The sequence below is a fragment of the Cellulosimicrobium arenosum genome, from assembly GCF_014837295.1.
Classification (GTDB): domain Bacteria; phylum Actinomycetota; class Actinomycetes; order Actinomycetales; family Cellulomonadaceae; genus Cellulosimicrobium; species Cellulosimicrobium arenosum.
In genome coordinates this window covers 113,899-229,241 of record NZ_JACYHB010000005.1, presented here as the reverse complement: position 1 = coordinate 229,241, position 115,343 = coordinate 113,899, and the positions used below count along the sequence as shown (strand labels likewise).

At 73.6% G+C, this 115,343-nt stretch carries 101 protein-coding genes, 2 tRNA genes and 1 riboswitch (2 of these 104 only partly in view); of the genes, 62 read left to right on the top strand and 41 right to left on the bottom strand.

All coding sequences use genetic code 11. The annotated features are described in order from the left end of the window. Window positions 1-311, top strand: the 3' portion of a protein-coding gene (gene pstB, locus IF651_RS08555; RefSeq protein WP_191828678.1) for a phosphate ABC transporter ATP-binding protein PstB. The gene continues 469 nt to the left of window position 1, outside the view; only the last 311 of its 780 coding nucleotides appear in the window; its start codon lies off the left edge, out of view; its stop codon occupies window positions 309-311. A gap of 33 nt (window positions 312-344) precedes the next feature. Here the strand turns inward: pstB and IF651_RS08550 are convergent, their stop codons facing one another. Continuing rightward, the gene (locus IF651_RS08550) at window positions 345-836 is read right to left on the bottom strand and encodes a hypothetical protein (protein ID WP_191828677.1); all 492 of its coding nucleotides are present in this window, start codon (window positions 834-836) and stop codon (window positions 345-347) included. A gap of 354 nt (window positions 837-1,190) precedes the next feature. Between IF651_RS08550 and IF651_RS08545 the strand changes: the two genes are divergently transcribed. The 3 genes from IF651_RS08545 to ispF all read left to right on the top strand — a co-directional run bounded on the left by IF651_RS08545 (window position 1,191) and on the right by ispF (window position 3,039). Continuing rightward, on the top strand, window positions 1,191-1,673 hold the full coding sequence (locus IF651_RS08545) for a CarD family transcriptional regulator (RefSeq protein WP_191828676.1): 483 nt from the start codon (window positions 1,191-1,193) through the stop codon (window positions 1,671-1,673). 116 nt (window positions 1,674-1,789) lie between these two features. Then, window positions 1,790-2,539 (top strand): 2-C-methyl-D-erythritol 4-phosphate cytidylyltransferase, encoded by a 750-nt coding sequence (gene ispD / locus IF651_RS08540; protein ID WP_191828675.1) that lies wholly within the window; start codon window positions 1,790-1,792, stop codon window positions 2,537-2,539. Further along, window positions 2,536-3,039 (top strand): 2-C-methyl-D-erythritol 2,4-cyclodiphosphate synthase, encoded by a 504-nt coding sequence (gene ispF, locus IF651_RS08535; RefSeq protein ID WP_191828674.1) that lies wholly within the window; start codon window positions 2,536-2,538, stop codon window positions 3,037-3,039. The genes ispD and ispF overlap by 4 nt, the downstream gene beginning before the upstream one ends. Here ispF and IF651_RS08530 read toward each other — a convergent pair. Further along, on the bottom strand, window positions 3,029-3,652 hold the full coding sequence (locus IF651_RS08530; protein WP_191828673.1) for an LpqN/LpqT family lipoprotein: 624 nt from the start codon (window positions 3,650-3,652) through the stop codon (window positions 3,029-3,031). The genes ispF and IF651_RS08530 overlap by 11 nt on opposite strands. A gap of 120 nt (window positions 3,653-3,772) precedes the next feature. On the opposite strand from IF651_RS08530, the gene IF651_RS08525 reads away from it, so the two are divergent. After that, on the top strand, window positions 3,773-4,417 hold the full coding sequence (locus tag IF651_RS08525; protein WP_191828672.1) for a TetR/AcrR family transcriptional regulator: 645 nt from the start codon (window positions 3,773-3,775) through the stop codon (window positions 4,415-4,417). 6 nt (window positions 4,418-4,423) lie between these two features. On the opposite strand, the gene IF651_RS08520 is transcribed toward IF651_RS08525, so the two are convergent. After that, a complete protein-coding gene (locus IF651_RS08520; RefSeq protein ID WP_338403851.1) occupies window positions 4,424-5,821 on the bottom strand; it encodes a D-arabinono-1,4-lactone oxidase in 1,398 nt (465 codons plus the stop codon). A gap of 70 nt (window positions 5,822-5,891) precedes the next feature. Here IF651_RS08520 and IF651_RS08515 point away from each other — a divergent pair, with 70 nt between their 5' ends. From IF651_RS08515 to rlmB, 3 genes are all read left to right on the top strand, one after another. Further along, window positions 5,892-7,136 (top strand): alanine racemase, encoded by a 1,245-nt coding sequence (locus IF651_RS08515; protein ID WP_191828670.1) that lies wholly within the window; start codon window positions 5,892-5,894, stop codon window positions 7,134-7,136. Between the two features lie 73 nt (window positions 7,137-7,209). Next, a complete protein-coding gene (cysS, locus tag IF651_RS08510) occupies window positions 7,210-8,637 on the top strand; it encodes a cysteine--tRNA ligase (RefSeq protein WP_191828669.1) in 1,428 nt (475 codons plus the stop codon). A gap of 102 nt (window positions 8,638-8,739) precedes the next feature. Beyond that, window positions 8,740-9,732 carry a 23S rRNA (guanosine(2251)-2'-O)-methyltransferase RlmB gene (gene rlmB / locus IF651_RS08505; protein WP_191828668.1) on the top strand — a complete coding sequence of 331 codons (993 nt, stop codon included), beginning with the start codon at window positions 8,740-8,742 and terminating at the stop codon, window positions 9,730-9,732. 60 nt (window positions 9,733-9,792) lie between these two features. Here the strand turns inward: rlmB and IF651_RS08500 are convergent, their stop codons facing one another. The 4 genes from IF651_RS08500 to IF651_RS08485 all read right to left on the bottom strand — a co-directional run bounded on the left by IF651_RS08500 (window position 9,793) and on the right by IF651_RS08485 (window position 14,958). Next, the gene (locus tag IF651_RS08500; RefSeq protein ID WP_191828726.1) at window positions 9,793-11,037 is read right to left on the bottom strand and encodes a DUF4032 domain-containing protein; all 1,245 of its coding nucleotides are present in this window, start codon (window positions 11,035-11,037) and stop codon (window positions 9,793-9,795) included. A gap of 237 nt (window positions 11,038-11,274) precedes the next feature. Then, window positions 11,275-12,399: an ABC transporter ATP-binding protein gene (locus tag IF651_RS08495; protein ID WP_191828667.1), complete on the bottom strand. Its 1,125-nt coding sequence runs from the start codon at window positions 12,397-12,399 to the stop codon at window positions 11,275-11,277. Window positions 12,400-12,625: 226 nt separating this feature from the next. Next, on the bottom strand, window positions 12,626-13,486 hold the full coding sequence (otsB, locus tag IF651_RS08490; RefSeq protein WP_191828666.1) for a trehalose-phosphatase: 861 nt from the start codon (window positions 13,484-13,486) through the stop codon (window positions 12,626-12,628). Beyond that, the gene (locus tag IF651_RS08485; RefSeq protein ID WP_191828665.1) at window positions 13,483-14,958 is read right to left on the bottom strand and encodes an alpha,alpha-trehalose-phosphate synthase (UDP-forming); all 1,476 of its coding nucleotides are present in this window, start codon (window positions 14,956-14,958) and stop codon (window positions 13,483-13,485) included. The genes otsB and IF651_RS08485 overlap by 4 nt, the downstream gene beginning before the upstream one ends. A gap of 129 nt (window positions 14,959-15,087) precedes the next feature. Between IF651_RS08485 and IF651_RS08480 the strand changes: the two genes are divergently transcribed. The 5 genes from IF651_RS08480 to IF651_RS08460 all read left to right on the top strand — a co-directional run bounded on the left by IF651_RS08480 (window position 15,088) and on the right by IF651_RS08460 (window position 24,931). Next, entirely contained in the window at window positions 15,088-16,749 is a 1,662-nt protein-coding gene (locus IF651_RS08480) for a serine/threonine-protein kinase (RefSeq protein ID WP_191828664.1), read from the top strand. 74 nt (window positions 16,750-16,823) lie between these two features. Next, the gene (locus tag IF651_RS08475) at window positions 16,824-17,438 is read left to right on the top strand and encodes a hypothetical protein (protein ID WP_191828663.1); all 615 of its coding nucleotides are present in this window, start codon (window positions 16,824-16,826) and stop codon (window positions 17,436-17,438) included. Window positions 17,439-17,507: 69 nt separating this feature from the next. Continuing rightward, the gene (locus tag IF651_RS08470; RefSeq protein WP_191828662.1) at window positions 17,508-18,443 is read left to right on the top strand and encodes a DsbA family protein; all 936 of its coding nucleotides are present in this window, start codon (window positions 17,508-17,510) and stop codon (window positions 18,441-18,443) included. A 76-nt stretch (window positions 18,444-18,519) separates the two neighbouring features. Beyond that, a tRNA-Thr gene (locus tag IF651_RS08465) sits at window positions 18,520-18,595 on the top strand. Window positions 18,596-18,739: 144 nt separating this feature from the next. Continuing rightward, entirely contained in the window at window positions 18,740-24,931 is a 6,192-nt protein-coding gene (locus tag IF651_RS08460; RefSeq protein WP_191828661.1) for a GH92 family glycosyl hydrolase, read from the top strand. Between the two features lie 64 nt (window positions 24,932-24,995). On the opposite strand, the gene IF651_RS08455 is transcribed toward IF651_RS08460, so the two are convergent. After that, the gene (locus IF651_RS08455; protein WP_338403850.1) at window positions 24,996-25,853 is read right to left on the bottom strand and encodes an SGNH/GDSL hydrolase family protein; all 858 of its coding nucleotides are present in this window, start codon (window positions 25,851-25,853) and stop codon (window positions 24,996-24,998) included. A gap of 82 nt (window positions 25,854-25,935) precedes the next feature. After that, a complete protein-coding gene (locus tag IF651_RS08450) occupies window positions 25,936-26,331 on the bottom strand; it encodes a winged helix-turn-helix transcriptional regulator (RefSeq protein WP_191828659.1) in 396 nt (131 codons plus the stop codon). An 86-nt stretch (window positions 26,332-26,417) separates the two neighbouring features. On the opposite strand from IF651_RS08450, the gene IF651_RS08445 reads away from it, so the two are divergent. Further along, the gene (locus tag IF651_RS08445) at window positions 26,418-27,062 is read left to right on the top strand and encodes an NAD(P)-dependent oxidoreductase (protein WP_191828658.1); all 645 of its coding nucleotides are present in this window, start codon (window positions 26,418-26,420) and stop codon (window positions 27,060-27,062) included. 90 nt (window positions 27,063-27,152) lie between these two features. Here IF651_RS08445 and IF651_RS08440 read toward each other — a convergent pair whose 3' ends face one another. Beyond that, window positions 27,153-27,863, bottom strand: a complete 711-nt coding sequence (locus IF651_RS08440) for a uracil-DNA glycosylase (protein ID WP_338403849.1) — start codon at window positions 27,861-27,863, stop codon at window positions 27,153-27,155. A 98-nt stretch (window positions 27,864-27,961) separates the two neighbouring features. Between IF651_RS08440 and IF651_RS08435 the strand changes: the two genes are divergently transcribed. The 4 genes from IF651_RS08435 to IF651_RS08420 all read left to right on the top strand — a co-directional run bounded on the left by IF651_RS08435 (window position 27,962) and on the right by IF651_RS08420 (window position 30,828). Next, entirely contained in the window at window positions 27,962-28,285 is a 324-nt protein-coding gene (locus tag IF651_RS08435; protein WP_241744245.1) for a DUF3263 domain-containing protein, read from the top strand. A 55-nt stretch (window positions 28,286-28,340) separates the two neighbouring features. Then, window positions 28,341-28,997, top strand: a complete 657-nt coding sequence (locus IF651_RS18210; protein WP_191828657.1) for a LytR C-terminal domain-containing protein — start codon at window positions 28,341-28,343, stop codon at window positions 28,995-28,997. A gap of 99 nt (window positions 28,998-29,096) precedes the next feature. Then, complete coding sequence (locus IF651_RS08425) at window positions 29,097-29,300, top strand: cold-shock protein (RefSeq protein WP_191828656.1); 204 nt, start codon at window positions 29,097-29,099, stop codon at window positions 29,298-29,300. Window positions 29,301-29,331: 31 nt separating this feature from the next. Beyond that, window positions 29,332-30,828, top strand: coding sequence for an FAD-dependent oxidoreductase (locus IF651_RS08420; RefSeq protein WP_191828655.1), 1,497 nt, complete (start codon window positions 29,332-29,334; stop codon window positions 30,826-30,828). A gap of 39 nt (window positions 30,829-30,867) precedes the next feature. On the opposite strand, the gene IF651_RS08415 is transcribed toward IF651_RS08420, so the two are convergent. Beyond that, entirely contained in the window at window positions 30,868-32,379 is a 1,512-nt protein-coding gene (locus tag IF651_RS08415; RefSeq protein WP_191828654.1) for a glycoside hydrolase family 15 protein, read from the bottom strand. 302 nt (window positions 32,380-32,681) lie between these two features. Here IF651_RS08415 and groL point away from each other — a divergent pair, with 302 nt between their 5' ends. The 14 genes from groL (at window position 32,682) to IF651_RS08350 (ending at window position 47,735) form a co-directional block, all read left to right on the top strand. Continuing rightward, window positions 32,682-34,307, top strand: coding sequence for a chaperonin GroEL (gene groL, locus IF651_RS08410; RefSeq protein WP_191828653.1), 1,626 nt, complete (start codon window positions 32,682-32,684; stop codon window positions 34,305-34,307). A 185-nt stretch (window positions 34,308-34,492) separates the two neighbouring features. Then, on the top strand, window positions 34,493-34,795 hold the full coding sequence (locus tag IF651_RS08405) for an urease subunit gamma (protein ID WP_191828652.1): 303 nt from the start codon (window positions 34,493-34,495) through the stop codon (window positions 34,793-34,795). 43 nt (window positions 34,796-34,838) lie between these two features. After that, a complete protein-coding gene (ureB, locus tag IF651_RS17685) occupies window positions 34,839-35,237 on the top strand; it encodes an urease subunit beta (RefSeq protein WP_241744244.1) in 399 nt (132 codons plus the stop codon). 3 nt (window positions 35,238-35,240) lie between these two features. Then, window positions 35,241-36,944, top strand: a complete 1,704-nt coding sequence (locus IF651_RS08400; RefSeq protein WP_241744243.1) for an urease subunit alpha — start codon at window positions 35,241-35,243, stop codon at window positions 36,942-36,944. A 136-nt stretch (window positions 36,945-37,080) separates the two neighbouring features. Beyond that, window positions 37,081-37,908, top strand: coding sequence for an urease accessory UreF family protein (locus IF651_RS08395; protein WP_191828651.1), 828 nt, complete (start codon window positions 37,081-37,083; stop codon window positions 37,906-37,908). Further along, window positions 37,901-38,743 carry an urease accessory protein UreG gene (ureG, locus tag IF651_RS08390; RefSeq protein WP_191828650.1) on the top strand — a complete coding sequence of 281 codons (843 nt, stop codon included), beginning with the start codon at window positions 37,901-37,903 and terminating at the stop codon, window positions 38,741-38,743. Before IF651_RS08395 ends, ureG begins: the two co-directional genes overlap by 8 nt. Window positions 38,744-38,775: 32 nt before the next feature. Continuing rightward, window positions 38,776-39,690: an urease accessory protein UreD gene (locus IF651_RS08385; RefSeq protein WP_191828649.1), complete on the top strand. Its 915-nt coding sequence runs from the start codon at window positions 38,776-38,778 to the stop codon at window positions 39,688-39,690. A gap of 1 nt (window position 39,691) precedes the next feature. Beyond that, window positions 39,692-40,726 carry an energy-coupling factor ABC transporter permease gene (locus IF651_RS08380; RefSeq protein WP_191828648.1) on the top strand — a complete coding sequence of 345 codons (1,035 nt, stop codon included), beginning with the start codon at window positions 39,692-39,694 and terminating at the stop codon, window positions 40,724-40,726. 781 nt (window positions 40,727-41,507) lie between these two features. After that, on the top strand, window positions 41,508-42,770 hold the full coding sequence (gene urtA, locus IF651_RS08375) for an urea ABC transporter substrate-binding protein (protein WP_191828647.1): 1,263 nt from the start codon (window positions 41,508-41,510) through the stop codon (window positions 42,768-42,770). Window positions 42,771-43,356: 586 nt separating this feature from the next. After that, entirely contained in the window at window positions 43,357-44,241 is an 885-nt protein-coding gene (urtB, locus tag IF651_RS08370; protein WP_191828646.1) for an urea ABC transporter permease subunit UrtB, read from the top strand. Continuing rightward, the gene (gene urtC / locus IF651_RS08365) at window positions 44,238-45,416 is read left to right on the top strand and encodes an urea ABC transporter permease subunit UrtC (RefSeq protein ID WP_191828645.1); all 1,179 of its coding nucleotides are present in this window, start codon (window positions 44,238-44,240) and stop codon (window positions 45,414-45,416) included. The genes urtB and urtC overlap by 4 nt, the downstream gene beginning before the upstream one ends. Next, window positions 45,413-46,339, top strand: a complete 927-nt coding sequence (urtD, locus tag IF651_RS08360) for an urea ABC transporter ATP-binding protein UrtD (RefSeq protein WP_191828644.1) — start codon at window positions 45,413-45,415, stop codon at window positions 46,337-46,339. Before urtC ends, urtD begins: the two co-directional genes overlap by 4 nt. Then, window positions 46,339-47,031: an urea ABC transporter ATP-binding subunit UrtE gene (urtE, locus tag IF651_RS08355; protein WP_191828643.1), complete on the top strand. Its 693-nt coding sequence runs from the start codon at window positions 46,339-46,341 to the stop codon at window positions 47,029-47,031. Before urtD ends, urtE begins: the two co-directional genes overlap by 1 nt. Beyond that, window positions 47,028-47,735 carry a GntR family transcriptional regulator gene (locus tag IF651_RS08350; RefSeq protein ID WP_191828642.1) on the top strand — a complete coding sequence of 236 codons (708 nt, stop codon included), beginning with the start codon at window positions 47,028-47,030 and terminating at the stop codon, window positions 47,733-47,735. Before urtE ends, IF651_RS08350 begins: the two co-directional genes overlap by 4 nt. Window positions 47,736-47,752: 17 nt before the next feature. Here IF651_RS08350 and IF651_RS08345 read toward each other — a convergent pair whose 3' ends face one another. From IF651_RS08345 to IF651_RS08330, 4 genes are all read right to left on the bottom strand, one after another. Next, the gene (locus IF651_RS08345; protein WP_191828641.1) at window positions 47,753-48,046 is read right to left on the bottom strand and encodes a WXG100 family type VII secretion target; all 294 of its coding nucleotides are present in this window, start codon (window positions 48,044-48,046) and stop codon (window positions 47,753-47,755) included. A 128-nt stretch (window positions 48,047-48,174) separates the two neighbouring features. After that, window positions 48,175-48,921 (bottom strand): HD domain-containing protein, encoded by a 747-nt coding sequence (locus IF651_RS08340; protein ID WP_191828640.1) that lies wholly within the window; start codon window positions 48,919-48,921, stop codon window positions 48,175-48,177. A gap of 228 nt (window positions 48,922-49,149) precedes the next feature. Further along, complete coding sequence (locus tag IF651_RS08335; protein WP_191828639.1) at window positions 49,150-50,775, bottom strand: sensor histidine kinase; 1,626 nt, start codon at window positions 50,773-50,775, stop codon at window positions 49,150-49,152. Further along, entirely contained in the window at window positions 50,772-51,512 is a 741-nt protein-coding gene (locus IF651_RS08330) for a response regulator transcription factor (protein WP_191828638.1), read from the bottom strand. Before IF651_RS08330 ends, IF651_RS08335 begins: the two co-directional genes overlap by 4 nt. Window positions 51,513-51,633: 121 nt before the next feature. Here IF651_RS08330 and IF651_RS08325 point away from each other — a divergent pair, with 121 nt between their 5' ends. Beyond that, complete coding sequence (locus IF651_RS08325) at window positions 51,634-52,905, top strand: DNA glycosylase AlkZ-like family protein (RefSeq protein WP_191828637.1); 1,272 nt, start codon at window positions 51,634-51,636, stop codon at window positions 52,903-52,905. Here the strand turns inward: IF651_RS08325 and IF651_RS08320 are convergent. From IF651_RS08320 to IF651_RS08310, 3 genes are read right to left on the bottom strand one after another with little or no spacing between them, the layout of a single operon-like run. Further along, window positions 52,896-53,510 (bottom strand): NYN domain-containing protein, encoded by a 615-nt coding sequence (locus IF651_RS08320; protein WP_191828636.1) that lies wholly within the window; start codon window positions 53,508-53,510, stop codon window positions 52,896-52,898. The genes IF651_RS08325 and IF651_RS08320 overlap by 10 nt on opposite strands. Before the next feature lie 26 nt (window positions 53,511-53,536). Then, window positions 53,537-54,223 (bottom strand): class F sortase, encoded by a 687-nt coding sequence (locus IF651_RS08315; protein WP_191828635.1) that lies wholly within the window; start codon window positions 54,221-54,223, stop codon window positions 53,537-53,539. Then, complete coding sequence (locus IF651_RS08310) at window positions 54,223-54,999, bottom strand: CHRD domain-containing protein (protein ID WP_191828634.1); 777 nt, start codon at window positions 54,997-54,999, stop codon at window positions 54,223-54,225. The genes IF651_RS08315 and IF651_RS08310 overlap by 1 nt, the downstream gene beginning before the upstream one ends. 165 nt (window positions 55,000-55,164) lie before the next feature. Here IF651_RS08310 and IF651_RS08305 point away from each other — a divergent pair, with 165 nt between their 5' ends. Further along, a complete protein-coding gene (locus tag IF651_RS08305) occupies window positions 55,165-55,911 on the top strand; it encodes a type 1 glutamine amidotransferase (RefSeq protein WP_191828723.1) in 747 nt (248 codons plus the stop codon). A gap of 82 nt (window positions 55,912-55,993) precedes the next feature. On the opposite strand, the gene IF651_RS08300 is transcribed toward IF651_RS08305, so the two are convergent. The 5 genes from IF651_RS08300 to IF651_RS08280 all read right to left on the bottom strand — a co-directional run bounded on the left by IF651_RS08300 (window position 55,994) and on the right by IF651_RS08280 (window position 65,640). Then, window positions 55,994-57,787, bottom strand: a complete 1,794-nt coding sequence (locus IF651_RS08300; protein WP_191828633.1) for a TPM domain-containing protein — start codon at window positions 57,785-57,787, stop codon at window positions 55,994-55,996. A 119-nt stretch (window positions 57,788-57,906) separates the two neighbouring features. Further along, the gene (locus tag IF651_RS08295) at window positions 57,907-60,132 is read right to left on the bottom strand and encodes an adenylyl cyclase (RefSeq protein WP_241744242.1); all 2,226 of its coding nucleotides are present in this window, start codon (window positions 60,130-60,132) and stop codon (window positions 57,907-57,909) included. Between the two features lie 246 nt (window positions 60,133-60,378). Beyond that, on the bottom strand, window positions 60,379-62,058 hold the full coding sequence (locus IF651_RS08290) for a DNA repair helicase XPB (protein WP_191828632.1): 1,680 nt from the start codon (window positions 62,056-62,058) through the stop codon (window positions 60,379-60,381). 44 nt (window positions 62,059-62,102) lie between these two features. After that, complete coding sequence (locus IF651_RS08285; protein WP_191828631.1) at window positions 62,103-64,601, bottom strand: helicase-associated domain-containing protein; 2,499 nt, start codon at window positions 64,599-64,601, stop codon at window positions 62,103-62,105. A 103-nt stretch (window positions 64,602-64,704) separates the two neighbouring features. Next, complete coding sequence (locus IF651_RS08280) at window positions 64,705-65,640, bottom strand: NAD-dependent epimerase/dehydratase family protein (RefSeq protein ID WP_191828630.1); 936 nt, start codon at window positions 65,638-65,640, stop codon at window positions 64,705-64,707. Window positions 65,641-65,758: 118 nt separating this feature from the next. On the opposite strand from IF651_RS08280, the gene IF651_RS08275 reads away from it, so the two are divergent. From IF651_RS08275 to IF651_RS08260, 4 genes are all read left to right on the top strand, one after another. After that, on the top strand, window positions 65,759-66,475 hold the full coding sequence (locus IF651_RS08275; protein ID WP_191828629.1) for a TetR/AcrR family transcriptional regulator: 717 nt from the start codon (window positions 65,759-65,761) through the stop codon (window positions 66,473-66,475). 114 nt (window positions 66,476-66,589) lie between these two features. Next, complete coding sequence (locus tag IF651_RS08270; RefSeq protein ID WP_338403848.1) at window positions 66,590-66,973, top strand: cold-shock protein; 384 nt, start codon at window positions 66,590-66,592, stop codon at window positions 66,971-66,973. Between the two features lie 2 nt (window positions 66,974-66,975). After that, on the top strand, window positions 66,976-67,818 hold the full coding sequence (locus IF651_RS08265; protein ID WP_191828627.1) for a DUF3027 domain-containing protein: 843 nt from the start codon (window positions 66,976-66,978) through the stop codon (window positions 67,816-67,818). Further along, entirely contained in the window at window positions 67,815-71,051 is a 3,237-nt protein-coding gene (locus IF651_RS08260) for an ATP-binding protein (protein WP_191828626.1), read from the top strand. The genes IF651_RS08265 and IF651_RS08260 overlap by 4 nt, the downstream gene beginning before the upstream one ends. Here the strand turns inward: IF651_RS08260 and IF651_RS08255 are convergent. After that, entirely contained in the window at window positions 70,994-71,287 is a 294-nt protein-coding gene (locus IF651_RS08255) for a DUF2530 domain-containing protein (RefSeq protein ID WP_191828625.1), read from the bottom strand. The two genes, IF651_RS08260 and IF651_RS08255, sit on opposite strands and share 58 nt — an antisense overlap. 388 nt (window positions 71,288-71,675) lie before the next feature. Between IF651_RS08255 and IF651_RS08250 the strand changes: the two genes are divergently transcribed. From IF651_RS08250 to IF651_RS08230, 5 genes are all read left to right on the top strand, one after another. Continuing rightward, a complete protein-coding gene (locus IF651_RS08250; RefSeq protein WP_191828624.1) occupies window positions 71,676-73,139 on the top strand; it encodes a sugar transferase in 1,464 nt (487 codons plus the stop codon). Between the two features lie 62 nt (window positions 73,140-73,201). Further along, window positions 73,202-74,674, top strand: a complete 1,473-nt coding sequence (locus IF651_RS08245) for an NCS2 family permease (RefSeq protein ID WP_191828623.1) — start codon at window positions 73,202-73,204, stop codon at window positions 74,672-74,674. Window positions 74,675-74,684: 10 nt separating this feature from the next. Continuing rightward, entirely contained in the window at window positions 74,685-75,983 is a 1,299-nt protein-coding gene (gene manA / locus IF651_RS08240) for a mannose-6-phosphate isomerase, class I (protein ID WP_191828622.1), read from the top strand. 116 nt (window positions 75,984-76,099) lie between these two features. Then, window positions 76,100-76,558: a MarR family winged helix-turn-helix transcriptional regulator gene (locus IF651_RS08235; protein WP_191828621.1), complete on the top strand. Its 459-nt coding sequence runs from the start codon at window positions 76,100-76,102 to the stop codon at window positions 76,556-76,558. Then, entirely contained in the window at window positions 76,555-77,901 is a 1,347-nt protein-coding gene (locus IF651_RS08230) for an MFS transporter (RefSeq protein ID WP_191828620.1), read from the top strand. The genes IF651_RS08235 and IF651_RS08230 overlap by 4 nt, the downstream gene beginning before the upstream one ends. Window positions 77,902-77,989: 88 nt before the next feature. Here IF651_RS08230 and serC read toward each other — a convergent pair whose 3' ends face one another. After that, window positions 77,990-79,114, bottom strand: a complete 1,125-nt coding sequence (serC, locus tag IF651_RS08225) for a phosphoserine transaminase (RefSeq protein ID WP_191828722.1) — start codon at window positions 79,112-79,114, stop codon at window positions 77,990-77,992. A gap of 263 nt (window positions 79,115-79,377) precedes the next feature. Continuing rightward, a riboswitch (cyclic di-AMP (ydaO/yuaA leader) is annotated at window positions 79,378-79,568 on the top strand. A gap of 49 nt (window positions 79,569-79,617) precedes the next feature. Between serC and IF651_RS08220 the strand changes: the two genes are divergently transcribed. After that, complete coding sequence (locus IF651_RS08220) at window positions 79,618-80,388, top strand: C40 family peptidase (protein ID WP_241744241.1); 771 nt, start codon at window positions 79,618-79,620, stop codon at window positions 80,386-80,388. Window positions 80,389-80,516: 128 nt separating this feature from the next. Further along, complete coding sequence (locus tag IF651_RS08215) at window positions 80,517-81,446, top strand: universal stress protein (protein ID WP_191828619.1); 930 nt, start codon at window positions 80,517-80,519, stop codon at window positions 81,444-81,446. Window positions 81,447-81,494: 48 nt separating this feature from the next. Here IF651_RS08215 and IF651_RS08210 read toward each other — a convergent pair whose 3' ends face one another. The 5 genes from IF651_RS08210 to ddaH all read right to left on the bottom strand — a co-directional run bounded on the left by IF651_RS08210 (window position 81,495) and on the right by ddaH (window position 86,904). Continuing rightward, on the bottom strand, window positions 81,495-82,343 hold the full coding sequence (locus IF651_RS08210; protein ID WP_191828618.1) for an ABC transporter permease: 849 nt from the start codon (window positions 82,341-82,343) through the stop codon (window positions 81,495-81,497). After that, a complete protein-coding gene (locus tag IF651_RS08205; RefSeq protein ID WP_191828617.1) occupies window positions 82,343-83,362 on the bottom strand; it encodes an ATP-binding cassette domain-containing protein in 1,020 nt (339 codons plus the stop codon). Before IF651_RS08205 ends, IF651_RS08210 begins: the two co-directional genes overlap by 1 nt. A 161-nt stretch (window positions 83,363-83,523) precedes the next feature. Further along, window positions 83,524-84,819 (bottom strand): aspartate aminotransferase type Ic, encoded by a 1,296-nt coding sequence (locus IF651_RS08200; protein ID WP_338403847.1) that lies wholly within the window; start codon window positions 84,817-84,819, stop codon window positions 83,524-83,526. A gap of 10 nt (window positions 84,820-84,829) precedes the next feature. After that, a complete protein-coding gene (rocD, locus tag IF651_RS08195; RefSeq protein ID WP_191828615.1) occupies window positions 84,830-86,065 on the bottom strand; it encodes an ornithine--oxo-acid transaminase in 1,236 nt (411 codons plus the stop codon). Further along, window positions 86,062-86,904 (bottom strand): dimethylargininase, encoded by an 843-nt coding sequence (gene ddaH / locus IF651_RS08190; RefSeq protein WP_191828614.1) that lies wholly within the window; start codon window positions 86,902-86,904, stop codon window positions 86,062-86,064. Before ddaH ends, rocD begins: the two co-directional genes overlap by 4 nt. A 293-nt stretch (window positions 86,905-87,197) precedes the next feature. On the opposite strand from ddaH, the gene IF651_RS08185 reads away from it, so the two are divergent. Further along, a complete protein-coding gene (locus tag IF651_RS08185; protein ID WP_241744240.1) occupies window positions 87,198-88,034 on the top strand; it encodes a PadR family transcriptional regulator in 837 nt (278 codons plus the stop codon). Window positions 88,035-88,120: 86 nt separating this feature from the next. On the opposite strand, the gene IF651_RS08180 is transcribed toward IF651_RS08185, so the two are convergent. The 3 genes from IF651_RS08180 to IF651_RS08170 are packed head-to-tail and all read right to left on the bottom strand — an operon-like array spanning window position 88,121 to window position 90,167. After that, window positions 88,121-88,657, bottom strand: a complete 537-nt coding sequence (locus IF651_RS08180) for an SRPBCC family protein (RefSeq protein ID WP_191828613.1) — start codon at window positions 88,655-88,657, stop codon at window positions 88,121-88,123. Further along, entirely contained in the window at window positions 88,654-89,616 is a 963-nt protein-coding gene (locus tag IF651_RS08175; protein WP_338403845.1) for a hypothetical protein, read from the bottom strand. Before IF651_RS08175 ends, IF651_RS08180 begins: the two co-directional genes overlap by 4 nt. Before the next feature lie 23 nt (window positions 89,617-89,639). Continuing rightward, window positions 89,640-90,167: an OsmC family protein gene (locus tag IF651_RS08170; RefSeq protein WP_191828612.1), complete on the bottom strand. Its 528-nt coding sequence runs from the start codon at window positions 90,165-90,167 to the stop codon at window positions 89,640-89,642. Window positions 90,168-90,351: 184 nt separating this feature from the next. On the opposite strand from IF651_RS08170, the gene IF651_RS08165 reads away from it, so the two are divergent. Both IF651_RS08165 and IF651_RS08160 read left to right on the top strand, forming a co-directional pair. Next, entirely contained in the window at window positions 90,352-91,095 is a 744-nt protein-coding gene (locus tag IF651_RS08165) for an SDR family oxidoreductase (RefSeq protein ID WP_191828611.1), read from the top strand. Window positions 91,096-91,157: 62 nt separating this feature from the next. Then, window positions 91,158-92,117 (top strand): RNA polymerase sigma-70 factor, encoded by a 960-nt coding sequence (locus IF651_RS08160; RefSeq protein ID WP_191828610.1) that lies wholly within the window; start codon window positions 91,158-91,160, stop codon window positions 92,115-92,117. Here the strand turns inward: IF651_RS08160 and IF651_RS08155 are convergent. Then, window positions 92,099-93,508, bottom strand: a complete 1,410-nt coding sequence (locus IF651_RS08155) for an NAD(P)/FAD-dependent oxidoreductase (protein ID WP_191828609.1) — start codon at window positions 93,506-93,508, stop codon at window positions 92,099-92,101. The genes IF651_RS08160 and IF651_RS08155 overlap by 19 nt on opposite strands. 231 nt (window positions 93,509-93,739) lie before the next feature. Between IF651_RS08155 and IF651_RS08150 the strand changes: the two genes are divergently transcribed. The 4 genes from IF651_RS08150 (at window position 93,740) to IF651_RS08135 (ending at window position 96,973) form a co-directional block, all read left to right on the top strand. Then, a complete protein-coding gene (locus IF651_RS08150; RefSeq protein WP_191828608.1) occupies window positions 93,740-94,690 on the top strand; it encodes an alpha/beta hydrolase in 951 nt (316 codons plus the stop codon). A gap of 63 nt (window positions 94,691-94,753) precedes the next feature. Then, complete coding sequence (locus IF651_RS08145; protein WP_191828607.1) at window positions 94,754-95,479, top strand: alpha/beta fold hydrolase; 726 nt, start codon at window positions 94,754-94,756, stop codon at window positions 95,477-95,479. A gap of 82 nt (window positions 95,480-95,561) precedes the next feature. Further along, on the top strand, window positions 95,562-96,380 hold the full coding sequence (locus tag IF651_RS08140) for a thymidylate synthase (RefSeq protein ID WP_338403844.1): 819 nt from the start codon (window positions 95,562-95,564) through the stop codon (window positions 96,378-96,380). Next, the gene (locus IF651_RS08135; RefSeq protein ID WP_194720004.1) at window positions 96,377-96,973 is read left to right on the top strand and encodes a dihydrofolate reductase; all 597 of its coding nucleotides are present in this window, start codon (window positions 96,377-96,379) and stop codon (window positions 96,971-96,973) included. The genes IF651_RS08140 and IF651_RS08135 overlap by 4 nt, the downstream gene beginning before the upstream one ends. 67 nt (window positions 96,974-97,040) lie before the next feature. On the opposite strand, the gene IF651_RS08130 is transcribed toward IF651_RS08135, so the two are convergent. Next, a complete protein-coding gene (locus IF651_RS08130; RefSeq protein ID WP_191828606.1) occupies window positions 97,041-97,805 on the bottom strand; it encodes a GntR family transcriptional regulator in 765 nt (254 codons plus the stop codon). A gap of 337 nt (window positions 97,806-98,142) precedes the next feature. On the opposite strand from IF651_RS08130, the gene ehuB reads away from it, so the two are divergent. The 5 genes from ehuB (at window position 98,143) to IF651_RS08105 (ending at window position 101,565) form a co-directional block, all read left to right on the top strand. Further along, window positions 98,143-99,084: an ectoine/hydroxyectoine ABC transporter substrate-binding protein EhuB gene (ehuB, locus tag IF651_RS08125; protein ID WP_191828605.1), complete on the top strand. Its 942-nt coding sequence runs from the start codon at window positions 98,143-98,145 to the stop codon at window positions 99,082-99,084. Window positions 99,085-99,088: 4 nt separating this feature from the next. Continuing rightward, window positions 99,089-99,817, top strand: a complete 729-nt coding sequence (gene ehuC, locus IF651_RS08120) for an ectoine/hydroxyectoine ABC transporter permease subunit EhuC (RefSeq protein WP_191828604.1) — start codon at window positions 99,089-99,091, stop codon at window positions 99,815-99,817. After that, window positions 99,814-100,461, top strand: a complete 648-nt coding sequence (ehuD, locus tag IF651_RS08115; RefSeq protein ID WP_191828603.1) for an ectoine/hydroxyectoine ABC transporter permease subunit EhuD — start codon at window positions 99,814-99,816, stop codon at window positions 100,459-100,461. The genes ehuC and ehuD overlap by 4 nt, the downstream gene beginning before the upstream one ends. Before the next feature lie 64 nt (window positions 100,462-100,525). Then, window positions 100,526-101,320, top strand: a complete 795-nt coding sequence (locus IF651_RS08110) for an amino acid ABC transporter ATP-binding protein (protein WP_338403843.1) — start codon at window positions 100,526-100,528, stop codon at window positions 101,318-101,320. Window positions 101,321-101,489: 169 nt separating this feature from the next. After that, window positions 101,490-101,565: transfer RNA gene (locus tag IF651_RS08105), tRNA-Arg, on the top strand. A gap of 54 nt (window positions 101,566-101,619) precedes the next feature. Here IF651_RS08105 and IF651_RS08100 read toward each other — a convergent pair. Next, window positions 101,620-102,720 (bottom strand): hypothetical protein, encoded by a 1,101-nt coding sequence (locus IF651_RS08100; RefSeq protein WP_191828602.1) that lies wholly within the window; start codon window positions 102,718-102,720, stop codon window positions 101,620-101,622. A 680-nt stretch (window positions 102,721-103,400) separates the two neighbouring features. Here IF651_RS08100 and IF651_RS18205 point away from each other — a divergent pair. Next, a complete protein-coding gene (locus tag IF651_RS18205; protein WP_338403842.1) occupies window positions 103,401-107,504 on the top strand; it encodes a hypothetical protein in 4,104 nt (1,367 codons plus the stop codon). A 58-nt stretch (window positions 107,505-107,562) separates the two neighbouring features. Then, entirely contained in the window at window positions 107,563-107,790 is a 228-nt protein-coding gene (locus IF651_RS08090; RefSeq protein ID WP_191828601.1) for a hypothetical protein, read from the top strand. On the opposite strand, the gene mscL is transcribed toward IF651_RS08090, so the two are convergent. The 3 genes from mscL to IF651_RS08075 all read right to left on the bottom strand — a co-directional run bounded on the left by mscL (window position 107,775) and on the right by IF651_RS08075 (window position 109,641). Next, window positions 107,775-108,218: a large conductance mechanosensitive channel protein MscL gene (mscL, locus tag IF651_RS08085; protein WP_194720002.1), complete on the bottom strand. Its 444-nt coding sequence runs from the start codon at window positions 108,216-108,218 to the stop codon at window positions 107,775-107,777. The genes IF651_RS08090 and mscL overlap by 16 nt on opposite strands. 120 nt (window positions 108,219-108,338) lie before the next feature. Then, window positions 108,339-109,025 carry an SAF domain-containing protein gene (locus IF651_RS08080; RefSeq protein ID WP_191828600.1) on the bottom strand — a complete coding sequence of 229 codons (687 nt, stop codon included), beginning with the start codon at window positions 109,023-109,025 and terminating at the stop codon, window positions 108,339-108,341. A 229-nt stretch (window positions 109,026-109,254) separates the two neighbouring features. After that, window positions 109,255-109,641 carry an FmdB family zinc ribbon protein gene (locus IF651_RS08075; protein ID WP_191828599.1) on the bottom strand — a complete coding sequence of 129 codons (387 nt, stop codon included), beginning with the start codon at window positions 109,639-109,641 and terminating at the stop codon, window positions 109,255-109,257. Between the two features lie 90 nt (window positions 109,642-109,731). Between IF651_RS08075 and IF651_RS08070 the strand changes: the two genes are divergently transcribed. Then, window positions 109,732-112,368, top strand: coding sequence for a penicillin acylase family protein (locus IF651_RS08070; RefSeq protein WP_422110462.1), 2,637 nt, complete (start codon window positions 109,732-109,734; stop codon window positions 112,366-112,368). Between the two features lie 42 nt (window positions 112,369-112,410). On the opposite strand, the gene IF651_RS08065 is transcribed toward IF651_RS08070, so the two are convergent. After that, window positions 112,411-112,752 (bottom strand): nuclear transport factor 2 family protein, encoded by a 342-nt coding sequence (locus IF651_RS08065; RefSeq protein WP_191828598.1) that lies wholly within the window; start codon window positions 112,750-112,752, stop codon window positions 112,411-112,413. Between the two features lie 36 nt (window positions 112,753-112,788). Beyond that, complete coding sequence (locus IF651_RS08060; protein WP_191828597.1) at window positions 112,789-113,421, bottom strand: 5-formyltetrahydrofolate cyclo-ligase; 633 nt, start codon at window positions 113,419-113,421, stop codon at window positions 112,789-112,791. Between the two features lie 177 nt (window positions 113,422-113,598). Here IF651_RS08060 and IF651_RS08055 point away from each other — a divergent pair, with 177 nt between their 5' ends. Together IF651_RS08055 and IF651_RS08050 are read left to right on the top strand one after the other, a co-directional pair. Then, complete coding sequence (locus tag IF651_RS08055; protein WP_191828596.1) at window positions 113,599-114,252, top strand: GNAT family N-acetyltransferase; 654 nt, start codon at window positions 113,599-113,601, stop codon at window positions 114,250-114,252. A gap of 91 nt (window positions 114,253-114,343) precedes the next feature. Next, window positions 114,344-115,343, top strand: the 5' portion of a protein-coding gene (locus IF651_RS08050; RefSeq protein WP_191828595.1) for a hypothetical protein. The gene runs 236 nt beyond the window's last position; only the first 1,000 of its 1,236 coding nucleotides appear in the window; its start codon is at window positions 114,344-114,346; the stop codon falls past the right edge of the window.

Sequence of the window (115,343 nt, the reverse complement as noted above, 5' to 3'; positions counted from 1 at the left end):
GGCTGTGCATCGCGCGGGCGATCGCCGTCAAGCCGCAGGTGCTCCTCATGGACGAGCCCTGCTCGGCGCTCGACCCCATCTCGACGCTCGCGATCGAGGACCTCGTCGCGGAGCTCAAGGACGAGTACACGATCGTGATCGTCACGCACAACATGCAGCAGGCAGCGCGCGTGAGCGACCGGACGGCGTTCTTCAACATCGCGGGCACGGGCAAGCCCGGCCGGCTCGTCGAGATGGACGACACCGCGACCATGTTCTCGTCGCCGTCGCAGCAGGCGACCGAGGACTACATCTCGGGCCGCTTCGGGTGATCACGACGCCGCGACCGGCCCTGCCGGCCTAGCTCATCCCGCGGTCGGCAGGAAGTCTTCGTACTCCGGGAGCGTGCCGTCCAGGACCGGGAGCTCGACGTCCGCGGTCTCGCCCGTGCTGGAGGTCACCGTGACGGGAAGCACGCCACCGGGGGTCGCGTCGACCGTCCCGAGCACGGCCTCGAAACCCTCCTCGGTGCCGAGGTACACGGTCTCGCCACCGGCCACCGGTACCTCGAGCGCGGCACCGCCCAGGGGCGCGACGCCGACCGTCACGTCCTGCGTGCTGTCGTTGGCGAACGCACCGATCAGCGTCCCGGCCGCACCGTCGCCCTCGGAGACGAGCATGAGGTTGAGCCCGCGGACGTCGGCGGTCAGGTCGACGCGGACGCCGTCGGAGGGGGAGTACTCCTTGGTCGTCAGCACGGGAGAGCACGCGGCGACGGCGGCGACGCTCGCGACGACGACGGGGACGGCCCAGAACCGTGAGGTCCGGGCTGCTCGGCTGGTCGAGGTGCGGGTCACGTGCGCTCCTGGGTGCGTCGGTGGGGCGGGGTTGCGGGGCCCAGCCTAGTCGGTCGCGCCGTGTTCGGGCGGACGGCGGTGCGGTCCCCGGCGGGAGCGGACAGTTGTGCGGAAGGCGTGAAGGGCTCCTGGGATCAGGCGTCCCGTCCGGCATGTCTCGGGAACCTCTCGGGAACGGGTCGACGAGGTGCGCAGGACGTCGCACGAGCCGTCGTGCAGGAGCGTCCGCCCGGGGCTGACCTGCGCGAAGACCGCGGGAGACGCCGCGTCCGGCGGCCTCGGACGGCGAGGATCCGCGAATTCGCACGGCTTCCGCGTGATAAGGTGGACCTCCGCGAAAGGGGACATCTGCAGATGACGTTCACAGTAGGCGAGACCGTTGTCTACCCGCACCACGGCGCCGCTCTGATCGAGGAGATCAAGACGCGCACCATCCGTGGAGAGGACAAGACCTACCTCAAGCTCAAGGTCGCCCAGGGCGACCTGACCATCGAAGTCCCCGCCGAGAACGTCGACCTCGTCGGCGTGCGAGATGTCGTCGGACAGGAAGGCCTCGACCGTGTCTTCGAGGTGCTCCGGGCACCGTACACGGAGGAGCCGACCAACTGGTCGCGCCGGTACAAGGCGAACCTCGAGAAGCTCGCCTCGGGCGACGTGATCAAGGTGGCCGAGGTCGTGCGTGACCTCTCCCGCCGCGACGCCGACCGCGGACTGTCTGCCGGGGAGAAGCGCATGCTCGCGAAGGCGCGGCAGATCCTCGTCTCCGAGCTCGCACTCGCCGAGCACACCGAGGAGGAGCGCGCCGAGGCCATCCTCGACGAGGTCCTCGCCTCCTGAGCGAGAGCGCGAACCAGCACGATCTCGATCCACAGCCCGGTCCACAGGGGCGTTGCCGATAGGGCAGCGCCCCTGTGGCGTGCCCGGGGCCGTGAGCGAGCCGCTACCGTGTGCGGGTGTCCACGCTCGCCGTCCTGACCGCCGCCGGTTCCGGCGCACGCCTCGGGCACGCCGTGCCCAAGGCCCTCGTGGAGCTCGGCGGGGTGCCCCTCCTGGTCCACGCGGCGCAGCGGTTGTGCGCCTCCGGCGTGGTCGACGCCCTCGTGGTGACGGCGCCCCCGGGGCATGTCGACGAGGTCGCCCGCCTCGTGCGGGCGGCCCCGGGCATCGACCTCCCCGTGCACGTCGTCGACGGCGGGCCCACTCGCCAGGCGTCGGTCGCGGCGGGTCTGCGAGCAGGTCTCGACGACCGCGGTCTCGTCCCGCCCGCGGCGGGGGAGATCGACGTCGTGCTGGTCCACGACGCGGCGCGGCCGTTGGCCCCGACCGACCTGGTCCGGCGGGTCGAGCAGGCCGTACGGGCCGGCTACCGCGCCGTCGTCCCCGGTCTGGTGGTCACGGACACGGTCAAGCGCGTCGTCCCCGCACCGGGCGGCGGGATCGACGAGGTGGCCGAGACCGTCGACCGGGCGTCCCTGCGGGCGGTGCAGACGCCACAGGGGTTCGATCGCGACCTGCTGGAGCGCGCGCACGCGGCTGCGGCGGCGGGCGGCGCGGACGAGTCCTCGGCCGCGACCGACGACGCGGGCCTCGTCGAGGCGCTCGGCGAGACGGTCCACGTGGTCGCGGGGTCGTCGGCGGCGGCAAAGATCACGACCGGCCACGACCTGCGCGTCGCCGCACTGACCCTGGAGGAGACAGCATGACCGACCCTGCGACGCCGCTCCCACGGACCGGGATCGGCGTGGACGTGCACGCCTACGCCGCGGACGACGTCGAGCGACCCTTGTGGCTCGCAGGTCTGCACTGGCCCGGGGAGCGTGGGCTCGCCGGGCACTCCGACGGCGACGTCGTCGCGCACGCCGCGGCCGACGCGCTGTTCTCCGCGACCGGTCTGGGGGACCTGGGGTCGAACTTCGGGACGAGCGAGCCCCGCTGGTCCGGCGCGAGCGGTGCCGTGCTCCTGGCCGAGGCCGCACGGCGCGTGCGGGGAGCGGGGTTCGAGATCGGGAACGTCGCCGTCCAGGTGGTCGGGAACCGGCCCCGGGTGGGAACGCGCCGGGCGGAGGCCGAGACGGTCCTGGGCGACGCGGCGGGTGCGACCGTCACCCTCACGGCGACGACGACCGACGCCCTGGGACTCACCGGTCGGGGGGACGGGGTGGCCGCGATCGCGACCGCGCTCGTCGTACCCGTCAGCCGGTGACCGCCGCCGAGATCTCGACCCCGTCGAGGACCTCGCGGACCTGCGCGGCGGCCGTCTCGTCGCCCGCTCCGGTCGTCACGGTCAGCCGCACGACCTGGCGGTCGCCGCCCGTGCCCGCCTCGAGGACGTACACCTCCTGCGCCACGCGCACCCCGTCCGCCTCATAGGTCCCGACCACTCCGAGCGCCGGCACCTCGGCGACCGTCACCTCCTGGGGCCCCGCGTCGTCGAGCGTCCAGCCGGGGAGGCTCTCGGCATAGCTCGCCGACTCCGCCGCAGCCTCCTCGACGGCCTCGGTGGTCTGCTCGCCCGTCACCACGACGTTCGTGCGGACGGCACCGGGGTCCTGCGGGGCGGGCGCCACGAGGACGAACGCGCCCTCGCGCGCCTGGTCGTCCCAGCCGGGCGGGAGGGTCACCGTCACGGGGACCCCCGGCACCTGCACCGGCGACGCCGCGCTCGTCGCGGTCGACGCGCCGTCGGGCGGTTCGTCCGTACCCGTGCTGCCACAGCCTGCGCAGGCGGCACCGACACCGGTGACGACGGCCAGGGCGAGGGCCGTGCGGGTGACGGTCGAGCGGGTGGGCCTGCGGGCGACGCGGACGAGGGGCACGGCTCCGATTCTGCCCCCTCCACCTCGCCGGATGTGCCGGGTGCATCCCGCGCCGGTACGATCGGAGGAGTCTCGCGGCCGTGCTTGACTGCCCCAGACCACACACGGGACGTACTGCACATGAACCGAATGTCCGTCGAGGATCGCCGGGCTCAGCTCGTCGACGCTGCGATGACCGTCGCCGTCCGCGAGGGGGTGGAGGCGGTGACCATCCGTGGTGTCGCGGCCGAGGCCGGCGTCTCGCTCGGCGTGGTGCACTACTGCTTCGAGGACAAGGACGAGCTCCTCCAGGCCATGGGCAACAGCCTCGCGCTCGTCGCCTCGGAGCCGGTCCGGGCCGCCCTGGACACCGAGGGCGACGTGGTCGAGCTCGCGCACGCCGCGGCGCACGGGCTGTGGACCGGTCTCACGCCCCGTCGGCACATGCGTCTGCTCACGTTCGAGTTCGCGACGGCCGGGGTGCGCAGCCGGGCGCTGCGATCCGTCGCGCACACGCACCTCGAGCAGACGTGGACGATGACGCGGGGCTTCCTCGAGGAGGTCGCCCGGCGGGGCGAGGTCACGTACACGACCGACATCGAGTTCCTGTCGCGCATCGTCGCCGGGTACATCGACGGCATCGAGATCGCCTGGCTCGTCGAGCAGGACGACGCGACCGCGATCCGCAGCTTCCACGCCCTCGCGGAGTACGTGCTCTCCGTCATGGTGCGTGCCGACGGCTCGCCCGTGCGCGAGGGAGGCCCGGCGCGCGTCCCGCTGGAGTGACCGCCGTCAGGATCCGGCCGGGCCGAGCACCCTGTCGGTGTAGGCGTTGGCGAACACGCCCTGCGGGTCGGCCGCGTCGCGCACCGCGGTGAAGTCGCCCAGGCGCGGGTAGAGCTCGGCGAGCCGGGCGGCGTCGAGCCCGTGCAGCTTGCCCCAGTGGGGGCGCCCGTCCACCTCGGCGACGATGCGCTCGACCGCCTCGAAGTACCGCTCGTGGGACAGGCGCGCGTACTGGTGCACCGCGACGTAGGCGGTGGGGCGTCGGTAGGCCGTGGACAGCCACACGTCGTCGGGCGCCGCGAACCTCACCTCGACGGGGAACGGGACGTGCTCGCCCGAGCGCTCGAGCCAGGCGTCGATGGCGGTGAGCACGTCGACGAGGCTCTCGCGCGGCACGGCGTACTCCATCTCGCGGAACCGCACGCGCCGCGAGGTGACGAACACCTCGTGCGACGGCGCGACGTAGGTGCGTGGCGCGAGCGCCCTGGCCGAGACCGCGTTGAGGCGCGGGGTGACGCGGGGGACCGCGGTCGCGACCCGGTTGACGAGCCCGAACGCGCCGTTGGACAGCAGCTCCTCGTCGAGCCAGGTCCGTGCCCGGGCGACCGGCCCCGGGCCGGACGTGCGCAGGCGCTCGAGCGCCGCGTCCTCCTCGTCGGGCGCGAGCCGGTTGTTGCGCTTCGTCAGGGCGCGACGGGTGTGGGGGAACCAGTAGAACTCGACGTGGTCGTTGCCGCCCACGAGGCCGTCCGGGTCGTCGTCCGCGGCAGCCAGCCCGTCGAGCACGCGATCGAGCGGCCAGGGTTCCTCCTGGGCACGCAGCAGGAACGCCGGGACCACCTCGAGCGTCACGGCGGACAGCACGCCGGTGGCGCCGAGACCCAGCCTGCTCGCCGCGAACAGCCCGGGCTCCCGGTCCGCCGACACCGCGCGCACCGTCCCGTCCGCGCCGACGACCCGCACGCCGCGCACCTGGGTCGCGAGGCCGCCGAGCCGGGCTCCGGTGCCGTGCGTGCCGGTCGAGATCGCGCCCGCGATCGACTGCCGGTCGATGTCCCCGAGGTTGGCCATCGCCAGGCCGGCCGCGGCGAGGGCGGCGTTGAGCCGGTGCAGCCGGATGCCGGCCCCGACCGTGACGTGGATGGCGTCGCCCGACCGGGAGACGGCCTCGACGAGGCTGACCCGGTCCAGGTCGAGGAGGAGACCGTCCGTCACGGCCGCGGGGGTGAACGAGTGCCCGGCGCCGACCGCGCGCACGTGCAGGCCGTCCGCCGCCGCGCGTGCGACGTGGGCCGCCAGGTCGGCCTCGTCCCGCGGTACGGCCCGACGACGTGGTGTCGCCGAGGCCGTCCCGGCCCAGTTGGTCCAGCCCGGGACACCGTCACCGTTCGCCGCACGAGTCACAGCACGCACTGTAGGCGCAGACGCAGGTCGGCGGTGAGGTCCGAGGTCAGTGGTGGCGTACGTTTCTCCCATGGATGCAGGTGCTGGCACCGACGGGTCACGATCCGGACCCGAGTCGCTGTCACCGCTCGTGGAGCAGCTCACCCGGGCTACGCGTGACCTCGACGGGCCGCTCGCCGTCGTCGACCTCGACCGCTTCGACGCGAACGCCGCCGAGCTCCTCGCCCGGGCCGGTGGCGTCCCCGTCCGGCTCGCCTCGAAGTCGGTGCGGGTGCGGGCGCTCGCCGCGCGCGCTCTCGGCCACGGGCTGCGCGGGGTCATGGCGTACTCGCTCCGGGAGGCGTTGTGGCTCGTGGAGCAGGGCGTCGGCGACGTGCTCGTGGCCTACCCGACGGTCGACCGGCACGCCCTGTCCCTGCTCGCGCGGGACATCGACGCCCGGCGCGGGATCACGCTGATGGTGGACTGCGCCGAGCACCTCGACCTGGTGCGCCACGCGCTCGCCGGCGCCGGTGACGGGGATGCGGCTCCGCCGGTGCGGGTGTGCCTGGACGTCGACGCGTCGCTCCGGGTCGGTGTCGGTCCGCTCACCGCTCACCTGGGCACGCGGCGCTCGCCGGTGCGCACTCCCCACGACGCCGCGACGCTGGCCGCTCGCGTCGCGACCGCGCCCGGTCTGCACCTGCGGGGAGTGATGTTCTACGAGGCGCAGATCGCCGGGCTGCCCGACTCCAGCCTTGCCGTGCGTCTCGTCAAGCGCGCCTCGACGGCCGAGCTGGCCACGCGGCGGGGCGAGGTGGTCGCGGCCGTGCGCGACGTCGTGGGCGCCGACCTCGAGCTCGTCAACTCCGGGGGGACGGGGTCGCTCGAGACGTCGTCGGCCGACCCCGTGGTCACCGAGGTGACTGCGGGCTCCGGGCTCTTCGTGCCCACGCTGTTCGACGGCTACCGCGCTTTTCGGCCACGGCCCGCCGCCTTCTTCGGGCTCGACGTCGTGCGTGTCCCCGCGCCCGGGTGGGCGGCCGCGTTCGGGGGTGGGTACGTGGCGTCGGGGAAGGCGTCGCGGACGCGGCTGCCGCAGGTCGTCCTTCCGGGCTGGGCGCTGACCGCGCGCGAGGGGGCCGGCGAGGTGCAGACCCCCTTGCGCCGCACCGGCCGCGGGGCGCGGGATCTCGAGGTCGGGGACCGGGTGTGGTTCCGGCACGCGAAGGCCGGTGAGCTCATGGAACGGTTCGACTCGGTGCACCTCGTCCGCGGGGACCGGGTGGTCGACGTCGTGCCCACGTACCGCGGCGAGGGTCGTACGTTCGGCTGACCGCAGCCGGCACCCGACGATCGCCGCACCGCCCGTTCGGACCACGAGGCCTCGCCCCGGTACCCTGGCGGGCGTGACCCTTCGCCTGTTCGACACCGCCACGCGGGACGTACGCGACTTCGTGCCGCGCACCCCGGGCGAGGTCGGGCTGTACCTGTGCGGCGCGACCGTCCAGTCGGCGCCCCACGTGGGCCACATGCGCTCCGCCGTCGCGTTCGACGTGCTGGCGCGCTGGCTGCGGCGCTCGGGCGAACGCGTGACGTTCATCCGCAACGTCACGGACATCGACGACAAGATCCTCGCCAAGTCCGCGGCCGCCGGCGAGCCGTGGTGGGCCTGGGCCGCCACGTACGAGCGCGCCTTCACCGCCGCGTACGACGCGCTCGGCGTCCTGCCCCCCACGTACGAGCCGCGCGCGACCGGTCACGTCACGGACATGGTCGATCTCGTCGAGCGCCTGGTCGACCGGGGCCACGCGTACGCGAGCGGCCCCGGTGACGTGTGGTTCGACGTGCGTTCCTGGGCCGACTACGGGGCGCTGACCAACCAGCGGCTCGAGGATCTCGCCCCGGTGCCCGACGACGCGCCCGCCGACCCTGCGACGACGGTCAAGCGCGACCCCCGCGACTTCGCGCTGTGGAAGGCACCGAAACCGGGCGAGCCCGAGACCGCGTCGTGGGCCACGCCGTTCGGCCGGGGACGCCCGGGTTGGCACCTCGAGTGCTCGGCGATGGCGCGTCGCTACCTCGGCGACACCTTCGACATCCACGGCGGCGGTCTCGACCTGCGGTTCCCGCACCACGAGAACGAGCAGGCGCAGTCCCACGCCGCCGGCTACGGGTTCGCCCGCTACTGGCTGCACAGCGCGTGGGTGACGCAGAGCGGCACCAAGATGAGCAAGTCGCTCGGCAACGGGCTGCTCGTGCGCGAGGTGCTCGCGACGACGAACCCCGCCGTCGTGCGGTACGCGCTCGCGTCCGTGCAGTACCGCTCGATGCTCGAGTGGACCCCGGACACGATCACCGAGGCCGCGACCACGTGGGAGCGGCTCGCGGGCTTCGTCGAGCGCGCCACCGAACGCGGGGGAGACGTCGGGGACGTCCAGGACGTCGAGCTCCCGGCCGCCTTCACCGCGGCGATGGACGACGATCTCAACGTCCCGGCCGCGCTCGCGGTCGTGCACGAGCACCTGCGGGCCGGGAACTCCGCGCTCGCAGACCGCAGCGCCGCAGCGGACGCGGTCGCGCGTCACCACCTGGTGGCGCTGCGGGCCATGCTCGACGTGCTGGGCCTGGACCCGGGCGACCCGCAGTGGGCCCGGTCCGACGACTCGCGCTACGGCGGGGCGCTCGACGCCCTCGTCGGGGCGGAGATCGCCGCGCGGGCCCGGGCGCGCGCCGACCGCGACTTCGCCACCGCCGACGCGATCCGGGACCGGTTGACCGCGGCCGGCGTCGTCGTCGAGGACTCCGCCGACGGCGCGCGGTGGACGTTGGCCTGAACCACACTGGCCTGACGGGCACCGCCCGGTCGGGCGACCGGCGTCGTCCATCGACCGACGACGCCACGAACTTCACGAACACCACGACACGACGGGTACCTCATGGCTGGCAACTCACAACGGCGCGGCGCGACGCGCAACGCCGCGAACAAGAAGGGCGCGACCGTCGGATCCGGCGGACAGCGTCGCAAGGCGCTCGAGGGGCGCGGGCCGACGCCGAAGGCTGAGGACCGTACCTACCACCCGGCGCACCAGCGCAAGGTCGCCGCCGAGAAGCGGGCCGCGACCGCGACCCGGCGGGACGACTCGCGCGGCGGCGGTGCCCGAGGGCCGAAGGGCCGGGGGGCCGCGGAGGAGGTCGTCGCCGGGCGCAACGCCGTCCTGGAGGCGCTGCGCGCGCGTCTTCCCGTGGAGGCCGTCTACATCTCCCCGCGGATCGACTCGGACGTCCGCATCACCGAGATCCTCGAGATCGTGTCCGGGCGAGGCTACGACCTCCTCGAGGCGGGCAAGTCGGAGCTCGACCGCCTGACCGACGGCTCCGTCCACCAGGGCGTCGCGATCAAGGTCCCGCCGTACGACTACGCCGACGCGGACGACCTCCTGGACGCTGCCGAGGCGACCGGCCGGCCGCCGCTGATCGTCGCGCTCGACGGGGTCACCGACCCCCGCAACCTCGGCGCCGTGCTGCGCTCGGCGGGCGCGTTCGGGGCGCACGGTGTGCTCGTCCCCGAGCGGCGGTCCGCAGGCGTCACGGCGTCCGCGTGGAAGGTCTCGGCCGGTGCCGCGGCACGCGTGCCCGTGGCGCGTGCGACGAACCTCGTGCGTGCCCTGGGCGAGCTGAAGAAGGCCGGCTGCTTCGTCGTCGGGCTCGACGCCGGGGGTTCGACGGCGATCGGCGACCTCGCGCTCGCGACGGAGCCGCTCGTGCTCGTCGCCGGGGCGGAGGGCAAGGGGCTGTCGCGTCTCGTCCGTGAGACGTGCGACGTCGTCGCGTCCGTGCCGATCAGCTCGGAGACGGAGTCGCTGAACGCGGCGGTCGCCACGGGAATCTCCCTCTACGAGGTGGCCCGCCTCCGCTCGGCACAGCCCTGACCCGCGACCTGTCAGCACCTGGCGAGCCCAGGGGGGCATGCCGGGCCGACAGGTCGTGGATCAGGCGTCGAGCTCGGGGTCCTTCTCGCCCGGGGCCAGGCCCAGGACCGACTTCTCGTCCGGGCGGTGGCGCAGGACGTCGTCGACGTACGAGCGCGTCGCCTCGGCCATCGGGACGTCACGGCCGGCACGCTCCGAGACGAACCACCGGTGGTCGAGGATCTCGTGGAAGAGCTGGGCCGGCTCGAGCTTGCGACGCAGGTCGCGCGGGACCGCCCGGATCGTGGCTTCGAAGACCCCGCGCAGCCAGTCGTGCGCCACGAACTCCTCGTCGTCGTTCTGCCGGTCCGTCGCGGCGCGGAACGAGTCCAGGTCGTTGAGCAGGCGGCGTGCCTGGTTCTCCTGCACGTCCAGCCCCGTGAGCCGGAGCAGACGACGCGAGTGGTGTCCCGCGTCGACGACCTTGGGCTGGATCTGTACCGAGGTCCCGTCGATGTCCGTGGTGATCGCGAGCTCGCCGACGTCGAACCCCAGCTCGTTCAGCCGCTCGATGCGGGCGGCGACGCGCCACCGCTCGTTGGACTCGAACGACTCCGACTCGGTCAAGGTCTCCCAGAGCTCCTCGTACCGGGCGACGAGGGCGTCTCCGATCGAGACCTCGTCCACGTCCTCGTCGAGCAGCTCCCCGGCGGCCAGGTCCATGAGCTCGCCGATGATGTTGGTCCGGGCGAGATCGACGTCGTAGGCGCGCTGGCCGGGGGAGAGCTGGCGGTGCAGGTCGCCCGTCTCCGCGTCCACCAGGTAGGCGGCGAAGGTCTCCGCGTCGCGCCGGAACAGCGTGTTCGACAGCGACACGTCACCCCAGTAGAAGCCGACCAGGTGCAGGCGCACGAGCAGGACCGCGAGGGCGTCGATCAGCCGCGCCGCCGTGTCCGGCCGGAGCGCCTGGCTGTACAGCGCGCGGTAGGGCAGGGAGAACTGCAGGTGCTCCGTGACGAGCACCGCCTCCAGCGGCTCGCCGTCCGGTGCCTTGCGGCCCGTGATCACACCCACGGGGACGACGCTCGGCACCTCCAGACGGCGGAGCTGACGCAGCAGCTCGTACTCGCGGTAGGCGACCGACTCCCCGATCTCCTTGATCGCGATCACGCGCCCGGAGAGGCGGACGAACCGCACGATGTGCCGGGAGATGCCGCGGGGGAGCGCGGCGAGGGTCTCCTCGGGCCAGTCGACGAGCGGGATGTCCCACGGGAGGTCGAGGAGAGCCGGGTCGGGGGCCGACGCCGTGATCTGCAGGTTGTGCACCGTCACGGGACCATTGTCCACGGTCGGGCGATGCGGTTGTCGACGCCGGTGCGGGACGGTGCGGGTCCACCATCCGCTGCTCGTTCCTCGCAGCTCCCGCCAGACCCGCCCACGACCCGCCCCACCCCGCACCGGCGTCGACGCCGACACGTGGCGCCGGGTCCCGCAGGACGCGACAGGGCGGGCCCGACCCGGAGGTCGGACCCGCCCTGTCGGCGGTGCAACGTGGTGCTCAGGTCAGCTGATGCGCTCACCCGAGGCGGACGAGAACACGTGCGAGTGGCCCGGACGGATCGTGACGTAGATCCGCTCGCCCTTCGCCGGGACGCTGCGCGGGTCGACGCGCACGATGACCTGGTCGTCGCCGGCTCCCGAGTGGACCTCTGCCTGCGCGGCGAGGTCGCCCTTGAGCGTGCCGTAGACGAACGCGTCGGAGCCGAGCTCCTCGACGAGGTTGACCTCGACCGGGAAGGCCGACTCGTCCGCCTGGGTCACGATGTCGAGCGACTCGGGACGGAAGCCGACCGTGACGCGGCCGTTGTCCGCCTCCGTGATCCGCGACGCGACGTCACGCTCGAGCGGCAGGCGCGCCGGGCCGATCTCGGCGACGCCGCCGGTGACGGTGAACGTGCCGAGGTTCATCGCGGGGGAGCCGATGAAGCCGGCGACGAAGACGTTGGCGGGGGTGTCGTACATGTCGCGCGGCGTCCCGACCTGCTGGAGCAGACCGTCCTTGAGGACCGCGATGCGGTCACCCATGGTGAGGGCCTCGGTCTGGTCGTGCGTGACGTAGACGGTCGTGACGCCGAGGCGACGCTGGAGCGACGCGATTTGCGTACGGGTCTGGACGCGGAGCTTGGCGTCGAGGTTCGACAGCGGCTCGTCCATGAGGAACACCTGCGGCTGGCGCACGATCGCGCGGCCCATGGCGACGCGCTGGCGCTGACCACCGGAGAGCGCCTTCGGCTTGCGGTCGAGGTACTCGGTCAGGTCGAGGATCTTGGCAGCCTCCTCGACGCGCTGGCGGATCTCCGCCTTCGGCTTGCCGGCGATCTTCAGCGCGAAGCCCATGTTGTCCGCGACGGACATGTGCGGGTACAGCGCATAGTTCTGGAAGACCATCGCGATGTCGCGGTCCTTCGGCTGGACGTCCGTGACGTCGCGGTCGCCGATGTAGATGCTGCCGCCGTTGACGTCCTCGAGACCCGCGAGCATGCGGAGCGAGGTCGACTTGCCGCAGCCCGACGGGCCGACGAGGACGAGGAACTCGCCGTCCTCGATGTGCAGGTTGAGCTGGTCCACCGCGGGGCGCTCGGTCCCGGGGTAGAGCCGGCTCGCGTGGTCGTAGGTGACCGTAGCCATGACTGGTACATCCCTCCACCGGCAGGTACGTGCCGGACGATCCGTTGTGCAGTGACGTGCAGTTGAGTGCGCTGTCGACGGTGCTCAGGCCTCGATGGCGGACGAGCGTGTCTTCGACGACACAGAAGAAGTCGGATCCCCGAGGGTCTCCGACGTCATCGTGCTGCCGATACTACTCCCGGCGAATGAGTGCCTCGTCACACCCGGAGGGGTCGTGGGGCAACGATCAGGTCTCGATCTCCTCGATCTCCTCGAGGTCCGCCGAGATCAGGTCGAGCGCCGCGGCGAGCCCGTCGGCGTCCGCGACGCGGTACCCGGCCGAGGTCGGGCCGTCCCCGACCTTGATGCCGACGTCACCGTCGTGGAGCACCGCGAACGCCGTCTCGTCGGTGGTGTCGTCGCCCGCGTACAGGACCCGGACCGTCCGGCCGGACGATGCGGCATCGCGGCCGACGACGTCCCGCAGGTGCGCGATCGCCTCACCCTTGGACGTGCGCAGGACAGCGATCTCGACGACGTCCTTGCCGTGCATGGCGTGCAGGCCGAGGCGCTCGGCGACCTCGTCGGCGGCGGCCTCCGCCGCGCGGGCGTCCGACGCCGACGCCTGACGCGTGTGCAGCACCGCGGCGCTCGGCTTGTGCTGCACCCAGGTCCCGTCGCGCCCGTCGACCGCGTCGGCCAGCCCCGCGCGGAGCTCGCCCAGTGCGCGTTCCTGGTCCGCCGTGAGCTCGAGCGGTTCCGCGTCGAGCCCCTGCGGCGTCACGTGCGCCGTCTCCGCCCCGTGGCTGCCGACGAGGAACGTGCCCGGCGGCAGCCCGGCCCGTCCGGCCAGGTCCGAGAGGTTGCGCCCGGACACGAGGCCGAGGTGCGTCGTCGTGCCCCGGGACGCCGCGGCGAGCCGGTCGACGGCCGCGCGAGCGGCCGGAGCCATCGCCGCGGACGTGGGGTCGTCGACGAACGGCGCGAGCGTCCCGTCGAAGTCGAGCGCGACGATGCGCGGGGCGCCCGGGTCGGCCGAGAACTCGCGCAGCGCCCCGACCAGCGCCGCAGAGGTCCCCGACGTGCGGGACGACGGTGCCGTGGTCACGTGTCACGCTCCTCGCTCGACGCGGACCGGGCAGGGCCGGTCGACCGGGGTACCCGCGAGGGCATGGCCGTGAGCACACCCAGGAAGGACTCGGACCACCGGGCGACGTCGTCGGCCAGCACGCGCCGGCGCAGGCGCCGCATGCGCTTGCGCTGCTCGCGCGTGTCCATGTGCGCGGCGGCGACGATCATGTCCTTCATGCCGTCGATGTCGTGCGGGTTGACGAGGAGCGCGCCGGCGGCCATCTCGTCCGCCGCTCCCGTGAACTCCGAGAGCACGAGCACGCCCCGGTCGTCGGAGCGCGCCGCGACGTACTCCTTCGCGACCAGGTTCATGCCGTCCCGCAGCGACGTGACGAGCATGACGTCCGCCGCGAGGTACATCGCGGCCATCTCCTCCGGCGGGTAGGAGTGGTGCAGGTAGTGGATCGCGGCGTGCCCGATCTCCGCGTACTCGCCGTTGATGCGCCCCACGGCACCCTCGACGTGCTCCCGCAGGTCCTGGTACGCGCCGACGTTCTCGCGGCTCGGGCTCGCGACCTGGACGAGCGTGGCGTGCTCGACGTCGAGCCGTCCGTCCTGCAGCAGCTCGCCGTACGCCTTGATGCGGTGCCGGATGCCCTTGGTGTAGTCGAGGCGGTCCACGCCGAGCATCATGATCTCGGGGTCGCCGAGGTCCGAGCGGATCTCGCGCGCCCGGTGCTGGATCTCGGGCTGGCGGGCGAGCTCGTCGAACCGGCGCGAGTCGATCGAGATGGGGAACGCGGCCGCGCGCACGTGGCGCTCGCGGCCGTCCTCGTCCGGGACGGTGATCATGGGACCGCGCGTCGTGTACGCACGCAGGCGGCGCACCGCGCGGATGAAGTTCGCGGCGTCCCCGGCGCGCTGGAAGCCGACGAGGTCCGCCCCGAGCAGCCCGTCGATCACGCGACGGCGCCACGGGAGCTGCTGGAAGAGCTCGAGCGGGGGGAACGGGATGTGGTTGAAGAACCCGATCCGCAGGTCCGGCCGCTGCTCGCGGATCATCTTCGGCACGAGCTGGAGCTGGTAGTCGTGGATCCACACGGTCGCCCCGTGCGCTGCCTGCTCGACGGCCGCGTCGGCGAACCGCTGGTTGACGCGGTGGTAGGAGTCCCACCAGGTGCGGTGGTAGGTCGGTGGGGCGATCACGTCGTGGTAGAGCGGCCACAGCGTGTCGTTGGAGAAGCCCTCGTAGTAGCGCTCGATCTCCTCCGCGCTCAGGGTGACCGGCACGAGTCGCATGTCGTCCGCGTCGAGCGGCTCGACCTCGAGGTCGGGGGCGCCGGACCAGCCCACCCACGCGCCGTCGGCGGCCTGCATGACCGGCTCCAGGGCCGTGACCAGGCCCCCGGGCGAACGGTTCCAGCTCACGTCGCCGTCGTCGGAGACCGTGAAGTCCACCGGCAGCCGGTTGGCCACCACGACGAGGTCGAACCCTTCCTTGCCTGCCAATGGAGACTCCTCGAGCGTCGGTGTGTCATGGTCCGGGCGGTCTCAGGGTAGTCCCCGGGCACGCCGCGGCGCCGGTGGGTCCGGCCCGTCCGACCGGCCCGGGAGCCGTCTGGCCGCTACCGTAGGGCCATGGAGGAGCTCACGCAGCGCGTCCCGGCTTCCGACACCGGTCGTCGGGGACCGACGCCGGGCACCGAGGTCGGCGGCTACCTCGTGGGACCGCGGCTCGGGTCGGGCGCCATGGGCATCGTCCACAGCGCGCACGACGGCGGCGGGAGCCTCGTCGCGATCAAGTTCCTCCATGCGCACGTGGACCTCGACGCGACCGCGCGCGGTCGTGAGCGGCTGCAGCGCGAGGCGCTCGCGCTGCAACGGCTGCGCCACCCCGCCGTCGCGCAGATCCTCGACCTCGAGATCGACGGGCCGGACGCGTTCATCGTCACCGAGCTCGTGGACGGACCCACGCTGGAGGACGAGGTCGCCGACGGCGGGCCGCTCGACCCGTGGGACCTGTACGAGCTCGCCGACCAGCTCGCCGCGGCCCTCGAGGCGGTGCACGAGGCGGGGGTCGTCCACCGCGACCTGAAGCCCAGCAACGTGCTCGTCGCCTCGCGCGGTCCCGTGCTGATCGACTTCGGCATCGCCCAGGGCCTCGAGGACGCCCGCGTGACCTCCACGGGCCTGGTCATGGGGACGCCCGGCTACCTCGCGCCCGAGCTCCTCGAGGGCGCGTCGCCCAGCGTCGAGACCGACTGGTGGGGCTGGGCGGCGCTGCTCACCTACGCCGCGACCGGGCGGGCTCCGTTCGGGGTGCGTCCCACGGACGTCGTGCTCGCCCGCGCGAGGACGGGCCGGCCCGACGTCGCGGGCCTGGGCCCCGTGACGGCGCGGGCGCTCAGCGGGGCGCTCCACGCCGACCCGACCCGGCGGCTCGGGCCCACGGACGTGGTCGCCGCGCTGCGCCAGGCCGCGGACACGGGAGACGCCCCGACCGTCGCGGTCGCCGCGCCGACGGGCCCGACGCAGGTGGTCGCGCCCGTCGTCGGCCCGCCCCTGCCGACGTCGCAGAGCCAGGTGAACGACGGGCGCACAGTCGCCGTGCCCGTCGACGGTGCGGACGAGGGCCTGCTCGACGAGCTCGGCGCGCCCGCGCCCGAGGGTGGGACCGGGACGGGCTACGTCCGGCCCGAGCCCGCTCGCCGAGCCACCGCGCTGCTCGCGCTCGGGATCCCGGTCGTCCTGCTGGGCGTGCTGTACCCGGGTGTCGGGTTCGTCGTGCTCGCGCTGTTCGTCGTGCTCGCGCGCATGGTCGGGGTGACCACCGAGTCCCTCCACACGCGTCGTGAACGGCGTGGCATCTCGTCCCGCGACACGCTGCGCTCGGTCGCCGCCTCCCCCTGGTACCTCGCCCGTGCGCTGCTCGGCGCGCTGCCGTCCCTGCTGGTGGCCGCGTGCGCGGGCGTGCTCGTCGTCGTCGCCGGCTGGTGGCTGCTCGACGCCGACCGGTGGGTCCTCGTCGCGGGCCCCGACGGAGGCAACCCGCCCGTCGTGCTCACCGTGCTGCTGGGCGTCGCGGCGCTCGCGGCGGTCGCGCTCGTGTGGGCGGGACCGCTCACCCACCTGACGCGGTACGGGACGCGGACCGCGCTGGCACGCGTCGCGCCCGGCCGGGCGGGAGCGCTCGTGCTCGTCGGGCTGGGGGTCGCGCTCACCGTCGTGTGCGTGCTGCTGCTGGTCGACGGCGCTCAGACGTCGTGGTGGCCGTTCCCCGGCCCGCCTTCGGTGCGCTGAGGTCCCGGTCGGCGGGCTCGTAGCCCCAGGTGGCTCCCAGGTTCCGTCCGGCCGCGCTGTGTAGGCTGACCGACGTGGCTCTCCCGACGGTCCCGCGCGCCATGGCGCGGACGGCGAGCGCGTTCGCGCGCGCCCGCCCCGTCGCGCGCGCCCGGACCCGTGGCGCGAACCCGCCCCGGATCGTCGCACCGCTGCTCCTCCTGGTCGCCGTCGTCGCGACCACGGGGACCTACCTGGCCGACCGCGGGTTCGCCGTCGTGCACCAGTGCGTCCCCGTCCCGGGCGGCTGGGGGATGGCGGGCATGCGGCTGGCGCTCGTGCACGCGGCGCCGGACTGCCCGTCCGAGATGGCGCTCGGTGGTGACCCGGCGGCGATGGCCACGGTGCTCGGAGCCCTCGCCGTGCCGGTGCTCGTGGCGCACGCGCTCGTGGCGCTCGTCGCGTGGGGCGTGACCGCGTCCGTGCGGCGTGCGCACGAGCGCGCCCGGCGCGTCGTGGCCCGGGCCGTGCACGGTGTGCGCGGTGCGCGCGACCTCGCGCGCCGCCTCGTCACCGCGGTCGTCCCGGGGACGCTCGGCGTCCGGCAGGCCGTGCGGCCCGTGCCCGACGTGGTGCCCGCCACGCTGCACCGTCTCGCCGACGCGGCGGTGCGGTCGCTGCGCGGGCCGCCGGTGCCCGCCCTCGCCTGAACGCGCCGGCCGGCGCCCCGGGCACGCGCGCACCGACCGCACGACTCCCCCTGAACTCGAAGGACGACCATGCCTGCCAACGAACCCCAGACCAAGGCCCAGCGGCGCGACGCCGCCCGCGCGGAGGCCCTCGCGCTGCGCGAGGCGCAGCTCAAGCGCGACCGGCGCAACCGCTTCATCACGATCGGCGCGCTCGTCGTCGGTCTCGCCGTGCTCATCGGCGTGTTCCTGTGGTTCTTCATCCCTGCGCTGAACGACCAGAACGACGCCGCGGACGCCACGGCCAGCGGCGACCTGACCGCCGTCGACTCGCCCTCGACCGCGGGCGACGACGGCGGCATCCCGATGGGTGCCGACGGCGTCGCCGGTACCGACAACGGCGCGGACGCGGTCGAGGTCGGCGTCTACCTCGACTACATGTGCCCGATCTGCGGCGACTTCGAGGAGTCGAACGGGGCCACGCTGGACCAGCTGCGCGAGTCGGGGGACGTGACCGTGGTGCTGCACCCGGTGGCGATCCTGGACCGGGCTGCCCAGTCGAAGGAGTACTCGACCCGAGCGGCCTCCGCGGCCGGCTTCGTCGCCGACCGAGCCCCGGAGGCGCTGAGCGACTTCAACGCGATCCTGTTCGCGAACCAGCCCGAGGAGGGCACGGCCACGCTGACGGACGAGCAGATCGCGGACCTCGCCGAGCAGGCCGGGGTGCCGAGCGACGTCGCGGGCCAGATCGCCGACGGCACCGCCCGCGACGAGTTCGGCGCGTGGGCCGGCGCGGCCACGACGGCCACCACCCAGAACCCGGACCTCATGAACCCGCAGTCCGGCGGTTTCGGGACGCCGACGATCACGATCGGCGGGGTGCGCTGGGACGGCAACTGGAGCGACCCCAGCGCGCTGCCGCAGGCCGTGGCGGACGCCGCCTCGGGTGACGGTGCCGCCTCCGACCCGGAGGGCACGACCGACGAGGACACCGAGGGCAAGGTCGAGGAGCAGTCGCAGGACTGATCCGCAGCGATCTGCCCCGATCCCTGCGGGCCGGGCGAGCGGGTAGTCTGTTCGCTCGCCCGGCCGCGCCGGGCACGCCGCCTTAGCTCAGCTGGTAGAGCATTCGCCTTGTAAGCGAAAGGTCGTCGGTTCGAACCCGACAGGCGGCTCCACGCACGTCACGTCTGTCGCACGGCCGGTGCGTCGGCGGCGACTCACCCCCTGGGGGTTGACCCCAGCAACGGACTTTGGCACAGTCAGCGGTGCTAGCGCTGTCAGCCGCGGGCATCGACGCCCGCCCTGCTCGAAGGACATCGATGTCGCCCCACCGAACGCACGCACCTCTGCCCCGTCCGACGGCGGGCCGTGGCGTCGCCGCGACCGTCGCGCTGAGCCTCCTGCTCAGCGGGACGACCCTCGCGACGGGCTCCGTCGCTGCGCACGCCGCACCCGCAGACGACCCGGGCGACCTCTCGACGTCCTTCGAGGCCGACGACGGCCCGCTCGACTGGACCAGCACGCCCGAGGAGACTGCCGGCGGGCCCCGGGTCGACGGGGTCGTCGGCACGTCCGTCCTCGAGCGCAGCCCGAGCACGACCACGGGCGACGACGTGCTGGGCGCCGCGACCGACGAGCTCGCGTGGGAGGGGCCGTTCCAGAACGGTGTCGGCAAGGTGGACGGCACCCTGGAGGACGCGACGACCCCCGACGGCGACCCGGCGCAGCGCTGGGCGATGGCCGCCCGGGGCGAGACCTGGGTGCAGGTGCCCGTGCCGGACCTCGAGCGCGGGGTCACGATGCGCGCCGAGGCGACCCTGACGGGCACCGGCAAGGTCTTCCTCAACGTCTACAGCGGCGGCTCCGACGTCGGTGGCACGTACGTGACGCTCTCGGACGAGCCGCAGACCGTCACGGTCGACCTCGCGCGTCCCGCGTCGGGGGGCGGCACGCCCCAGTTCCAGATCCGCACGCACGACGCCGCGGCCGTGGACGTCACGATCTCGGGGACGTCGGTCCGCCGGCTCGAACCGGGCACGGTCGACTTCCCGGGCGACGTGGCGGACCACGTCACGAAGGTCACCGCGAGCAAGGAGAACGCGCCCGACGAGACCGCCGACAAGCTCGCCGACGGCGACGTCACGACCAAGTGGCTGGCCGGGGCACGGACCGCGCAGATCACGTACGAGCTCGACGAGCCGACCACCGTGAAGGCCTACGCGCTGTCGTCCGCCAACGACTCGCCCGGCCGCGACCCGCGCGCGTGGGAGCTCCAGGGGTCGGCGGACGGGACGTCCTGGACCACGCTGGACCCGCGCGGCAACCAGACCTTCTCGGAGCGGTTCCAGACGCGTGGCTACACCGTCGCGGAGCCGGGGGAGTACCGGTTCTACCGGCTCGACATCACGTCCAACAGCGGGAGCGACGGTACCCAGCTCGCCGAGCTGCAGCTCGCGACGGAGCCGCTCGCGAGCACGAGCATGACCGCCGAGGTCGGGTCCGGGCCGAGCGCGGCCTACAACGCGCCGTCGCAGGTCGGCTGGACCGGCGTCGGTGCCCTGCACTACGCAGGGAGCCAGACGACCGACGGGCGCGGGTTCGCGTACGCGAAGGTGCTCGACGTCGACGTGCCCGTCGGCGCCGACACCGAGCTGTCGTACGTGATCTTCCCCGAGGCGTCGGAGAACGACCTCGAGTACGCGAGCACGTTCGCCGCCGTCGACCTCGCGTTCACGGACGGCACCTACCTGAGCGACCTGGCCGCGGTCGACGAGCACGGCGCGATCGTGAGCCCGCAGGGCCAGGGCGAGGCGAAGACGCTCTTCACCAACCAGTGGAACTCGGTGGCCTCGCACATCGGCGAGGTCGCGGCGGGCAAGACGATCGACCGCGTCCTCGTCGGCTACGACAACCCCGACGGCCCGGGAGACTTCAGCGGCTGGATCGACGACGTCGCCGTGACCGGTGAGCCCGAGCGGCCGACCGCCGAGCACCCCTCGGACTACGTCGTCACGACGCGCGGCACCAACTCCAGCGGCGACTTCTCGCGCGGGAACAACATCCCCGCGACCGCGGTCCCGCACGGCTTCAACTTCTGGACCCCGGTCACCGACGCCGGGACCAACCGCTGGCTGTACCAGTACCAGAAGGGCAACGACGAGCAGAACCGCCCGTCGATCCAGGCGTTCTCGCTCAGCCACGAGCCGAGCCCGTGGATGGGGGACCGCCAGACGTTCCAGGTGATGCCGTCGGCGGCGACCGGGACGCCGGACGCGAACCGGTCGCGGCGCGCGCTCACGTTCTCCCACGGCGCAGAGGTCGCCCGAGCGCACTACTACGGCGTGACGTTCGACAACGGCATGCAGACCGAGATCGCGCCGACCGACCACGCGGCGATGTTCCGGTTCACGTTCACGGGCGACGAGTCCAACCTGGTCTTCGACAACGTGAACGACGCCGGCGGGCTGAGCCTCGACGCGGAGACGGGCGTCGTCTCGGGCTACACGGACGTCAGCACGCCGGGGAGCTCGGCGGGCATGACGCGCATGTTCGTCTACGGCACGGTCGACCGGCCGGTGACCGGCAGCGGCAGCCTCACCGGTGGTGGTGGTGACGGCGTCACGGGCTACCTGAAGTTCGACACGTCCGAGGACAAGGTGGTGACGCTGCGCCTCGCGACGTCGCTGATGAGCGTGGAGCAGGCGCAGCACAACCTCGACCTCGAGATCTCCGCGGACGACACGTTCGACACGGTCGAGGACCGCGCGCAGGACCTGTGGGACGACGCGCTCGACGTCATCGAGGTCGAGGGTGCGGACCACGACACGCTCGTCTCGCTCTACTCGAACCTGTACCGCCTGAACCTCTACCCGAACTCGGGCTACGAGAACACGGGCACGGCGGCGGACCCCGAGTACCGGCACGTCGTGCAGTCCTCGGCGTCGGGCGACCCCGCGCCGCAGGGCACGACGGCCACCGAGACGGGTGCCCGGGTCGAGGACGGCAAGGTCTTCGTCAACAACGGCTTCTGGGACACCTACCGCACGGCATGGCCCGCGTACTCGCTGCTGTACCCGACCGAGGCCGGCGAGATGGTGAACGGGTTCGTCCAGCAGTACGACGACGGCGGCTGGGTCTCGCGCTGGTCCGCCCCGGGCTACGCGGACTCCATGACGGGCACGAGCTCCGACGTCGCGTTCGCCGACGCCTACCTCAAGGACGTCCCCGGCATCGACGTGCAGGCGGCCTACGACGCCGCGCTCAAGAACGCGTCGACCGCGCCGCCGAACGCGAGCGTGGGGCGCAAGGGCCTCGACCCCGCGACGTTCCTCGGCTACACGCCGACGTCGACGCACGAGAGCGCGTCGTGGTCGCTCGAGGACTACCTCAACGACTACGGCATCGCGACGATGTCGAAGAAGCTCCTCGACACGAGCGCCGAGGACGACCCACGTCACCAGGAGTACGCGGACAACTACGAGTACTACCTGAACCGCGCGCTGAACTACTCGACGCTGTTCGACCCGACCGCGGGCTTCCTGCGGGGCCGCGAGGAGGACGGCTCGTGGAGCCAGTCCGCGGCGGACTTCGACCCCGAGGTCTGGGGCAACGAGTTCACCGAGACCGACGGCTGGAACTTCGCGTTCCACGCGGTCCAGGACGGCCAGGGCCTGGCGAACCTGTATGGCGGCACGGACGCGCTCGGCGCGAAGCTCGACGAGTTCTTCGCCACGCCGGAGACGGCCTCGAAGCCGGGCTCGTACGGCGGCGTGATCCACGAGATGCGCGAGGCCAAGGCGATCCGCCAGGGGCAGTGGGGCCTGAGCAACCAGGTCTCGCACCACATCCCGTACATGTACGCGTTCGCGGGCGAGCCCGCGAAGACGGCCGAGGCCGTGCGGACCGCGATGGCCCGCTCGTTCACGGGCAACGACATCGGGCAGGGCTACCCGGGCGACGAGGACAATGGCGAGATGTCGGCGTGGTGGCTGTTCAGCGCGCTCGGCTTCTACCCGCTGCAGATGGGCAGCCCGACGTACGTGATCGGCTCGCCGCTGTTCACGCACGCGACGATCCACCTGGAGAACGGCGAGGACCTGGTGATCGACGCGCCGGACAACAGCGCCGAGAACATCTACGTCCAGGGCGTGACGGTGAACGGCGTCGAGCAGTCGGCCACCTACCTGACGCACGACCAGCTCGCCGACGGCGGCACGATCGAGCTCGACATGGGGCCGACGCCGTCCGACTGGGGCACCGGCGAGGACGACGCGCCGCCGTCGATCACGCAGGGCGCCGACCTGCCCGACCCGCTCGCGGACGTGACGGGCTCGGGGACGGTGACCGTGGACAAGGACGGCGCCGACGGGGCCGCGCTGTTCGACGACACGTCGTCGACCGAGCTCGCGGTCGGCTCCGCGTCGGTCGCGTACGAGCTGACGGGCACCACGGCGCGGGCGCGGATGTACACGCTCACGTCGGCCGCGGCCGACGGCGCGGACCCCACGGCGTGGACGCTCGAGGGCTCGACGGACGGCGAGACCTGGACGACGCTCGACGAGCGCACGGGCCAGTCGTTCGCGAACCGTCGCGAGACGCGCGCGTTCTCGATCGCCGACCCGCAGGTGTACCGGTACTACCGGCTGCACGTCACCGGGTCGACGGGCGGGGCGGCGACGCTCTCGGAGGTCGAGCTCCTCGCGCACACCCCGAAGGTGGGCGAGCTCGCCGACGCGCTCGACGCCGGTCGCATCCCGGCCGGCACCGCGGAGCGGCTCGGGGCGATCGTCGACGCGGCGCAGGACGCCGAGGACGCGCACGACGCCGCGGGCGTGGTCGCGCAGGTCCGCGCGCTGCGCGTGGCGGTCGACACCACGGTCGCCTCGCAGCTCGACGACGAGACGCGTGCCGAGCTGACGCTGCTCGTGTCGCAGTGGCTCACCGCGAGCACGGGCCTGGACGAGATCCGCGCCCAGGTCGGTGCCCTGCAGCGCAGCGGCGACGTCGCCGACGCGACGGCGCAGACTCTCCTCGACCTGGTCGAGACCGCCCAGGAGCAGCTCGACGGCGCGCACGCCGACGCGCTGGCCGAGACGCTCGCGACCCTGCGCCGCACGGTCGCGGACGCCACGGAGGGACAGGTGAGCGATCATGCCCGCGAGGTCCTGCTGCCGCTCGTGGACGCGCTCGTCGAGAACCCACCCGCGGTGCAGCGCGCCGCGAGCGCGGCGAGCACCCTCATGGGCGACTACGACCCCGAGAAGGCGTGGTGGCCGTCGAGCTGGTGGAACTCCGCCGTCGCGACGCACACCGTCATCGACTACATGAGCCGCACGGGCGACCTGAGCTACCTCGAGCAGGTGGACCGCACGTTCGAGCGGAACAAGGCACCGTTCCCCGCGGGCGAGATGTCGGGCGACGAGCTGCTCGGCAACTTCACGAGCCGCGCGATCGACGACTCCGCGTGGTGGGGGCTCGCCTGGGTCTCCGCGTACGACCTGACGGGCGACCAGAAGTACCTCGACATGGCCGTCACGATCGGCGACTACGTGCACGGCTACTGGGACGAGTCGACGTGCGGCGGCGGCGTGTGGTGGGACGGTGAGCGGACCTACAAGAACGCCGTCACCAACGGCCTGTACGTCCGGCTCACGGCCGAGCTGCACAACCGCATCGACGGGGACACGACGTGGCTCGAGCGCTCGCAGACCGGGTGGGACTGGCTCACCGAGAGCGGCATGATCAACGCCGACGGCCTGGTCAACGACGGCCTCACGGGCGACTGCCGCAACAACGGCGGCACGGTCTGGAGCTACAACCAGGGCCTCGCGATCGGCGCCGGCCTGGAGCTCCACCGGGCGACCGGTGACGCGGAGCCCCTCGAGACCGCCGAACGGCTCGCGGACGCGGCCCTGGCCTCGGACGTGCTCGTCTCCGACGGGGTGCTCACCGAGAGCTGTGACGCGCTCGATGCGACCTGCGACGACAACGGCAAGCAGTTCAAGGGCGTCTTCATGCGGTACTTCATGGACCTCAACGACACCACGGGCTCCGACGAGTACCAGGAGTTCGTGGACCGCCAGGCCGCGACGATCTGGTCGCAGGACCGGACGGCGGGCGACCGGCTCGGCGTGCGCTGGGCGGGCGGGGAGTCCGCGCAGCACCCGAACGTGTTCGACTGGCGGACCCAGGCCAGCGCGCTGAGCGCGCTGCTCGCCGCGACGCCGCAGGCGCCGCAGGTCCGCGTGGACGTGCAGGCGCGCTGCCTCGCCGGCAAGGGCTACGTCGCGGTCCGCGCGACGAACGCCGGAGCCGAGCCGCTCGACGTCGCGGTCACGACGCCGTTCGGCGAGAAGTCCTTCGCCGCGGTGGCGGGCGGCAAGAACGGCTACCAGTCGTTCGCGGTGCGTGCGAGCGGTGTCGAGGCGGGCAGCGTGACGGTGTCGGCGGTCCCGGCCGGCGGTGGCCAGCGCGTCACGCAGGAGGTGACGTACTCCGCGAAGACCTGCTGAGTCGGGTTCCTGACGGTCGGGTCGACAGGTCGCTGGACCGGTCGGCCCGACCGTGGCGCCGTGCTCAGCCCGCAGCGAGCGGGACCGGTTGCAGCTCGGGCGCCTTGGGCACCCGCCCGTCGCCCGACGACGTCCCGCGCAGGCGCCGCTGCGCCCACGGCACGACGTGCGCCCGCACCCACTGCGCGTTCTGCCGCGCACGGTCGAGGGCCGGGGCCGGGGGAAGGGGCGCGAGCGGGTCGTCCCAGGCCGCGTCGTCGGGCGCCTGTCCGAGACCCACCAGCGCAGCCTGCGCGACGCGACGGTGCCCGTCCGGGGTGAGGTGGATGCGGTCCGCGGACCACATGCGCCAGTCCTGCAGCGCGCGCATGCCCCACAGGTCGACGACGTAGGCGCCCTGCCGGCGCGCGATCGACCAGACGTGCGCGTTGAACACGGCCGACCGCGAGCGCGTCATACCGACGAGCGGCGAGTGCGACGCGTCGAACCCGGTGGCCATGAGCACGTCGATCCCGGCGCCGCGCAGCCGGGCGACGGCGTGCTCGAGGTGGCGGGCGAGCAGGTCGACGTCCGCGCGCGGGCGCAGGATGTCGTTGCCGCCGCCGACGAGGCTGACGAGATCGGGACGCAGGTCGAGCGCGGCGGGCACCTGCTCCGTCAGGATCGAACGGAGCTTGCGCCCACGGATGGCGAGGTTGGCGTACTGCAGGGGCTCGTCGCCCGCGGCGACCCGGCGTTCGGACAGGTGCTGCGAGAGCAGGTCCGCCCACCCACGCTGGTGGTCGTCCTCGCCGGGGTAGGGGTCCCACAGGCCTTCGCTGAACGAGTCGCCGATCGCGAGGTAGCTGGACCATCGGGGCGGCGGTGCCTCGTCAGGGGCGTTGCCGGCGGTGGGAGAGGTCGAGGGGTTCTGCGTGCTCACCGGACCATTCTGCAACCCTTGGCGGTCTCGCGGGTGGGCCATGGCCGGCGGGTGGACCGGATCGAGCGCGGATGATCCGGGGTCAGGAGGAGGCCCGATCCGGGCGGTCGTAGTCTTCCTGCGACGCTGACACGTCGCCGAGGTGCGCGATCGACCATTCCTCCAGCGCGCGCAGCGGCTCGCGCAGGGTGCGTCCCGCGTCGGTGAGCGTGTACTCGACACGGACCGGAACTTCGGGATAGACGGTGCGGCGCACGAGTCCGTCCCGCTCGAGTCCGCGCAGCGTCTGGGTGAGCATCTTCTGCGACACGCCCTCGACCCGTCGGCGCAGCTCTGAGAAGCGGACGCTGCCGTCCCCGAGGGCGCCCACGACGAGTACCGTCCAACGGTCGCCGATGCGATCCAGGATGCGACGGCTCGGGCAGTCCGCGCGGTACGGGCTGCCGCGGAGCACCGATTCAGCAGGAGTGGTTACCACAAGGTGCCTTCTTCCGGTGGGAGAGCTGCCGTCCTACGGTAACCGAGGCGTCGTCCGACGCCGCGCGTTCCGTGGAAAGGCATCTCATGCTTCGCATCACCGTCATCGGCGGCACCGGCTATGCCGGTTCGGCCATCGCCGCCGACGCCGCTGCTCGCGGTCACCAGGTCACCGCCCTCAGCCGCTCGCTCCCCGACGCACCCATCCCGAACGTGACCTATGTCCAAGGTGATGCCACCGACGAGGCGATGCTGTCCTCGGTCATCGAGGGGTCCGACGTCGTCGCGGACGCACTCGCCCCACGCGGCGCAGCGGCCACCACCTGGCGCAGCGCCCACCGCACCATCGCGCGTCTTGCCGACGCCGCAGGCGTACGCCTGTTCATCGTCGGCGGCGCGTCGTCGCTGCGCCCCGCGCCCGGGGCGGACCGTTTCGTCGCCGACCTCAGCGAGATCCCCGCAGAGCTCCACGACGAGATCCGCTCGGGGGCGGCGTTCATCATCGAGGACCTCCCGGCGACTCCCGCGACGCTCGACTGGGTCTTCGTGAGCCCGGCGCTCCGGTTCGGCGCACGCATGCCCGCCGAACGGCTCGGGCGCTATCGACTCGGCGACGACGTCGCAGTCCAGCCCGACGGTGGTGCGATCTCCGCCGCGGACTACGCCCTCGGGTTCGTGGACCTGATCGAGAAGGGCGACCACCACAGGGAACAGGTCAACCTCGGCCACTGAGAGGCCGCCGACCGGGTCGTGTCGACGAGCTCGTGCCCAGGCTCACGTTCCCCGGTCCACCCACCGGCCACGACCTACCCGCGCGACCACCTACTCCCGCGGTGGGACGGGGAGGGTCCAGTCGACCGGGCGCGCGCCCTGGGCGGCGAGCAGCTCGTTCACGCGCGAGAAGGGCCGCGACCCGAAGAACCCGCGCCGCGCCGACAGCGGGCTGGGGTGGGCGCTCGCGACGACGGGGGTGTCTTCGAGCATCGGCCGCAGCGTCCCGGCGTCGCGCCCCCACAGGATCGCGACGAGCGGCGTGCCACGGTCCACGAGCGCGCGGATCGCGGCCTCGGTGACCGCCTCCCAGCCCTTCCCGCGGTGCGATCCCGGCTCGCCCGGACGCACCGTGAGGACCCTGTTGAGCAGCAGGACTCCCTGGTCGCTCCACGCCGAGAGGTCGCCGGTCGCCGGGCGGGGGGACCCGACGTCGTCGTGCAGCTCGGCGAAGATGTTCTGCAGCGATCGCGGTACCGGCCGTACGTGCGGCTGCACCGAGAACGACAGGCCCATCGGGTGGCCGGGCGTGGGGTAGGGGTCCTGCCCCACGACGAGCACCCGCACCTGGGCCAGCGGCCGGGAGAACGCGGCGAGGATGTCCGACGGCGCCGGCAGGTACTCCCGGCCGCCCGCGACCTCGGCGCGCAGGAAGTCGCCCATCGCGTGGATCTGCGGCTCGACGGACGAGAGCGCCGCAGCCCAGTCGGGCGCCATGATGCTCGCGAGCGGGGGACGGGTCGTTCCGGGTGCGCTCTCCACGGTGCACGAGCGTAGTCCGCGTGCGGCGAGGAGGAATGACACCGGTGTGGTTCGCTGCGTACCCTGTGCGCAGGGGACCACCGACAAGGAGGAAGCGGATGAGCGAGGCGTACGCCCTGCCCGACGCCGGTGGCGCGTCCGGCGAGGCCGGCGACGAGCCGCAGGGCGCGGAGTCCGGGCTGAGCGAGCGGGACCGTGAGATCCTCGCCTTCGAGCGTCAGTGGTGGAAGTACGCGGGCGCGAAGGAACAGGCCGTCCGGGACCTGTTCGACATGTCCGCGACGCGCTACTACCAGGTGCTCAACGCCCTGATCGACTCCCCGGAGGCGCTCGCGCAGGACCCGATGCTCGTCAAGCGGCTGCGTCGGTTGCGCTCGACGCGCCAGCGCGCGCGCACCGCCCGGCGACTCGAAGGACTGTGACCGCCCGGCGGACGGGGCTTTCGGTCTTCCGGGTCTCCCGGGCTACCCTGTCGCCGTGACGAAGAGCCGCTACCCCTACGCGCCCGACGAGTTCGACGCGCCCGCGCCGCAGGGTGCGCCCGTCGGGGTGCACCGCACGCCGCGGAGCGGGTGGAGCAAGACGTGGCCGTTCCTGCTGGTCGCCGTCGTGTTCGCCGGGGTCGCGTACGGCGGTGTCGCGCTCCTGGGCGGCGACTCGCCCCAGGCTCCGCCGCAGGCCCAGTCGTCGGAGCCGACGACCGAGGCGCCCGCGGACGGGACCGAGGACCCTGCCGACGAGGAGTCGACCCCGGCCGAGGACGACACGTCCGAGGAGCCGACGGACGAGGCCACCGACGAGGAGACCGACGCCGCCGGCGACGTCGACGAGCTGCTCGCCCTCGCCGACACCGGTGCGTTCGTCCGGGTGATGAACGACGGCGGACCCTCGGGCGAGGCGGGTGCCGGCAAGGACGCGCTCGACGCGGAAGGGTTCACCAACGTCACGGCCGAGGACTTCCCCGGCGACTCGGGCGTCGGCGGCAACACGATCTGGTACGCCGAGAACCGGGCGGAGACGGCGGCCGCCGTCGCCGCGATCCTCGGCATCCCCGCCGAGCGGGTGAGCCAGGAGGCGCTGCGCTCGGGCGACCTCATGGTCGTGCTCACCACGGGCGTCGACGCACAGGGCTGACCTCGGCACACAGGTCTTCCGCAGGCCACGCGCTCCGGCTAGGCTCGCCTCACCGCGGCGGCGAGCGCCTCGCGGGCGACGACGCACGAGGAGACAGCGATGGCGCAGGGCACCGTGAAGTGGTTCAACTCCGAGAAGGGCTACGGGTTCATCACGCCCGTGTCCGGCGGACAGGATCTGTTCGTCCACTTCAGCGCGATCCAGAGCGACGGCTACCGGTCCCTCGAGGAGGGGCAGCAGGTCGAGTACGAGCAGGGGCAGGGCGCCAAGGGGCCGCAGGCCGAGCAGGTGCGGCCGCTCTGACCCCTCCTGAGCCGGAGCGGGTGCGGTCCGCGTGAACCGGGAGCTGGACGCGGTCGTCGTCGGTTCGGGGCCGAACGGTCTCGCCGCCGCGGTCACGCTCGCGCGAGCAGGGCTCGCCGTCCAGGTCCTGGAGGCGCAGGAGACGATCGGCGGGGGAGCGCGGACTCTCGGTCTCGACCTGGCGGGTTCCGCCGAGGGCGTCGTGCACGACCTGTGCTCCGCGGTGCACCCGATGGCCTGGGCGTCCCCGTTCTTCGAGGCGTTCGACCTCGGGTCCCGGGGCGTGGAGCTCCTCGCCCCGGACGTCTCCTACGCCCAGCCGCTCGACGGCGGGCGGGCCGGCATCGCCTACCACGACCTGGACCGGACGGTCGATCGGCTGCCCGGTGCCGACGGCGCGGCCTGGCGTTCGCTGCTCGGGCCGCTCTCCGCGGGATGGCAGGACGTCGTCGCGCTCGCGCTGGGCGACAAGCGCACGGTCCCGCACCGTCTGCTGCGGCCGGCCGGTGCCGCGACCGTGGCACGGTTCGCCGCAGCGGTCCTCGAGCAGGGCAGTGCGGCGGCCTGGGGCCGCCGGTTCGCGTCCGACGAGGCGAGCGCGCTGCTCACCGGTGTCGCGGCCCACGCGATCACCCCGCTGCCCTCGCTCGCCGGCGCGGGGACGGCGCTGCTGCTCGCGTCGCTCGCGCACGCGCCGGGCGGGTGGCCGCTCCCCCGCGGGGGCTCGGGCAGCATCGTGGCGGCTCTCGTCGAGGACCTGCGCGCCCACGGCGGCGAGGTCGTGACGGGGCACCCGGTGCGCACACGCGCAGACCTGCCCCCGGCCCGGGCGCACGTCTTCGACACCGCACCGGGCGTCGTCGCCGACGTGTACGCGGACCGGCTCGCGACCGGGGCCGCCCGGGCGCTCGGACGGTTCCGCCACGGGGACGCGGCGGCGAAGGTCGACCTCGTGCTCTCGGGACCGGTGCCCTGGGCGGAGCCCGAGGTGGGACGTGCCGGGACCGTGCACGTCGGCGGGACGCGAGCCGAGATGAGCCGGGCGGAGAGCGAGGTCGCTGCCGGGCGGCACGCCGAGCGACCGATGGTCCTGGCGAGCGACCCGAGCGTCGTCGACCCGGCACGTGCGGTCGGCGGGCTGCGCCCGCTGTGGACGTACGCCCACGTCCCGGCCGGCTCGACGCGCGACGTCACCGAGGACGTCGTCGCGCAGATCGAGCGGTTCGCGCCCGGGTTCCGCGACGTCGTCGTCGGCTCGCGGTGCGTACCCGCCGCCCAGATGTCCCGGCACGACGAGAGCTACGTCGGTGGAGACATCGCGGGCGGTGCGGTGACGATGTGGCAGATGGTCGCCCGCCCGACGCCGCGACCCGACCCCTACGCCGTCGGGCTCGAGGGCGTCTACCTGTGCTCGGCGTCGACCCCGCCCGGACCGGGGGTGCACGGCCTCGGCGGCTGGTACGCCGCCCGGCGTGTCCTGCGGCGCGAGTTCGACGTGCGGGAGCCCCCGAGCCTCGCCCCGAGGTGAGCTCGGCCCGACCGCGGGGCGCCGGGAGAAGCCGACGTCCTACCGCGGCCTGCCGAGGTCGTCGTCCTGCGGGACGGTGTCGAGCTCGGCGAGCGCGAGCACGACGAGCGCGGAGCTCCACGCGAGCGGTGCGACGGCGGCCGGGGAACCGTCCGCGAGGACCTTCTCCGGGATGGCGCCGGAGGCCGTGCGGTGCTCGTCGACCCAGCGCAGCCACTCGAGCGCCGACGCGCGGTCCGCGGGCCGCGGCGAGGATGCCGCGGTGAGGGCGTACAGGGTGGTCTGCGGCGTCCAGGAGATGCCGTCGGTGCGCCACGCTGCGCCGGGCGCGAGCCCCCCGGCCGGGCGCAGCATCTCGGTGATCGACGCGTGCCACGCATCGTCGGCGCCGTCGAGCGGCGCGGGCTGGAACGGGGGGAGCGCGAACGCTGTGGACGCGTCGCGCGGCCCGCCGGTGATGTGGCGTGGGTAGCCCTGCGCACCGAACTCCTCCTCGATCGCGGTCCGCAGTCGCGCGGCGGCCGCGGCGGTCGACGTCGCGCGCTGCCGGGTCACCCAGGTCCCGCCGGCGCCGCGCGCCCCGAGGCGAACCGCGCCGTCGTAGAAGGCGGCGGCGGACTCCAGCCCGGCGAGGAGCGGACCCGCCGTGCCGAGCGTGAGCGACGTCGGCGCGACCTCCCAGTAGTCGCTCGACGCCGGCGGCAGCGCGGTCTCGCCCGCGACGAGCCCGAGCGCCCGGTCGGTCGAGGCGTCGACGAGCGGGCGCAGGGTGGCGGCGACCGCCGCGCGACGCGGCTCGGGGGTCTCCTCGAGGGTGATGCCCGCGGCCCACAGGGTCCAGCCGACCCCGTCCGACTGCAGGCCACGGTCGTCAGGGGCCCCGGACCCGTCGGGCAGGTACCGGGCGTGGAACGAGCCGTCGTCCTCCTGGATCTCCGCGAGGAACGCCAGGACGTCCAGCGCGTCGCCGACGTGCCCCGTGCGCGCGAACGCCGCGGCGACGAACGAGGCGTCGCGCGGCCACACGTACCGCCACTTCGGAGACGCGGCGGCGAGCGTCGCGCCGTTCTCGAGCGTGAGCGCACGCAGGTCGAGGAGGGCGGACTCGCCCAGGTCCGCGTAGGGTCCGTCGGCGCCAGGGACGACGCCGTCCGCGAGCCACGCGCGCGACGACGCGGCGGCGGCCTCGGCGGCCACCGGGTCGAGGAGGAGCTCGACGTCGAGCGGGTCGCCCGCGACCTGCGCGAGGCGGTCGGCCTCGCCGTCGGCGGGGTCGACGCCCTCGGCGAGGGCGGCCGGGTCGAGCGTCGCCGGGTCGAGCACGCGGCTGCCCTCGAGGTACGACGCGTCGGTGCCCGGGGCCAGGCGGAGCACGACAGCGGTGCCGTCCCCGCCAGGCACGGTCGTGACCGCGACACCGTCCTGGTACAGGTCGATGTGCTCCCCGGCCGGCGGCGCCGCGACCGCCGTGGCAGCCGACAGGGCGAGTGCCGGCACCAGCACGAAGGACGCCACGGCCGCGGGGCGCCACGACGGTGTTGCGTGTGTCACACCGCGCATCTTAGGGGAGGTGGAGAGCGGGCTCCACGTTCTGCCCTGAGCGATGCCGGGCCCGCCGAGCCCTGCTGTCTTGCACTCGTCGGGTGCGAGTGCCAATAATGGCGTTAGCACTCTCGCCATGAGAGTGACAGACAGTGACAGCACCAGCAGCCGTTCGCGCGGCTGCGGGGCACCCACACCAGGTCGACAGGTGAGGCCCGCCCCGGCGACGTGACATGAACGCCGTCGGTCGTGGGCCGTCCGTCGCGGGCGCCGGCCGACCGCCACACGCCACCAGCGGAGGATCATTCCCCATGGCCAAGATCATCGCGTTCGACGAGGAAGCTCGTCGGAGCATGGAGCGCGGGCTCAACCAGCTCGCGGACACCGTGAAGGTCACGCTCGGCCCCAAGGGTCGCAACGTCGTGCTCGACAAGAAGTGGGGCGCGCCGACCATCACGAACGACGGCGTCTCCATCGCCAAGGAGATCGAGCTCGAGGACCCGTACGAGAAGATCGGTGCGGAGCTCGTCAAGGAGGTCGCCAAGAAGACGGACGACGTCGCGGGTGACGGAACCACCACGGCGACCGTGCTCGCCCAGGCGCTCGTGCGCGAGGGCCTGCGCGTCGTCGCCGCCGGCGCCAACCCGATCGCCGTCAAGCGCGGCATCGAGAAGGCCGTCGACGCCGTGACCGAGCAGCTGCTCAACGCCGCCGTCGAGGTCGAGACCAAGGAGCAGATCGCCGCCACGGCCGCGATCTCCGCCGGCGACCCCGCCATCGGCGAGCTCATCGCCGAGGCCCTCGACAAGGTGGGCAAGGAAGGCGTCATCACGGTCGAGGAGTCGAACACGTTCGGCCTCGAGCTCGAGCTCACCGAGGGCATGCGCTTCGACAAGGGCTTCCTCGCGCGCTACTTCGAGACGGACCCCGAGCGCCAGGAGGCCGTGCTCGAGGACCCGTACGTCCTGATCGTCGAGTCCAAGATCTCGAACGTCAAGGACCTGCTCCCGCTGCTCGACCAGGTCATGAAGCAGGGGCGCTCGCTCCTCATCATCGCCGAGGACGTCGAGGGCGAGGCGCTCGCCACGCTCGTGCTGAACAAGATCCGTGGCACGTTCAAGTCGGTCGCGGTCAAGGCTCCGGGCTTCGGCGACCGCCGCAAGGCCATGCTGCAGGACATCGCGATCCTCACCGGCGGTCAGGTCATCTCCGAGACGGTCGGCCTCAAGCTCGAGACCGCCACGCTCGACCTGCTCGGCCAGGCGCGCAAGGTCGTCGTCACCAAGGACGAGACGACCATCGTCGAGGGCTCCGGCGACGCCGACCTCATCGCGGGTCGCGTCAGCCAGATCCGCTCCGAGATCGAGAAGTCGGACTCCGACTACGACCGCGAGAAGCTCCAGGAGCGTCTCGCGAAGCTCGCCGGCGGCGTGGCGGTCATCAAGGCCGGTGCCGCGACCGAGGTCGAGCTCAAGGAGCGCAAGCACCGCATCGAGGACGCCGTGCGCAACGCGAAGGCAGCCGTCGAGGAGGGCATCGTCGCCGGTGGTGGTGTCGCGCTCATCCAGGCCGGTGCCGTGGCGTTCGCCAAGCTCGAGCTCGAGGGCGACGAGGCGACCGGTGCGAAGATCGTGAGCGCCGCGATCGACGCCCCGCTCAAGCAGATCGCGATCAACGCCGGCCTCGAGGGCGGCGTCGTGGCGGAGAAGGTGCGCAACCTCCCCTCCGGCCAGGGCCTGAACGCCGCGACCGGTGAGTACGAGGACCTCCTCGCCGCCGGCGTGAACGACCCGGTCAAGGTCACGCGCTCCGCGCTGCAGAACGCCGCCTCCATCGCGGCGCTCTTCCTCACCACCGAGGCCGTCGTGGCCGACAAGCCGGAGAAGTCTCCGGCCATGCCCGCCGGCGACGGTGGCATGGGCGGCATGGACTTCTGATCCACGCCGCGAACCGTCCGGTCTGACCGGACGCGCAGCACCTCGGAGGCCGTCGGCCGGGTTCGCCCGGTCGGCGGCCTTCGTGCGTCCTGGCCCTGGCCAGGACCCGTGTGGTGGGAGCCGGTATACAGGCGTATAACGCCCTGTATACATTCCGGACACACGTGACAGGCAGGATCACCTCCATGCACCTGACGCCAGCCGACACCGAGAAGCTGCTGCTCGCCGTCGCCGGCATGGTCGCGCGCGACCGTCGCGAGCGCGGCGTCCTCCTCAACTACCCGGAGGCGATCGCGCTGCTGACCACCTGGGTCATCGAGCGCGCACGCGACGGGGTGAGCGTCCAGGAGCTCATGGTCTCGGGGCGCGAGGTGCTGGGTCGCGACGACGTGATGGAGGGCGTCGCGGAGATGCTGCCCGACGTCCAGGTCGAGGCGACCTTCCCCGACGGGCGCAAGCTCGTCACCATCCACCAGCCCATCGCCTGACCGGCGACACCCCACGCACGAGCAGCGCAGGACGGAGCCGATCATGGCGGGAATCAGCACGAGCGGGCCGGGAGCGATCCGGGTCGCGGCCGATGCACAGGACGTGGCGGTGGTCCTCAACGCGGACCGGACCGACGACGAGCGGCTGACCCTCGTCGTGACCAACACGGGCGATCGTCCGGTGCAGGTCGGCTCGCACCTGCACCTGCCGGACGCCAACGCGGCGCTCTCCTTCGACCGCACCGCGGCGCACGGGTTCCGCCTGGACGTCCCGTCGGGGACGTCGCGCCGGTTCGAGCCCGGCGCGTCCGCCGAGGTCGACGCGGTCGCTCTCCGCGGCCGCCGCCGGGTGCCGGGCATCCAGCGCGACAAGCCCGACGGCGGTCGGCTCGACCCGCACGGCTCCGGGACGGCCACCACGGCGATCGACGGGAAGGACTGACCGATGGTCGCGATCTCGCGCGAGCGGTACGCCGCCCTGTACGGACCGACGACGGGCGACCAGGTCCGCCTGGGCGACACCGACCTGTGGATCGAGGTGGAGGAGGACCGGACGTTCGGGGGCGAGGAGGTCGTCTTCGGCGGCGGCAAGTCGATCCGCGAGTCGATGGCGCAGGGCTCGACGACGCGTGCCGAGGGCGCCCTCGACACGGTGATCACGAACGCCGTCGTGCTCGACTGGTGGGGGATCGTCAAGGCGGACGTCGGGATCCGCGACGGGCGGATCGTCGCGCTCGGCCGCGCCGGGAACCCCGACGTCGCGGACGGCGTCCACCCGGACCTGCACATCGGACCGTCGACCGACGTCGTGTCGGGGGAGGGCAAGATCCTCACCGCGGGCGGGTTCGACTCGCACGTGCACCTGATCTCCCCGTCGCAGGTCGTGGAGGCGCTCGCGACCGGCATCACGACCGTCGCCGGTGGTGGCACCGGTCCGAGCGAGGGGACCAAGGCGACGACCGTCACCCCCGGCGCGTGGCACCTCGAGACGATCCACCGCTCGCTCGACCGGCTGCCGGTCAACGTCCTGCTGCTCGGCAAGGGCAACACGGTCAGCGCGCAGGCGCTGCGCGAGCAGGCGATGGCGGGCGCGGGCGGGTACAAGGTGCACGAGGACTGGGGCTCGACGCCCGCCGCGATCGACGCGGCGCTGCGCGGCGCGGAGGACTGGGGCCTGCAGGTCGCGCTGCACTCCGACTCGCTCAACGAGGCCGGGTTCGTCGACTCGACACTGCGCGCGATCGGGGGGCGCTCGATCCACGCGTTCCACGCCGAGGGCGCCGGCGGCGGGCACGCGCCGGACATCCTCACGGTCGCGAGCCACCCGAACGTCATCCCCGGCTCGACCAACCCGACCCTGCCCCACACGGTCAACACGGTCGCCGAGCACCTCGACATGCTCATGGTGTGCCACCACCTCAACCCGGCGGTGCCGGAGGACCTCGCGTTCGCCGAGTCGCGCATCCGTGGCACGACGATTGCCGCCGAGGACGTGCTGCACGACATGGGGGCCATGTCGATCACGTCGTCCGACGCGCAGGCCATGGGCCGCATCGGCGAGGTGATCACGCGCACGTGGCAGGTCGCGCACGTCATGAAGGCGCGGCGCGGGTCGCTGGGCGGGGAGCTGCCCGCCGACAACCTGCGCGCCCGGCGCTACGTCGCGAAGTACACGATCAACCCGGCGGTGGCGCACGGCGTCGACGCGTACATCGGCTCCGTCGAGCCGGGGAAGGTCGCGGACCTCGTGCTGTGGGAGCCCAAGCTCTTCGGCGTCCGGCCCAGCGTGGTCATGAAGGGCGGAGCGCTCGTGTGGGGCGCGCTCGGGGACCCGAACGCCTCCATCCCGTCCCCGCAGCCCGTGCTCATGCGTCCCGCACTGACCGACGCGATCGGCGCGGACGTGTCGCTGTCGTTCGTCTCGCCCGCTGCGCTCGACGACGGCCTGACCGAGCGTCTCGGCCTCGCGCGCCGCCTCGTCCCGGTCGCGGACACCCGTGGAGTGGGCAAGGCGCAGATGCGCCTCAACGACTACCTGCCGCAGATCGACATCGACCCCGAGTCGTTCGCGATCGAGGTCGACGGCGAGCTCGTCGTGCCCGCCCCGGCCGAGCGCCTCCCGCTCGCCCAGCTCTACTCCCTCTTCTGAGATGCCCGCACACAACCCGGCCCGACCCGCGCCGAGACGTGAGCTGCCGCCACTGATCGGATCGGATCACGGGCGGGAGCTCACTTCTCGGCGGGAGATGGGCGAGGGTGCAGGGCCGGACGGGCGGGGTGAGCTGATGCTCGCTCTGCTTGCTGACGCGCGGCTGCCCACAGGGGGTCACACGCAGTCCGCGGGGCTCGAGCCCGCACTGCGCGCCGGCATGGATCCAGCGCGCGTGCCGGACTACCTGCGCGCGCGGCTCGCGACCGTCACGCGCGTCGAGGCGGCGACGGCCGTCGTCGCGCGGCACGTGGTGATGCCCGACGCCACGGGCTGCGGCCCGTCGTCGGGCGCGGCTGCGATGGCGCTCGCCGAGACGTGGCACGCGTGGGCGGCGCGGACGCCCTCGGCCGCGCTGCGCGATACTTCGCAGCGGCTGGGCCGCGGGTACCTGCGGCTCCTGCGACGACTGTGGGCGGGCGACCCCCGTGTCCTCGCGCTCGACGAGGCGGCCCGGCTGGTCACCGCCGACCACGCTGCTGATCGCGCATCAGACCTCGGCCGCGACCAGGCCCGCGGTGTCGAGGGTTCCGACGACGAGTCCGCGACCGCCGACGGGAGGGGGCGTGCGGCGTCGGGCACGAGGAACCGCGGGGCGCAGCCGCCGCGCCCGCTCGTGCTGGGCGTGACCGCCGCGTGCGCCGGGTTGTCCGCGCTGCAGGTCGCGCGCCTCGTCGGGTACGAGGACACCCAGACCGTCGCGGCGGCCACGCTCAAGCTCGCCCCGATCGACCCGGTCGATGCGACGGGCTGGGTCGTCGCCGCGCAGCCCGCGATCGACGCGCTCGCGTACGACGTCGCCCCCCTGACCGACCCCCGCGCGATCCCCGCGCACGGCGCACCGCTCGTCGAGCAGTGGGCCGAGATCCACGCCCGCACCACCGAGAGGCTGTTCAGTGCCTGACACCCAGCACGACCACGCACCCACCCGTTCCCTGCGACTCGGCGTCGCCGGCCCCGTCGGCACGGGCAAGAGCTCGCTCATCGCGCTGCTGTGCCGCGAGCTGTCCGGCACGCTGCAGCTCGGCGTCATCACCAACGACATCTACACCGACGAGGACGCGCGCTTCCTGCGCTCCGCCGGCGTGCTCGACCCCGAGCGCATCCGCGCCGTCGAGACGGGCGCGTGCCCGCACACGGCGATCCGCGACGACGTCACCGCGAACCTGCTCGCCGTCGAGGACCTCGAGGAGGACTTCGCGCCGCTCGACGTCGTGCTGGTCGAGTCCGGGGGGGACAACCTCACGGCGACGTTCTCGCCGGCGCTGGTGGACGCGCAGATCTTCGTGCTCGACGTCGCGGGCGGCGGCGACGTGGCCCGCAAGGGCGGTCCGGGGATCTCGCGTGCCGACCTGCTCGTCGTGAACAAGACGGACCTCGCGCCGTACGTCGGGGTGGACGTGCCGCAGATGGTCGCGGACGCGACCGCCGCGCGCGACGGCGGGCCGGTCCTGGCGTTGTCGCGGCTCGACCGCGAGTCGATCGACGCGCTCACCGCGTGGCTGCACGGCCTGCTCGCCGAGCACCGCGCGGGCAGCCACGTCCCCCAGGACCCGGGCCCGATGGCGCCGCACTTCCACGCCGACGAGGACGGCGACGGCGTCCTCCACTCGCACGACGACGGTGACCACGACCACGCGCACGGTGACCAGGACCACGGCGACCACGACCACGGCGCCGCGCACGACCACGCCGAGGACCACGTCGACACCGCCCCCGTCCCCGCCGTCCGGGCCTGACGGCCCCGACGAGAACTGCGACCGACGAGCAGATGACGACCGACACGACCCGGGTCGAGGTGCACGCGTCCTCGGGGCGCGTGCGGCTCGACCTGCGCCCGGGCGCGCTGAGCCCGCGCGTGCTGTCGACGGGTCCAGGAGTGGCGCGGGTCGCGCTCGTCGCGACGCGCGCGCTGCTCCTCGGTGGCGACGACGTGCGGATCGAGGTCGTCGTGGGCGACGGGGTCGAGCTCGAGCTGGTCGAGGTGTCGGGCACGGTCGCGTACAACGGTCGCGGCCGGTCGTCGTCGTGGGCTGTCGACGTACGGGTCGACGACGGCGGCCTCCTCGTGTGGGACGCGCTGCCGTTCGTCGTGGCGCAGGGTGCCGACGTCGAGCGCCGGACCGACGTCCGTCTCGGCGAGGGTGCGGTCGCCCTGCTGCGCGAGACGCTCGTCCTGGGCCGGACAGGGGAGACGGGCGGCCGGCTGCGCTCCCGCACGATTGTCGACCTGTCAGCACCTCGTCACCCTAGAGACTCACGTGCCGCGGACGACTCGCAGCAGGATGAGTTGTCAGTGCCACGTGAGCCTCTGGGGCCACGTACTGCTGACGGGTCGCGGGAGCTGTTCGTCGAGGACCTCGACCTGCGCGACGACCGCACGCTGCCGGGGATCCTCGGCGACGGGCGCGTCGTCGACTCGGTGCTCCTCGCCGGCGCACGCCCGCCCGCTGCGGGGGGCGCCGATGAGCCGGGTGCCCGCACGCCGTCATACCTACGTCTCGACCTCGCCGGGCCCGGCGCCGTCGCCCGACACCTCGGCGCCAGCACGCACGACGCCGGCCTCGACCGCGTCGTCGCCGCCTGGGTGCCGCACGTGCGCACCACCCGCCCAGACGCCCGCACCGGTGAAACCACCGGCGCCGTCCGAGCTGACCGACCGATCCTCCAGACGACAGGAGCCTGACATGCACGTCCCCGACCACTACCTGAACGACCCCACGTCGGCGGCGACCGCCGTCGTCTCCCTCGCCGCCGTCGGGTACGCCGCGTACCGCGCGCGCGAGGACCTCACGCCCGGCAGGGTCGCGCTGACCGCCGCGACCACCGGACTCGTCTTCGCCGCGCAGATGATCAACTACCCCGTCGCAGCGGGCACGAGCGGGCACCTCATCGGCGCGGCGCTCGCGGCGGCGCTCGTCGGGCCGTGGCTCGGCATGCTGTCGGTGACGCTCGTCCTCGCGGTGCAGGCGCTCGTGTTCGCCGACGGCGGCCTGAGTGCTCTCGGGACGAACGTGCTGCTCATGGCCGTCGTCGGCACGCTCGTCGGGTGGACGGCCACGCGCGGCGTGCTGCGGCTGACGCGCGGTCGCTGGGCGCCGGCGGCGGCCGGGGCGGGGGCGCTCGCGAGCGTGCCCGTCGCCGCCGCGGTGTTCACCGGCCTGTTCGCCGTCGGCGGGACCGTCGCGGTCCCGCTCGGCGAGCTCGCGTCGCAGATGCTGTCGGTGCACCTGCTCGTCGGGCTCGGTGAGGCGGCCATCACGGCGGGCGTCGTCGGCCTGGTCCTCGCCGTCGCGCCCGGCGCCGCCGCGGTCGAGCGTGCCGCCGCCGGCGCGTCCGGTGCCGCGGTGTCCTCACCGTCCCCGCTGCCCGACGGCGCAGGTGCGGCCACGTCGCACGCCGCGACCGGCGCCGTGCGTCGCACCGTCGTCGCACTCGGTGCGGTGGCGATGCTCGGTGCGGTCGTGCTGTCGTCGTTCGCGGCCTCGACCCCCGACGGTCTCGAGGCCACGGCGGCCTCGGTCGGGTTCGCGGACGCGGCGCGCGACCACGCGTTCGCCGGGATGCCGCTCGCCGACTACGGCGAGGTCGGCGGGATCTTCGTGGGCGTCGCCGGGTTCGTCGGCGTCGTGCTCGCGGTCGCGGTGACCTGGGCGCTGCTCACGGCGGTCCGGACGGCGCTCGTCGGTCACCGTGCCGTCGAGGCGGAGTCCGCTGCCTGACTGCTGTCGATCATGTGACTGTTGCCGGTCGAACATGAGGTTGTCGCCCGTCCCGAGGTCACGACGGGCGACAACCCCATGTTCGGCGAGGCGGGGGCGGCGGATCTTGCGGATCTCGACGATGTTGGCGAAGTGGTTGTCTACGTCGTGGGGGGGGAGGGGGAGAGAGGGGGCGTAGCCGTTGCGCTCGTGGAACCGTCGCGCCCGACGGGTTCACTCCACGGCCCACGGCGGCGCGGGGCCCGCCGGGACGACCGCGTCGAGCAGCGCCTGACCCCACGCCCGTCCCGTGGTGCTCCGGAACGTCGTTCAGGGCGTAGAGCTCGGCGTCTCGCACAGGCGTGAATCCGCCGACCTCTCGTGCCGTTCTCCTGACCGAGAACCCGACGAGCGCGCCGTCGACCTCTGCCCCAGACCTCGCCGCGCCCAGCGCGGCCCCGGGGCGAGCATGCACCTGCTCCCACCCGAACATGCGGCTACCGCCCGTAGCGAAACCGGGACGGGCAGCAGCCCCATGTTCGGCCGTCGGCTTGTCATGACTGCTCCGCGCCAGCTGGTGGGCAGTGCTTCGCTCGCGGAGTGAGACGGCGTGACCGGATCGTGACCCTCGGTGACGTCCCGTTAACAGAACGGTGAAATCCCCCGAAACACGACCTCTCTAGCGTCGACACCAGTGGGCACCGAACCGGGCACACGGTTGTATACCGCCTCGGTCCCGGTGCGCGCAGCACGCGACCGCCCTCGTCTCCGCGGTCGCGCCGACACGCTGAAAGGACCTTCGGTGACACCTTCACGCGCCACGAACCGCCTGGCCCCCGCCGCCGCACTCGTCGTCCTCGCGCTCACGCTCACGGCGTGCGGTGCGAAGACCGAGTCGGGTGAGGAGGCAGGTGCCTCCGGTGCAGCCGAGAGCTGCGTCGACACCTCCGGGGACACCGTCAAGATCGGGTTCCTCAACTCGTTGTCCGGCACCATGGCGATCTCCGAGCAGACCGTCCACGACTCCCTCGAGCTCGCCGCCGAGGAGATCAACGCCGACGGCGGCGTCCTCGGCAAGCAGCTCGAGATCGTCTCCGAGGACGGCCAGTCGGAGCCCACCGTCTTCGCCGAGAAGGCCGAGAAGCTCATCACGAGCGACTGCACCGCGGCCGTGTTCGGCGGCTGGACCTCCGCGTCGCGCAAGGCCATGCTCCCCGTCTTCGAGGCTCAGGACTCGCTGCTGTTCTACCCGGTCCAGTACGAGGGCCTGGAGGCGTCGCCCAACATCTTCTACACCGGCGCGACGACCAACCAGCAGATCGTCCCCGCGCTCGACTACCTCAAGGAGCAGGGCACCGAGTCGATCTTCCTCGTCGGCTCCGACTACGTGTTCCCACGCACCGCGAACAAGATCATCAACGCCTACGCCGAGGCCAACGGCATGGAGGTCCTCGGCGAGGAGTACGCGCCGCTCGGGCACACCGACTTCTCCACCATCGTCAACAAGGTCAAGGCCGCCGACGCGGACGCCGTCTTCAACACCCTCAACGGCGACTCCAACGTCGCGTTCTTCAAGGAGTACAAGAACGCCGGCCTCGGCCCGGACGACATGCCCGTCGTGTCCGTGTCTATCGCGGAGGAGGAGGTCGGCGGCATCGGCGTCGACAACGTCGAGGGCCAGCTCACCGCCTGGAACTATTACCAGACGATCGACAGCCCCGAGAACGACACGTTCGTCGAGGCGTTCAAGGCCAAGTACGGCGACGACCGCGTCACGTCGGACCCGATGGAGGCCGCGTACACGTCGCTGTACCTGTGGAAGGGCATGGTCGAGAAGGGCGAGTCGTTCGACGTCGCCGACGTCCAGGAGGCGGCCGACGGCGTCACGTTCGACGCGCCCGAGGGTTCCGTCACGGTCAACGGCGACAACCACCACATCGCCAAGACCGCGCTCGTCGGCAAGATCGGCTCCGACGGTCTGATCCACACCGAGTGGAGCTCGGGTGAACCGATCGAGCCCGACCCGTTCCTCGAGGGCTACGACTGGGCCGAGGGCTTGTCCTGACGTGTCTTCCCGCTGGGCTGAGCCCGGTCCTTCGGGGCTGAGCCCGGTGGGGGCCGGGGGTCTGCGCGCCGGGTCTCCATCCGCCCGCTCGTTCCTCGCGGGCTCCCGCCAGGCCCGCCACGACCCGGCGCGCACACCCCCGGCCCCCACCTCGTCCGCACGTGGCCATCCCCGTCGCCCGGCACTGCTGGTCCTGTCCGGCCGCTCTGGTCCGTCACGTGACGTGGCGTGGAGTGTGGTGTCGGTCCCGGCCGGTGCCGAGACCGCACGTGACGCGTGAGGTGGTCGGCGGAGAAGGGACGGCGGGTCGTGGCGGGCCTGGCGGGAGCCCGCGAGGTACCAGCGGGCGGGTGGGAGTCCCCCCCCCCCCTCTCCCCCGACCCCCCGAGGGGGCGCGCGGGGGGGGGGGGGGGGGGGGGGGGGGGGGGGGGCCGGGGGGGGGGGGGGGGGGGGCGCCCCCCCCCCCCCCCCCCCCCCCCCCCACCGCCGGACCCGACCACGGCCACGGCCACCGAGCCAGCCGCCGACACCACGCACCCGAAGAGCAAACCCGTCCACCGCACGAACACCGGAAGGCGCGACGCCCATGGATGTGCTGTTCTCCCAGCTGTTCGCGGGACTGAGCCTCGGCTCCGTCCTGCTCCTCGCCGCCCTCGGGCTGGCTCTCACGTTCGGCCAGATGGGCGTCATCAACATGGCGCACGGCGAGTTCATGATGGCCGGCGCCTACACGGCGTTCGTCGTGCAGGGGGTCGTCGGCAGCGCCGGCGTCTCGCTGCTCGTGTCGCTGCCGCTCGGGTTCCTCGTCGGCGGGCTGCTCGGGCTGCTGCTCGAGGCGACGCTCATCCACCGGATGTACAAGCGGCCGCTCGACACGTTGCTCGTGACGTGGGGCGTCGCGCTCGTGCTGCAGCAGGTCGCACGCGACGTGTTCGGTGCACCCAACGTCGACGTCCGCTCGCCGTCCTGGTTGAGCGGTGCAATCGACCTGTTCGGCATCGGCATCCCCAAGACGCGGGTGTTCATCCTCGCACTGGCCGTCGTCGCGGTCGTCGCTCTCGCCGTCGTGCTCAAGGCGACGCCGCTGGGACGGCGGATCCGCGCCGTCGTGCAGAACCGTGACCTCGCCGAGGCGAGCGGCGTGTCCACGCGGGCCACCGACCGGCTGACGTTCTTCATCGGGTCCGGCCTCGCCGGCATCGCGGGCGTCGCGCTGACCCTCCTCGGATCGGTCGGTCCCACGCTCGGCACGAGCTACATCGTCGACGCGTTCCTCGTCGTCGTCGCGGGTGGCATCGGGCAGATCAAGGGGACCGTGATCGCGGCGTTCGCGCTCGGCCTCCTGCAGGCGACGTTCGAGTACTCGACCACGGCGAGCGTCGCCAAGGTCCTCGTCTTCGTCGCGATCGTCGCGTTCCTGCAGGTGCGACCCCAGGGCCTCGTGTCGGTCCGGACGAGGAGCCTCGCATGAGCGCCCTCGATAGCCTCTACCGCTCGTCGCGCGCCCGCGTGATCATCGGGTTCGCGGTCGCCGCGGTCCTGCTGTTCGGCGTCGCGCCCGCGACCATGAGCACGTTCCGCCTCGGCCTGCTCGGCAAGTTCCTGTGCCTCGCGATGGTCGCGGTCGGCATCGGCCTCGCGTGGGGCCGGGGCGGGATGCTCACGCTGGGCCAGGGCGTGTTCTTCGGTCTCGGCGCCTACATGATGGCGATGCACCTCAAGCTCGCCGACGCCGCGCAGGTCGAGGGCTCGGGAGGCGTGCCCGACTTCATGCTCCTCTACGGCTCGGGCGTCGTGCCGGGCTGGTGGGAGCCGTTCCGCTCACCCGTCGTGACGGTCCTGGCGATCCTGGTCGTCCCGGCCGGGGTCGCCGCGCTCCTCGGGTTCGCCGTGTTCACGCGGCGCGTGCGCGGCGCGTACTTCGCGATCCTGTCGCAGGCGCTCGCGGCCGCGTTCGCGATCCTGCTCATCGGCCAGCAGGCCACGACCGGCGGGACCAACGGGCTCAACGGGTTCCGGTCCTTCTTCGGCTACGACCTCGCCGACCCCGTGAACAAGCGCATGCTGTTCTTCATCGCCGCCGGGGCCCTGCTCGTCATGGTCGCGATCGCGCGCCAGCTCATGGTCTCGCGGTTCGGCGAGCTCCTCGTCGCGACGCGCGACCAGGAGGACCGGGTGCGGTTCCTCGGGTACGACCCGGCGAAGATCAAGGTCGTCGCGTACGCGGTGGCGGCGCTCATGGCATCGGTCGGCGGCGCGCTGTTCGTCCCCATCGTCGGGATCGTCTCGCCCGCGGACGTGGGCGTCGTCCCGTCCATCGGGTTCCTCATCGGTGTCGCGATCGGCGGCCGCGCGACCCTGCTCGGACCCGTCCTCGGGTCGATCGCCGTGAGCTGGGCGCAGACCAGCCTGTCGGAGCAGTTCCCGTCCGGGTGGATCTACGCCCAGGGTGCGCTGTTCATCCTCGTCGTCGCGTTCCTGCCCGGCGGGCTCGCCGAGCTGTTCACGCGGTGGCGGCGCTCCCGCCGCACGCCCGTGCCCGACGACGGCACCGCGACGGGGGACGGCGGGGACCCTGGCGACGGGCCCGGCCCCGACGAGTCCGCCGACATCACCGGACCGGCCTACTCGGGGAGGACCTCATGACCGAGCAGCACACCGCACCCGAACCTGCCGCGGGCCTCGAGGAGGGCGTGGCGGGCGTCGGCATCGACGTCTCCTCCGCCGACTCCCTCCTCGGCGTCGACGGCTCGCGGTTCCGCCACGACTACCTCGAGGTGCGCGGCCTGCGGGTCGAGTTCGACGGCTTCGTCGCCGTCCAGGGCGTCGACCTCACCGTCACGGCGGGCGACCTGCGCTTCCTCATCGGACCGAACGGGGCGGGCAAGACGACGATCGTCGACGCGATCACGGGGCTCGCCCGGGCGACGGGATCCGTGAAGTTCGGGGGCGTCGAGCTGCTCGGGAGGAAGACGCACCGGATCGCTCGGGCCGGGGTCGGACGCACGTTCCAGACCGCGAGCGTCTTCGAGGAGCTCAGCGTCCTGCAGAACCTCGACATCGCCGCGGGAGCGCGGCGCGGACCTGCGGCACTTCTGCGCCGCCGCGGCCGGGTGCCCGAGTCCGTCGAGCAGGCGCTCGAGACCATCGGCCTCGCGCACCTGCGCGACACCCAGGCCGGGATCCTCGCGCACGGGCAGAAGCAGTGGCTCGAGATCGGCATGCTGCTCGTGCAGGACGCCCGGCTCCTCCTGCTCGACGAGCCCGTGGCCGGCATGAGCCAGGCCGAGCGCGAGCAGACGGGTGACCTGCTGCAGCGGATCGGTGCCCAGCGGACCGTCGTCGTAGTGGAGCACGACATGGAGTTCCTGCGCTCCTTCGCCTCGTCCGTGACGGTCCTGCACATGGGCCGCGTCCTCGCCGAGGGCACGTACGCACAGGTCCAGGCGGACCCCCGCGTCCAGGAGGTCTACCTCGGCAGCGCGGGTGCCACCCGCGGTGCGCGCCGTGGTGGCCGAGGGACGACGGGGACGGACGACAGCACGGCCGGCGACGAGAAGGAGGCGTGATGCTCGAGCTCACGGGACTGCACTCCGGCTACGGCCGGACCATGGTGCTGCACGGCGTGGACCTCACGGTCCCCGCGGGCGGCGTGGCCGCCGTGCTGGGGCACAACGGCGCCGGCAAGACGACGCTCCTGCGCACCGCGCTGGGGCTGCTCAAGCCCCGCTCGGGGAGCGTCGTGCTCGACGGCGAGGACGTGACGCGGCTGCCCACGTACCAGCGCGTGCGGCGCGGCCTCGCGTACGTGCCGCAGGGCCAGCAGTCGTTCGGCGACCTCACGGCGCGCGAGAACCTGCAGCTCGTCGCCGACGCCGCCAAGGACGGCATGCGACGCCTGGACGAGGCGCTCGACCTGTTCCCGGCGCTGCGCGGGCTGCTCACACGTCGGGCGGGTCTCCTGTCCGGCGGGCAGCGGCAGCAGCTCGCGATCGCCCGCGCGCTGATCACCGGTCCGCGCGTGCTCGTCCTGGACGAGCCCACCGAGGGCATCCAGCCGTCCGTCGTCACCGAGATCGAGGACGCGATCCTCTCGCTCACGGACACCGGCGGGATGTCCGTGCTGCTCGTCGAGCAGCACGTGGGCTTCGCCCTCGGTGCGGCGCGCGACTACGTCGTCCTGCAGGCCGGGCGCGTCGCGAGCGCCGGGTCGGGCGGGGAGAGCGCCGAGGAGAGCGTCCGGGCCGCGATGGCGGTGTGACGTTGCCCGACGACGCGCCGTCGCTCCGGGAGTCGGTCTACACCCGGTTGCGCGCCGACATCCTCGACGGTCGCGTCGACGCGCGCGAGAGGCTCACCGAGCCCCGGCTCAGCCGGGAGTTCGAGGTCTCGCGCACCCCGGTACGCGAGGCACTGTCCCGGTTGCTGTCCGACGGCCTCGTCGTGCGGACCGACTTCGGGTACGCCGTCGTCGTGCCGACCCTCGTCGAGCTCAGCGACCTGTACGAGCTGCGCCTGAGGCTCGAGCTCGCGGGCGTGGACCGCGTGCTCGAGAACCGGGACGTGCGGTACGACACCCAGGCGCTGGCGGCCGAGCTGTCGCACTGGGTCGCGCTGGGTCAGGACCCGCCCGAGCCGGAGCCCGACCTCGTCCTGCTGGACGAGCACTTCCACGCGGTCCTCTCGCGGGCTGCCGGCAACGCCCGGACCACCGCGGCGCTCGTCGAGGTCCACGAGAAGATCCGGGCGGTGCGCCGGCACGACGTCGTCGACGCCGCCCGGCTGGTCGCCACGATCGCCGAGCACGTCGAGATCCTGGAGCTCGTGCTCGACGAGCGGCTCCCCGAGGCCCGGTCGCGGCTGCGCGCCCACCTGGGGGAGTCGCTCGCCGGTGTGGGGGAGCGGGCAGGCCGCGCGCTGTCGCGGCAGGCGCTCGCCGCCACGCCTCTGCGCAGGTTGCGATAACGGCCCGACGCGGGCCGTCAGCGCGTCGTGAACAGGCGCGCCGCCTGGGCCTCGGCGTCGTCGTAGATGGTCGCGGTGGAGCCGAGTGCGGCGGTGATGGCGTCGAGCGACGACTCCATCTGGGTCTGCGTCGTCTGCCACTGCGCCATGACGCCCGCGAAGGCGATCGCCGCCGACCCGGTCCAGCAGTCCTTCAGGTCGTCGAGCTGTCGCATCATCGTCGCCACGTCGGTGCGGATCGTGGCCACCGACGTGCTCACCGCCGTGCTCGCCTGGGACACCCGCATGCTGTCGACCGCGTACCTGCTCATGTCGTCCTCCGTGCTCCCGGGCCCCTCGTGGGCCGCCGCACACCGGCGACGTGCCGGCGTGTGGGCAGGACGCTAGGTCACCGCACGACGGGGACGCACGGTTCCGTCCGTCTCCTGTGGAGAGCCGGTCAGCGCGTCGCGCCTGTGGAAGCCGAGGATCCTTGGCTCGCCTCGGCCGCGGCGAGCTTCGACTGTTCCTTGCGCAGCCGCTGGAGCTCGGCGTCGACGTTCTGGCGGGCCGGGTTCTCCCACGCGGCGCCGAGCGGCGAGGAGAACAGCGAGCGCCGTTCGAGCAGCTTGGTGAGGATCGCGATGCGCGCCCGCACGTAGTCGGCGGGCGGGATGTGCGCGTACTCGTCGCGGACGTCGTTCAGGTACTCCTTGTACCGCTGCGGCTCCGAGGCGAGCATCGCGAGGTCCGCATCGCACAGCACGGCGCAGTCGAAGTCGGTCGGGTCCGGTGCGTGCCGGACGAGGGCGTTGACGAGGTGCGCCACGCGCTCCGCCGCCTTGTCCGGGACCCCGAGGCCCTCGAGCTCCGTGAGCGCGAGCGCGGCGCTGGCCGTCTCGTCCTCCCCGCCCTTGCGCGCGTACGCAGCCCGGTCCTCCGCGTCGAACACGACGCCGTGGTACCACGCCGCGAGCCGGACGAGGTCCGGGTCGTGCGTCTCCTGCGAGAGCTCGTCGACCCGCCCGAGGACGTCCGCGAGGTGTCGCAGGTTGTGGAAGTGCCGGCCGGGCTTGTCCCACCGGTCGAGAAGACTCTGCCCGACGGCCCGGAGGTCCTCGTCGGGAGCCGTCGCCCCGGCGCCTCTGGCGCTGCGGACGAACGAGGAGCAGAACCACTGCGGTGCGTCGACACTGTTGACGCCCATGAACTCAGCCTTCTTCGACAGACGGTGTGCGGGACGTGGGTCCGGTTCGGGCTGGGCTGCCCGGTGGTTCCCTACGTCGTCCGCGGATCCGCTGACGGGATCTCTCCCCAGCGTAGGTCGGTCCACGCACGACGCGCGCCATCGTAGCGGGAACGCTGTCACGGTTGGGTCACGAGTTCTGACGGGGCGCGACGACCCGCGGACTGCCGAGGCGACGGTGCGCCGGCCTCAGCCGTCGAGCGGGAGCTCGATCCGCACGGTGAGTCCGCCGCCGTCGGTCGGCTGGACCGCGACGTGCCCGTGGTGCGCGGCGACGATGGCGGCGACGATGGCGAGGCCGAGCCCCGATCCGCCGGACTCGCGGTTGCGGGAGGAGTCCGCGCGGTAGAACCGCTCGAACACGCGCCCCTCCTGGCCGGCGGGGACCCCGGGGCCGTGGTCACGGACCTCGACGACCGCGGTCGCGGCGGCGGGCGTCGTGGTGGGCCGATCCCCGGGCGGCGGCGGTGCCTCGACCGACCCGAGCACGATCTCCGTCGCGGTGCCTGCGGGCGTGTGGCGCGCGACGTTGCCGACGAGGTTCGCGAGCACCTGGCGCAGGCGGTCCTCGTCGCCGACGACGCGCAACGAGTCGGGCGCGATCGCACCGGGGGCCAGACCGACGATCCGGACGTCGCGCGACGGGTCCAGGGCGTGCAGGTCCTGCGCCGAGTCGCGGGCCAGCGCCGCCACGTCGACCGGGTCGTGGCGCAGCGGCCTGCCCTCGTCGAGCCGCGCGAGCGCGAGCAGGTCGTTGACCAGACCGCCCATGCGCCGCGCGGAGTCCTCGATGCGGACCATCGTGTCGTCGACCTTGTCGGGCGTGTCGAGCGCGCCCATGCGGTACAGCTCGCCGTAGCCGCGGATGGCGGCGAGCGGGGTGCGCAGCTCGTGGCTCGCGTCGGACACGAAGCGCCGCATGCGTGCCTCGGACGCCTCCTGGACGGCGAAGGCGTGCTCGATCTGGGTGAGCATCGCGTTGAGCGAGCCCGCGAGCGAACCGACCTCGGTCGTCGGCGGGGCGGGCCGCACGCGCCGGGCGAGGTCGCCCCCGGCGATGCCGGCAGCAGTCTCCTCGATCTCGCGCAGCGGCCGTAGCGCGCGGTGCACGAGCAGGTACGCCACGGCGCCCCCGACGAGCGCGATCCCGAGCGCGGCCAGCGCCAGCGCGCGGGCGAGGAAGTTCACGGTGTCGTGGATACCGGTGAGGGGCAGGGCGACGAACGCGCTCTCGGTGGCACCCGACGCCGACGCGCGGGTCAGCGGGATGACCCGCCACTGCGTGGGGTCGACGGGCTCCGCCATGGTCGAGGTCGCGGCGTCGACCGTGAACGGCTCGCCGCCGAGCGCCTCGACCTCGGGCTCGGACATCGCCGGGATGTCGGGTGTCCCGTAGCGGACCACGGTCACGTCCGTGCGGCGCTCGGCCTCGCTGCCGTCGGCGAACCGGTACAGCACGTAGTAGTCGGACGGCATGCTCGCGGTCGCACCCGGGACGTCGCGGAACGGTTGGTTGGCAAGGTCCTGGGCGGTGCGCCGGAGCTGGTCGTCCACCTGCTGCACGAGAAAGCTCGACACGACCGTCGACGTGACGACCGCGGCGATCCCGAGCCCGCCGGCGAGCAGCAGGACCGTGATCGCGACGAGCCGGGTCCGCAGCGGGATCCTCGCGAACCAGCTCCAGCCCGCGGTGGGCACCGGGCGGCCGTGGGGGCGGGCCGCCGTCGGGCCCGGGGTGGGCTCGCCCACGGGCCCGGCGGGCGGCAGGGGGACCGACGTCGCGCCCGACGTCGCGTGGTCGGGTCCCGCCGTCATGCCGACGAGGCCCCGGGCGGCTGGCGCAGCAGGTAGCCCACGCCGCGCTTGGTGTGGATGAGCGGCGGCAGCGCGACCGGCTCACCGTCCGGGCCGGGCACGGTGAGCGTGTCGATCTTGCGGCGCAGGTAGGAGATGTAGGACTCGACGATGTTGGCGTCGCCGCCCCAGTCGTACTGCCAGACGTGGTCGAGGATCTGCGACTTGGAGAGCACGCGGCCGGCGTTGAGCATGAGGTAGCGCAGCAGCTTGAACTCGGTGGGGGACAGGTCGACGTCGATGCCGGCGCGGCGCACCTCGTGCGAGTCCTCGTCCATCTCGAGGTCGGCGAAGCGCAGCACCGCGTCCTCGACGGGCTCGGCGTGGGTGCGGCGCAGCACGGCGCGGATCCGCGCGACGACCTCCTCGAGGCTGAACGGCTTGGTCACGTAGTCGTCGCCGCCGACCGTCAGCCCGGTCACCTTGTCACGCGTGTCGTCCTTGGCGGTGAGGAAGACGACGGGCGTGTGCTGGCCCCGCTCCCGCATCCGGCGGGTGACGGTGAAGCCGTCCATGTCGGGGAGCATCACGTCGAGCACCACGAGGTCGGGGTCGAGGTCGCGCACGAGCCGGAGCGCCGCCTGGCCGTTCTCGGCCGCGTGCACCTCGAACCCGGCGAACCGCAGGGACGTGGCGAGGAGCTCGCGGATGTTCGGCTCGTCGTCGACGACGACGAGGCGGGCCTCGGGTGCACTCATCCCCCTATCTTGCGCACGAACACTGAGAACCGCCTGGGAACCACCTCCATCCCCTGGTGGTCACCCGTGGCCGAGAAGCTCACTTCTCGCGGGCGTGGGTTCTGGGCGGCAGGATGAGAGCGTGCGGATCTCGGTGGGGCAGCGGCGTCTCGTGCTCGTCTCGCGGCAGCTCGCTCTCGGCAGTGCCCAGCAGGGGCTCCCGGCCGCACGGGACGTGGAGGACGTCGTCGACCGGCTCGTCGCGCTGCACGCGACCGACGCCCCGAGCGTGTACCTGTCCGTCCTGGCGCGCGTGCCCGGCCTGACGCTCGACGACGTCCGCGCCGCCCTCTACGACCGCCGCACCGTCGTCAAGGTGCTCGCCATGCGCCGCACCATGTTCGTCGTGCGACGCGACGTGGTCCCCGTGGTCCACGCGGCGGCGGCCGCGGCCGTCGCGCGCCGGTTGCGGACCCGGCTGCTCAAGGAGCTCGCCACCCTCTCCACGGACCCGCCCGTGCCCGACGCCGCGGCCTTCCTCGCCGCGACCGAGCAGCAGGTGCACACCGCCCTCACCGACCACGGCCCGCTCGACGGCGCGAGCCTGTCGCGCGCCGTCCCCGCGCTGCGCACCGCGTTCCTGCCCACGACGGACAAGTCGTGGGACGTGCGCCGGACGATGACGTCCCAGCTCATGGCGCTGCTGTCCGCGGAGGGGTCGGTGGTCCGGGGCGAGCCGCGCGGCTCGTGGTCGTCCAACCGCCACCTGTGGTCGCCCATGACCGACTGGTTCCCCGGCGGCATCCCCGAGCTGGACGAGGCCGCGGCGCGGGTGGAGCTCGCCCGCGCCTGGCTCGCCGCGTTCGGCCCCGCGACCGAGCGCGACCTGCAGTGGTGGACGGGCTGGAACCTCGGCCAGACCCGCGCGGCGCTCGCCGCGCTCGACCTGCGCGAGGTGGACCTGGAGGTCGGCGCGCCGGACGGGGAGGGGGAGAGCGCCGTCGCGCCGGGGGTCATGCTCGCGGGCGAGGCGGGGGAGGTGACGCTCGACCTGATGTCCGACGCCGCGGCGTCCGCCACGGTCGAGGGTCACGTCGCGCTGCTACCCACCCTGGACCCGACGACGATGGGCTGGACGCAGCGCGACTGGTACCTCGGCCCGCACCGGGCGCCCCTGTTCGACCGCGCGGGCAACGCGGGCGCGACGATCTGGTGGCAGGGGCGGATCGTCGGCGCCTGGGTCGTGCGGCCGGGCGGGGAGCCCGTGTACCGGCTGCTCGAGGACGTCGGCGCCGACGCGCGTGCACGCGTCGCCGCCGAGGGTGAGCGGATCGCCCACCTGCTCGGCGGCGACGGCGTGACCGCGTCGTTCCCGACGCCGTTGTACCGCGAGCTGTACGCCGGTCAGAGGTAGCGGACCGGGTCGAACTCCTCGAGCGGGATGATCCGCACGCGCGGCAGGACGGTCGTGAACGCGCCGACGTGGTCCTCGAGGTCGAACACCTCGAGGCCGCGGGCCGTCAGCTCCGTGAGCCGGATGTTGACGAACTCGCGGAACGCGAGCACCCCGACCCGCCGGTCGGCATCACCGAGGAGCGTCTCCACCTGGGGGAGGAAGTCGCCGTCGTGGCTGGCGAGCATGACGTCGCCGGGCCGGTCCGCGATCGCGTCCAGCGTGCGCTGGATACCGATGTCCACGACCTTCTCGTTGCCGGACCCCGCGAGCGGGATGGGGCGGTACCCCATCGCGAGCAGCGCCTGCACGAACGACATCGGCATCTGGCCCGACGTCGCGTTCAGGAAGAACAGCGGCGTGACCTCCTGCCCCCACGCCTGGCGCGCGAAGTCGACGATCCGGTCCCAGCGGGGCCGCTCCTCGGGGTTGGGGCGGTGTCCCAGGACGTTCATGCCGAGCGTCGCGTCGATGTTCTCCCCGTCGACGACGAGGTAGGTGCGGCGCGGCGGCGCGGTGGCGGCCTGCAGGTCGGCGGTGCGCTCGACGGCGCCGTGGTCGGACATGCCGGCCAGCCTAGCCGCGGCCCGTCTCACCCGTCGGCGAGGCGGGCGGAGACGACCGTGTTGTCCGTGTAGTGCCCGGTCGCGGGGTCGATGCTCCCGCCGCACGTGATGAGGCGCAGCTCGGGGTCGTCCGTGTTGCGGTACACCGCGAGCGTCGGGAACTCGTCCTTGGGGAAGGCCTGCACGTCCTCGACGACGAACGTCACGGTCGAGCCGTCCTCCCGGTCCACCTCGACCTCGTCGCCGGGAGCGACGGCTGCGAGCTGGTGGAAGACCGACGGCCCGTTCTGGGTGTCGACGTGGCCCTCGATCACGGAGGGTCCTGTCGCCCCGGGGCGGGGCGACCCGTCGTACCACGCCGCCATGTCGGCGTCGGGGCCCTCGGGGACGGCGATCGTGCCGTCGTCCGCGCGCCCCAGCGTGATCAGGTCGGACTCCACGTCGATCGCGGGGATGCGTACCGCGGTGGGGAGCGGCTGCTCCTCCTCCGGCTCCTCGGCGGGCTCCTCGGTGGGCTCCGGGCTCTCGGTCGCCGAGCTCGTCGCGCTCGGCTCGGGTGCCGGGGTGCTGTCGGGCGTGGCGGCCGACTCCTGGACCGCGGGCGGGCCGGGCTCCTGCTCGGCCACCCCGCAGGCCACCGCCGTCCCCCCTCCGAGAAGGAGGACGACGGCGGCGGAGACGACGCCGCGGCGCACCCGGGCGTCGCCGGACATCAGCGCTCCGCGCGAGCGGAACGGCGGGTGCGGACCAGCAGCGCGCCACCGGCGATGAGCGCGGCAGCGCCACCGGCGATCAGCCCGACGTTCTCGACACCGGCGGTGGAACCGCTACCGGTCTGGACGCCGCCCTCGGGCATCTCGGCCATCTGCGAGACGGTCATGATCCCGCACAGCGCGGGGTCGGTCGCCTCGGCGGGCAGCGACGGGTCGAGGTCGGACATCTTGTCGCCCCCGTACATGCCGTCACCGTCGTAGTCGACACCGTGCACGACGACGGCCGCCTCACCGTCGGCGAGCGCGTCGGCCACCTCCTGCGTCACCTCGATGGAGCCGCGCTGGTAGGTGATGTCGCCACCGGAGGCAGCGTCGAACCGGTCGACCGCGAGGGCCGAGTCGGGGGAGGTGTCGCCCTCGGTGGTGAGCGAGACCTGGACCGAGCCGTACGCCGGCCCACCCTCGGTGGTCGTGATGGTGCCGTCGCCGTCCGCGTCGTCGCTCGCTGCCGGGCACTCGTGGCGGGCAGCGCCCGCGTAGTGGATGTGGGCCGCGTGCGGGCTGTCCGCGAGCAGGCCCTCCGCCTCGAACTCGACGGTGAGCGTGGTGCCGTCGACCCACACCATCGCGGTCCCGCTCGCGTCCGCGCCGTTGAGGGGGACGGGCGACAGCTCGCCCTGGGTGGTGTCCGCGGCCGCTGCCGGGCCCGCGACGGCGAGAGCCGCGGCGAGCGAGAGGGCGGGTACCGCGAGGGCGGTGCGTGTGCGCTTTCTCATGGGTCATGCTCCCTTCGACGTGGCCGCGAGCCTCGCGACCATGACAGGGGTTCGGTGCGGTGCGGAGAACGGATGGGTGGGAATCTGAAAGTCGTCCGCCGTCAGGAAACGACCTGGGGACTTGCGCGGGGGGTGGGGGGAGTCCTACGGTCCTCGGTCGTGACCATGAACGACGAGAGCGCGGTCCGCCTGACGGTGGTCCAGAACGACCCCGAGGCGCCGATCGGCCGGTTCCAGGAGCTGCTCGCCGCCGACCTCCGGGTCGTGCGTGCGTACGACGGCGAACCCGTCCCTGCGGCCCGCGAGGTCGGCGACGGGCTCGTCGTCCTCGGCGGGGGCACGTCCGCCTACGACGACGCACGCGCACCCTGGCTGCCCGCTGTGCGTGCGCTCCTGCACGACGCCGCCCTGTCCGGTGTCCCGACCCTCGCCGTCTGCCTCGGTGCCCAGCTCCTGGCCGTGGCCGCGGGCGGCGCCGTCGCCGTCGCCCCGCCGCCGGGACGCGAGCTCGGCACGACGCGGATCTTCTGGCGGCGCGAGGCGGCGGCGGACCCGGTGCTCGGTGCGCTCGCTGCGAGCGACGGGCCCGCGACGCCGGTGGAGCGCGTGACCAGCGCGCACGCCGACGCCGTCGTCGACCTGCCGGACGGAGCGGTGTGGCTCGCGTCCTCGAACCAGTACCCCTACCAGGCGTTCCGCGTGGGATCGGCGCTCGGGGTGCAGTTCCACCCCGAGGCGTCCCGCGAGCTGCTCACCCGGTGGTGCGAGCGAGCGGACGACGTGGACGCCGCCGACGTGCTCGCCGCGCACGACGCGCACGCGGACGGTATCGCCGAGGGCAACCGTCGTCTGGCCGAGGCGTTCGTCGCGCAGGTCCAGGCCGTCGTCGCGCAGCGGGCCGTCCCGGCCTGAAGGTTCGCCTCGGCCCGAGTGCCACCCCGGCCCGAGTGCCACCCTGGCCCGAGTGCTAACTCGGTCCGAGGGATCGCGTCGGTCAGGGCACCGGGCTCCCGTCGGCCTGCTGCCGGACGTCGGGAGGCGTGAGCACGTCCTGCACCGCGAGCCGGGTCCCCTCCGCGGCGAGCCCGTCCGCGCGTCGCGCGACCAAGAGCGCGGTCGCCGGGTCGCCCGAACGCGCCTCCTGGACGTCGTCGAGCAGTCGGGACGCCTCGCGCAGCCGGGTCCGCGCTGCCACACCGGTCGCGGGCCCGGCGGCGACGACGGCGTCGGCCGCCCGCAGCCGACGGTGCACGTGCGCGACCACCTCGCGCAGCAGCGCGTTGGCGCGGGCCGAGCGCTCCGGGGGATCGCGGCGTGACGACAGCGCCGCGTCCAGGTCCGCCTCGGCGTCGACCAGGCGCGTGAGCTCGTCGAACGGCCCGGTCCCGGAGGCGGCCGCCACGTCGGCAAGAGTGGCCTCGGCCGCCGCGACGGCCCGTGCCACCGCGGGGTCGCCGCCGTCGAGGCGGGCGGCGTGGGCGGCGTCCGTCGACAGGGCCCGGACCCCGCGCTCGACCCCCGCGCGGGCGGCGGCGAGGTCGGGGCCGGCGTCCGCGACGGCGTCGAGCAGGACCTGCGCCTGCGTCACCGCGTCCTGCGCGGCCAGCAGCAGCCGCCCGATGTCTGCGGGGCCCTTCCCGGCGATCTCCGCACGGGCCCGGTCGACGTCCTGCTGCGCCGTGTCGGCCAGGTCGGCGGCCCGCAGGGGGTTCTCGGCGACGGCGGCGAGCGCGTCGCTCGGCCAGGTGTCCCCGAGCGTGGCGTCCGTGTCCCGCGCCGCTCCCGCCCGGTCGAGGACGTCCTGGGCCGCGACGTCGACCGCGTCGAGCAGTGCGGGGCCACGGGTGCGCGCGTCGCGGCGGGGGAGCGGCTGCGGGGCGGGCACCGCGGCGGCCGCGGTGGCGCACAGGCCCAGGATCTGGTCGAGCAGGTCGCGCGGGTCCGTCGGACGGCCCGGCTCCTGCTCGAGGCGTTCGAGGCGTTCGAGGCGTTCGAGGCGCAGCCGCAGTGCGCACGCCTGCTCGATCGCGTGCCGTGCCGCGACGAGCTCGTCCGCGGTCGCGCGCCGGGCACGGACGGCGTCGTCGGCCGCGACGAGTGCCGCGTCCGCGCGGCGCTCCAGGTCCGCGAGGGGCAGGTCGGAGGACTCGGACCGGCCCGCGCGGGACGACCCGGCGCGGCGCGTCCGGCGTCGGGCCAGGAGCGTCGCCAGCAGCGCCACGGCTCCCGCGGCCAGGACGAGGGCACCGCCGGTGACGAGCCGAGGGGTCACCGTCGAGGGGCCGCCGGCCACGGAGGCGCGCGTCGCGTCCACGGCACCGAGCACCGCCCCGGGCCAGTCGTGCTCGCGCAGCGGGTCGCTCACGGCGGCTCGGATGCGCTCGACGTCGGCCGCCCCCAGCACGCCGCTGGTGTCGGCGGACAGGCCGTGCCGTTCTTCGTCGGTCGCGATCGCGAGCAGGAGGTCGTCCACGCCGAGCCCCGACGCCGACGCGCTCCCGTTCGCCCAGTCCACGCCGTCCATGCCGTCGAACGTGGGGACGAGGACGACGTACAGGCGCACGTCGGTGTCGCGCGCGAGGCGCTCGAGCGCGTCCTCGACCTCGGGGGCGCGGTCGCCGAGCGCGTCGTCCGGGTCCGTGACCCGAGCGACGACGTCCGGCGGAGGCGAGGCGTGCGCCACGCCGGGGGTGAGCGCCACCCCGACCGCGCTGAGGAACGCGAGCAGCCCGCACGTCAGGGCGCGCGCGGACCCGGAGACGACACGGGATCGCTCGGCCGGGCGCACGCGCGGAATACTTCCGCACGGTCACGCGGCCCGCAATGCGGGGCACGACGCGACGGGACCCGCCCTCCCGCGGGAGGACGGGCCCCGTCCTGTTCGTCGACCGGTCGTCGGACGGCTGGTCAGCCGCAGCTGGTGGCGGCGAACTCCGCGTCGACGTCGGCGGTGACCGGACCCGAGCCGAGGTCGCCGGTGGCGCTCACGCCCGCGGTCCCCGCGTCCACGGCGGTCGTGCGTGCCGCGAACGACTGGTAGGCGTTGCCGCCCGGGGCGACGGCCGCGACGGTGCGCGAGCCGAAGGGCGTGCTGAGCGTGATGTCCACCGGCACGTCCGACGTGTTCTGCGCGCGCACGGCGACGTACGCCTTGCCCGCCAGGCACCGGGTCGTGGCCTGGGCGTCGACGGTGGGGCGGTCGTCGGGCAGGTCGGTCGGGAACGCGACGACCTGCGGCGACGCGAAGGACCCGACGGCCGGCTCGCCGGTCTCGTTGACGACGTGGTTGACGCCACCGGAGCCGTTGAGGAAGACGCTCGTCATCGACCGGAACTGCACCCCCGCACGGACGGGGGTCTGGATGGCGCTGTCGACGCGCACGTCGACGCCCTGGTTGAAGAACGAGTAGACGCCGAGGCCGGTGGCCTGGTGCTCCTGGACGTCGTCACCCACGCGGTAGGACGCCCACCCGTTCCGGTCGCCGTCCATGAAGGCGGCCTGGCTCGGCGGGTCGTAGGGGATCTCGGACTGGTAGAACACGGTCTGGCCGCGCTCGCCGTTCCAGACGGTCTGGTTCTCCTGGTAGTGCTCGACGAACAGACCCGTCGCGGTCACGTCGTCGCCGTTGACGACGACGCCCCGCGCGCCGGTGTTGACGTCCCACCCGACGCCGTTGCCGTGGTCCGCGCGCCAGGCCCAGATGTGGTCGAGCAGGACGTCGTCGCTGTTGACCTCGATGCTGGTCCCGGCCTTGCCGACCCACGGGCCGCCGATACGGACGAACACGTCGGTGAGCGTGGTGGGGTCGGACGCGTCGGACTCGTGCGAGTCCGCCGGACCGACGCGCACGAGGACGTCGGAGCTGACCGGGCCGGCGTCGACGGTGATGCCCGCGATCTTGACGCCGGCGACGTCGCCGACCTCGAGCGCTGCGTCGCCGGTCTGGGGTGCGAGCGACGCGTAGCCGAGGCCGAGCACGACGGTGTCGGGGTTGTCGACGTGGATGGCCTCGTCGAGCGCGTACACGCCGGGGGTCAGCAGCAGGTTCTTGCCGCCCGCGAGCGCGGCGTTGATCTCGGCCGCGGTGTCGCCCTCGTGGGCGACGTAGAACTCGTCGAGGCCGTGCGTGGTGCCGGACCCGGCATCCGTGGACCAGTCCACGCCGCGGGTGTCGGTGTGCGCGTTCGGCACGAACACCGCGAGGTCCTCGCCGTCACGGAACAGGAACGGCGCCTCGCGGCTGACCGGGGTCTCGTCGAGCGTCGTCTTGACGCCGACCGTGCCGTCGGTCTTGGGGCCGAAGTCGGTGGCCGGGGCGCCCTCGACGCCCGCGAAGACCATGTTCCACACGCCGCCGTCCCAGGTGCCGACCTCGGAGTTGCGCGTGAACCACTGCTGCTGCGAGCCGGTGACGAGCGTCCCGCCGACGCGCGAGTTCGCCAGGTAGCCGCCGGACGCGTACTCGCCGTACGCGCCGAAGACCGTCAGGTCTCCGCGGATGTCGACGCGGCGCATGGGCGCGGCCTGCGAGACGGCGAAGCGCATCTGGTGCGGGGCCGTCGAGCCGGCGGGGAAGGGCCGGGTGACGTCCTCGTCGACGGGACGCTGGATCGGGTTGATCGCGACGTTGCTCAGTGAGCGCCAGAAGCGCGTGAGGGAGCCCGGGTCCTGGCAGGCCCACGGGCTGTTCGGGCACGAGACGACGGGCTGGACGCTCAGCGCACCGTTGATCAGCACGTCGCCGGGCTGGGCGCCCAGGCCCGCGATCGCGGTGTAGTAGCCGATCTCCTGGTTGACGATGCCGGTCGCGGTGGTGGGGTCGTCCTGCCCGGCCGCCGAGCCGTAGACGCCTGGCTCGAAGAACACGGCGTGGCGGTCCTGGCTGAACTCCGCCTCGTCGTTGATCGACGCGAGGTAGGTGTTGATCTCGTCGACCGACCAGGACTCGTCGATGAAGGTGACGTTGGGTCCGAGGTCGGGGTCGGTCGCGGCGGTCGCGGGAGCTGCCAGGGCGATGCCTGTCAGGGCGACCGCGGCGGCGCCGGCCGCGGCGACGACGGCGCGCACGCCGTGCCCGCGGGCGTCGGGAGCCACCGCGAGGGCGCGGGGCGTGTCTCGGGTCGAGAGGGTCACAGGGGTGCTCTCCTTCGAACAGTGTTGCCGGCGCCCATGGCGCGACGGCACCGGCGCGACATCGCGTCGGTGCGGGGAGCATAGGCGATCACTGACCACCTTGTCAGCAGTTCTGGGAGCGCTCTCGCATCGCGCGTGAGAGCGTTCCCACGCGGACGGGTAGTCACGACCGCTGTCGGAAAGCGGTGCCGCCCTGTGCTGGCAACGATCCGTGGGGCCGACGGCACGCGCCGGCCCCACCGGCGGTCAGGCCTCGACGCCCAGGTCCTCGGCGTCCACGATGCGATACGCGTAGCCCTGCTCGGCGAGGAACCGCTGCCGGTGCGCGGCGAAGTCCTGGTCCACCGTGTCGCGGGAGACGACCGCGTAGAAGTGCGCCGTGCGCCCGTCCGCCTTGGGTCGCATGACGCGGCCGAGCCGCTGCGCCTCCTCCTGGCGCGACCCGAACGAGCCGGAGACCTGGATCGCCACGGACGCCTCGGGCAGGTCGATCGAGAAGTTCGCGACCTTGGAGACCACGAGACGCGAGATCTCGCCCGAGCGGAACGCCTCGAACAGGCGCTGGCGCTCGCGCACCGTCGTCGCGCCCGTGATGAGCGGCGCGTCCAGGTGGTTCGACAGCTCCTCGAGCTGGTCGAGGTACTGACCGATGACGAGCACCTGGTCGTCCGGGTGCTGGGCGACGATCCGCTCGACGACCCGGTTCTTGCCCGCCGCCGTCGCCGCGAGCCGGTACTTGTCCTCCGGCTCGGCCACCGCGTAGGTCATGCGCTCCGACTCGGGGAGCGTGAGCCGCACCTCGACGCAGTCCGCCGGGGCGATGTAGCCCTGCGCCTCGATGTCCTTCCACGGCGCGTCGTAGCGCTTGGGACCGATGAGCGAGAACACCTCGTCCTCGCGACCGTCCTCGCGCACGAGCGTCGCGGTCAGGCCCAGCCGGCGCCGCGCCTGCAGGTCCGCGGTCATGCGGAAGATCGGTGCGGGCAGCAGGTGCACCTCGTCGTACACGACGAGGCCCCAGTCGCGCGCGTCGAGCAGCTCGAGGTGCGTGTAGACGCCCTTCCGCTTGGTCGTGAGCACCTGGTACGTCGCGATCGTGACCGGCTTGACCTCCTTGCGCGCGCCCGAGTACTCGCCGATCTCGTCGTCGGTGAGGCTCGTGCGACGCACGAGCTCGTCGCGCCACTGGCGCGCGCTGACGGTGTTCGTCACGAGGATGAGCGTCGTGGTGCCGCTCTTCGCCATCGCCCCGGCACCGACGATCGTCTTCCCGGCCCCGCACGGCAGCACGACGACACCGCTCCCGCCGTGCCAGAAACCGTCCACGGCCTGCGCCTGGTACGGCCGCATCTCCCACGGCTTCGGCTCCCCGCCCTCGACGCGCGGCGGCGTCGTCGGGCTGAGCGAGATCTCGTGCTTCTCGCCGTCGACGTAGCCGGCGAGGTCCTCCGCGGGCCAGCCGAGCTTGACGAGCACCTGCTTGAGGTGGCCGCGCTCGGAGGGGTGCACGACGACCATGAGGTCGTCGACCCGCTCACCCACCAGGCCCGCGGTCCGCTTGGACTTGAGCACCTCGGCGAGCACGGCCCGGTCGGTCGCCTCGAGGACGAGACCGTGCGTGGGGTGCTGCGCGAGCGTGAGCCGCCCGTAGCGCGACATGGTCTCGGCGATGTCCACGAGCAGGGCGTGCGGCACCGGGTAGCGCGAGTACTCGATGAGGGTGTCGACGACCTGCTCCGCGTCGTGGCCCGCGGCGCGCGCGTTCCACAGCCCGAGCGGCGTGAGCCGGTAGGTGTGGACGTGCTCGGGTGCGCGCTCGAGCTCGGCGAACGGGGCGATGGCGCGCCGGGCGTCGCCGCCGCGCGGGTGGTCGACCTCGAGCAGGAGCGACTTGTCGCTCTGCACGATGAGAGGGCCGTCGGTCATGGGGCTCCTTGGGTGCAGGGCTGGTCAGGGCTGGACGGGACTGGTCACGGCTGGTCAGGGGTGACCGAGGCGATGCGGTGCACGGCGACCGTGAGCTCGGCGTCGCGGGCCGGGTCCTGCGCCCGCAGGCGACCGGCGTCGAGCGTGAGGGGACGGACGCGCCGCCGGGTGGGGAAGCCGCCCGTGCCGACGACCTCCAACCAGACCATCGTGCCGTCCGCGATCGACTCGCGCAGCAGCCCCAACGCCCCGACCGGGTCGGTTGTTCCACGCGTGCCCGCCGGGGCCGGGACGTCGTCCTCCGGGCCCGACGCCGCGGGGCCCGGCGCCCCGTCGGCCGTGGGGGCACCTGGGGGGCCGGTCCGTGCGGCGAGCCCCGCGCGCGGTGCGCCCGGCGCGGCGGGCCCGTCGTCGTCGGCCGTCGCGGGCGTGGGGTCGCGGTCCGCACGGTCCGCCGCGCGCAGGCGCGCGACGAGCTCGGCGCTCCGCGCGGGACGCCCCGCACCGTCGGTGCCCGGACCCGCTCCGGCGGCCCGCCCGTCGGGCTGCCCCGGCCGGCGTCGTCGCCCGACGACGGTGCGTCCCGGCCCGTCCGGCGCCCGTCGGCGCCGGGTGCCGTCCGCGACGAGGACCCGCCCGTCCGGTCCCTCGACCGCGGAGACGACGCCGCGCTCGCGCAGGGCGGCCTGCAGCTCGCCCGCCGGGACGGCCGCGACGAGCACGGTCGGTGCGATCTGCACGAGACCCAGGTGACGCAGCGCGGCCGCCTCGACGAGGCCGGCGAGGAGGGCCGGGTCCTCGGCGCGCACGTAGCTCGAGGCCGCGCCGACCCGCACCCGCCCGTGCCGCCTCGCGGTGTCGCGCACGAGGTACTCGAGCGGCTGGGGGACCGGCGTGCGCGAGTGTGCGGCGAGCTCGGTCAGCAGGTCGTCGGCCGTGCGTCCGTGGTCGAGCGCACGGACGACCGACGCGGCGCCGAACCGCACGGTCGTCGCCGCTCCGCGCGACTCCACGTCCGCCGCGACCTCGACGAGACGTTCGAGCGCCGCCGACGGCCGGCCGGGGACGATCCCGGTGAGGTCGCCCTGGAGCAGGAGCTCGTCGACCGCCGCGGGCAGCACGGACGCGAAGGCCTCGGCGGGCCCGGCCGGGGACTCCCGGGGCGCGCTCGGCCCCGCGGCCGGGTCGGTGTCGTGCTCGGCGAGCAGTGCGCGGCCTGGCGTGGAGATCGCGCCGGCACCGGTGACGCCCAGCAGCTCGGCCTCGCGCAGCAGCCCGACCACCGCCTGCTCGGGCGGGACCGCGCGCGGCGTGCGCCACCGCAGCGCGGCGACGACGTCGTCTGGCCGCAGACCGCGACCCGGTGCGTCGGCGAGCACGTCGAGCACCGCGGTGCGCAGCCGTGGCACCCAGGGCCGCCACAGCTCGGGGTCGAGCGCGGAGCGCAGCGCCCCCTTCTCGTCGCGGCTGCCGACGAGCCACGGTGTGCGTCGCGAGCGCGACCAGCCCCGCGCGAGCGCGGCCCACCGTTCGCCGAGCCCGTCGCCCAGCCAGTCCTCGGCGGCGTCCGTGGCCGTGAACGACGGCGGGTCGTCCCGGTCGTCGGCGACGAGCCCTGCGGCGGCGGCCAGCTCGACCACGGCCACCGCGGTGGTGTCGTCGACCTCCAGGGTGGCGGCGGCGCGTCGCAGGTCGCGCACCCCCAGGCCGCCGGAGCGCAGGATGCCGGGTGGCGCCTCCGGCCACGTCGTGACGAGCCTCGCCACCAGGCGCACGACCTCGAGCCCTGCGGTCGCCGACTCGGCGTCGACCGTCGCGGCGCCGAGCACCGGGCCGTCCGGGACGGGCGGCGCGGTCCGCACGTCGCGGTGCGTGCGCCCGCCGCGCAGCGCGAGGCCCACCTCGCGCGGAAGGACGACGTGCCGGTCGTCGGTCGCGTGCAGCAGCCCGTGCTCGACGAGCCAGCTCACCGCGCGTCGCGCCGCCGGGTCCGAGCGGGGTGCGACGCCGACGGGCGGTCCCCAGGCCAGGGCGTCGAGGACCGCGGCCGCGCCGGGTGGCGCGTCCGCCGGGAGGGAGAAGGGGAGGGCGAGGTCGTCGGGGCCACCCGTCGGTCCGAGGCCGGCCGGATAGGGTCCGAGGATCTCGGCCAGCCCAGGAGCGGGGCGGAAGGCCGTGCCCGGCGGGCCGCCGGGGGTCCAGACGAGCGCGTGCTCCTCGAGGACGGAGAGCGCGCGGGCCGCGGGCTGCGGGTCGTCGTCCGTCCCCAGCGCGCCCGCGACGGCGTCGACCGGCACGGGGCCGGAGACCGGGTCGAGGACCAGGACGGTCTCGAGGACCTGGAGCTCGAGCGCGTCGCGCCCGGCCAGCGCGCGCTCGAGGCTCGTCCGGCTCGACGCGCGGGCCACGAGCGACAGCAGGCTCGACGGCGCCGGGGTCGCCAGGTCCGGTCGGCGCGCCAGCAGCGTGACCAGCCGCTCGTCGTCGCCCGAGAGCAGCGTCTCGCTGAACGACGCGGTGCGGCGCGGTGCGGAGGTGGACATCCGTCCGATGCTACGCGCCCCGGGCCGCCGGCCCCGGGAGCGTGCTCCTCGGTCGCGGTCGGGCGGGGCCTCCCGCGGTGGGCGGGGCGGTCGGTCCGAGCGGTCAGCCGCGTGCCGTCCGGCGGCAGACCTCGTCCCACGGGGTCGGGCCGATCCCGAACCGTGCGCGCGCCGCGGCGTCGGCCAGGACGTAGGGGCGTTCCCACTGGTAGGCCAGGTCGCGGAGCTCGCGCAGCAGCGGCGACACGACGGCTGCGGTGGCGAGCGCCGCCCCGCGCAGCGACCGCACCCTGACCGGTGCGAGGCCCACGCTCGCCAGCACGTCGGTGAGCGCCTCCTCCTGCGTGCGCGCGGGGTTGCTCGGCGTGTGCCAGGTCCGTCCGTGCGCACCCGGGTCCTGGGCGGCGGCGACGAGCGTGCGCGCGGTGTCTCGCACGTCGGTGAAGGTGTGCGGCTGGTCGGTGCGGCCGATCATCGTCACGCTCCGCCCGCGGGACGCGGCCGGGACGACCCGGGACACGTGGCCGTTGGCCCCGACGCCCGGGCCGACGAAGTCGGAGCTGCGCACCTCGACGGCTCGCAGCCGACCGGCGCGGTGCGCCGCGAGCGCGTCGGCCCAGAGCCGGGCGCGCAGCACGCCCTTGTGGTCGGTCGCGGCGTCGGGCAGGTCCTCGGTCATGGGGCCGTCGACCGGACCGTAGGGGTAGAGGTTGCCGGTGATCGCGTAGACCGCCCCGCTGCGCTCGGCGGCGGTGAGCAGGGCGGCGGCCAGGGGCGGCCAGACCTTCTCCCACTGCGTGTAGTCGGTCGGGTTGGCGCAGTTGTAGAGGACCGCGGCGCCGTCGGCGGCGTGGCTGAGCGCGTCCGCGTCGGACGCGTCGAGCGCGACGTGCTGGACGCCCGGGATGCCGGTGTCGCGCCCGCTGCGCGTGACGACGGTGACGTCCGACCCGCGCTCGGCGAGCAGCGCCGCGACGTGCCGGCCGACGGGGCCTGCGCCGACGACGAGGTGGCGGTCGGTGGGGATGCTGCCGGTCATGAGGACTCCTGTTCCGAGAGCGGTGCTCTCACTCGGGACAGCCTCGCACGCTCCCGGCGCCGAGACAAGAGCACTGCTCTGTGTTGAGTGCAGCGATCTCACATGGCACGCTGGGTGCATGACCGCCCCTCGTTCGGCGCGCGCCCTGGCACGGGAGACCGTGACGCGCGAGATCCTCGACGCCGCCCGGGTGCGGCTCTCCACCGACGGCCCGGGGGCGCTGTCGCTGCGCGCGGTCGCGCGCGACGTCGGCATGGTGTCGTCGGCCGTCTACCGCTACTTCCCGAGCCGCGAAGCGCTCCTGACGGCGCTGCTCGTCGCGTGCTACGACGAGCTCGGCAGCGCCGTGGAGCGCGCCGAGGCGGCCGTGCCGCGCGACGACCTCGAGGGCCGCTGGCTCGCCGCGTGCCGCGCGCTCCGGACCTGGTGCGTCGGACGTCCTGGCGAGTTCGCGCTGCTCTACGGCACCCCGATCCCCGGCTACGCCGCCCCGCGTGACACCGTCGAGCCCGCGACCCGGGTCGTCCGGGTGCTCGTCGGCCTCGCCGGCGACGCCTGGTCGCGCGGTGCGACCCCCGTCCCTGGGCCCCCGGGTGCCGCCGACGCCGCCGACCTGGTCGTCCCGGCACGCACCTACGCCGCCGCCCGTGGTCTCGTCGCTCCCGACGCCCCGACCGAGGGCGTCGTGCGGACGCTCGCCGCCTGGACCGCTCTCTTCGGCACCGTCTCGTTCGAGCTCTTCGGGCACCTCGAGCAGACGGTCGCGGACGGTCCGCGGTGGTTCGACGCCGTCGCCCTGCGGGTCGGGGCCGACCTCGGCGTGGTCGCGCGGTAGGCGCCTGGCCGCTCGGGCCGTGGTGACGGCGTCGGTGACGGGCGGATGCGACGTGCGGCCCGTCGGGCCGGTAACCTGTGGGTTCTGGTTCCTACGAGCACGAACGAGGTCCACGTGCCCACCGGCAAGGTCAAGTGGTTCGACGCCGAACGCGGTTTCGGCTTCATCGCGAACGACGACGGCGGAGAGGTCTTCCTCCACGCGTCGTCGCTGCCCGCCGACGCGCCCGCACCCAAGCCGGGTGCCCGCGTCGACTTCGGCGTCGCCGACGGCCGGCGCGGCCCGCAGGCGCTCGCCGTCACGCTCCTCGACCCGGCCCCGTCGGTCGTGCGCGCCAAGCGCCGCTCCGCCGACGAGATGGCCGTCATCGTCGAGGACCTCATCAAGGAGCTCGACGACGTGGGCAACGGCCTGCGGCGCGGGCGCTACCCGGAGAAGGCCAGGGCGACGAAGGTCGCCCTGGTCCTGCGCGCCGTCGCGGACGAGATCGAGGTCTGAGCATGCCCACCGTCGCCGCCACCGACCGCGCTCGCGGCGTGTCCGCCCGAGCCGCCCGCGACGCCGTCCTGACGAAGGCGGTCGACCTCGCTCGTGCGGCCGCCGAGGAGGTCGCCGAGAACCCGCAGGACGTGGGCGAGCACCTGGGCACCGTCGCGGAGGCGGACCGCCTCATCTCGCACCGGTTCGCGTGCACGATGCGCGGCTACCGCGACTGGCACTGGACCGTGACCGTGGCACGCGTGCCGCGCGGCCGCACCGCGACGGTGTGCGAGGTCGAGCTGCTGCCCGGCGAGGGCGCGCTGCTCGCCCCGCAGTGGCTCCCGTGGTCCGACCGGCTGCGGCCGGGCGACGTCGGGCCCGGCGACGTCCTGCCGTTCCGGTCCGACGACCCGCGCCTCGAGCCCGGCTACGTGCCGACCGGTGACGAGGAGCAGGACGCGGTCGCGATCGACGAGCTCGCGCTCGCGCGTACCCGGGTGCTGTCGCCGCAGGGCCGCGACGAGGCGGCGGAGCGCTGGTACCGCGGCTCCCACGGCCCGACGGCGCGCGGCGCGGTCGCGGCCGACTCGGAGTGCAGCTCGTGCGGCTTCCTCGTCCCGTTGCAGGGAGCCCTCGGCCAGGTCTTCGGCGTCTGCACGAACGAGTGGTCGCCCGACGACGGCAAGGTCGTGAGCCTCGACCACGGGTGCGGCGCGCACTCCGAGACCGATGTCGCGGCCGCGCGCACCGACTGGCCCGAACCCGATCCGCTGGTCGACGACCTCCACCTCGAGATCGTCTCGATGCTGCAGGACGCGGCGCGCGACACCACGACCGACCCCGCCGCCGAGCCCGAGGCGTGACGCACGACGTCTTCGGGACGGCGGCGTTGCGGCGCTCGGCCCTGGAGGCGTGGAGCTCGTCGCCGACCCGGCTGCGCGAGGACTCCAACACCGAGGAGGACCACGCGCACGGTTCCTACCGTGACCGGGTGGTCGTCGAGATCGCGCAGAACGCGGCCGACGCGGCACTGCGGGCGGGCGGCCCGGGACGCCTGCGCCTGAGCCTCGACGCGCCCTCGGCGCCCGATCGGCCCTGGGTGCTGCGCGCGGCCAACACCGGCGCACCGCTGGACGCGGCCGGCGTCGCCTCGCTCGCGGCCATGCGCGCCTCCGCGTCGTCCCGCCCTCTCGACGGCGCGCGCCCCGGTGGCGACGACGAGCCCGGGGGCGCCGTGGGCGACGGCGCCGTGGGCAGGTTCGGCACCGGGTTCGCGGCGCTGCGCTCGGTGGCGGACGTGATCCGTATCGGGGCGCGAGAGCGTGCCGTCGAGATGTCGCTCGAACGCACGCGCGCCGAGCTCGCGACGATCACCGCGGACCGGCCCGGTCTCGCGCGCACGGTCGCCTCGCGCGGTGACCGGCTGCCGGTGCTGCGCCTGCCCTTCCCGGCGTCGGTCCGCGTCCCCGTCCCCGAGGCCCCTGCCGGCGGCGGGGCCGGCTGGGCCACGGTCGTCGAGCTCGAGCTGCGCGACGACGTGGCGCTCGCGGCCGTGCGGGCCCAGCTCGCCGGCGTCGACGACGTGCTCCTGCTCGCGCTGCCCGGCCTGCAGGAGATCACGGTCGTCGACGGCGACGAGCGTCGGCTCGCCGACGTCGAGGAGCGCTGGGTCGTGGTCCGCGCGGCCGGCGAGGTGCCTGCGGGGACCCGCGCGAGCCTGCCGGTCGAGGACCGCCGTCGCGACCGGTGGTCCGTCGCGTGGGCGACGCCTCGCGACGGTTCCCGCCCGCCCGCCGCCGGCGTGCTGCACGCCCCGACGCCCACCGACGAGCCGCTCACGTTCCCCGCGCTCCTCCTCGCGTCCTTCCCGCTCGACCCGTCACGGCGACACGTGCCGCCCGGCCCGACGACCGATCTGGTCGCGCGCGAGGCGGGACGTGCGTACGCGCGGCTGGTCGCTGCCCGTGCGCCCGCGCTCGGGCCGCGCACGCTCGGACTCGTACCGACCGGCCTGCCCGCCGGCGTGGTCGACGCGGCGGTCCGCGACGCGGCGCTGTCCGCGCTCTCGCGCACCGCGATCGTCCCGCTCGTCGACGGACCCGGTGCGCTCGTGCCGCCTCCCGAGAGCGACGGCGGGCTCCACGACACGGACGAGGCCCTCGGTCCCGGGTCCCCGGGCCGGGGGACGACCGGGCTCGTCACGCCGCAGCAGGCGTGCGTGGTGCCCGGGCCGGTGGGGGCCGACCCGGCGGTACGGCGCACGCTCGGCGTCGCGGACCTCGTGGACGTGCCCGCCGACCTGCTCTCCGTGGCGCGCTCGCTGGGCGTCGAGGTCCTCGACCTGGCCGACGTCGTCGAGCAGCTCCCGGGCGCAGGGACGGACACGGGCGTCGCCCGCCTCCTGGAGCTGTACGGGGCGCTCGCGCCGCACGTGCACGACGCCGACGTGCGCGACGCGCTGGGCGCCCTGCCCGTGCTGCTCGTCGACGGGCGCACCGTCCGGGGTCCACGTGGCCTGGTCGTCCTCGCGGACCCGGGCGACGACGACCGGGCGGTCGCCGCGGCCCGGAGGCTCGCGGACCTGGGGCTGCGCGTCGTCGACCCGCGGGCGGCGCACCCCGTGCTGGAGCGGCTCGGTGCCCGCCCGGTGGCGCTGCGCGGGCTCGTGGGCGAGCCCGCCCTGCGGGAGCGGGCCCTCGCCGCCGCGCGCGCCGCGGACGACGGCGAGCAGCCGGACACCGACGCCCTGGTCGGGTTCGTGTCCGACGTCGTCGCCGGCGAGGACGCGCAGGGTGACCTGCGACTTCCGTTCTGGTGGGGAGAGATCCCGCTGCGGACGACGGGCGGCGACCTCGTCGCGGCGCGCGGGTGCGTGCTGGCCGGTACGTGGGCGGACGAGGTGCTGGACGGGCTGGACGTCGTCGCACCCGAGGTCGTGGACCGCTGGGGCGTCGCGACGCTGCGCGCGCTCGGGGTCGTGACCGAGCCGGTCGTGCACGTGGTGCGCGACGTCGTCACCCCGCTGACGGGAGTCGACGAGGACCTGGACCCCCACGCCGCGGAGGGCTGGCTCTCCGACTGGGCGGGCTACCTGGAGCACCTCGCGGACGTGCTGGGCCCCGGCGTGCACGTCGGTGACGTGCCGGCGGTCGCGGACCTCGACGCGGTGCACGACGACGCGTGGCCGGCCGCGCTCGAGCGCATCGCCGGCCGGCCGGACCTCCGCTCGGCGTTGCTCGACCCCGTGCGGGCGGAGGGCCGGGGCATCGTCGCGACGTCGTACACCTCGTGGTGGTTGCGGACCGAGCTCGGCGCACCGTTCGCCCTCGGTCAGGTGCCCTGGCTCCCGGCGGCGCCGCGTGCCGTGGCCGACGCCCGGGGCGTCGACGACCGGGTGCTCGCTGCGGTCGGCGGGGTCGCGAGCCTGGGGGGCGTCGCGCCGGGCGCCTGGCCGGGCGTGCTCGACGCCGTCGCGGACGTGGGCGCTCCGGTCGGCGCCGAGGACGCCCTGGAGCTGTGGCACGCGCTCGTGACGCTCGCCGCCGCGGGGGAGGTGCTCGACCCGCCGCCCGACCGGTTGCCCGCTCTGACCGAGAACGGCGTCCGTGTCGTCGCGGCGCAGGACGCGGTCGTCGCGCCCGACCCGATGTGGACCCCCCTGCGCCCGGTGGTCCCTGCTCCAGCCGCCCTGCTGGACGACGTCGCCGACCTCCTCGACCTGGACGTGGTGCCCGCTGACGCGCCCGCCCCGGAGAGCGTCGGTGAGGCGATCCCGGTGCCGGACGCCGCGGGGCGGGTCGTCGGACCGGTCGCTGCCGTGTGGTTCCGCCACGAGGCACTGCGCGTCGACGGTGTGCGTGTGCCGTGGTGGGTCGAGCGGTCGGGCGCGGACGCGCGCGTGCACGCCACGGACCAGGACGGTCTGGCGGAGGCGCTGGCCGCGGCGGCGGGACGCTACGGACGCCGGCACCTGGTCGCCGCCGTGCTGCGCAGTCCGGACGACGCCGAGACGCTGCTCGCGGCGACCGCGTGGGAGGTTCAGCCCCGGCCGGTCTCCGAGGGCTCCCCGGGCTCACCGGGCACGGGGGCGAGGTAGTCGTCACGGTGCGTGCGCTCCCAGAGGAGGCCGACGCCGCCGAGCACGATCCCGACCGCGCACGTCGCGACCCCCCGCGAGGTGGTCATGCCGGTGGCGAGCAGGACCGCGGCCACGACGAGGCCGGACACCCAGGCCGCGATGCCCCCGAGGATCACGCGCCGGAGGTCGACGCGCAGCGGCGGGGCCGCCCGACGACGTTCGGGGTGCAGCAGGAGCGAGACGATCGAGGCCACCCCGGCATCGTAGCGCCGGTGTTTTCACCCGGTGGTCGCGTCATGTCGAGGACCCTGCCCCGTCTCTGATGGTGTGCAGTGTTCCGAGAGGGCACTTCAGGCAATCAGACGTCAAAAGATGGACATCCGTCCAGGTGTTTTGTCGACATCGCTCCGTTACCGCGGAAAGCGTTGGCAGCACAAGGGTTTCTGTCCCCAGGGCGACGTGCTGGTGAAGGTTTCATCTCACCCGGGTGAAACCCTCGGAATCCCCGTTCCGGCGAGGACGGCAACCCTAGGATGAGTGGCCATGCAGGGAATGGATCAAGACGAGCAGCCGGTCGGAGGTGGACGCGTGTCCCACACTGTCGTGCAGGACGTGAGGCCCCGCCGCCGGAGCGGGTGGCCCATGTCGCCCGCGGCGCGGGTGCGTGCGGCACGCGAGGCGTTCGCGGCACAGGGTTGGGACGTCGCGTACCGGCGTGGCCTGGTGGTCACCGACACCGCCGCCGTGGCCGTCGCCGTGACCGTGGCCTACTTCTTGCGGTGGGAGCCGTACGCGACCGAGCCGGTCCGGTCGAACCTCGCCGTCCCGTACACGGTGCTGAGCCTGCTCGTCGGGGGCGCCTGGCTGCTGTCTCTCGCCGCGACCCGGACCCGCGACGCACGGGTCATGGGCAGCGGCCCGACCGAGTACCACCGCGTGTTCGACGCCACCTGGCGGCTGTTCGCGCTGCTCGCGGTCCTGGCGTTCCTCCTGCGGTTCCCGGAGGCGCGCGGCTATCTCGCGTTCGCGTTCCCCGTGGGGCTCGCCGGTCTGCTCGTGAGCAGGTACACCTGGCGCCAGTGGTTGCACCGTGAGCGCGGCCGCGGGCGTGCCCGCTCCGCCGTCCTGGCGATCGGGCACCGCGAGCAGGCCGAGCGTCTCATCCGGGACCTCAACGACCGCCAGGAGTCCGGGTACCGCGTCGTCGGTGTCTGCGTCTCCAGCGGTGCCGTGGACGCCGGGGAGGAGATCCGCGGGGTCCCCGTGCTCGGCGAGCTGCGCCATGCCGGCGACGTCGCCGCGCGCGTCGGCGCCGACATCGTCGCGGTGTCCGGGTCCGACGCGATCACGGCCGACGTCGTGCGCCGCCTCGGGTGGGAGCTCGAGCCGTCCGGCGTCGACCTCATGCTCACGGCCGAGCTCGCCGACGTGGCAGGGCCGCGCATCACCATCACGCCGGCCGAGAGCGTCGCGCTGCTCCACGTCGACGCGCCGCGGTTCACCGGGCCCAAGTTCGCCGTGAAGACGGCCACGGACTGGATCGGTGCCGCGCTGCTCACGTTCGTCCTCCTGCCGGTGCTCGTGGGGGTCGCGCTCGCGGTCCGTCTCACCAGCCGCGGTCCCGTCCTCTTCCGCCAGGAGCGGGTGGGCCGCAACGGGCGCGTCTTCCCGATGTACAAGTTCCGTTCCATGCGAGTCGGCGCCGACCGCGAGGTAGACGTGCTGGGAGAACGGAACGACGGCTCCGGGCTGCTGTTCAAGGTCCGCGAGGACCCTCGCGTCACGCGTGTCGGACGGGTCCTGCGGCGCTACTCGCTCGACGAGCTGCCGCAGCTGTTCAACGTGCTCCGCGGCCACATGAGCCTGGTCGGGCCGCGCCCGCCGCTGCCCAGCGAGGTCAGCCGCTACGAGTCGAACGTGCGGCGCCGGCTGCTGGTCAAGCCCGGTCTGACCGGTCTGTGGCAGGTGGGCGGTCGCTCCGACCTGTCCTGGGACGAGAGCGTGCGGCTCGACGTGTACTACGTCGAGAACTGGACCGTGTTCGGCGACTTCCTGATCCTCGCCCGCACCGCTCGAGCAGTCGTCGGCGGCGCCGGGGCCTACTGACCGGACCGTCGACCCGCGCGGCCGTTACACCGCGGTGACGAGCGTCTGGCAGCATTTGCCTCATGTCGAGCACACCCGTCCAGGACGCACCTCCCGAGCGTCCGCCCGCGCCCAGCGCCGTCGACCGGTTCTTCAAGGTCACCGAGCGCGGCTCCACGATCGCCACCGAGCTCCGCGGCGGCCTCGTCACCTTCTTCGCGATGGCGTACATCATCGTGCTGAACCCCCTGATCATCGGTACGGTCCCCGACGGGACGGGCGCGTTCCTCGGCGGTGGCGCCGAGCCGGACTTCGGCAAGGTGGCCGCGGCGACGGCGCTCGTCGCCGGGGTCATGACCATCGCGATGGGCGTGTTCGCCAACTTCCCGCTGGGCCTCGCCACGGGGCTGGGGCTCAACGCCGTCGTCGCCTACTCCATCGCGTCGCTCCCCGGCGTCACCTGGGCCGACGCGATGGGCCTCGTGGTCATCGAGGGCGTGATCATCCTGGTCCTGGTCCTCACCGGCTTCCGGGAGGCGGTCTTCAAGGCCGTCCCGGTGGGCCTCAAGACCGCCATCAGCGTGGGCATCGGACTCTTCATCGCCCTCATCGGCCTCGTGAACGCCGGGTTCGTCACGGCGGGCGAGGGGACGCTGCTCGCGCTCGGGAACCTCGGCACGTGGCCGATCCTCGTGTTCGTCGTCGGCCTGGTCCTGACGATCGTGCTGTGGGTCCGCAAGGTGCGCGGTGCGCTGCTCGTCGCGATCCTGACCGCGACCGCGCTCGCCGTCGTGCTGGAGAACACGCTGCACATCGGCGCCAAGGCCCCGGACGGGTCCAACCCCAACGGGTTCAACCTCAACGCCCCGACCTACACGGGTGTCGTCGACGTCCCGGACTTCGGGCTCATCGGTCAGTTCTCGCTCCTCGGCTCGTTCGAGAACATCGCCACGGTCACCGTGGTGCTCCTGATCTTCTCGCTCCTGCTCGCCGACTTCTTCGACACCATGGGCACGATGGTCGCGGTGGGTGCCGAGGCGCGTCTGCTCGACGCGGACGGCAACCCGCCGCGGACGCGCGCGATCCTCGTCGTCGACTCGATCGCGGCCGCGGCCGGCGGGGCGGGCTCCGTGTCCTCCAACACGAGCTTCGTCGAGTCGACGACCGGCGTGGGGGAGGGGGCCCGGACCGGCCTGGCCTCGGTCGTCACCGGTGTGGCGTTCCTGCTCGCGACGTTCCTCTCGCCGCTCGTCGCGCTGGTCCCCTACGAGGCAGCGGCGCCGGCCCTCGTCTTCGTCGGGTTCCTCATGATGACCCAGGTCGCGGGCATCTCGTGGAAGGACGTGGAGATCTCGATCCCGGCGTTCCTCACGATCGTCGTCATGCCCTTCACCTACTCGATCGCCGACGGCATCGGCGTCGGCTTCCTCGCGTTCGTGCTCATCAAGCTCGCGCTCGGCAAGGTGCGGGCGATCCACCCGCTCATGTGGGTCGCGTCCGTGATGTTCGTCGTCTATTTCCTTCTCGGACCGATCCAGGACGCCCTCGGCGTCTAGGGTGCGCCGGATGCCGAACACCGCAGAGGACGCCCCCGGAGCCGGGACCGCACCGTTCTCGCTCCTGCACAACACGATCCAGCGGTACGACTGGGGTTCGCGCGCCGCGATCCAGGAGCTGCTCGGTCTCGATGCCGACGGTCGCCCGGCGGCCGAGCTGTGGATGGGTGCGCACCCGCTCGCGCCGTCCCGGGTGTGCGCGCCGGGCGAGGCCGCAGGGTCGGGCCGCCCTCAGGACGGTGCGCGGGGCACGACGCTCGTGGACCTGATCCGCGCGGACCCCCTCGCGGTGCTGGGGCGGCGCGTGCTCGACGAGTACGGTCCGCGCCTGCCGTACCTCTTCAAGGTCCTCGCGGCCGAGCGCGCGCTGTCGCTGCAGGTCCACCCGCACCCCCACCGGGCGCGGGCCGGCTTCAACCGGGAGAACCGCTCGGGCGTGCCCCGCGACTCGCCGGCGCGCAGCTTCCACGACGACCAGCACAAGCCCGAGATGGTGGTCGCCCTGACGCCCTTCGAAGGCCTCTCGGGGTTCCGCCGCCCGGTGCGGCTCCTGCGTCTGCTCGAGGGGCTCGACGGCGACCTCGCGGCGAGGATGCGTGCGGCGGTCGCGGCCCGGCCCACGGAGGCCGGCCTGCGCGAGGCGTTCGCGCTCGCGCTCCACGCACGGACGTCGCCCGACGTCGCCGCCGACCTCGCGCGGTCCGTCGCGTCCGTGCGGGCGCGGCACGAGGCCGGGCTCTCGCCCTCGGTGCGCGGGGACGTGACCGTGCTCGTGCTCGCCGAGCAGCACCCGGGCGATCCCGGCGCGCTGGTCTCGCTCATGCTCAATCGCGTGTCGCTCGCCCCGGGTGAGTCGATGTTCGTCCCGTCCGGTCACGTGCACGCCTACCTGTCGGGGTGCGCGGTCGAGGTCATGGCGAGCTCGGACAACGTGCTGCGCGCCGGACTCACGAGCAAGCTCGTGGACGTGGACGCCCTGCTCGAGTGCGCGACGTGCGCACCCGGCCCGGCCGCGCGCCCGCGCGTGGTGACGGACGCCGCGTCGGGGACGGTCACCTACCGCCCGCCCGTGGCGGAGTTCGCGCTGCAGACGTCGGTCGTGGGCGCGGGCGAGACCGTCACGCTGCCCGACGCCGGCCCGCGCCTCGTGCTGTGCCTCGAGGGCGAGCCGGTGCTGGCCGCGGCCGCACCGTCGGCGGGCCAGGCGCTGCAGCCGATGCGGCGCGGCGGGTCCGTGTTCGTCCCGCACGCGGCCGGGGCGCTGACAGCGCGCGGTCCGGGCAGGCTCGTCGTCGCGTACGTGCCCTGACGCTCCGCCGCGGCCCGCCGTCCTGGTGCAGAGCCCGCGGCGTCGCGGCGGGCTGCGCGAGTGATGTCGCTCTCGCTCCATGTAGTTACGCAAGGTAATGACGTAGGCTAACGACCATGTCTGCTGCGGAGTCCGGTGCGCCCACGCGCGAGCAGTGCCGACCGGCATCGCTGGGTGGGGAGCTGCGCGTCGCCCTGACCCGTGTCTCGCGCCGCCTGCGCGCCCAGCGCGGCGAGGCCGACCTCCCCGAGGGCCAGTTCGGCGTCCTGACCGTGCTGCACAAGCACGGGGCCCTGTCCCCGAGCGCCCTCGCCGAGCACGAGCGCGTCCGGCCCCCGTCCATGACCCGGGCCGTGAACCGCCTCGTCGAGCTGGGCCTGGTGGAGAAGGCCGAGCACGCGACCGACGGTCGTCAGGTGGTCGTGCGGCTGACGGAAGCCGGGACCCGGGAGGTCGCCGAGACGCGCCGGCGCCGCGACGCCTGGCTCACGCAGCAGCTGTCCGCACTCACCGCCGACGAGAGAGAGACCTTGGCCCGCGCCAACGAGCTCCTGAGGAGGATCGCCGCTCGATGAGCAGGACGTTCGCCTCGCTCCGCTACTACAACTACCGCGTCTGGTTCGCCGCCGCCCTCGTCGCCAACGTCGGGACGTGGATGCAGCGCATCGCGCAGGACTGGCTCGTGCTGACCGTCCTGAGCGACGACTCCGGGATCGCGGTGGGCCTCGTGACGGCCCTGCAGTTCCTCCCCGTCATCGCGCTGTCTCCGTGGGCGGGGGTGCTCGCGGACAGGTTGCCCCGGCGCCGGCTCCTCATGGTCACGCAGGGGGCGATGGGCGTGCTCGCGCTGGGGCTCGGGGCGCTCGTGCTCAGCGGTGCGGTGGAGCTGTGGCACGTGTACGTCTTCGCCACGCTGCTCGGGGTCGTCACGGCGTTCGACAACCCGGTCCGCCAGACGTTCGTCGCGGAGATGGTCCCGGCCGAGAAGCTGCCCAACGCCGTCGGGCTCAACAGCGCGTCGTTCAACGCGGCGCGCCTCGTCGGCCCGGGGGTGTCGGGTCTGCTCATCGCCGCGGTCGGGCCGGGCTGGAGCTTCGTGCTCAACGGGGTGACGTTCGCCGCGACCATCGGCGCGCTCGCGCTCATGCGCACCGCCGAGCTGCAGGGGATGGCGAGCGCCGGCCGCGCGAAGGGGCAGATCCGCGAAGGTCTGCGGTACGTGCGCACCCGCACGGACGTCGTCGTCACCATGGTCGTGATGGGCGTGGTGTCCGCGTTCGGGGTCAACTTCCAGCTCACCTCCGCGATGATGGCGCGCGTCGAGTTCGGCAAGGGCGCGGGGGAGTACGGCGTCCTCGGTTCGATCCTCGCCGTCGGCTCGCTCACGGGCGCGCTCCTCGCAGCGCGGCGCGAGCGTCCGCGCGTGCGCCTCGTCATCGGGGCGGCGTTCGCGTTCTCCGTGGCGCTGGGCGTCATGGCGGTCATGCCGACGTACGAGCTCTACGCGCTCATGTGCGTCCCGGTCGGCCTGGCCTCCCTCACGATGATGACCGCCGCGAACTCGACCATCCAGGTCTCGGTCGACCCCGCGATGCGCGGGCGGGTCATGTCCCTCTACATGGTCGTCTTCCTCGGTTCGACGCCGGTCGGCGCACCGATCGTCGGCTGGATCGGCGAGGCGTGGGGTCCCCGCTGGTCGATCGGCATCGGTGCGATCACGGGCGTGCTCGTCACCGTCGCCGCGGCACTGTGGGCCTCGCGCAGCTGGAACCTCAAGGTCCGCTACCGCGTGCTGCAGCGCCCCCACCTCCAGGTGCGCTACCTGGACGCCGCGCCGGCCGTCGAGGCGCCGGCCCGAGCGAAGGCTCGGGACCGGATCGCGGTGGACGACGCCGAGCACGCGGTCCGCTCCGCCTGACGGACCGCCGCCTGACGGACCCACGCCGGACGGCGGGGACGGGCTGTGCCGGGGCGTGCCGGGCCTGGCGGGAGCGCCGCGAGGAACGTCAGGAACTCGCGAGCTGCTCGACGACGTGATCGACGCACGCGGTGAGAGCGCGGACGTCGTCGGGCTCGATCGCCGGGAACATGGCGACGCGCAGCTGGTTGCGGCCCAGCTTGCGGTAGGGGAAGACATCGAGCACACCGTGGTCACGCAGTGCCGCGACGACGGCCTTCGCGTCCACGGCGTCGTCCAGGTCGATCGTCCCGACGACGGTCGAGCGATGGGCGGGGTCCGAGACGAACGGTGTCGCCCACGGTCGCGACCCGGCCCAGCCGTACAGGTGGGTGGCCGACTCGCCCGACCGTGCGGCGGCCCAGCCGAGCCCACCGTTGCCGAGGATCCACTCGACCTGCTCCGCGAGCATGACGAGCGTCGCGATCGCGGGGGTGTTGAGCGTCTGGTCCTGGCGCGAGCTCGCCGCGGCCGTCCGCAGGGACAGGGACTCCGGCACCCAGCGCGTCCCGCTGGACTCGACCTGCTCGGCGCGCGCGAGGGCGTCGGGTGAGCAGAGCGCGAGCCACAGGCCGCCGTCGGACCCGAACACCTTCTGGGGCGCGAAGTAGTAGACGTCGGTCTCCGACACGTCGACCGGGAGCGCGCCTGCGCCCGACGTCGCGTCGACGAGCGTGAGCGCGCCCTGCTCGCGCGAGCCGGGGACGCGGCGGACCGGCGCCATCGCGCCGGTCGACGTCTCGTTGTGCGGCCAGGCGTAGACGTCGACGTCGGCTGCGGGCTCCGGGACCGCGATCGAGCCGGGCGCGGCCGTGATCACGTGGGACGGCTCGAGGAACGGCGCCGCGGTCGTCGCCGCCGCGAACTTCGAGCCGAACTCGCCGAACGCGGCGTGCTGGGCACGCTCGCGCACGAGGCACGCCGTCGCGACGTCCCAGAACGACGTCGACCCGCCGTTGCCGAGGACCACCTCGTAGCCGTCCGGGAGCGCGAAGAGCTCTGCCATCCCCTCGCGCACGCGCCGCACGAGCGAGCGGACCGGCGCCTGCCGGTGCGACGTCCCGAGCACGTGCGGGCCGGCCGCCACCAGGGCGTCGACCTGGGCGGCGCGGACCTTGCTCGGGCCGGACCCGAAGCGTCCGTCCGCGGGGAGGAGGCCTGCCGGGATCGTGATCCCGGACGAGGGAACGCGCGCGTGCGGTGCGGGCGGGGGTGCGGGCAAGGTCGGCTCGGGCACGACGTCACGATACGCGCGCGGGCGACGTCACGTCCTCCGTGACCGCTCCACGGGTCGGCGGCCCGCCCGCGGTGGATGAATTAGGTGCTCTGACCTGCATGGACACGATTGCGCGACCCGCGTCGTGATCCGAACGTGACTTTTGGAGACGCGTCCTGTAGGTTCATCGTGCTCCACCGGAAAACCCATCCGACGGAGCCCTTGAGCGGACGCCGAACCCTGTCACCGCGCGAGGTTCACGACGACCCGACGACAGGGGCGGGGGACCCACTTCCGGGCGCTGGCAACAGCGTCCTCGGGGTGAAGCCCGGCGAACCTCGGTTCGCAGGGCCGGGTGATTTCTCCCACCCGAACCCGACAGCTGACTTCGTAGGCGTACAGGAGAGGCAACTGTGACTGTGAGCTCGACTCGCGCCCGCCACCGCGCGGCGCGGCGTCCCTTGACGCCACTCAATTCCTTCGCGCAGGTCGCGTCCGACCAGATGTCGACCGTGGGCCGCCGTACCGCGGTCGTCGCGGCGTCGTCGGGTCTGATCGTCTCGATGATCGGTGCTGCGGCCCCCGCGACCGCCGCCCCCGTGGACAGCGAATCCGGCAAGCTCAACGCCGTCGATCTCAGCGCCCTGACCGCACAGGCACACCAGGCGCTCGAGGCCGCCCCCGCGGTGGTCGTCGACGCGGACGCGTCGTTCGCGGTCGAGAAGGCCACCGTCTCGGTGACGCCTGCGCCCGAGCCGGAGCCTGAGCCGGAGCCCGTCCGCGTGGAGAGCACGAGCCGCTCGCAGGAGCGCACCGCCACCACGGAGCAGGCCGCGGCGACCACTCAGCAGGCCGAGGCGCCCGCCGAGGAGCAGTCCGTCTCCGTCCCGGACTCGGCCAAGGGCAGCACGATCATCTCGATCGCGAGCCGGTACGTCGGCGTCCCGTACGTCTACGGCGGCACGACCCCCAACGGGTTCGACTGCTCCGGCTTCACCAGCTACGTCTACGCCCAGGCAGGCATCAGCCTTCCCCGCACCTCCGGTGCACAGGGCTCCGTCGGCACCAAGATCCCGCGCTCGCAGGCTCAGCCCGGCGACCTGATCTGGACTCCCGGCCACATCGCGATCTACGCCGGTGGCAACTCGCAGATCGACGCCCCGCGCCCCGGCAAGACCATCCAGTTCCGCCAGATCTGGCAGTCGAACCCCACGTTCATCCGCGTCGCCTGACCGCTCGGCACGCACGCTGAACCACCCGGACCCCGTCCTCCGCGAGATCCTCGCGTGAGGGCGGGGTCTGTGGCATTCTTGACTCGTTCGTTACCCGCTCTGGGAATGCCGACGAGATGGAGTCGCCGATGACCCGAACCGACAGCGTCCTCGTCGGTGTCGACGGTTCCGCACCCAGCCTGCACGCCGTCGACTGGGCCGCCGCGTACGCGCTGCGCCTGGGTCGGTCGCTGCACGTCGTGTGCACCTACTCGCTCCCGTCGTTCACCGCGTCGTCGCTCGACGGGGGCTACGCCGCGCTCGACGACACGGCGATCCAGGAGGGCGCACGCGCAGTCCTCGAGGAGGCGCAGGCACGCGCCCAGGCGACCGGCGTCCCGACCACCGCGACCGTGACGACCGGAGACGCTGCCGGGATGCTCGTGGAGATGTCCGGCGAGCACTCCATGGTCGTCGTCGGGACCCGCGGCCGCGGCGGCTTCACGGAACGACTGCTCGGCACCGTCTCCTCGGCTCTGCCTGCCCATGCACACTGCCCGACCGTCGTGGTGCCGTTCCGGCAGCCCGACGGTGGCGAAGCGCAGGACGAGCTCCCCCCGGTCAAACCCGTCCGGCGGATCGTCGTCGGTGTGGACGGGTCACCCTCTGCCGAGATCGCGCTGCGCCACGCCGTGCGCCAGGCGCGCGCGTGGGACGCCGAGCTCGTCGCGGTCGCCGGAGTCCCGCTCGGGAGCGGTGCCGGGCTGCTCGCGTGGCTCCCCGCCTCGATCGACCACGAGCAGATCCTCGCGGACATGACCGAGGGCCTGAACGTCATCGTCGACCGCTACGAGGCCGACAGCGGGCTGACGATCAAGCGGGTCGTGCTCGACGGCTCCGGAGCGGAGCTGCTGACCGAGTTCTCCGCGGCGACCGATCTCATCGTCGTCGGTTCGCGCGGGCGCGGCGGGTTCCGCGGCCTGCTGCTCGGCTCGACGAGCCAGGCGGTGCTGCACCACTCGCAGTGCCCGGTGATGGTCGTGACGAAGAAGTGCGACGACGAGGCGAGCGAGGACTGAGTCCCGCCCCGTGGGCCGTGGCCCCGGGGTGGCGCCAGCGGCCGGGCGTCAGCTGCGGTTGCGGTAGAGGCGCATGGTGATCGGGGCGAGCGCGGCGGTGAGGACCACCGATGCGACGAGGACCCACGTCACGGCGGTGAGGTCGGGCTCACCGGCCATGAGGCCGCGGACCGCGGTCACCAGGTGCGAGACGGGGTTGACGTCGACGAAGCCCTGCAGCACGGCCGGCATCGTGGACGGGTCCACGAAGATGTTGGACGCGAACGTCAGCGGCATCAGGACCATCATCGACGTGCCCATGACGGCGTTCGGGGACCGCATGAGCAGGCCGAGGATCGTGAAGACCCAGCTCAGCGCGAACGCGAAGACCAGGAGCATGAGCACGCCGAGCACGACGCCGACCACCCCGCCCGACGGGCGGAACCCGAGCACGAGCCCGAGGGTGAGCGTGACGATCGACGCGATCGTGTAGCGCACGGTGTCCCCGAGCAGGGCGCCCACGATCGGCGCGGGCCGCCACACCGGGAGGGAGCGGAACCGGTCGAAGACACCCTTGGTGATGTCGTTGTTCATCGTGTAGCCGGTGTAGATCGTCGTGAACAGCACCGCCTGGACGAGGATGCCCGGCAGCAGGAACTGCAGGTACGTCGTCACGTCGCCGGCCAGCGCGCCGCCGAACAGGTACGTGAACATGAGCGTGAAGATGATCGGCGACACCGTGACGTCGAACAGCTGCTCCGGCACGTGCTTGATCTTCAGCAGCGCGCGCCACGTGTAGGTCAGGGTCGCGGACACGGGAGACGGCCGGCCCGGTCGGTGCTCGAGCGCGACGGCCTCGCGCAGCGCGCTCGCCTCGGGTGCCCGCAGCTCTGCTGCCGTGGTCTGCTCGGTCGCCATCAGGCCACCTCCTCGATCGTCTCGTCGTCGCTCGCGCCGGGATCCTCGTCGAGCGGCTGCCCGGTCAGGGCGAGGAACACCTCGTCGAGGCTGGGCTGGCCGAGCGAGAACTCGGGCACGGCGATGCCTTCGTCGTCCAGCGCGGGCAGCAGGCGTGCGACGGCGGGACCGCCGTCGTCGGGCACGCGTGCCGAGAACGCGTACGGGTCGTTGGCGAGGGAGACCTCGGCACCCAGGACGGTGGCGACGAGCTCGGCCGCTCGGGCCCGCTGGGCCGAGTCGGCGAGCCGCAGATGGACCGCGCCCTGCCCCACGGACCGCTTGAGCTCGGTCGCGGTGCCCTCGGCGATGACGCGGCCGTGGTCGATCACCGCGATCTTGTCCGCGAGCTGGTCCGCCTCCTCGAGGTACTGCGTCGTGAGGAGGACCGTCGCGCCGTCGGCGACGAGGACCCGGATGATGTCCCACACCTGGTTGCGGCTGCGTGGGTCCAGCCCCGTCGTCGGCTCGTCGAGGAACAGCACGCGGGGGCTCATCACGAGGCTCGCGGCGAGGTCGATGCGGCGGCGCATGCCGCCGGAGTACGTCTTGACCTGGCGGTCGCCGGCGTCCCCGAGCCCGAACGCGTCGAGGAGCTCGGTGGAGCGTGCGCGTGCGCTCCCGCCCAGGAAGCCGTAGAGACGGGCGAGCATGACGAGGTTCTCCGTACCCGTGAGGTCCTCGTCGACGGACGCGTACTGCCCCGTGAGCCCGACGACGGACCGCACCTTGTCGGCGTCGCGCACCACGTCGTGCCCGAGGACCGTGGCCGTGCCTGCGTCGGGTCGAAGGAGGGTGGCGAGCATGCGGACGGCCGTCGTCTTGCCGGCGCCGTTGGGGCCGAGGACCCCGAGCACGGTGCCCTCGGGGACGGTCAGGTCGATGCCGTCGACCGCCTTCGTCACCGACTTGCCGCTCGTGAAGTGCTTGACGAGGCCACGTGCCTCGATCGCGAGGTCGTCCGTCGACGACGGGCTCATGTCCACTCCTCAGGTCGCGGGTCCGGCGGCGCCCGCTGGCGCCCACCACCGTTCCGACGCGCACCGCCGGGCGAACTCATCGGTGGTGGACACCATCGTGCCCGGAGCGGGCTGCCGGCGACCAGTGATATTCGTCAGCAGCCTGGCCCGTCCACGACCCGCTAGTCCGCGGCGCGCTCGGCCCCGGCCAGCAGCACGCACGTCGCGACGCCGTCCATCGCGACCCGCACCTCGTCGAGCGGGGGCAGGGTCGGGGCGAGACGCAGGATGGAGTCCTGCGGGTCGTCCCCGTAGGGGAACGCCGCGCCGGCGGGTGTGAGCGCGATGCCCGCCGCCCGGGCGAGCTCGACGACGCGTGACGCCGTGCCCGGCTGCACCGCGAGCGTGACGAAGTACCCGCCGCGCGGGACGCTCCACGTCGCGACCTCGCCCAGCCGCTCGGCGAGGACGCCGATCACCGCGTCGAACTTCGGGGCGAGGATGTCACGGTGCTTGCGCATGTGGACGCGCACGCCCTCGGCGTCGCCGAAGAACAGCGCGTGCCGCAGCTGGTTGACCTTGTCCGGGCCGATCGACTGCGCGGACAGGTGCTTCGAGAACCACGCGACGTTCGCCGGGGACGACCCGAGGAAGGCGACACCAGCGCCCGCGAAGGTGATCTTCGAGGTCGACGCGAACAGGACCACGCGGTCCGGGTGTCCTGCCTCGGCGGCGAGGCCGACCGCGTCGGCGCTCGTCGCCTCGTCCTCGGTGAGGTGGTGCAGCGCGTACGCGTTGTCCCACAGGATGCGGAAGTCGGGGGCGGCGGTCGGCATCGACACGAGCCGGCGCGCGACGTCCTCGCTCACGACCGAGCCGTCGGGGTTCGCGTAGGTCGGCACGACCCACATGCCCTTGATGCTCGGGTCGTCGGCGACGAGCGCCGCGACCGCCTCGGCGTCGGGCCCGTCCGGCGTCATGGGGACGGTGATCATCTCGATCCCCAGCGCCTCGCACACCGTGAAGTGGCGGTCGTAGCCCGGGACGGGGCAGATGAAGCGGACGCGCTCCTCCTGGCCCCAGGGGCGCTCGGAGCCCGGTACGCCGAACAGCGTCGCGTACGTCAGCGTGTCGTACATGAGCGTCAGGCTCGCGTTGCCCGCGGCGAGGAGCTGCTCGATGGGCAGGCCGAGCAGCTCGGCGAAGATGCGGCGCAGCTGCGGGAGCCCCTGCAGACCGCCGTAGTTGCGGACGTCGGTGCCGTCGGCGTCGGTGTGCACACCCTCGCCCGGGAGGGCGAGGAGGGCGTCGGACAGGTCGAGCTGTTCCGCCGACGGCTTGCCGCGCGTGAGGTCGAGGGTGAGACCGCGCGCCTGGAGCGCGGCGTAGTCCTGCTGCAGGTCCGCGAGCCGGGCCACGAGGTCCTCCGGCGCGGTCGTGGGTGCGGTGGGCTCTGGGGGAACGGGCTGCGTCGTCACCCTCGCGACTCTACCGAGCCTCGGCGAGGGCTGACAGGGCATCCTCCAGGGCGGACAGCGCGGTCTCGAGCTCGTTCACGGAGATCACCGCAGGGGGCGCGAGCCGGATCGTGGACCCGTGCGTGTCCTTCGCGAGCACGCCGCGTGCGAGCAGCGCCTCGCACAGGTCGCGCCCCGTGCCGCGCGCCGGGTCGAGGTCGAGCCCGGCCCACAGCCCGACGCCGCGTGCGTCGTCGAGCAGGTCGTCCGCGACCATCCGGGCCAGCCGTGGGTGCAGGACCGCGCCCAGCTCGCGCGCCCGTGCCTGCGGCTCGCCCGAGGCGAGCAGCTCGACGACCGCGAGCCCGACGGCGCACGCGAGGGGGTTGCCGCCGAACGTGCTCCCGTGGGTGCCGGGGGTGAGGACCTCGAGCACGTCGCGCCGCCCGACGACGGCGGAGACGGGCACGATCCCGCCGCCGAGCGCCTTGCCGAGCGTGACGAGGTCCGGCTGCACGCCCCACAGCTCGCACGCGAGGGTCGTCCCGGTGCGCGCGAGGCCCGACTGGATCTCGTCCGCGACGAGCAGCACGTCGCGCTCGGCCGTGGTCGCGCGCAGCGTCGGCCAGTAGTCGTCCGGCGGGACGACGACCCCGGACTCGCCCTGGACCGGTTCCAGGAGCACCGCGACCGTGGTGCCGTCGATCGCCGCGGCGACGGCCGCGGCGTCGCCGAAGGGGACCACGCGGAAGCCGGGCGTGTACGGACCGAACCCGCGGCGCGCGTCGGCGTCGTCGGAGAACGAGACGATCGTCGTCGTGCGCCCGTGGAAGTTGCCCGACCCGACGACGATCGTGGCCTCGTCGGGCGGGACGCCCTTGACCTCGTAACCCCACTTCCGGGCCGCCTTGACCGCGGTCTCGACCGCCTCGGCGCCGGTGTTCATCGGCAGCACGAGCGCGTCGCGCCCGCCCGTGGTGAGCGGTCCGACGAGCTCGGCGAGCGCGTCGGCGAACGGGTGCAGGAGGTCGTGCCCGAACGCGCGCGAGGTGAGGGTGAGCCGCCCGAGCTGCCGCGTCGCGGCGTCGACCAGCAGGGGGTGGCGATGGCCGAAGGTCAGTGCCGAGTACGCGGACAGCAGGTCGAGGTAGCGGTGCCCGGCGACGTCCGTGACCCACGGGCCCTGCGCGGTCGCGATCGTCACGCGGAGCGGGTCGTAGTTGTGGACCAGCGAGCCCGCAGCCGGCGGTGCGCCGGGGGTGGTCACGGGGCGCCGTCGGGGTCGGGCGCGTGCCGGATCGTGAGCGTGCAGCACTTGGCGCCGCCACCGCCGCGCAGCAGCTCGGACGTGTCGACCCCGAGCGTCTCGTAGCCGCGCTCGCGGAGCGCGCCGGCGAGGTGCGTGGCCCGGGGGTTGAGCACCACGTGGGTCCCGTCGCTCACGGCGTTGAGCCCCAGCACGACGGCGTCCTCCTCGCCCGCGAGGAGTGCGTCGGGGTAGAGGTCGCGCAGCCGCTCCTGCGCGGCGGGGGAGAACGCGGGCGGGTAGTAGGCGACGTCCGTGTCCGGTGCCCCGTCGGTGCCGCGGAGGACGACGAGCGCGGTGTCCAGGTGGTAGAAGCGAGGATCCACCAGGTCGAGCGTCACGACCTCGCGCCCCCACAGGGCGGCGGCCTCGGCGTGCGCAGCGCGGTCCGTGCGGAACCCGGTGCCGGCCAGGACCCTGCCGCCCACGGTGAGGAGGTCGCCCTCGCCCTCGTTGACGTGCTCGGCGAGGTGCGTGACGTACCCGTGGTCGGCGAACCACTTGAGATAGGCGGGCCCCTCGGCCGCGCGCTCGGGGTGGGTGAAGCGAGCCGAGTAGACGAGCCCGTCGACGACCGTCGCGCCGTTCGCGGCGTAGACCATGTCGGGCAGACCGGGGACCGGCTCGATCGTCTCGACCGTGTGGCCGAGGTCGAGGTACGTGTCGCGCAGGCGCTCCCACTGGGCCGTCGCGAGCGCGGTGTCGACGGGCGTGCTGCGGTCCATCCACGGGTTGATCTCGTAGCTCACCGTGAAGTGGGTCGGTGGGCACATGAGGTAGTGCCGGTGGCCTGCGGGCATCGTCGCCTCCTCGTGGCGTGCCGCTCCGCGGGGTGTGCGACGCGGCGGGTGGCCCGGGCGCGGGTGGTGCCCGGTGACGCGCTGGGTTGCCAGCGTACGTCCGGGCGGCAGTCGCGTCCTGCGGCGGCACACGAACGATCGAGGGGTTGACGACGATAGTCTAGCGATATAGCGTTACTACATCGCTGAGCGTCAGCTCGCGACGACACCGGCCCGGCGGGCCGGCTCGAGGCAGGGCCCTGCGGCCCGCCCCACCACCCTTCACACCACATCACCTCATCAGGAGCACTCCCATGAACCACGCACACCAGCACCGGGGCCCGAACCCCGAGAACATGTCCCAGCACCCCGGCGACCGCCGCGGTCCCCGTCCCGGCATGCGCCGTCGCGACGGCTTCCCACCCCTGCCCGACGACGCGGACTGGTTCCGCGGCGACGTGCCCTCCGGCCGTGGTCGGGGCGGCGCCCGCCGCGGAGGCGGTCGTGGCGGCTTCGGCGGCCCGCCCGCCGGCGGCCCCGGCTTCGACGGCCGTGGACCCGGCCCCGGCTTCGGCCCGGGCTTCGGTCCGGGCTTCGGTCCGGGCGGACGTCGGCCGGGCGGTCGCGGCCGAGGACCGGGCCGCGCGGGCCGCGGCGACGTCCGCGCCGCGATCCTGCTGCTCCTGGTCGAGCAGCCCAAGCACGGGTACCAGCTCATCCAGGAGATCGCCGAGCGCAGCGGCGGCCTCTGGCGCCCGAGCCCCGGCGCGGTCTACCCGGCGCTCAACCTCCTCCAGGACGAGGGGCTCGTCGAGCTCGCCGAGGAGGGTGGCCGGCGCCTCGCGTCGCTCACCGAGGCAGGGACCACCTACGTCACCGAGCACGCGGACGAGATCGGCGACCCGTTCGCGGACGCCGCCGGCCGCGGCGGTCGCTCCCGGCACGAGCTGCGCGACGCCGTCGGCGCGGTCGCGGCCGCCGTGCAGCAGGTCGCCCGCACGGGCAGCGACGCGCAGGCGAAGGCCGCGGCGGAGCTGCTCGAGACGACGCGCCGCGAGCTCTACCTGATCCTCGCCGGCCCCGCGACGGCCACGACCGAGGACGCCCCGGTCGAGGACGCTCCGGTCGAGGACGCTCCGACGGCCGGGTAGCCCCGCCGACACCGAGCCCGGGTCGGCCCCTGATCCTGATCAGGGCCGACCCGGGCTCCGTCGTGCGTGGCGATCGTTCGGCTCTCTCAGCGCGTCAGGAGCAGCCCCAGCCGGCGCAGGGACACGCGCATCATCCAGCGCAGCGCGATGCCGACGAGCGGCGCGCTCACCCGGCGCGGCAACGGACCCGCGAGGTACGCGTCCTCCCACCACACGACCCGGCACCGGTCGGCGCTCTGCGGTACGACGACGAACCCGGCGTCGCCGAGCAGCACCGGCCCCTCCTTGCGCACGCGGGTGGACCCGCGGCGACCGGTCGTCGTGGACGGGCGGACGAGCGACTCCACGACCATCCGGTCCCGGAAGCCGCGGCCCGTGCGGTCGACGAGCGGGCCGCTCACCATCGTCACGCGGTCGCCGACCTCCGGGCCACGCGTCGCCGGGGTCGCCATGCGGGTCAGCGGGATGAAGCGCGGGTGGGTACGCAGGTCGGCGACCCACGCGAACGCGACGCTCGCGTCCACCGGGACGTCGCGCGCGACCACGACGCCGCGCCCGGGAACGGGACGGCGCGGGACGGACGGCTCCGCGTCGTCCGACGGTCGTGGCCGCGTCGCGCTCACGACGCGTCGACCCGGCCGTCGTCGACCGCGTCCTCGACGGTGGTGCTCTCGGTGGTGGACCGCCGACGCCGCGGCAGCAGGCGCCGGGCTCCGCGTCGGCGCGCGGTGGACGAGTCGTCGTCGGGCACGGGCACGAGGGCGGGCCGTGCGTCCTCGACCGGGGACTCCACGACCTCGATCAGGTGCCGGAACGTCGTCGGCGGGGGCCCGAAGGCCCGCCGCGACTGGCCGACGACACCGTGCCCGAGCGCGCGTGCTCCGGCGACGCCGACCACGGCGCCGACGCCGAACGGCACCAGGCGACCGAGGGCGAGACCGGACTGCTTCGCGAGCTGTGTCCGCAGGAACCTGTTGCCCAGCGCCTTGTTGACCTTGACGAGCGTGCCCGCAGGCATGGTCGTCAGCAGCACCTTGCCCCACGCGAGGCCCGAGCCCTGCGCGGCCCGCTCGACGTCGCGCGCGCCCCGCTCGCCCAGGACCGTCGCGAGCAGCAGGGCGCGACGTCGCGCGGCGTCCTCCACCGCGATCCCGTGCACGTCCGCGACGGCGAGCGCGAACGCGGCGGAGGACGCGAAGAACGTCGCCACGTCGCTCGTGGTGAGCGCGATGCCGACGCCGGTACCGACCGCGGGGAACGCCGCCGCGGCCCCCACCGCACCGCCGGCGGCCTGGATGACGAGCAGGTACTCGCGCTCCAGGATGCGGACGATCTGGGCGGGCCCCGCCTCGGGGTTGCGACGCCGGACCGAGTCGACGTGCGCGCGCACCACGTGGGACGGGATCGTCACCGCGCGCTCCATCAGGGCATCGAGCAGCGGCGTGGCGCGGTAGCTCGACCAGTCCTCGGCGTCCGCCGTGGACAGGTCGACGGCCGCGTCGGGGGGCGGCGTCCCGTACTCGGGTGTGCCGGGCGCGCCCGGGAGCGGTGTCATCTCGCTGCGACGCTGCTTCTTCGCCACGCTGTCTCCCGATCTCCGGCCGATCACTCGATGCTGCCACCCGGCTGGTCGAACAGCGTCTGCACGCTCGCGCCGGCCTTGATGGTGCGTCCCACTGTGCAGGTCTTCTCGATCGCACGCTCGGCGACGGTGAGCAGGCGCTCGCGCGCATCGTCGTCGAGCTCCGACAGGTCGATCTCGAACCGCTCGGTGATCTCGGGGTAGCGGTCCTCCGCCATGTCCTTGGCGCCCTCGACGTGGATCACGACGCGGTAGTCGTCACCCAGCCGGCGGGCGAACCCCCGGTCCGAGCTCATGCCCGCGCACCCTGCGAGCGCGATCTTCAGCAGCTCGCCCGGGGTGAACACCGCGCCCTCGCTCGCCGGGCCGATCTGCACCTGGGCGCCGCGCTCGGAGTAGCCGGTGTACGTGCGCACGCCCGTCCGCTCGACCCACAGCGCGTCGCTCGGGGACGGCGACGACGGCGCGATCTCGGTGCCGGTGCCGGTGCCGGCGTGCGTGCCGGCGTCCGTGGATTCGGTCGAGGTGTCAGCGGGTCGCTCGGTCGTCATGCGGTGATCCTCGCACTCCTGGTCATCCGGCGTCCGTGCGGACCACCGGTCGGTCGTCCGTCAGAACGCGCGAGCGGGGTGGGCGATTCCCGGTCCGGGCGCCCGGGTGTCACAACCGGGCGCCCTGCCCGGTCGACCTCTCGTCAGGCGGCCGCGGGCCGCACGCGCCAGGAGAGGACTCGTCATGAAGATCGTCGTCGTCGGAGGGACCGGGCTGATCGGGAGCCAGGTCGTGACGGACCTGCAGGAGGCCGGGCACGAGGCGGTCGTCGCCGCGCCCAGCACAGGGGTGGACACCTTGACCGGTGCCGGGGTGGACGAGGCGCTCGCGGGCGCCGACGTCGTCGTGGACGTGTCGAACTCGCCGTCGTTCGCGGACGACGACGTGCTGCACTTCTTCACGACGTCCACCGGGACCCTGCTCGACGCGGAGGAGCGCGCCGGCGTCGGGCACCACATCATCCTGTCCATCGTCGGGACGGACCGGAGCGACGCGGGCTACATGCGCGCGAAGGTCGCCCAGGAGAAGCTCGTGCGCGCGTCGGGTCGTGGGTGGAGCGTGCTGCGCGCGACGCAGTTCATGGAGTTCGCGAAGCAGATCGCGGACACGTCGGAGGTCGACGGGGTCGTCCGGATCCCGCCGGTGGCGTTCCAGCCCGTCGCGTCGGCGGACGTCGCGCGTCGGCTCGCGGAGATCGCGGTCGCCGCGCCGCAGGACGGGATCAGCGAGATCGCCGGTCCCGAGCGGGTGCGCTTCGACGCGTTCGTCCGCGAGGCGCTCGCTGCCCGCGGCGACACGCGCGAGGTGGTCGCCGACCCGTCCGCCCGCTACTTCGGGGCCCTCCTCGCGGACGGCGCGCTCGTGCCGGAGGGCGACTCGGCGATCGGGCGCGTCTCGTTCGAGCAGTTCGTCGGTTCCGCCGCGTGACCCGGACCGGTGCGTCCCGGTTCTCCCGGGACGCACCGGCGCACGACGCGTAGCGTGGCCGCATGAGCTCAGGCGACGGCCGCGACGGCACGTCCTCCGGCACGTCGTCCCCCGCCGCCTCGTCGTCGGACGCGTCGGCGTATGCCGGTGCCGACGAGGGACGAGACGCCCTCGAGCCGTTCCTCTCGGTGCGCCCTCAGCTGTTCGGGATCGCCTACCGCATGCTCGGCAGCGTGGACGAGGCGGAGGACGTCGTGCAGGACGCCTGGGTGCGGTGGCACGGGACGGACCGGACGCGCGTCGTCAACGCGGCAGCCTTCCTCACCACGGTCGTGACGCGCCTGGCCATCAACGTCCTCACCTCGGCGCGGGCGCGCCGGGAGACCTATGTCGGGCCGTGGCTCCCGGAGCCGGTGGACACGTCGCAGGACCCGGCCCTGGGCGCCGAGCGAGCCGAGGCGATCCAGATCGCGACCCTGGTGCTCCTCGAGCGGCTCACGCCGACCGAGCGCGCGGTCTACGTCCTGCGCGAGGCCTTCGGCTACCCGTACCGCCGCGTCGCCGAGATCCTCGACCTGAGCGAGGCGAACGCACGCCAGCTCGCGCGGCGTGCGCGCGAGCGCCTGGGCGATCGTGAGCCCGTCCCCGTCGACCCGGGCGAGCACCGGCGCCTGCTCGACGAGTTCGTCGCCGCCGCGCACGACGGCGACCTCGCGCGCTTCGAGCGCTTCCTCTCCGCCGACGTCGTCGCGAGCGCCGACGGCGGCGGCAAGGTCCACGCCTCGCGCCAGGAGCTGGTCGGCGTCGCGCGCGTCTCCCTGTTCTTCGACAACCTGTGGCGCAAGCAGTGGGCCCGGGCGGACGTGCGCGTCGTCGAGGCGAACGGGCTGCCCGCCCTCGTCATCGCCTACGCGTCGGGGCGCGTCGCGCTCGTCTCGCTCGACGTGTCGCCCGCCGGTGTCGAGCACGTCTTCGTCCAGGTCAACCCGGACAAGCTCCGCGCCTACGCCTCGGCGGACTGACGGGGCTCCGCCGCCGTGGCGGCGGGCGTCGGGCGGACGGTCGCCGCCGGGGCCGCGGCAGCGAAGGCCGCACGAGGCTGCTGCACCGAGGCGAGCGAGACGACGTCGCGACCGAACACGCCGGCGGTGAGCCACACGGCGAGGACCCGGACCTTGCGCTCCCACGTCGGGATCGCGAGGACGTGGTAGCCGCGGTGCATGAGCCACGCGAGCCGTCCGCGCACGACGAGGCGGCGGTACTCGAACACGCCGGACCCGAGGCCGAGGGTCGCCACGACACCGAGGCTGCCGTGCACGTACGGGCGCGTCGGACGGCCGCGGCGGGCTGCGACGAGGTTGGCCGCGAGCCGCCGTCCCTGCCGCACCGCGTGCTGCGCGTTGGGCACGGCGAGAGCCCCCGGTCGCGGCACGGCGAGGTCGGGGACCGCCGCGCCGTCGCCCGCCGCCCACGCGTCGTCGACCGGGGCGTCGTCGGTCCCGATCCGCAGGTCCGGCCGCACGACGACGTAGCCGCGCGCGTCGACCGGCAGGTCGGTGTGCGTCGCGACGACGGGGTTCGCCGCGTTGCCGGCGGTCCACACCAGCAGGTCGGACGCGAACGACTCGCCGGTCGAGAGCGTGACGACACCGTTCTCGGCCGACTCCAGACCGCTGTCGAGGTGGATGTGCGCGCCGCGCCGCTCGAGCTGGTCGACCACCCACCGTCCGGGCCGTTCGGTGACCTCGGGGAGGATGCGCGGGTTGCGCTCGACCAGGTGGAGCTGCAGCTCCGACGCCTCGATCTCCGGGTAGAGGCGGAGCAGGTCGTGCGCGAACGAGAGCAGCTCGGCGAACCCCTCGACGCCGGAGAACCCGCCGCCGACGAACGTCGCCGTGAGCAGGCATGCGCGCTCGGGGCCGGCGGGCAGGCTCGCCGCCCGGTCGAACGACGTGAGGAGCCGGTCGCGGATCGCGACGGCCTCCTCGACGTGCTTCATGCCGATCGCGTGCTCGGCCACGCCGGGCACCGGGAAGACGCGCGTCACCGCACCCGCCGTGACGACGACCGTGTCGTACGGCAGCGGGTGCTCGTCACCGGGCTCGTCACCGGGCTCGTCACCGTGCTCGGACCGGACGAGGACGACGTGGTGCGCGTGGTCGATGCGCGTCGCCGACCCGGCGACGAGCCGGGTGCGGCGCAGGTGGCTGCGATGGGCGACGGCCGCGTGCCGCGCCTCGACGGAGCCCGCGAGGACCTCGGGAAGGAAGGGCTGGTACGTCATGTAGGGCCGCGGGTCGACGAGGACGAGCTCCACCTCGCCCCGGCGCAGCTCGTGCCGCAGGTGCTTCTCGAGCTCACGAGCCGCCGTGAACCCGGCGTAGCCGCCGCCGACGATGACGATGCGTTCCATGACCGCCTCCAGTGCTGCGCGCCCGCTGCGCGCTCTCACCCTCTCGACCGCGCGGCCCGGCAGGGCGTGACAGGCCCTGGTCCGGCGGGCGCACGTCGTTCGTCACACGGTCGTGGGGAAGGTCCGGGTGTCACGCTCCGCCGCTCCGCCCGGTCGGGTGATCGACGGCGGGTCGGGCTCCCGCCGCCCGGCCCGCACCGGACCGCCCCTCCCACGGCAAGGAGCACGACCATGAGCGATCACGTCCTCGAACCGCAGGCGCAGGAGTTCGCCGAGGCGACCTCGAAGCCGCCGTTCCTCTACGAGCTGGGCCCGGAGAAGGCCCGCGCGGTCCTCGACGACCTCCAGGCCGCACCCGTCGAGAAGCCCGACGTCGACGACGAGTGGCTGACCGTCCCCGCGGACGTCGGCGACGTCCGGATCCGGGTCGTGCGCCCTGCCGGGTCGACCGGCACGCTGCCGGTCGTCCTCTACGTGCACGGCGGCGGGTGGGTGCTCGGCGACGCCGGCACGCACGACCGCCTGGTCCGCGAGCTCGCGGTCGGCGCACGGGCGGCCGTGGTCTTCGTCGAGTACGACCGGTCGCCCGAGGCGCGGTACCCCGTCGCGATCGAGCAGGCGTACGCGACGGCGCGGTGGATCACGGCGGAAGGCTCGTCGCACGGCCTCGACGCGTCCCGGCTCGCCGTCGCGGGCGACTCCGTGGGCGGGAACATGACCGCGGCGCTCGCGATCCTCGCCAAGCAGCGGGGCGACGTGACCTTCGTCCACCAGTCCCTGTACTACCCGGTCACGGACGCGGGCCAGGACACCGACTCCTACCGCGAGTTCGCCGACGGACCGTTCCTCTCCGCGCGGGGGATGGCCTGGTTCTGGGACTGCTACCTGCCGGACCACGAGCGCCGCGGCGAGATCACCGCCTCACCCCTGCGGGCGACGCTCGACGACCTGACGGGGCTCCCGCCCGCCTTCGTGGTCGTCGACGAGAACGACGTCCTGCGGGACGAGGGCGAGGCCTACGCCCGTCGCCTCCTGCAGGCCGGCGTGCGCGTCACGAGCGTGCGCTACAACCACATCCACCACGACTTCATGATGCTCGACCCCCTGCGCCCCACCGCGGCGAGCACCGCCGCGGTCGAGCAGGCCGTCCACGTGCTGCGCACCGCGCTCGGCACGCTCTGACCGGCCACCGGCCGGCACCTCACCCGTCAGCCCAGCACGTCCGCACACACCAGGAGAACCATCATGTCCACACCCACCGTCGTCCTCGTCCACGGGGCGTTCGCCGACTCCACGAGCTGGGACGGCGTCGTCGAACGACTGAGCGCCGCAGGCGTCCCCACGCTCGCGAACGCCGTCCCGCTGCGCTCCCTCTCGGGTGACGCGACCTACCTGCACGACACCCTGGCCGCGATCGACGGGCCGGTCGTCGTCGTCGCGCACTCCTACGGCGGCATGGTCGCGACGCAGGCCGCGGCCGGCGTGCCGGGCGTCGTCGGGATCGTCTACGTGGCCGCGTTCGCCCCGGACACGGGGGAGAGCGCGATCGACCTGTCGGGTCGCTTCCCGGGCAGCACGCTCGGCGACGCCCTCGTGCCCACCCCGCTGTCCGACGGGGGGCAGGATCTCGCCATCCGGCACGACCTGTTCCACGGCCAGTTCGTCGCGGACGTCGACGCCCCGACCGCGGCCCTCATGGCGGTCGCCCAGCGCCCGGTGACCGCGGCGGCGCTCGGCGAGCCGCTCACGACCGCCGACCCGGCGTGGCGGAGCGTCCCGTCGTGGTTCGTCTACGGTGAGCTCGATCAGAACATCCCCGCCGAGACCGTGCGGTTCCTGGCCGAGCGGGCCGGGTCGCGCGGCACGACCGAGATCCCCGGGGCGTCGCACGCGCTCTCGGTCTCCCGGCCCGACGCCGTCGCGAAGGTCGTCCTCGACGCCGTGCAGGCGGTGAGCAGGGCCGCAGCCTGACCACCCGCGCGAGGGCCGACGGCGCCGGGCGGGTCCCGGCGTCGTCGGCCCTCGCGCGCGGCCGCGTGCCTAGACTGGCGCCGTGGCCATCGACGCACCGACCGGCATCCCGACACCGTACGAGGACCTCCTCCGTGACGTCCTGGAGCACGGGACCCCCAAGGGCGACCGGACGGGGACGGGGACGCGCAGCGTGTTCGGCCGCCAGGTCCGGTTCGACCTGTCGCAGGGCTTCCCGCTCGTCACGACCAAGCGGGTCCACCTGAGGTCGATCGCGTACGAGCTGCTGTGGTTCCTGCGCGGGGACTCGAACGTGCGCTGGCTCCAGGACCGCGGCGTGACGATCTGGGACGAGTGGGCGGACGACGACGGCGGGCTCGGCCCGGTCTACGGCGTGCAGTGGCGCTCGTGGCCGACGCCGGACGGGCGCCACGTCGACCAGATCGCCGCGGTGATCGAGCAGATCCGGTCGAACCCCGACTCGCGACGCCACATCGTCTCGGCGTGGAACGTCGCCGAGATCGAGAACATGGCACTGCCCCCGTGCCACGCGCTCTTCCAGTTCTACGTCGCCGACGGACGCCTCTCGTGCCAGCTCTACCAGCGATCGGCCGACCTGTTCCTGGGGGTGCCGTTCAACATCGCGTCGTACGCGCTGCTCGTCCACCTGGTCGCGGCGCAGACCGGCCTCGAGGTCGGCGACTTCGTCTGGACCGGCGGTGACGTGCACATCTACGACAACCACGTCGAGCAGGTGCGCGAGCAGCTCACGCGCGCACCGTACCCGTACCCGACGCTGCGCCTCGCGCCGCGCGACTCGATCGACGCCTACGAGTACGAGGACATCGAGGTCGTCGGGTACCAGCACCACCCGACGATCAAGGCTCCGATCGCGGTATGACCCGCGAGAGGAGCGCACCGGTGCTGGGGCTGATCTGGGCGCAGGCGCGCGACGGCGCCGGGCGTCCCGTCATCGGTGCGGGCGGCGCGATGCCCTGGCACCTGCCCGAGGACCTCGCGCACTTCAAGCGGGTCACGTCGGGGCACCCGGTCGTCATGGGCCGGCGCACGTGGGAGTCGCTCCCGCCCCGGTTCCGCCCGCTGCCGGGCCGGACGAACGTCGTGGTCACGCGCCAGGACGGCTGGCTGCCGGACGGCGGCCCGCGCGAGGGGCGTGCCGGCGCGCCCGTGCTCGTCGCGGGCTCGGTCGACACCGGGCTGGAGATCGCGCGGGCCGGTGCCGGGGCCGCCGTCGCCACGGAGACGGACGGGTCGCCGGCGTCGGACGGCGAGGTGTGGGTGATCGGGGGCGCGCAGCTCTACGCCGCGACGATCGGGCTCGCGGACCGCTGCGTCGTCACCGAGATCGACGCCGTGGTCGAGGGCGACACCTTCGCGCCGGTCCTGCCCGCGGGGTGGCGGACCAGCGTGGGCGAGTGGCGGTCGTCGTCGACCGGGCTCCGCTACCGGATCGTCACGGCCGACCGCGACTGACCGGACCGTTCGCAGGTCCGGGGGCGCCGGGTGGACGCCGCGTGGTGGCGTGGGGTTCAGCAGGGGTTCAGGGGTGCGGGGGACCGATGGGGGCGAGGCGCGCTGGTGCGACGGGCTGCGGCTCCTCGAACGTCTCGACGTGGGAGTCCTGCGGGGCCGTGAGCCGCTCCACCGCTGCCGTGAGGTTCGCGGTGATCGCGGCGACGAGCCCGTCGCCGTCCCGCGCCTCGAGGCGTTCCACGATCTCGGCGTGGGACTCGGGGGAGTCGCGGCGCACGGCGTACTCCTCGCTCACCGTGAAGCTCGCGGCCCGCACCTCGACGATCAGGGTGCTCATCCACCGCAGCAGCCAGGGGTTGCGGCTCGCCGCGACCATCGTCCAGTGCACGGTGAGGTCCGCGTCGCCGATGCGGCGGGGGTCCTCGGCCCGGCCGGAGTCGACCAGGGCGTCGTACGCGTCGCGGACCCGCGCGATGTCGGCCTCGGTCGCACGGACGACCGCGAGCCGGGCGGCGGCCGTCTCGACGCTCGCGCGCGCCTCGTAGAGCGCGGGGATCCGGTCCCGCCCGATCATCACGACGCTCAGGCCGCGGCCGGGCGTCGAGACCAGCAGGCCCTCCTGCACGAGCCGCTGGGCGGCCTCGCGGAACGGACCGCGGCTCACCCCGAGCTGGCCGGCGATGATGACCTCGCGGATCGGCGTACCGACGCGCAGGGTCCCGGAGTAGATCGCGTCGCGCAGCTCGCGGACGATGAGGTCGACCGTCGACGGCCGCGTCACCGGCGAGAGGAACGGCGCCACGCCGAGCGGTGCCCGTGATGCGGAGGGCATCGGGTCTCCTTCTGAGGGTTGCGGAGGTCACGATCGCGTATCGCTCGCGCCCCGGGTTTCGCGGTCGGCGCAGAGCAGGTCGCGCCGACCGTCCCGCGCGGCACGGCCCCCACCGGGTGACCTCTGCGTCGTGTCCGTGCAGGTCACAGATGCATGCGTTCCGGTCGAGGAGGGCACCGCCGGGACGTGCGAAGCGGTCCGTGGTCCTGATTGTAGACAATCAGACAGTAGGACAGTCCAATTGTCGAACGCTCGACGAAGCGTTAGCGTGTTGAATCGTCCGCGTACCCCATGAACCGTCCGCGACCACCCGCGTCGATGGGCCACGAAGGGAACCATGTCTTCCACGCGAAACACCTCCACGCGTCGCCGAGCGCTCGTCGGTGCCGGCGCAGTCCTCGCGCTGACCGCCCTCACGGCGTGCTCCAGCACCGATTCCGGTGGTGACGGCGGCGGCGACGGCGACGGCGGGACGCTCGCCGGGCTCCAGGACGCCGGCAGCATCAAGGTCGCCTTCGCCGGCGAGAAGCCCTACAGCTACGAGGACGACGCCGGTGAGCTCACCGGGGCGGCCGTCGCGCTGAACAAGGAGATCTACGGCGAGCTCGGCATCGACGACGTCGAGGGCACGCTCACCGAGTGGGGCTCGCTCATCCCGAGCCTGACCGCCGGTCGCGTCGACTCGATCAGCGCCGGCATGTCGATCCTGCCGGAGCGCTGCGAGCAGGCCGCATTCTCCGAGCCGGAGATCATGTACACGACGGCGTTCCTCGTCCCCGAGGGCAACCCGGACGGGCTCAGCGACTGGGACTCCGCGGTGGACGCGGGCGTCAAGCTGGCCACGATGTCCGGCGCGATCGAGGCCGGCTACGCCGAGGAGACCGGGCTGGAGTCGCTCGAGGTCGGGAGCCCGCAGGACGGCCTCGACGCCGTGACCACCGGGCGTGCGGACGCCTTCGCGCTTACCGGCATCTCGGTGCACGCGCTCGCGGACGACACCGACCAGCCGGTCGAGGCGACGGACTCGTTCGTCGCCGTGATCGACGGTGTGCCGCAGGTCGGCGCCGGGTCGACCGTCTTCCGCCAGGAGGACACCGACCTGCTCGACGCGTACAACGAGAAGCTCGAGGCGATCACGTCCGACCCCGACAAGTACCTGGAGATCCTCGGCCCGTTCGGCTTCACCGAGGCCGAGCGCCCGATCGAGGGTCTGACCGCCAAGATGCTCTGCGAGGGTGACCTCGAGGCGATCGCCGACGAGCTGGGGCTGGAATCCTGACCTGATGTCAGACGACATTCAGACACTCCTCGACAGGCTTCCGCGCCTCGGTGAAGGAGTCCTCGTCACGCTCGAGATGACGATCGGCGGGGCGATCCTCGCGATGGTCGTCGCGCTGGCGCTCGGGTTCGGCTCGCGCACCCGCACCCTGTGGGTGCGCGGGCCGTCCCGCGTGATCGTCGAGTTCTTCCGCGGCACCTCGCTCGTGGTCCAGCTGTTCTGGCTGTTCTACGTGCTGCCGGTGTTCGGCTACGAGCTCCAGGCGATGGCGGTGGGCATCGTCGCGCTCGGCCTGAACTACGGCGCCTACGGTGCCGAGGTGGTCCGCGGGTCGGTGAACTCCGTGCCGCGCGGTCAGTGGGAGGCCTCGACGGCGCTCAACCTCGGCCAGTTCCACCGGATCCGTCGAGTCATCCTGCCGCAGGCCTGGGCGCTCATGATCCCCATGCTCGCCAACCTGCTGATCCAGCTTCTCAAGGGCTCCGCGCTGGCGTACTACATCCAGCTGCACGACCTGAACTTCTTCATCTCCCAGCTGCGCAAGGCGACGAGCGACACGATCTTCAGCTACTCGGTCGGCCTGATCGTGTACTTCGTGATCGCCTACCTCCTCACGCTGGGGATGAACGCGCTCGAGGTGCACTTCAAGAGCCGGCTCGGAGCTGGCCCGACCCTGCGTGAGGTGCTGCGCGTCGCGCCCGTACCCACGACGGAGAAGGCAGGTGCCGCGTGAACGACAGCATCTGGGACTGGGACACCGCCTGGGACGTCCTGCCCGACCTGCTCGAGGGCCTCAAGATCACCGTGATCGCGACGGTGGTGGGCATGGTGATCGCCGCGATCCTCGGTCTGATCATCGCGCTCGTGCGACGTTCGGGGAGCAGGTTTATCACCGTCCCCGTACGCTTCGTGGTCGACTTCATCCGGATGACGCCGCTCCTGGTCCAGCTCGTGTTCGCGGCGCTCCTGCTCGTGCCCGCGCTGCCCCCGCTCGCCGTGGGCTGCGGGGTCCTGGGGATTCACTACGCGACGTACATGTCGGAGGTCTACCGCGCCGGGATCGACGCGGTGCCGAAGGGCCAGTGGGAGGCGGCGACAGCGCTCAACCTCCCCCGTGGTCGGACCTGGGTCGCCGTGGTCCTGCCGCAGGCGATCCGCAACACCTTGCCCGGCCTGGGGAACTACGCGATCTCGATGTTCAAGGAGACCCCGTTCCTGTTCGCGATCTTCGTCGTCGAGATGTTCGCGGCCGCCCAGAGGTACGGCGCCAACAGCTTCTCGTACATCGAGCCGCTGACGATGGTCGGGCTGCTCTTCCTGGCCGTGAGCTACCCGACGTCGCTCCTGGTGCGCAGGATGGAGAAGCGCCTTGCCTGACCAGGACGACCGTCACACAGACACCGGCAAGCAGACCGGCACGCAGACCGGCACGGAGGACATCGTGACCACAGACAAGACCGAGGGCGCCGTCCCGGCGATCGAGTTCCGCGACGTCGTGAAGCGCTTCGGCGACAACGTCGTCCTCGACGGCCTGAACTTCTCCGTCGCCCAGGGCGACCGGGTGACGCTCATCGGCCCGTCCGGCTCCGGCAAGACGACGATCCTGCGCCTGCTCATGACGCTCGAGGAGTCGAACGGCGGCCTCATCCTCATCGACGGCGTGCCGTACACCCACGAGTACCGGGGCGAGAAGTGGGTGGAGATCCCCGAGAAGCGTCGCCGCGTGGTGCGCAACCGGGTCGGGATGGTCTTCCAGCAGTTCAACCTGTTCCCGAACATGACGGTGCTGGAGAACATCATCGAGGCGCCCGTGCACGTCCTCAAGAAGTCCAAGGCGGAGGCGATCACGCGGGCCGAGGAGCTTCTCGAGCAGGTCGGGATGTCGGAGAAGCGCGACTTCAAGACGAACCAGCTCTCCGGTGGGCAGCAGCAGCGCGTCGCGATCGCGCGTGCCCTGGCCATGGACCCGGAGATCCTGCTGCTGGACGAGGTCACCTCGGCGCTCGACCCGGAGATCGTCGCGGACGTGCTCGGCGTCCTGCGCGAGATCGCCGAGACGACCGACATCACGATGCTGCTCGTCACGCACGAGATGCAGTTCGCGCGGGAGGTCTCCAACCGGGTGCTCATGTTCGACCACGGGCAGATCGTCGAGGAGGCGGACCCCGAGACGATGTTCACGAACCCGACGCACGAGCGGACCAAGGAGTTCCTCAAGGCGGTCCTGGCCCACTGAGCGCCCTGCGCGCTCGCGCGTGCGACCAAGGGGTCGTGGCTCGGGCCGGTCTCCGGACCGGCCCGGGACCACCTGGTCGTCCGGCGGTCGTCGTCGGCTCGACGTCGTCGCCTTCGACCCGGACCGCCGGGGGCGGCTAGGCTGTGCTGCGGCCCTGCCCCGGGGTCGAGCGCCTGTAGCTCAGGGGATAGAGCACCGCTCTCCTAAAGCGGGTGTCGCCAGTTCGAATCTGGCCAGGCGCACCATCGATGACACGTGGTGTCCAGTCTTCACGCTGCCCGTGCCCGGGCGAACCGGCGCTACCGCTCGCGGGAGCTCCCCGTCGGCGCAGGCGTCGGCTCGACGGCGGTCCCGCCGCTCGTCGTACCACCGGGTGCCGTCCCCGGACCGGACGCCCCGGCGTCCTCGTTCGCGGACCCGCCAGGTGCGGCACCCGTGGCGCCGTCCTCGTCGGTCCCGCCCTCCGGGTCTTCGGCGCCGTCCCCGTCGGTCCCGTCGCCGGGATCGACGGTGCCCCCGTCGGTCGGCTGCTCGGTCGGCACGTCGGTCGGCTGCTCGGTGGGGTCGCCTGTCGGGCTGTCGCTCGGCTCCGGCGTCGGTGCGTCGGTCCCGTCGGTCGCGTCGTCCGACGGAACGTCCGACGGAACGTCCGACGGGTCGTCGGCGGGGGCCGGCTGCTCGTCGCCCGACTGCTGCTGGGCGGGGTCCGTCGTGCCGTCGTCGGACGTCCAGGCGCTGCGGCTGATGGAGGTCCCGGATCCTTCCTGGCCCCGCACGGCGTCCGAGAGGGGCTTGCCGATCACGAGCTCGACCACGAGCACGACGCCCATGACGACGACGAACAGCGCGAGGGCGGTGACCGCGAGCACGCGGCCCTTGCCGTAGCGGTCGATGAGGCGGAGCCACGGGCGACGTGCCGGGACGCCCGCGGCGTCCTCGGCGCCGCCGACGGCGGGGGACGCCGTGCCGGTCTCCATCGTGGCGGTCTCGATCGTGTCCACGGACCCGCGGGACACCTGGCGGGTGGCGTCGTCCGCCGATCCGCGCGCCACGCTCGTGACCGAGCCGGGACCTGCGGCCGCTCCACGAGGCCGGGTCACCACCCCGTTCGGCTTGGCGATCTGGACGACAGCAGGGAGCAGCTGTGCGCGGGTCCGGTCGATCGAGCGGGTGTAGGCGTAGTTGCCGACGACGGTGGCGACGCTCGCGACCGCTGCACCGATGATCGTCCCCGCGATGCCGAAGGAGGACAGCAGCACCGTGGTGGTGATCGCGGCGAGGGCGCTCGCGAGGACCTGCGTGAGGGAGAGCTGTGGCTTCTCGGGGGGGCTCTGCTTCGGATCGACGGCGGTGTCGGCGGGTTCCTCGGTAGCGGGACGGGGGGAGGGGGAACTGGTCACGGCTGCACGTCGATCTCGTCGGTGTCGTCGAAGGCTCGACGTCGGGTGGGTGGTCCTGCCCGCGGGTACGAGCACCGGTCGACGCGACGGGTTGCGCCACGGACCGGCGTCGGCGCGGGCGTGGTCCCAGCCTAGGAGGGACGTGTGACCGACCACGACGGCGGTGGTGACCGGCCGGTGTGGAGGCGGGGAGATCGTGTGGAGACGCACCATGGCCGCAAAACGACAGAGAAAGTTGGACACCCGTCCAAGCATCCCGGGCCGCACAACGGCAGGCTTCTGAGCGTGCGAGAAGGGTCGTCAGAACTCACCCGCACGCGAGTTGACGCGTGTCCCGCCAGCGTGCAAACTAGTCCACGACGGCGCACATCGCCTGCCCCCTGCGCGGTGTGCGCCGTCTTCAGCGTCCCGGGTCCGAACGCCCGGAAGGCGTGCAGCCCCGGGCCTCACGGCGCGGGGCTGTACGCATTTGTGGGGTGCGTCGTGGCAGTCCGGAGCATCTTTGCGCACATTGCCTCCGCGCAGCGTGGTCGTCGTCGTTGGACGGTCGACCTGTTGTGGGAACCGGAGCCGTCCGCGGCAGTCGGCCGCGCGGTCCGGCCGTCTGCCGGAACCGCGGACCCGGCGCAACCCGGCGTGCCACGCACCGTCGCGGGGTCGCCTGCCGCTAGCGTCGGGGTGTGAACCTCGCAGCCCGTACCAGCTCCACCGCGGACGCGGACGGCCCTGTGCAGGCCCGCCCCGACGAGGACGCGGCGGGTGGCACGGACGCGGCCGCTCCGGGTGGCCCCGTCCTCGTTCCCGAACCGACGACCGCCGAGCTGATCGAGGCGTCGGTCGCCTCCTGGCGTGCGGCTCTCGTCGAGCTCGCAGGCGGATCGACGCTCGCGGACGTCTCTCTCCTCGGGGACGCGGTCGTCGACCTCACGGCCGCCCATCCCTCGGGCCTCGCGCAGTTCCTCGCCGGCCGACCCACGCGGTTGTCCAATCTGTTCCGCGAAGGCGGTTCCCGGGCGGCCGCGCGGCGCCGGGCGCGCGCGGTCGTGGTCCGCGCCGCCGAGCACGCGCAGCGCTACGGCGTCGCGCCGGCCTATCTCGCCATCGGTGTCGCGACCTGGACGAGGACGAGCCCGTCCGAGGTCGACGGGGACGACGTCGCCGCCCTCGTACGGGTCGCGGGCCGGTCGCCCGCCGCCACGACGGAGCCCACGGCGGCTCCCGCCGCAGGATCGGGAGCCGACGACGCCGCCGACGCGGACGTGGTGGCGGAGGCGGCCGGGGAGGACGCCCCCGCCGAGGACGTCGAACCGGCACCCCGCACGGTGCGCGCACCGGTCCTGCTGCGTCCGCTGACCATCACCCCCTACGGCGAGGGTGAGACGGACTACGAGCTCACCCTCGAGCCGACGGCGGAGATCAACCCGCTCCTGGCCCGCACGCTGCGGTCCCACGGTGCGCTCCTCGACCCGGCCGCCGTCGCACGCAGCGCGTTCACGGGCAACGGCTTCGACCCCGGCGACGCGACGGCGCGCATCGCGGCCCTCGGACGCGCCGTCCTCGACGGCTTCGACCTGACGCAGCGGGTGCTCGTCGGCACGTTCGTGCACCCGGGCCAGATCCTCGTCGACGACCTGGACGAGCTCGCTCCCGCTCTCGAGCGGCACGAGGTCGTCGCCGCGCTCGCGGGCGACGAGCGGAGCGCCGCCGCGCTGAGGACCGAGCTCCCCGCCCCCCGCGTCGGGGACGCCGACCCGGTGCACGAGCGCGGGGTCGGCGACCTCGACCCGTCCCAGCGGCACGTCGTCGACATCCTCACCACCGGCGCGCACCTGTTCGTCGACGCGCCGGCCGGCGCCGACGTCACCGGCACCCTCGCGGCCGTCGTCGCCGAGGCCGCTGCGAGCGGGCGCCACGTCCTGTACGTCCCGGGGCACCGGCGCGCCGCGGACGCGCTCCTGGCACGGCTCGACGCGCTCGGTCTGGGCGGGCTCGCCCTCGACGTCGCCCCGACGTCCACCTGGCGCACCGACGTCTCGCACCGGCTCCTGGCCGCGATGGCCAGCGAGGCCGAGGAGGTGGACCAGGACGCGCTCGAACGGACCCGGGACGCGCTCCTCGGCTCGCGGGCGCGCCTCGCCGGGTACATCGAGGCGCTGCACCTCGTGCGCGAGCCCTGGAACGTCTCCGCCTACGACGCCCTGCAGGCGCTCGCGCGCCTCACCGCGGAGCGACCCGCGCCCGACACGCGCGTCCGGCTCGATCCCGACGTCGTGCTGGGTGTCGCCACCGCGCGCGGGCACTACGGCAAGCTGCTGCGCGACGCGGCCGACCTCGGCGCGTTCACCGCACGCGCGACGTCGAACCCGTGGGCGGGCGCGGACCTCACGACGGCGGAGGACGCCCAGCGGGTCCTCGTCCATGTCGAACGCCTGCGGAGCCAGACGCTGCCCCAGCTCCGACGTCAGGCCGACGAGGTCGCGCGCAGCACGGGGCTGGACGCCCCGACCACCCTGCGGCAGTGGGGTGACCAGCTCACCATGCTCGGCGGGATGCGCGGCACGCTGGACGTGTTCCGCCCGATGATCTTCGAGCGCACCGCCCAGGACATGGTCGAGGCGACCGCGACGAAGCAGTGGCGCGAGGAGCGCGCGATCGACATGGGCTGGTTCGCGCGCAGGCGCCTGCGCCGCCAGGCCCGGGACATGGTCCGGCCAGGCGTGCGGGTGGACGACCTGCACGCGTCGCTCGTCGAGGTCCAGGCCCAGCGCAGGGTCTGGCAGGCGCAGTGCCCCGGCGGTGGCTGGCCGACGCTGCCCGAGGGTCTCGCGGCGATCGAGGACACGTACGAGGCGGTGCGCATCGACGTCGAGGAGCTCGAGCCCGTGCTGGCCGGGACGGCCCAGGGTGCGGGGCTGCTCGACGCGTCGCTCGCCGATCTCGCCGACCGGCTCGACGCGCTCGCGGAGGGCTCGGCCGCGCTCGATGTCCTGCCGACGCGCACAGGGCTCCTGCGCACGCTGGAGACCGCCGGTCTCGCAGATCTCCTGCAGGACCTCTCCGAGCGCCGCGTGGCACCCGAGCTCGTGGCGGCGGAGCTCGAGCTCGCGTGGTGGAGCTCGGTGTTCGAGCAGGTCCTGGCACAGGACCAGGCGCTCGCCGGGCAGGACGGTGCCGGCCTGGACGCGTTGGCCCGCCGATTCCGCGCGGTCGACCGCGAGCACGTCGAGGCGTTGTCGGTGCCGGTGCGCACCGCCGTCCGCGAGCACCTGGCGACCGCGATGCGCGAGCACCGGGACGAGGCCGAGCACCTGTTCACCGAGCTGCTCGAGGGACGGCTGGTCAGCCTGCGCGAGACCACCGAGAACCACCCCGCGGTGCTGCGTCGGCTGCGGCCCGTGGTCGTCGCGACGCCGACGCTCGTGCCGCACCTCCTGCCCCCGACGCGCACGGTCGACCTCGTCGTGCTCGACGCGGTCGAGCACGCGCCCGTCGAGCTCGTCCTCGCCGCGATCGCGCGCGGCCGCCAGGTGGTCGTCGTGGGCGACCCCCGCGCCGCGTCCGCCGCGACCGTCCGCGACCTCGCCGAGCTGCTGCCCTCCGTCGCGCTGCTCGCCGACGGTTCGCGGCGCGATCCCTTCGTCACGACGTTCCTCGCCGAGCACGGCTACGAGGGCGTCCTGCGCCCGTCGCCGCTCCCGCGGGCGGAGGCGCTCGTCCAGCTCGACGTCGTCGACGGCTCGGGGATGCCGGACCAGGCCTCGGGCGCGGTCGAGAGCACGCAGGCGGAGGTCGACCGCGTCGTCGAGGTCGCGATCGAGCACGCACTCACCCGTCCGGACGAGACGCTCGCGATCGTCACGATCACACCGCGCCACGCCGACCGGATCCGCGACGCGCTCCTCGTCGAGGTCCGCCAGAACCCGGCGCTCTCGGAGTTCTTCTCCTCGGCACGGGAGGAGCCGGTCGTGATGGCGGACGTCTCGGGGGTCGCGGGGCTGGAGCGCGACACGATCGTCCTGTCGGTCGGCTTCGGTCGCACACCGCACGGGCGCGTGCTGCACCGGTTCGGCATCCTCAACACCCCGGGCAGCGAGGCGATGCTCCTCGACACGCTGGGGGCCTCCCGGCGTCGGCTGCACGTCGTCTCGTGCTTCACGGCGTCCGACCTCGACCCGGAACGCCTGCGCGGCGCAGGGGCGAAGCTGCTCGCCGAGGTGCTCGACCTCGCGGAGCAGCGCAGCGGTGCTGCCGACCAGGTCTCGCTCGGGAACGGCGTCGACGTCGGAGGAAGCCCCGACCGTCTCGTGCTGGACCTGGCCGAGCGGCTGTGGCGCGCCGGCCTCGTGGTCGAGACGGACTACGGCATCGACGACGGCGCGCGGGTACCGCTCGTCGTCGGGCACCCCGACCTCCCGGGCGAGCTGCTCGTGGCGGTGCTCACCGACGACGCGGCCTACGTCGCCGAGCGCAGCGTGCGCGTGCGCGACCGGCAGGTCGGCGAGCGCCTCGAGCGCCTGGGCTGGACCGTGGCACAGGTGTGGTCCGCCGCGGCCTTCCTCGACCCGGCGAAGGAGGCGGAGCGCATCCGCCGGATCGTGCAGGCGGTGCGCGACGACCGTCTGCCCGAGCAGGGTGGGGTCGCGCAGACCGGGGGAGGGGACCGGATCGTCGTGGTCCCCGTGCTGGACGACGACGCGGAGCACCACGACGACGTCCCGGACCTGGGCGACGCACCGCTCCCCGACGACCCCGCGGCCGCCGACGACCGGCCCGAGAGCGACTGAGCCGGGCGCGGGTCGAGCCGCGTGCGGGGCTGAGCCGGTCCGGTGGGACCATGGTGGCGTGAGCAGCAGCGAACCCCGCCCGCGCGGCGGTGCCCGGCGTCCACGGCGCGCCGTACGCCTCGGGACCGAGCGCACGGCCGTGCCGGGGACGAGCGCCGACGAGCGCCCCGACGGCTGGGGCGACGAGCCCGACGACGCGCGCGGGGCCGGTCCGGGCCGGCGGGGTCGGACCCCGAACGACGACAGGCTCCTGCGCGACGTGCCGCCGCACTACGGTCGGGACTGAGACGTTCCTCCGCCCGCCTGCGCGGCGAGCAGGTCGCGGATCTCGTGGAGCACGAGGACGTCCTCGGCCGGGGCGGGAGGCTCGGGCTCGACGTCGCGCCGACGCCGCTCTGCGAGCCGGTTCATCGGCAGCACGACGAAGAAGTAGAGCGCGGCGGCGACGAGCAGGAGCTGCAGCACCGCGTCGAGCACCCCGCCCACGGAGATCACGGCGGCGTCGACGTCCCCGTGCGCCGGGCGGAGCGTGATGTTCCAGAGGTCGGTCAGGTCCGGCTTGCCGAAGATCGCCCCGATGATCGGGTTGAGGACGTCCTCGACGATCGCCGAGACGACGGCGCCGAACGCCGCGCCGATGACGACGCCGACAGCGAGGTCGACCGCGTTCCCTCGTAGCACGAACCCCTTGAAGCCGGCGAGCACGCCCTTCATGTCCACGTCCCTTCCGCTGCTGGCCCGACGCACGGTCGTCGTCGTGGCGTCCGGTACCAAGGCTCTTGGTACCACGACGCCGCATCCTGCCACGGGACTCCCGGACGCGCGCACCGGCACTCAGGGCACGAGGACCGCCCGCACCTCCTCCCAGCCGGTGGCTCCGGCGAGCCGGGCCGCTTCCTGTGCCGAGACCGCCACGAGGGTGACACCGCCCTCGGCCGACGGTCCGGCGGCACCGAGCAGGCCGCCCGCGCCGGACGTCGCGCGGCCCGGGACGACGAGCGCGCGCCGCGCGAGGTACGGGTCCGAGGCCCCGCCCACCGCACCGTCCGCGGTCGTGTCGGTGCCGTCGTCGGGCAGCGGGTCCGCGACGGTCCGGCCCGCGGCCAGGACGAGGTCGACGCGGTCGCCGGGGACGAGCAGCGTCGAGACCGTCGGCTCGAGGTGGACCGGGACGACCACGGTGCCCTGCGGTGCGCCCGCGACCAGGTCGCCCGCCCCGACGAGCGAGTCCTGGAGCACGGTGCCCGCTGCGAGACGGACCGACGTGGTCCGGCCGACGGCCGCGTCGACACCGGTCGGCGCGTCCGCCGGGACGAGGTCGGGCGAGGTCTCGACGACGCGCAGGTCCCCTGCGGCGAGCCGGGTGCCGCCCGAGACCTCGTGCGCCGTCACGACGGCGGTGACGGTCGGTGGTGGGGCCGGGCGGGCAGCCTGGACCACGGCGCCCGCGGCGAGCGCGCAGCACGCGGCGGCGACGACGAAGCGGCCCCGCCACCACAGCGCGCGCAGCGATCTCGGCACCCGGGGCCGCGTCCTTCCCGGCCCCCGCCGCACGGGGACGGGGGAGGACGCGGGGGAGGACGACCGGGAGGCACGCATGCCCGCAGGCTAGGCGTGAGCGGGGGTCGACCTCCGTCGGCGGCTCGTCGGCCTGTGGACGACGCCTTCTGCGACGACGGTCACGGCCTGCCGGGGCCGCCTGTGGTCGGGTGTCGTCCCTGCGCGGGTGTCGCGGGACGCGGCCGTCGCGTCAGGACGAGGCGGCGGGTGCCGAGCTGCTGGACCTCGACGGGCCGGACGAGCCTGTCGAGGTGGACGAGCCGGTGGACGCGGCCGAGCCGGTGGACGTCGACGAGTCCGAGGACCCCGTGGAGCCCGACGTGTCGGACGAGCGCGATCCGGAGGACTGCGAGCCGGACGAGTCCTTCGAGCCACCGGACGAGCCCGCCCCCGAACGGCCCGCGCGCGAGTCGTTGCGGTAGAAGCCCGAACCCTTGAAGGTCACGCCGACGGACGAGAAGACCTTGCGCAGCCGCCCGGAGCACTGCGGGCAGACGGTCAGGGCGTCGTCGGTGAATGCCTGGTGGATGTCGAAGGCGTGGCCGCACTCGGTGCAGGTGTACGCATAGGTGGGCACGGATTCTCCTGGTTCAGGCTGGCACTCGCGAATATCGAGTGCCAATCATACGCGCCGTCGACGGTGGTGGTCCGGGGTAGTCTCGCACCCGTGTCTGAGCACGAACCCGACCTCCCCGCCGGCGAGGGAGCCGAGACCTCGGCGCCCGCCGCGCCGCGCCGTCGTTCGACGGGCCGCCGCGTGCTGCTCGCGGTGGCGGTGGTGCTCGTCACGGCCATCGTCGCGGTGACCGTGTTCGGGGTCGTCACCGTGCGACGACCGCTGCCCCAGACGTCCGGCCGGGTCGACCTGCCCGTGCTCGACGCGTCGGTGACCGTCGTGCGCGACGACCAGGGCGTGCCGCAGATCTACGCCGACACGCCGCAGGACCTGTTCCGGGCGCAGGGCTACGTCCAGGCGCAGGACCGCTTCTTCGAGATGGACTACCGGCGGCACGTCACCGCCGGCCGGCTGGCCGAGCTCGTGGGTGACGATCCCGACGCGATCGCGGCCGACAAGGTCACCCGGACGTTCGGGTGGCGCGAGGTGGCCGAGGAGGAGTGGGACCTCGTCGACGAGGACACCCGCACGTACCTGCGGTCCTACGCGGAGGGCGTCAACGCCTACCTCGACGCGCGCGCGCCCGCCGACGTCGCGCTCGAGTACACCGTGCTCGGGGCGCAGGTGCAGGTCGCCGACCCCGAGCCGTGGGACCCGATCGACTCGCTCGCCTGGCTCAAGGCGATGGCCTGGGACCTGCGCGGCAACTACGACGACGAGCTCGACCGGGCGCTCGCGTACGGCACGCTCCAGGACACCGCGCGGGTCACCGGGCTCTTCCCGCCGTACCCGAGCGACGTGAACCTGCCGATCGTGGGGACGGGCGAGCTGGAGAACCCGCAGCGGACGTCGCAGGACGTCGCCGCGCGGGACGCGCTGCCCTACGAGGACGACCACCTCCAGGCGGCGCTCGCCGCCGCGGACCGGGCGCTGTCCGCGGTGCCCGTCACGGTGGGGCGCGGCGAGGGCACGGGCTCCAACTCGTGGGTCGTGGCCGGGGAGCACACCGCGAGCGGCAAGCCGCTGCTCGCCAACGACCCCCACCTCGCGCTCGGCGCCCCGAGCGTCTGGGCGCAGGTGGGGCTGCACTGCAACGACGTCGGGCCCCTGTGCGGCTTCGACGTCGCGGGGTTCTCCTTCGCCGGGTTTCCCGGGGTCGTCATCGGTCACAACGCGCAGCTCGCGTGGGGACTGACGAACATGGGCGCCGACGTGACCGACTTCTTCGTCGAGCGGGTCCGTGACGACACGTACCTGCGCGGCGACTCGTGGGAGCCGCTCGAGACCCGGACCGAGACCTTGCGCGTGAACGGGGGGCAGGACGTCACGCTCGAGGTCCGTTCCACGGTCCACGGTCCGATCATCTCGTCCGTCCTCCCGCAGACGGACGCCGCGACGGGGACGCCCTCACCGGGCACCCGGCTCGGCGAGTACGCGGTCTCGCTGCAGTGGACGGCGCTCGAACCGGGCCGCACGGCCGACGCCGTCTTCGCCTTCAACCTCGCGGCCGACGCCGAGGACATCAGCACCGCTGCCGCGCTGTTCGAGGTCCCCGCGCAGAACATCGTGTTCGCGACGGTCGACGGCCACATCGGCTACCAGGCACCCGGCCGGGTGCCCCGGCGGCACAACGTGGCCGACAGCCCGGTCCCGACGGACGGCACCTGGCCCCGCGACGGGTCCGACGCGCGCTTCGACTGGGACGGCTACGTGCCGAGCGAGCAGATGCCGCAGGTCCTCGACCCGGCGGAGGGTTTCGTCGTCGCGGCCAACCAGGCCGTGCTCCCGGCCGGGGTGTCGCCGTTCCTGACGACCGACTGGGACTACGGGTACCGCTCCCAGCGCATCCGGACGATGCTCGAGGAGAAGATCGCGGCGGGGAGCGCGCTCGACGTGGACGACATGAGCGCCGTCCAGCTCGACGACCGCAGCCCGTACGCCGAGGTGCTCGTGCCGATCCTCCTCGACCAGGAGATCGACGACCCGTTCGACGCCGAGGGTCAGGACCTGCTCGCGGACTGGGACTACCGCACGGACACGGACTCGGCGGCGGCGGCCTACTTCAACGCGGTCTGGCGCAACCTCCTCGAGCTGACGTTCTGGGACGACCTGCCCGTCGAGGCGCGTCCGTCCGGGGGCAGCCGGTGGCTCGCCGTCGTGCAGGGACTCGTCGACGACCCGACCGACCCGTTCTGGGACGACCGCCAGACGGTGAGCATCGTCGAGACCCGTGACGAGGTGCTGTCCCGGGCGCTCGTGTCCGCGCGTCGGGACCTGACGGTCGCGGTGGGCAAGCGTCCCGACGACTGGGCCTGGGGTGACGTGCACCGGCTCGCGCTCGAGCACCCGGTCCTCGGCGGCGAGTCCGTCCCCGGGCTCGTCCGCGACTACGTCAACCCCGACCCGATCGGCGTGGCGGGCGGGTCCTCCGTCGTGGACGCGACCGCCTGGGACGCGGCGTCGGGATCGTTCGACGTGACGGCGGGGCCGTCCATGCGCATGGTCGTCGACCTGGGCGACCTCGACGGCTCCACCTGGGTCACCGTGACCGGCTCCTCCGGGCACCCGGCATCGCCCCACTACACCGACCAGCTCGACGAGTGGGCTGCCGGCGAGACGTTCGCGTGGCCGTTCAGCCGGGCGGCCGTCACCGAGTCCGGGCAGGACGAGCTGACGCTCGAGCCCTGACCACTCGCACCGGCCGCCACGGTCCACCTCGTGGGCGGCGTGTCAGTCGACCGTGTGCTGGTGGACGAGGAGGCGCCACCGGTCGCCGTCGTGCACGTAGGTGCTGGCGAGCGTCGCGCGGTACCGGCTCTCGCCCCGGCGTCCCCGGAACGCGTAGACGACGGTCGCGGTGTCCTGGCTGAGCACGAGCCGGGGCGGGCCGAGGTCGACCTCGTCCCAGCCGGGGGAGTCGTCCATCGCCGCGACGCACGCCGCCTTGTCCAGGACGGCACCGGGCACGACGACGAGCGCGTCGTCGCGCAGCACCTGCTCGTAGTCCGTGCCCTTGCCCTGCGCGAGGCGCCGTTCGATCGTCATGAGCTCGTCGACGGGGGAGGCGTCCATGCCCTCACGCTACGAGCGGGTCGTGCGGGCCGCCGCTCAGGGGAGCCAGCGCCAGCCCAGCGGGGTGGCGACGGCGTGGACCGGCCGGTCGTGCGGCTCGACGGGCAGCGGCCGGTCGGTCGCGTCGTAGACCTCCTCGGGGAAGACGATGGCGACGACCTTCACGTCGGGGCGCGCGTGCTCGAGCGCGCGGTCGTACCAGCCGCCGCCCTGCCCGAGCCGGACGCCGCGGGAGTCCACCGCGAGGGCCGGCGCGACGATGACGTCGGCGTGGGCGATCGACTCGGCGCCCAGGGGGTCGGTGCCGGGCTCGGGCGGTCGACCGGGCGCCCGGACCTGCAGGTCCTGCGGTCCGGCGTACTCGGCCCAGTCGCGGCTGAGTCCCGCGCCGAGCACGGGCAGCAGGATCCGGGTACCGCGTGCGGCGAGGCGTTCGAGCAGCGCGGTGGTGCGCGGCTCGGCCGGCCGAGCCGCGTAGGTGGCGACGCACGTCGCGCTCGCGACCTCGCCGATGGTCTCGACGACGTCCGCGATCGCGGCGTCCGCCTCGTGGCGGAGCCGCTCCGAACGTGACTGCCGGTTGCTCCGGATCGCCTTGCGGAGGATGTCCTTCGCGTCCTCGCTCTCGATGCTGCCGTGCAACGGGTAGGGCTGGACGAGGCCGCTCATGAACCCATTGTGCCCTTTGCGCGCCCCAGGCGTCCCGCACGACCCGCACGCGGCGCTCGCCACCCGCGGTAGCATCTCGGCGGGCGGAGACCCGGCCTGCTCGTCGGTGGCGCGGTACCGGTCTCCGTGGTACATCTCAGTGCCCGGGCACGGGTGACCGCACGAGAGGGCGCAGCGATGACGAGCAGGGCTGTGCGGGCGTGGAGCGTGACGCGCTCGTGGCCGGTGACGCTGCGCGAGGACACGCTCGGCGGAGCCGTCGTGCTCCGCCCCCTGCGACGGCGCGACGCGCAGGACTGGATGCGGCTGCGGGCGCGCAACGCCCAGTGGCTCGAGCGGTGGGAGGCGACGTCACCCGGTCCGGCGGCGCAGGTGCGGGGCGGGTCGCCCACGTTCGCGGAGTACGTCCGCGGGCTGTCCGCCCAGGCCCGCAGCGGGTCGGCGCTGCCGTTCGGCGTCGAGCTGGACGGCGAGCTCGTCGGCCAGCTGACCGTGTCGTCCATCACCTACGGGTCGCTGTGCGGCGCGAGCATCGGCTACTGGGTGGGCGAGCACGTCGCGGGGCGCGGGATCATCCCGACGGCGGTCGCGATGGCGACCGACTACTGCTTCGCCGTGCTCGGGCTGCACCGGATCGAGATCAACATCCGGCCCGAGAACGGACCGAGCCTGCGCGTGGTCGAGAAGCTGGGGCTGCGCGACGAGGGAGTGCGTGAGCGGTTCCTGCACATCCAGGGCCGGTGGTGCGACCACCGCACGTTCGCGATCACGAGCGAAGAGGTCCCGGACGGGCTGCTCCGGCGCTGGCAGGCCTCGCGCCACGAGATCTGACCGCCGCCCGAGGCACGACCGGTCCCCGCACGCCGGGACACGCCGGGCGCGCGTCCGTGGATCGGGGTGGTGCCTCACCTACCGTCGTGGTGTGGAATCGACCGCCGGACTCGTAGCACTCGCGCTGTTCGTCATGTGGATCGGCTTCTACGTCCCTCATCGCGTGCGGCACCGTCAGCAGCTGGTGGACGCACGGACGGAGGACCGGTTCTCCGGGTCGCTGCGCGTCCTGGCCGTGGCCGGACCGGGCAGCGCTGGAGCCCCGGTCCGGTGGGGCCTCGCGATGGCCGGACCGACCGCGGACGCAGGCGACCTGCCCGGCACCTCTCGCCCGAGCCTCGCGGCAGCACCGCACGACCAGGACCAGCGGGGTACGCACGAGGAGGGACAGCGCGACATGAGCACCAGCACCATCGCGGACCCGGCCGGCCGGGTCCGTCCCCGGACCGGAGCCCCGGAGCGGCCGTCGTCGTCCCGGCTCGCCGTGCTCGAGCGGCGTGCCGCCGCGGCGCGCCGCCGGCTCGCGCTGACCGCCGTCCTGCTGCTCGCCTCCGTGGCCGCGTGGACTGCGTTCGGAACCTCCCTCGTCGTGTGGTGGGTCGCCGTGCTGCCGACGGCGCTCCTCGCGGTCGTCCTCGTCCTGGGTCGGCGCGCGGTCCTGTCCGCACAGCGGTCCGACGCCGCGTGGGCGGCCGAGCGCCGTGCCGCGGCCCGGGCGGCGCGCGGGACCGCGTTGGGCAGCCCCCCGGCCCCGCGCGGCGCGCGACCCCGTGTCACCGGGCACGCCGTCCGCGGTTCGCAGACCAGCACCCAGATGATCCCGCGCGTGACGGCGGCCGACCTCGCCGCCGCAGCGGCGGCGAGGACGGCCGACGGGTCGACGTCGGCCGATGGCGCTCGCCAGGCGGTACCGGAGGCGCGTGAGACGTCGGAGCGATCCGGTGCGCGCGAGCATCAGGTGGCGCGTCGCGATGCGCAGGTGCCGGACGAGACGCGCGCAGCGAACGTCGCCGACCCGTCCGGCGGTGCCGGCGAGCCCGAGGTCGCAGGGCCGACGACGCCGAGCGGACGGGCCTGGGACCCCGTGCCCG

Coding starts and splice junctions, on each gene's coding strand:
- urtB (WP_191828646.1), top strand. CDS start 43,357: ATGGATGTGCTGTTCTCCCAGCTGTTCGCGGGACTGAGCCTCGGCTCC.
- IF651_RS08290 (WP_191828632.1), bottom strand. CDS start 62,058: ATGACCGACGGCCCTCTCATCGTGCAGAGCGACAAGTCGCTCCTGCTC.
- groL (WP_191828653.1), top strand. CDS start 32,682: ATGGCCAAGATCATCGCGTTCGACGAGGAAGCTCGTCGGAGCATGGAG.
- IF651_RS08330 (WP_191828638.1), bottom strand. CDS start 51,512: ATGAGTGCACCCGAGGCCCGCCTCGTCGTCGTCGACGACGAGCCGAAC.
- IF651_RS08470 (WP_191828662.1), top strand. CDS start 17,508: ATGCCTGCCAACGAACCCCAGACCAAGGCCCAGCGGCGCGACGCCGCC.
- IF651_RS08435 (WP_241744245.1), top strand. CDS start 27,962: ATGAGCGAGGCGTACGCCCTGCCCGACGCCGGTGGCGCGTCCGGCGAG.
- IF651_RS08310 (WP_191828634.1), bottom strand. CDS start 54,999: ATGAGAAAGCGCACACGCACCGCCCTCGCGGTACCCGCCCTCTCGCTC.
- IF651_RS08155 (WP_191828609.1), bottom strand. CDS start 93,508: ATGGAACGCATCGTCATCGTCGGCGGCGGCTACGCCGGGTTCACGGCG.
- IF651_RS08150 (WP_191828608.1), top strand. CDS start 93,740: ATGAGCGATCACGTCCTCGAACCGCAGGCGCAGGAGTTCGCCGAGGCG.
- IF651_RS08230 (WP_191828620.1), top strand. CDS start 76,555: ATGAGCAGGACGTTCGCCTCGCTCCGCTACTACAACTACCGCGTCTGG.
- IF651_RS08345 (WP_191828641.1), bottom strand. CDS start 48,046: ATGAGCAGGTACGCGGTCGACAGCATGCGGGTGTCCCAGGCGAGCACG.
- IF651_RS08250 (WP_191828624.1), top strand. CDS start 71,676: ATGTCGCCCGCGGCGCGGGTGCGTGCGGCACGCGAGGCGTTCGCGGCA.
- IF651_RS08185 (WP_241744240.1), top strand. CDS start 87,198: ATGAACCACGCACACCAGCACCGGGGCCCGAACCCCGAGAACATGTCC.
- IF651_RS08065 (WP_191828598.1), bottom strand. CDS start 112,752: ATGGACGCCTCCCCCGTCGACGAGCTCATGACGATCGAACGGCGCCTC.
- mscL (WP_194720002.1), bottom strand. CDS start 108,218: ATGAAGGGCGTGCTCGCCGGCTTCAAGGGGTTCGTGCTACGAGGGAAC.
- IF651_RS08445 (WP_191828658.1), top strand. CDS start 26,418: ATGCTTCGCATCACCGTCATCGGCGGCACCGGCTATGCCGGTTCGGCC.
- IF651_RS08515 (WP_191828670.1), top strand. CDS start 5,892: ATGGATGCAGGTGCTGGCACCGACGGGTCACGATCCGGACCCGAGTCG.
- IF651_RS08385 (WP_191828649.1), top strand. CDS start 38,776: ATGACGACCGACACGACCCGGGTCGAGGTGCACGCGTCCTCGGGGCGC.
- IF651_RS08525 (WP_191828672.1), top strand. CDS start 3,773: ATGAACCGAATGTCCGTCGAGGATCGCCGGGCTCAGCTCGTCGACGCT.
- IF651_RS08380 (WP_191828648.1), top strand. CDS start 39,692: ATGCACGTCCCCGACCACTACCTGAACGACCCCACGTCGGCGGCGACC.
- IF651_RS08285 (WP_191828631.1), bottom strand. CDS start 64,601: ATGTCCACCTCCGCACCGCGCCGCACCGCGTCGTTCAGCGAGACGCTG.
- IF651_RS08235 (WP_191828621.1), top strand. CDS start 76,100: ATGTCTGCTGCGGAGTCCGGTGCGCCCACGCGCGAGCAGTGCCGACCG.
- IF651_RS08205 (WP_191828617.1), bottom strand. CDS start 83,362: ATGAGCCCGTCGTCGACGGACGACCTCGCGATCGAGGCACGTGGCCTC.
- IF651_RS08170 (WP_191828612.1), bottom strand. CDS start 90,167: ATGACGACCGAGCGACCCGCTGACACCTCGACCGAATCCACGGACGCC.
- IF651_RS08165 (WP_191828611.1), top strand. CDS start 90,352: ATGAAGATCGTCGTCGTCGGAGGGACCGGGCTGATCGGGAGCCAGGTC.
- ispF (WP_191828674.1), top strand. CDS start 2,536: ATGACCGACCCTGCGACGCCGCTCCCACGGACCGGGATCGGCGTGGAC.
- IF651_RS08545 (WP_191828676.1), top strand. CDS start 1,191: ATGACGTTCACAGTAGGCGAGACCGTTGTCTACCCGCACCACGGCGCC.
- urtC (WP_191828645.1), top strand. CDS start 44,238: ATGAGCGCCCTCGATAGCCTCTACCGCTCGTCGCGCGCCCGCGTGATC.
- IF651_RS08130 (WP_191828606.1), bottom strand. CDS start 97,805: ATGCCCTCCGCATCACGGGCACCGCTCGGCGTGGCGCCGTTCCTCTCG.
- rlmB (WP_191828668.1), top strand. CDS start 8,740: ATGGCTGGCAACTCACAACGGCGCGGCGCGACGCGCAACGCCGCGAAC.
- IF651_RS08060 (WP_191828597.1), bottom strand. CDS start 113,421: ATGAGCGGCCTCGTCCAGCCCTACCCGTTGCACGGCAGCATCGAGAGC.
- IF651_RS08335 (WP_191828639.1), bottom strand. CDS start 50,775: ATGACGGCGGGACCCGACCACGCGACGTCGGGCGCGACGTCGGTCCCC.
- IF651_RS08135 (WP_194720004.1), top strand. CDS start 96,377: ATGACCCGCGAGAGGAGCGCACCGGTGCTGGGGCTGATCTGGGCGCAG.
- IF651_RS08055 (WP_191828596.1), top strand. CDS start 113,599: ATGACGAGCAGGGCTGTGCGGGCGTGGAGCGTGACGCGCTCGTGGCCG.
- IF651_RS08305 (WP_191828723.1), top strand. CDS start 55,165: ATGAACGACGAGAGCGCGGTCCGCCTGACGGTGGTCCAGAACGACCCC.
- IF651_RS08425 (WP_191828656.1), top strand. CDS start 29,097: ATGGCGCAGGGCACCGTGAAGTGGTTCAACTCCGAGAAGGGCTACGGG.
- IF651_RS08480 (WP_191828664.1), top strand. CDS start 15,088: ATGGAGGAGCTCACGCAGCGCGTCCCGGCTTCCGACACCGGTCGTCGG.
- IF651_RS08210 (WP_191828618.1), bottom strand. CDS start 82,343: ATGGCGACCGAGCAGACCACGGCAGCAGAGCTGCGGGCACCCGAGGCG.
- IF651_RS08275 (WP_191828629.1), top strand. CDS start 65,759: ATGACCGCCCCTCGTTCGGCGCGCGCCCTGGCACGGGAGACCGTGACG.
- manA (WP_191828622.1), top strand. CDS start 74,685: ATGCCGAACACCGCAGAGGACGCCCCCGGAGCCGGGACCGCACCGTTC.
- IF651_RS08495 (WP_191828667.1), bottom strand. CDS start 12,399: ATGGCTACGGTCACCTACGACCACGCGAGCCGGCTCTACCCCGGGACC.
- IF651_RS08405 (WP_191828652.1), top strand. CDS start 34,493: ATGCACCTGACGCCAGCCGACACCGAGAAGCTGCTGCTCGCCGTCGCC.
- IF651_RS08315 (WP_191828635.1), bottom strand. CDS start 54,223: ATGTCCGGCGACGCCCGGGTGCGCCGCGGCGTCGTCTCCGCCGCCGTC.
- ehuB (WP_191828605.1), top strand. CDS start 98,143: ATGTCTTCCACGCGAAACACCTCCACGCGTCGCCGAGCGCTCGTCGGT.
- IF651_RS08460 (WP_191828661.1), top strand. CDS start 18,740: ATGTCGCCCCACCGAACGCACGCACCTCTGCCCCGTCCGACGGCGGGC.
- IF651_RS08215 (WP_191828619.1), top strand. CDS start 80,517: ATGACCCGAACCGACAGCGTCCTCGTCGGTGTCGACGGTTCCGCACCC.
- IF651_RS08340 (WP_191828640.1), bottom strand. CDS start 48,921: ATGGGCGTCAACAGTGTCGACGCACCGCAGTGGTTCTGCTCCTCGTTC.
- IF651_RS08160 (WP_191828610.1), top strand. CDS start 91,158: ATGAGCTCAGGCGACGGCCGCGACGGCACGTCCTCCGGCACGTCGTCC.
- ddaH (WP_191828614.1), bottom strand. CDS start 86,904: ATGCCCGCAGGCCACCGGCACTACCTCATGTGCCCACCGACCCACTTC.
- IF651_RS08400 (WP_241744243.1), top strand. CDS start 35,241: ATGGTCGCGATCTCGCGCGAGCGGTACGCCGCCCTGTACGGACCGACG.
- ureB (WP_241744244.1), top strand. CDS start 34,839: ATGGCGGGAATCAGCACGAGCGGGCCGGGAGCGATCCGGGTCGCGGCC.
- IF651_RS08245 (WP_191828623.1), top strand. CDS start 73,202: ATGTCGAGCACACCCGTCCAGGACGCACCTCCCGAGCGTCCGCCCGCG.
- IF651_RS08280 (WP_191828630.1), bottom strand. CDS start 65,640: ATGACCGGCAGCATCCCCACCGACCGCCACCTCGTCGTCGGCGCAGGC.
- IF651_RS08265 (WP_191828627.1), top strand. CDS start 66,976: ATGCCCACCGTCGCCGCCACCGACCGCGCTCGCGGCGTGTCCGCCCGA.
- ehuC (WP_191828604.1), top strand. CDS start 99,089: ATGTCAGACGACATTCAGACACTCCTCGACAGGCTTCCGCGCCTCGGT.
- IF651_RS08145 (WP_191828607.1), top strand. CDS start 94,754: ATGTCCACACCCACCGTCGTCCTCGTCCACGGGGCGTTCGCCGACTCC.
- urtE (WP_191828643.1), top strand. CDS start 46,339: ATGCTCGAGCTCACGGGACTGCACTCCGGCTACGGCCGGACCATGGTG.
- IF651_RS08320 (WP_191828636.1), bottom strand. CDS start 53,510: ATGTCCGACCACGGCGCCGTCGAGCGCACCGCCGACCTGCAGGCCGCC.
- urtD (WP_191828644.1), top strand. CDS start 45,413: ATGACCGAGCAGCACACCGCACCCGAACCTGCCGCGGGCCTCGAGGAG.
- IF651_RS08395 (WP_191828651.1), top strand. CDS start 37,081: ATGCTCGCTCTGCTTGCTGACGCGCGGCTGCCCACAGGGGGTCACACG.